Genomic DNA, 115,343 nt, shown 5'->3' with positions numbered 1-115,343 from the left:
CGTCCGGCACCGGAAAAAGCAGCGCGTCTTTCTCTGGCTTTCGCCGGTGTGATGGCGCTCGCCGCGCTGGGGCTGTTTCTGTTTTATCCCCCGTTTACCCTGCAATTGCCGGACAACGCGCCGCTGGTCAGCGACGCGCAGCAAACGCCTGCCGGTCAGGTGCAACTTCTGGTCACCGCCGGTAACGGCTATCAGCTCAGCCTGCAATCCGCCGCCGGGAAGATAACGCAGATAGCGCTGCCTGTGGAAAAAGCCACAACGGGTGAACGCGCAGGATTACCGACGCGTGAATGGAACACCAAAACGTCGCTGACGCCCGCCGGTGCGCCGGATGTCGTCTCGCTGGATCAGGTGGTGGCGCTTTACGGTAACCGTATTCCCATCGGGCTGAATCCGGCCATGCATCCGGGGCCTTATCAGGCGCAGTGGACGGTGCATTGCAACGTTCAGGCGTCTGCTGCCGGTGACAGGTTACTCGACGCCAGCGGGCAGGCGGAAGAAGTCATCACGCTTTCGGGCAGCGGCCTGCAATCGCCGCGCACGGTCACGGTGCGCACACCCACTGCCGATGTTTCTGCCTGCAACTGGCAGGTGAGCAACGCGTATCAGCAGCACGTTTCTGATGCTCTGCAACAAAGACAAACTTATCAGGACACTTATCGTTTCCGGGCTTACATGCTGCCTGCTTTGCTGGCGGTGCTGGCCCTGATTTTTGCTGTATCTGCACTGCGGGTTTTACTGCAATTCCGTCATGAACGGTTATCTGTCAGCCGGGAATATGACCTGTCATTCGGTTCCCAACCACACAAACATTTGCCAAAAAATAAAGGATAAGTAATTCATGCGTAAGAAGAATTTTAAGAAAAAAGAATCGCTGATGACCGCCGCGGGCCTGACCGCAATGTTGATGTTTTCGCTTGATGCGCCAGCCAGTGCCTCACAGGCACCGGTGACGAATGGCGTTTCGCAGGTGAATATCACCATGACCGGCGACAAGGGCGGCACCTGTGTGGTGGAACATACTTCGGCAAAAGCCGGTCCGGTGACATTTAACGTGGTCAATAAAACCGCGACGGCCATTACCGAACTGGAACTGCTGAGCAACAACCGGATTCTGGGCGAAAAAGAGAACCTGGCGCCGGGGCTTCCGGCGGTCAAATTCACCCTGACGCTGGATGGCGGCAAATATCAGATTTACTGTCCGGGCGCAGAACATGAGATGACGGATTTCACCGTGACCGGTAAAAGCGCCGCGCAACCGGCGGGCAGCACCGCAACCATTCTGGCGCAGGGCACCAAAGATTACGCCACCTACGTCAATGGCGTGGTGGATGCGATGGTGGTGGCGGTTAACCGCCTGAAAGCCGACATCGATGCTGGCGACCTGGCGACGGCCAAAGCGGATTACGCCAAAGCGCGTCCGTTCTATGAGCGTATCGAATCAGACGTGGACGGTTTTATTCTGCCGGGCTTTAAGGCGACGGATAACGCCGGCAACCTCGATTACCTGATCGACATGCGTGCTTCAAATCTCGATCCGAAGGCGGGCTGGCACGGTTTCCACGCCATCGAGCGTGACCTGTTCGGTCAGGGAAAAATTACCCCTGAAACCAAACAGCTGGCGGCTGAATTGCAGAAGAACGTCGCACAACTCGATACGCTGACCAAAGCCCTGACGTATAAACCGGAAGATCTGGCCAACGGCGCAGCAGACCTGCTGGAAGAAGTGCAGAACACAAAAATCAACGGTGAAGAAGAAGCGTTCAGCCACTTTGATCTGGTGGATTTCGCCGGTAACGTCGAAGGCGCACAACAGGCGTTTGCCTTCCTGCAACCGGGCCTGGAAAAAATCGATCCGGCGCTCACGAAGCAGGTCGCCGCGCAATTCGCAGCTGTTCATACGCTGCTGGAAACCTACCGTGATGCCAGCGTCCCTGGCGGATACAAATATTACACTGCTGAACTCAAAGCCTCTGATGCTGCGAAGCTGAGCCGTGCTATTCAGGCGTTGCAGGAACCCCTGTCTAAAATCGGTGAGAAAGTGGCGGCTAATAAGGGAGCCTGATGAATGAGTGAACAACGCGAACCGGCCAGGGAGGCCGGTAAGTTTTCCCGCCGTGATGTACTGAAAGGCGCGGTAGCCGGTGCCAGCGCCCTGGCGATCCCGACCGTTGCCCACGCGCACGGTCAGGCGGTGGCGGCACAGGATCCTGAAGACAGAATCGACCTGTCGCGTCAGTATCCGTTCTATGGTGACGGCGGGCAGGTCGGCATCACCACGCCGCCGCAGCGCCATATTATGTACATGACTTTCGATCTGACCACCACCAGCCGTCAGGATTTACAGGTCTTGCTGGCACGCTGGTCATCGGCGATTGCGCAGTTAATGAAAGGCGGCATTATCGGTCAGGTGGAACCGGCGCGTGACAGCGGCGTGGGAATGGACACCGGAGAGGCGATGGATCTCGGTCCGGCGTCACTGACCGTTACCGTCGGACTAGGCCCGCGCGTGTTCACCGACACCTTCGGGCTGGCGAAACAAAAACCACCCCTCATGCGCGAGCTGATGAAGCTGCCTAGTGATGATATGCAGCCGGAACTGACCGGTGGCGATCTCTCGTTGCAGGCTTGTGCCGACGATCCACAGGTGGCGTATCATGCCATCCGCGATTTAGTGCGTATCGCCAAAAGCACCGGCGCGGCGGCGACCCGCTGGACGGTGATGGGCTTTGGCCGAGCATCTGCCGGTAAAGGCCAGTCCACGCCGCGTAATCTGTTCGGTTTTAAAGACGGCACCCGTAACATCACCGAGAAAGCAGATTTTGATAAGTATGTCTGGATCAACGATGGCGGTCCGGCGTGGCAGCAGCAGGGCAGTTATCAGGTGGTGCGGAAAATCAAAATTCACATTGAAAGCTGGGATACAGACCGGGTCAGTGACCAGAATAACGTGTTCGGACGCCATAAAGTTTCGGGTGCGCCGCTGACCGGCACCAAAGAGTTTGATACCCCGCACTTCACCCAAAAAGATGCCGACGGCAACTTAGTTATTCCGGCAACCGCGCATATCAGTCTGGCGGCACATGAAAACAACGGCGGGATTAAAATCCTGCGCCGTTCTTATAATTACACCGACGGGCTGAATAATATGGCGCAACTTGATGCCGGATTGTTGTTCATCAGCTATCAGAAAGACCCGGCGCAGTTCGAAGCCTTGCAGACAAAACTCGGTGCATCGGACGCGCTGAATGAATACATCTCGCATATCGGTTCAGGGATCTTCTTCGTGCCACCGGCACCGAAAGAGGGCTCTTATATCGGGGCGGAGATGTTTGAGGTGTGACGGTGGAAAAGGTTTTACGCTGCATGGGTTGAGGGCAGCGTAAAACCGGTGTTGCACTCTGAGGGGCCGGTTTGTGCCAGAAGCGGGCATTGCTAACATTATCTAATACACAACAAAAAATGTCAGTCTATATGATATCATCTACTGTTTTTTAAATTCCCCACCTATCTCAGTTATTAGTATTAGATAAGGAATCAAAAAATCATGAGAGCATATAAATTTAGGTCGGCTTCTCAAATAGCATTTACCCTAGATATAATTTTTAATCGTAGGCTTTTTTGCTCTGACTGGAAAATGTTGAATGATCCAATGGAAGGGATGTTTGTTTTCTCTCATCAAACATCTGATGGTTACGACTATAAAAAGGAAATTCAGCAGATAATAGAAGAAAAGAAACGACTTAAGGTTTGTTCCCTTTCAGCTACATATGAGTCTCATTTACTTTGGGCTCACTATGCTGGGGGGTTTGATGGTTGCGCTATCGAAATTGAAATCCCAGACAATCATCACAGCATTAAACAAATTGAATATAGAGGTGTATTTGCAAATTTAGCAATGCCCAATGCTTATAGTCCTGATGAACTTGCTAACCAAGTTTTATCCTCTAAATATCGAGAATGGGATTACGAACAGGAAGTTAGAATTTTGCAAACGAATGAGTGGTTTTACTTAGATAATCCAGTTCGACGAGTAATAGCAGGGCATAGAATGCCTTTGGCATTATTTGAAGCCATGAATATAATATGCAACTCGATGGGGATTGAATTTTGCCGTACTGGAATTGGTGATGAGGGGATTGATGCCGATTATGTTGAGCCATCAAAAATTCTAACGCCGAATAATCATCTTGACTGGGGTGTACTAAAAAATGACCGATGAGTTAGGAATTTATCTGGTTAGCAGAGTGTAAGGCTCAAGATACCCGCGCTAAGCAACTAATTGATTATGAATGATTTTTATCCACAATTGCTCGAGATGAAACTATGAGCAATTGTGATATAAATGTATGTAACAGGTTTTTATATCTTCTTCCCCAGAATTAACTGTGTTGAGCGAGCCATAATTCTAAATATAAATGGCATACCCTCTGTTAGCTCATCGAGTGTTGGCGTTCGCCTGCTTGCTTCCAAAAGAATTGAACGCAGAAACTCAACTTCGGGATCACATGCGATTTCTTCATCCAATGCCTTAAGCTTGCCTTTTATTTCTTTTATCTCTGACAAACTATGGTTGAGGGTTTCACTTCCCTTTATTTCTGAAAGTATACGTCTTTCATGGTAGTTAAGTTGCTCACGGAAAAACAATGCCATACTGGCTTTCTTTACTAAAAGCTCCATTTCCTTTCTTTTTTTCTCAAGATCTAAGATTTCTTCTTGAGTTGAGTTTTTATTCGTTTTTAGGGATTTTAACTCACTAATAGTCTTAGTTATGGACTCTAATGAAGTGGCTTCAAGTTGTTCTAAATCTGACTGTGTAATAGCAGGCTTAGACAATGAATAGATGCAAACAATAGTCATTACAAAACCAACAGTAGCCATCCCATTTAAATAAATTGGTAGTTCCAATTTATTTAAATACGCAAACAAACCACCTATAATGAAATAAGCCATGCTTAATAAAACCAGTACAGTACAAAATCGCCTCATTCTAACCTCGTTAAATTTTTTAGTTTATATGGTTAACCTACTAAAACCTTGTTCCCAGCATTTCGAGCAGGAACTTTGCGTTCCTCACTTAAGCAAACTACTGCAGCGACACAATATCTTAACTTAATAAACTTAACTAGCAAGCTACTCATAACGTCCGCTGTTCGCTCTTAGCAGACCTTCAGCATCAGGTGTTTGTCTGCTGTGTGCCAGGAACGGACGTTATGCTAAACATTGATGAGATGATTCGGTTGGAGCGTACGCTTAGCCAGTTTCTTTTGCAGAATGATAACGACGATGGGGAACCCTGATGCGGATATTGCACAAACCCCCAGCAACGTGTTCATATTTTGTGGTGCTATGGCGTGCCCAGGTAATAGAAAAGCAGACAGAAAAAATGCGACCGTTGTGATCAGGTACATTATTGATGACTGCAATGAAGAGAATCCCGCTCGCTGCCTGTCATCAGGAAACTGAATGCTAACCGCCGAGGAGGAAACCAGACGACTGTAAGATGCACCGAGAAATAAAATAATAAATAGCGCCGGATGCGAATAGCCCATAACAGGTATTAGCAAAGCGAGTAAAAAAACGAAAGTTGACCCTGTAGCCAGACTCACAGCAGAAAAATGCGGAGTTAACGCGCCTGTCATTTTTGTTGACAGGTATCCTGCAACGCCCCCGGCGAAAAATAGCCATGGCAGCAGGTATTGAGAGGCCTCCAGTTGCTGGGTCATTAATGGTACCAGAACAGGAATGACCAGCATCGGGCTAAACTGTACCAGCGCATTACTGGAAGCGAACAGTAAAGTATTAACGTCGATAGGCATTGCGTGGGGTGTGTCGAAAGAGACTGGATCCTTAGGGATGATGGAAACAATCAGTGGCAATGCCAACAAACACAGCGTACTGATTAACCACAAAGCGACATGCCAGCCGTAATGAGCACACACAAATAGTATCGTGGGCGTTCCGACAATGCTTACCATCGAAAAAGATGCAATGACCGTCGCCAACATTTTTCCTCGCAAGTTAGCCGGGGCGAGATTTATCAATATACTGATACCCACCCCCATTGTTGTGCCTCCTACCAGTCCTGCGCAGAATCGTAATGCAAGAAGAAGGCTAAAGCTGGAGGTAAATGTCGTCAAAAGTGTCAGTAGGCAGAGTAGTGCCATATTGGCGATTAAAAAACGTTTCTTATTAAAACGACCAATCCAGTAAAAGGCGATAATTCCCGACAGGACCGCCCCGGAGGTATACATGCCGGATACGTAGCCTGAGAATGATACGGGAACGGCGAAGTCTGCTGCCATAAAAGCAAAAACAGGGTTGAACATCATATATTCCAGTGCATTTGTGAACTGGATAAAAGCCATTACAACGGCTATCCGCGTGAGTGTTTTATGATTAAACGTCTGTGTGACCAGTGGCATAGCAAGCAACCCTATGGATGAAAGATATCCGAGTTTAATTGCTATCAATAGCGTTGATTAGATGGTAAAAATGGCACTTATTTTTATCATATATGGGATAATTCATGCGCCCAGCTCTTGATTTTAATACCCTGAAAGTTTTCATTGCGGTGGTTGAAAGAGACAGTTTTGTTGGGGCATCTAAAGTCCTCGAAATGCCGACATCAAACGTGAGTCGTTGTATTTCTCAGTTAGAAGACAGACTGAATCTTCAGCTCATTGAGCGCAGCACCCGACATATGAAACTCACACAAGCGGGGCACCTGCTCTATACCCGGACGAAGCCATTACTGGAAGCGCTTGAACAAACTGAAACAGAATTAACGTTGCGGCAGATGCAGATCAAGGGGCCACTACGTATCTGTATTCCCAATGAAATAGGTCCTGCACTGCTGGGTTCTGTGATTGCCGATTTCGCCTGCCAGCACCCGGATCTGGAAATTAGCTGTGTCACAAATTTGTCTGGTCTTGAATCCCTGCGAGACGATCTGGATTTAGCCATTATTGTGAGCCGTGGCCAATTGGATGACAGTGATTACATAGCCCGTCATCTGGTAACTATTCCTTGCACCATCGTTGCAGCCCCCTCCGTTATTCAGCGTTATGGCATCCCTTCTCGTATACAGCAATTTGAAACATTACCCTGTATAACCACGGTAAATGCACTTAAAGGTGCTCCCTGGCAGTTTGTGAATAAAAAGGGGGGATTCGAGACGATTAAGGTTAAAGGCCATTACCGGGTAAACAGCGGAGAGATGGCAGGACGCGCAGCGGTAGCGGGTGTAGGTTTTGCTATTCTATCAAAACAGGCCTGCCAACCCTACATCGACGATGGACGGCTGATCGAGATTAAGTTTGAACAACCGCCAGCCCCACTTCAATTGTTCGCACTTTATTCAGACAGGCGTTATTTGCCCGCTAAAACACGAGCGCTTATTGAATACATACATCAGAATTTGAGCAATACATCCTTAGCGACCTGAGGATACATTAAACAGCCACAGAGAGTCCCGGAGTTACAATGGTCTCTAAATGCGGAATGTCTGCTGTTCGCTCATAGCTGCCCGTCAACTTTGTGCCAGAAGCGGACAATGTCGCTGGTTTCCTGACCCACAAAATCATTATTAATACCCAGCCCTTGTATAATATAAGTCACATAGCACCTAGAGTAAGGTAATGCGTGACGTTCGCCTGAATCGCTACCCGGGCGTAATAGGCGCTTATATGCGCTATGTGAGGCAAGATCCGACGTATAGGTTGGTTGTGTCTGTAGAGGGGCATTTTCACTCCTGACGGGCGCAGTCAGCTGCGCCCGTTATTTAGTCAATCATCAATGATGATTACTTCGCTGCATCACGTAGAGCCTTTTCAATAAAGGCGACTGAACTCTCAAGCGCCTGTACCGCTTCTGGCTGCAACGTGGAGAAGAAATGCCAGGCGTGGAACATGCCCGGCCAGACTTCCAGATTTACGCGTACGCGGTTATCCCCCAGATGAGTTGCCAGACGCATCGCGTCGGTCAGCATCAGTTCGTTTTCACCTATCTGAACGAGCACCGGCGGCAGGCCCGTTACATCAGCAAACACCGGTGATGCCATTGGATGGTTAGGCAATGCATCGCCGAGGAACGTACGTGCGAGAAAATCAAGACCCGCTTTGGTGTTCAGAGGATCAAGGCCTTCTCTGTTGGTCATAGAGACACCCGTGTGCTCAAGGTTAGCCCAGGGTGAAATAGCGACCCCGCCGGCTGGAAGTGGCAGGCCCTTGTTGCGTGCAGCAACCATAACGGTAACCACCATCGCGCCGCCCGCAGACTCGCCTGCCAGCACGATTTTACTGGCGTCAAATCCCTGTTCAATCAACCACTCATATGCACGAACGGTATCGGTAACGGGCGTAGGGAAAGGATACTCTGGTGCCAGTCGGTAATCTGGCATGTAAACCCGGGCGCCCAGCATGCTGGCATAGTTGCCACCAATACCGTGATAGCCAGCAGATTCACCGACAATGTATGCCCCACCGTGGATGTACATGACGATGGCATCGGTTTTAAGATTTTCAGGAGTCACCAGCGTTCCCGGCACGCCCCCCATATTGACCTCAGTAAAGCCAACACCTGCAGGTGCAGGATTTTTAGCCAGCATACGGGTATAGGCGTCACGCACTTCACTCATTGGCGTTACGGTATCTTCACCCGTAAGGATTGGTCCCAGACCGGCCAGGCTTTCTGACCATTCTTTTACGGCTTTCTTTGTTTGTTGATTCATCATCGGTATTCCTGTTTGTATTTGCGCTAAATTGGAACAGGAATATATAATATAACAACATTTAGGGAATGTGCTTCCCATATAAGGGTACAACAACGACCATATTGGATGAGAAAATATAGTATGGAGATCAACAGCATTGGTGATATCGCCGCGTTCGTCGCGGCTGTAAAAGCCGGGAGTTACACACACGCCGCAAGTTCCCTTGGGCTTACACGTTCTGCGATTGGTAAAAGTATCGTCCGGCTCGAAACGCGTATGGGGGTTCGTCTTCTTAACCGTACCACCCGAAGTCTGAGTCTTACCGATGAAGGGAGGGTCATGTTTGATCGTTGCCGCCAGATACTTGAGGACCTGGAAGAAGTCGATGCCGCCATGGCCATGCGCAGGGGTAAGCCAACGGGGACTCTCCGGCTGAGTGCGCCGCTTTCTTTTGGGCAGCGACATATCCTTCCCATTCTGGATATTTATCTGAAAAAGTGGCCGGAAATTCGTGCCGAAGTGTCCTTTAGCGACAGGTTTGTTGACCTGATAGAGGAAGGCTTTGATATTGCCATTCGTATAGGTGAACCTCGCGATGACTCACGTATTCTTACCCGCACGATTGCTTCGCAGCATATTGTCACTTGTGCATCCCCCGAGTACTTATCTTCACGGGGCGTTCCGGAAACACCCGCAGACTTAACCAGGCATGACACTATTTTTCTTCTGAGTGCAGAAAAGAGACGCAGTTGGCGGTTTGCGACACCGGAAGGCACTTTTGTGTATGAAGGACCCGGGCGGTTAAACCTCGACAGTTCGGAAGCCATGCGGGCATCGGCAATTTCCGGATTCGGTATCGTTCACTTACCCACCTATATGCTTGGAGAAGATTTGCGTAGCGGTAAATTGATACCGGTGCTTGAGAAGTATCCTTTCCCTCCGGAACCTATTCGACTCATTTATCCCAGTAAACGACATTTATCCCCGCGAATCCGGGCCTTTATTGACCTGCTTGTGGAAAGCTGGGAGCAAGGTTTACCTTGGGAATAAAGTATATCCAAACGCAGTTGTCCGGCAGCATTTTCAGGCACAATGTCCGCTCCTCGCTCATAGCTGCCCGTCAACTTTGTGCCAAAAGGGGACATTTTCAAATCTCGCTCTATTCATAAATGGCTACCCATTCTTTAACCTTCAAAGACTGTATTTTTTCATTTTTATACTTGTTTTTAAGAAAACTGTTGACCATGGAGAACGATCGTTCTACCTTCATCTCATGAACAAGAAGCCAACAGATACCCGCGAAAAAATCCTGACTACCGCTGAGCAATTGATTTATAGGAATGGAATTCATGCCACAGGCATGGACCTTCTGGTCAAGACCTCAGGCGTAGCAAGAAAAAGTATTTATCGCTATTTCGCGAACAAGGATGACGTGGCAGCAGCCGCGTTGAAAGAACGTGATGAACGCTGGATGCACTGGTTCAGAACTGAATCTGATAAAGGTGATACTCCTCAGAAGCGCATTTTGAATATGTTCAGTGTGCTCAGGGGCTGGTTTGATTCAGAAGGCTTTCGTGGTTGTGCTTTTATAAATACAGCCGGAGAAGTTGGTGATCATAACGACCCCATTCGTCAGATAGCAAAGCTGCATAAACAAAAATTGCTGGATTACACGCTCGATCTCACGGAGCAATTAAACATTGAGCAACCTGTCGTTCTGGCCAAACAGTTGCTGATTCTGATAGAGGGCGCAATCACCATATCCTATGTGATGGGCGATAGCAGCGCCGCCGACAGTGCAAGGGAAGTTGCGGAACGTTTGCTGGAACAGGTCTCTCCTTAGGCCTGAGTAACAAAACTGTTTCTATTTATAGTTCCAATTTTACGGGAGGTTTTACCATGTCCGATACACACATTCGCCAGCCACTTCCACCTTTCACTCACGAATCGGCGACTGAGAAAGTTCGGCTCGCTGAAGATGGCTGGAACAGCCGCGATGCCGAAAAAGTATCGCTGGCGTACTCACTGGAGACCAAATGGCGGAATCGAACAGAGTTTGCAAATAATCGTGAAGAAGCCAAAGAATTCCTCACACGTAAGTGGAACAAAGAACTTGAGTATCGTCTCATTAAAGAGTTGTGGACGTTCGGTAGTAACCGCATTGCTGTTCGATACGCTTATGAATGGCGTGACGACTCAGGTAATTGGTTTCGTTCTTACGGGAATGAAAATTGGGAATTTGAAGCAGATGGCCTGATGCACCGTCGCTTCGCCTGTATCAATGACATGCCTATCAAAGAAGGTGACCGCAAGTTTCACTGGCCCCTGGGCCGTCGACCGGATGACCATCCCGGTCTGTCGGAGTTGGGTCTGTAAATTTGACGGTTATCTCGCCAGAAGCGGACCTACAGGGGTTTTAGATGGCCACCTCAAGAAGTGGCCAACTTTTAGCGACCACTTCACTAATGATCCAGATAGAGGTAGTGCATCCAACTGGTCATACGCAGCAGTACTTTACGCATCACTGAAACATGGGCGAAATGGTCTGAGTACACGGCCACTTGTGCGTAAATACCATCAGGCAAAACGTCAATTTCATTGTTTGGCGCCAGTTCAATGATGGCAATCACGCTGTCGCTGCCCGCGACGTTACTCAGTGACTGAAGGGCGCCCTGAGCCTGATATGCCCCTCCTGGTACTACGGGAAGAATACTGGTTAATTTTCCAGAAAATACTTGCCCTGGGAGTGCATTGAATACAACTTCAGCCTCATCGCCAGCCTCCAGTCGTAGCAGCGAGTTTTGTCTGAACTGAGCTATGATTTGCCTTTTTTGCTGAGGAATAAATATCATTACCGGGCGCAGCGGAAGGGAAGCCGCATAAGTTCCAGGTCGAATCAATACCTGAGTTACATAACCGTTACTCGGGGCTCGAACGACGGTTTGCTCAAGATTATATTTAGCTTCTGCTAGCTGAGCTCTGATACTCACTATTTGCGATTGCTCCCCGTTCAGCACACTGTCTAACTGACTTCGAATCTGTGACTGCTCGGCAACCGATCCTTTCACAAGCGCATCCTGAGCCAGGTAGTTTTGCCGGGCATTATCAATATCGCTTTCAGAAAAAGGGTTTACACGCGCTTTGCTCCCGGTAAGGTAACGTTGATAGTCTTTATATAAACGATCGCGTTCGGCACTGACGCGAGATGTATTAGCGATAGCGCCCTCTAATTGTCCCTTGAGTACCTGATTATTGTGAATAGCCGTCACCAGATCAGCTTGTAATTTATCAACACGAGCCTGGAAGCGGGCTGGGTCGATCCTGAAAAGAAGGTCTCCTTTTTTCATTAACGTATTTTGTTTATTGGTTACCTCACTAACAATCCCCGTTACCTGAGGAGTAATAGGAATTGAAATAACCGCTTTCTGCGCCAAATCTGTATAGGGATGGTTGTAATTCATCAATAAAATGAGCGCGCCAATTAAAAAAACGCCACCTAAGGCCGCAGTGGGTATTGTCCATTTATTTACCGGTATTTTGAAAATCTTAAATATTGCCCACGCAAAGGCGACATAAGTCAGGATAATGAGTAAATCCATCGTGTTACTCCAATGGAGGAATGTTGGTGTTTACCAGTTTTTGTTCTAATTCCGTGACCCGTCGCTGCAACTGGGTCAAGGAAGCTTCCTGAGTTTGCATGCCCCATCCGCGTTCGGGACGATACAATGTGGCCCATATCCATAAAAACGGCCAAATAACATGTAGCGTAAATAAACTCACCCAGCCTGCCACGTGGATAGCATCAGCATGAGGATGATTTCTGGATTTGGCAATGAGATAAGGAATATCATGAAGAATAATAATCCCATAGAAGATAATGAGGAAGACTACAATAAGGACACCCAACGCAAAATAATTCAGGAACATAGCGGCCTGGAACCTTAATAAGTGGTGTTGAGTAAATAATAGACGTTAAATAACATTGCCGCCTTTTTTTTCTGTGCATTAATACACTATACTGAATGTTGACAGAGTACTTAAATTTAAATCCATGAAATTAATGCTGTTTTATTAAAGATGGACTGCTTTTCATAGTGCTTTCTCAGCACTTATTTGAAGAAAAAACATTTAATATAACTATATTCCACCAGCAAAGGGTTTTAAGGGAGCCAAGTATGGTGATGCGGTTCGCAATTTATCAGTTCAAAATGGTCATCTTATTAATACTATTACTGGTAAACGCGAAGACTTTTTCCGCCGGTGGGGACCTCATCAAGAAACGGGCCGATGCGGTTCTTTCACTGATGACCTATACGGTGGTGCCTGATATCACCGCCAGCGACCTCAATATCCGCAATACATCCAACGAGAGTACGGCGCTCTCTCTCACCCAGATCGGTGGCGGAGCTACGTTGAGTGAAACGGTCCCCATCTATCTGGAAGGTGTTCTGGGATATAGCCGATACGATCCGCAGTTTGTTGTCTCCAATGGCAGCGAGAGTCGTAATATCCCGGTCAAATGGAATAGCGTGACTGCCACCGGGGGCATCGGCTGGGACATCCGCCTGCTTAAAGATAAATTGGGGGGTAACCTGGTATTACGCCCCATCGCTAACTTTTCGTTAGGTACCGTGGCGAGCGATTTACGCATCGGCGCCCGGGCGCTTGAACGCCAAAGGGGCGGTGAGTACGACTTCCTCGACGGTGGACGCCTTAATGCCTACGGATTGGGCGGAGCACTGATGCTTGACTACGAACTGTTCTCTAAGACCCAGGATATTGACCTGGAATTACGCTATTCCTATCAGCATTTGCAAAGTTTCGCCAATAGCCCGGACGTTGTCAGCGGCAACGCCGACGCGGAAAATATCGGGTTATATCTGCGCCGTAGAGCACCAATAGCCGACTGGACGCTATTGGGTAAACCAGTACGGTATGTAATGGAAGGTGCACGTACAGAATACCTTGGAAATCAACGAGGTCAGTTGGGTTTTGATAGCTTAAATTCGTTAGGACTGGGGCTGGAACTCGACAGCAGCAAGTATGATATTGTGATCAGTCGTACACGCGTGGTCGCACGCTACATGTTCGGAAATAACACCTCGGGTTATGGTATCGGCATGGCATTCAGTTTTTGATTGCGCAACTTCGTTTTCCACTATTTTTCAATAAACCGCGCAGGACTACCGTAAGTCCATGCCGCAAACGCGGCTCACCGAAACTCCACTGATATTCAGTAATGAAAATGAGCAAATTACTGAGCGGAAAAATTGCACTGGTTACCGGCGGCACCAGCGGTATTGGTCTGGCAAGCGCAAAAGAACTGGCTGAGCAGGGCGCACAGGTGCCGCTGGGGCGTCTGGGTGAGCCGGAAGAAATTGGTAAAGTGGTGGCGTTTCTGGCTTCCGATTCTGCCAGCTTTATCAACGGGACTGAGCTGTTCGTAGACGGCGGTATGGCGCAGGTGTGATGCGCGATTAATACCAGGATAAAAAAAACCGGCCAGCGGTAATCCACAGGCCGGTTGTGCTTTTTCAGAAAGCATATCAGAACATCAATACCATCCACGGATAGGCAATCAGCATCATGCCGCCGAGGAAGATTGCACCAAAGATGGTGCCCAGACGCCAGTAGTCTTTGGTTGGCAGATAGCCGCTGCCGTAGTAAATCGGGCTCGGGCCGGTGCCGTACGGGGTGATGATCCCCATTACACCCAGCGATGTCACCATCATCAGGCAGTAAACCGGCATGTTGATGCCCGGAATGGCTGCGGCGATGGTCAGCATCGCCGGTAACAGCGCGGTGGTGTGCGCTGTGGTACTGGCGAATAAATAGTGCAGCAGGAAGAACGCAATCAGCAGCATGACGGCCGCCACCTGCGGGTCGAATCCGTTGAGCAGTTGTCCGCCTTCTTTACCCAGCCAGGCGATAAAGCCGACGCGGGCCAGACCATCCGCCAGTGCCACCAGCGTGGCAAACCATGCGAAAGTGTTCCAGGCCGGTTTATTACTGGTGATATCGTTCCAGTTCAGCACGCCGGTCCACAGCATCAGCACGACAACCAGCAGCGCAGCCATGGCAGGTTCAATCCACGATGCAGCAAAAATCCACATCAGCAGGGCAGAACAGACGAAGATCAGCAGCAGGATTTCGTTGCGTGACAGCTTACCCAGTTTGTCGAGTTCGCTTTTCGCCCAGCGCGGTACCTCATCATTGATCTTCACTTCCGGCGGGTAGAACCAGTAGGCCAGCAGCGGCATGGTCAGGATCAACAGCACGCCCAGCGGCAGGAATGCCAGGAACCACATGCCCCAGGAGATGGTAAAGCCGGTGATGCTTTTAACTAACGCCAGCGCCAGCAGGTTCGGCGCAAGTGCAGAAAGAAACATCGAGCTGGTGATACAGGCGGCGGTAATCGCTACCCACATCAGATAAGAACCGATTTTACGCGCACTCGGGTCATTGGGCTTGGAGCCGTATAACGGTGGCAGGTTGGCGATGATCGGGTAAATCGTCCCGCCGCTGCGCGCGGTGTTGGACGGCGTGAAGGGCGCCAGCAACAGGTCCGCAAAGGTAATGGCATAACCTAACGTCAGACTGCGGCGACCGAGATATTTCACCAGGATCAGCGCCAGACGGCGGCCAAACTGCGTTTTGTCATACCCTGCGGCAAACATAAACGCGCCAAAAATCAGCCAGACCGTTGAGTTACCGAAGCCGCTCACCGCCCATTTGAAGGCTTCGGTGGGCATCTTAAATTTAGGGTTGGCGATTTCTTCCGGACTGAATAACAGCCACTGGCTGAACAGGGCGATGACGACCACACCGGTCAGGCCAATTACCGCGCCCGGCAGGGGTTCGAAGATCAACCCGACAATCACGCCGACGAAGATGGCGAAGAAGTGCCATGCATAAGGTTCAAGCCCCGCAGGCACTGGCGTCAGCAGTAACAGCACCGCCACCAGCACCGGCAGGAATAGCATAATCAGATGTTTTTTTTGACTCGCGGCAGGCGGTGCGGCCTTGGCGGGATCATTCAGCGTGGATGTGGGTTTCATAAATTTTATCTGCCCGTAATTGAGAGTGAGCCTGATGCCCCGGTTATCGTGTCTTGGTTCAACGAACCCTTTATTATGCTTTATCAGAAATGTGTTGAGCGGTACGTAACGATGATGCAGCCTTTGTGAAGCAATTAAGACATTACTATTATTCTTAAGATAAATGACACGAGCCATTCACTTATATTTAAATGAATGTCATTACAAAAATTGTGGTTATTTATTTCCTGAAAGAGTCCGCTTATGTGAATGTAGAGTAAATTTGAGTAAACGCCAACATTCAATCCAACTTGCTGATTTTGCAGGTGAGATTTTTTATGTTAATCTAAAGTTGATTTTTGTCAACTCATCATTAACACTTGAAGGTGGTATTGGTTTTCATGTCGGGTAAATAAACAACTCCTGCTTCCAGCACGTTTATAACGCCAATTTCATCGCCTGATGCAAATAAATTAGCCAACAGATTTCTATATTCGCCTGCTTCGGATTGCTTAATTAATCGGTAGTTTTCTAACGATAAGTAATGCGGCTACGGAAAAATTCAAGACTTACATATTTCGGAGTTGATCATAATGAATAAGCTGACCCCGGTTCTAAATCCGCTCACGCTTCCTAACGGCGCGGTACTGAAAAACCGTCTGCTGATGGCACCCATGACCACCTGTACCGGCTTTTATGACGGTACCGTCACCAGTGAACTGGTGGAATATTACCGCGATCGTGCCGGCAGCATCGGTACCATCATCGTCGAATGTTGCTTCATAGATCGTATGGGCCCGGCGTTCCCCGGCGCTATCGCTATCGACAGCGACAACAAAATTTCCGGTCTGAAGAAAATTGCCGATGCCATTAAATCCAAAGGCTCGAAAGCGATTTTGCAGATTTACCACGGCGGCAGAATGGTGGAGCCGGAACTGATCGGCGGCCGTACGCCTGTCGCGCCAAGTGCTATCGCTGCTCCGCGTGAAGGCGCAACCCAGCCGAAAGAACTGACCGGTGAAGAAGTAGAAACCATGATCACCAAATTTGGTGATGCCGTTAACCGTGCGATTAAAGCAGGCTTCGACGGCGTGGAAATCCACGGCGCTAACACCTATCTGATCCAGCAATTCTATTCGCCGAACTCCAACCAGCGCACCGACCAATGGGGCGGTGACCGCGACAAACGCGCCCGTTTCCCGCTGGAAGTGCTGGAAATCACCCATAAGATGGCTGAACGTTTCGCCGACAACTCTTTCATTATCGGCTACCGTTTCTCGCCGGAAGAGCTGGAAGTGCCGGGCATCCGCTTCGACGACACCATGTATCTGCTGGAAAAACTCGCCGCGCGCGGGCTGGACTACGTGCATTTCTCTGTCGGTCAGTTGCTGCGTCCTTCCATCGTCGATACGCAGGATCCGACCCCGCTGATCACCAAATTCCGCGCCATGCGTTCTGAAACACTGGCCAAAGTGCCGGTAATTGGCGTCGGCGGCGTGATCAACAAAGCCGATGCCGAGAAAGGGCTGGAATACGGTTTTGACCTGATTGCCGTCGGTAAAGCCTGCATCGCCTATCCGGACTGGGCCGATCGCATCGTTAATAACGATCATCTCGAGCTGTTTATCGACAGCCACAAACGCGAAGAACTGAATATCCCTGAACCGTTGTGGCGCTTCTCACTGGTTGACGCCATGATCCGCGACACCAGCGTTACCGGCCGTAAATACAAAGCGGGCGTTTATCAGGAGAAAGTCGAAGCCGAAGCGCTGAAGCTGAAAATCAGCGTCACGCTCGACACCGACCGTATTACCGATATCGCACTGGTCAAAGACGATTCGCTGGACGTCGATTTCACCACCACGTTCGAGAGCCTGCGTACCCGTATGCTGGTCGCCAACAGTCCACACGTTGATGCGATCACCGGCGCGACCACCCAGAGTGAGGCGCTGAAAAAAGCCGTTTCCCGCGCACTGGCGACCTCCAGCAAAGAGCATGTGATTGAAGAAGGCGGCAATCCGCAGGCGCCGCAAAACTTTGACGTTGTGGTCATCGGCAGCGGCGGCGCAGGTCTGGCCGCGGCGATTCAGGCGCATGACGAAGGCGCGCATGTGGTGATTATCGAGAAGATGCCGACCATCGGCGGTAACACCATCAAAGCCTCAGTCGGGATGAATGCAGCAGAAACGCGTTTCCAGAAACTGAAAGGTATTGAAGACAGTAAAGAGCTGTTTTATGACGAAACGCTGAAAGGCGGCAAGTTCAAAAACAACCCGGTCTTGCTGCGTGAGTTTGTGGAACTGGCACCGGAAGCCGTCGAATGGCTGGCAGCGAAAGAAATTGAACTGAACGACATCACCATCACCGGCGGGATGAGCATCGACCGTACGCACCGTCCGGCGGATCGTTCCGCTGTCGGTGGCTTCCTGATCAGCGGTCTGGTGAAAAACATCAACAAGCGCGAAATCGAAGTGCTGCTTGAAACGTCAGTCGCGGAAATCCTGTCTGATAATGGCGTCGTGACAGGTGTGAAAGTGGTGGATGAATATAACGACAGCCGCATCCTGAATGCGAAAAGCGTGATAGTCGCCACCGGTGGTTTCAGTGCTAACCGTGAGATGGTGGTGAAATATCGCCCTGAACTCGATGGTTTTGTGACCACTAACCACGCGGGCGCGACCGGCAGCGGTATCGCCATGCTGCAAAAACTGGGCGCAGACACCGTGGATATGGGCGAGATTCAGATCCACCCGACGGTTGAGCAAACCACGTCCTATCTGATTTCCGAAGCTATCCGTGGCGGCGGGGCGATCCTGGTCAGTCAGGCCGGGAAGCGTTTCTACAACGAGATGGAAACCCGCGACAAAGTGTCTGCTGAAATCATCGCCTTACCGGAAAAAAGCGCGTGGGTTATTTTCGACGAACAGGTGCGGTCGAATAACAAAGCGGCCGATGAATATATCGCCAAAGGCTTTGTGATCAGCGCACCAACGCCGGAAGAACTGGCGGTGAAACTGAATATGGATCCTCAGACACTTTCTGAAACCCTGCTGCGCTACAACCTGTTTGTGGTGGAGAAAAAGGATGAAGACTTTGGCCGTACCACCGCGCTGCGTCATCCGCTCAATCAGGGACCGTTCTTTGCCATCCGCATCGCGCCGGGCGTGCATCACACCATGGGCGGTGTGACGATTAATCCGGATACCGCCGTGCTTGATGCGCAAAAACAGATGATCACCGGTGCCTGGGCCGCAGGTGAAGTGGTCGGCGGTATCCACGGCGCGAACCGCATCGGTGGTAACGCTGTCGCCGACATTATTATCTTCGGCATTCTCGCCGGTAAGAATGCGGCGGCGCTGGCGAGGCAATAATCGTCAGAATGTGAAAGGCTATAAATGCGAAAACCCACGCGTGAGCGTGGGTTTTTTTATGGAGAAGGGATGCTTCAGCCAAATGTCTCACGCACTGCCTGAATAAAACTGCGGATTTTCACAGTTTGCCTTAATCCTGCCGGTGTCAGCACATGCATAGGTCGTGAAGGCCCGTCGTAATCCGGTAACACCTGCACCAGTCGTCCCGCCCTGATTTCTTCACTCAGCACATCTTCCGGCCCCAGCGTGACGCCATATCCGCTCACGGCGGCGTGCAGCAATGCCCGCCAGTCATTGGAGCGCAGACGGCCTGCAGGCTGGATTTCCTGCATTTTCCCATCCTGGTAAAATTGCCAGCGGCAGGGTGCCTGAGGGGACCAGATACCGTAAACCAGACAGGAATGGGCGGCGAGATCCGCCGGTGTTTCAGGCACACCATTTTGCATGAGATAACCGGGGGAGGCGCAGGCAATCAGCCGGTAGGGTCGCAGCGGATAGGCAATCATCTGGCTGTCGCTGAGTTCACCAATTCGCAGGATCACTTCGTAACCTTCTTCAACCGGATCGACCATCCGGTCACTGAGCGTCAGCTCCACCTGCGTTTCGGGAAATTGCGCCAGATACTGCGTAATAAACGGTGCCAGCGAGGACGTGCCAAAAGTCACGGGCGCATTCACGCGCAAGGTGCCGGAGGGCGTGACTTTCATTTCCAGCGCGATGGCATCCGCCGCTTCGGCCTCAGAAAGCACGATCTTACAGCGTTCATAATAGCTGCGCCCGATGTCTGTCAGGTGCTGACGCCGCGTCGTGCGGTTAATCAGCGCTGTTCCCAGACGGGATTCGAGGCGCGCGATATGTTTCGCCACCATCTGCGGGGAAATGCGTAATGCTTCTGCCGCCGCCGCGAAAGAGCCCAGATCGGCAGTTCTGACGAACACATTCATGCTGGTTAAACGATCCACGATTCCCTCTTATTTGTTGTTTGTTTATGTCTGTGAAGGCGATTTATCAATAATGAGTGTGGAATTATTCTTACCCTATCGACAACAAAATGAAAGGTAAGAATCATGAAAATAGGCATTATTGGTGCAGGGTTTGTGGGCAGGGCGGTGGCTAAACTGGCGATCAAGGCCGGACATCAGGTTATGCTCAGTAATTCACGCGGCCCTCAGACGCTGTTCAGCCTGAAGCCGATGATCGGCTGTGAAATTGGTACCGCGGCAGACGCCGCTTCTTTTGGCTATGTTGTGCTGATTGCCGTGCCACTGACGGCTATCGGGCAACTGCCGGTGGCGGAAATCGGCGGAAAACCGGTAATCGATGCAGTGAATTATTACCCTGAACGCGACGGTCAGATTGCTGAACTTGATGATCAGACGACGACTACCAGCGAATATCTCGCCGATTTTCTGCCACACTCCAAAATCACCAAAGCGTTCAATGCGATTCAGATGACGGATCTCGAGAGCGACGGTTTGCCTGCTGGCGATCCGCAACGTCGCGCGCTGCCCGTCGCCAGTGATGATGCGGAAACGAAAAAGGCAGTGATTGCGCTGTATGACGCCTTTGGTTTTGACGCTGTTGACGTCGGCGCACTTACAGAAGGTTGGCGCTTCCAGCGAGGCATGCCGACCTATTGTGTGCGGATGACGGAAAATGAATTAAAGGCAGCGCTGGAAAGGGCGGTAAGACCGAAACCCGCCGGAAAATAAAAGAGGGGGCTTTACCTTGCTCGTCCCGCTTCGCAGGGGGACGAGCTGATCGCGCTGTCAGTCAGTTGTCGAAGAAATAATCCCGCTGCCGTATTGCAACGAACTCATCAGTGCAGAAGCTGAACCGGCAATATTGACCGCAAACATGATTATTCTTGTGAAGATGATGAAGAAGCGATGTTACCGGCAAATGGATGGGGGATAATCAGGTGAAATGGCATAAACGTTATGTATAGAATTCATGAATAAACTTCACTGTATTTATGCAAAGGGTTTGTTTTTCTTTTACAAACATGAAGATTATGTTGTCACATAAAACATATCCTCAATATTATTGTGATGCTGTCACCACGAAGGCGTTTACCTTTTTATTCTGCGTTCGTGAAAGGCAGTGATGGTATTCATCATCAAAATGTCAGCGGAGAAAATATTTAACTTTTGAATTAAATTAATTGATGACACTGTGTTTAAGCGAATAAAATAGAGTGCCGATCTACTCTCTTAAAGAGTATAATCACATTTTTATTTAGTGCGGGACTCTAAAAATAATGCATTTTGAAACAAAAAGAGATATCCTCAACGCGCATATTAAAATAATATTTGACTCTCTTATTCCATATTCGACCAAACTGGCAGTGACGGATAACAGTGAATTTTTGTATACTGATGATAAAAATATCTCATTTGTCTATTTAGTGAAGTCTGGACATTTCCTCGTCAAAGACCTCTCTGTAGGAATGAGCATTAAAACAGTATCAGCACCTTATATTTTTGGTATGGCACAAGGGTTATATCCGGAACAAATGGGTCTTTTGGCTATTGAGCATATTTCAGATGGTGTGATTTATCGGTTAGAAAGTGAGCTGGCCATTGAAATCATCTCAAAAAAACAATGCTGGAGTTCTCTGGCGCATTTTCTGGCATTTCAGGTCGGTTTCCTGTCCAGCCGGTACTATGATATTTCGCATAGAAGTAGCTATCTGGTGATTAAGTCATTATTGCTCGAAATGAACAATGAGCCTGATGAAATAATCCAAAATTACAGTATTGAAAAATATATCTCCGAAAGATGTTATCTTGGCAGAAGTGGAATAATGAAGATTCTTTCTGATCTGCGTAAGGGCGGATATGTTGAAATAAAAAGAGGCAAGCTGATAAAAATTAATAAACTCCCTGAGAAATACTGATGACTTATGAGGGAATCACCGATGACTCCCTCATAAAATATTAATCGTAGCGTATATTAAATGTCGCCTTACCATTGGCTTTACCCGCAACCACTTTCTCCATCATCTGGTAGTATTCAACACTGAATAATAACGAGGTTGTACCCATCACGTCCGATGTGAAGGGGATATCTTTCCTCAACTCAACTGGCTGACTGTTATGCTTGATTCTTAGACTGATCCCTTCGGCACTGCCTGAGGTTTTATCTAATGCAATCAGTCCATTGGAAGGTTTTGCTTCCGGCTCTGTGCCATCAAATACAATACTGTATTGCATTTGGGCATCACAATTGAGATCAATTCTGAAATTTCGCTCGCCTACGCTGCTACCCGGCCCTTTGAAATCTTTAACATCAAAGCGCCCTAAATCAACGTGAATATTTTCATCGGAAAGTGTACACGCAGAGGGTGCGATTATGGTACTGCCAATATTAATGTGAGTAATATCACTCCCGCCGTCAGTCATTAATTTAGCATAACGCCCTGCGGATAAAATGCCTGCCGTTGTCTTACGGTCATTAGTTTTGATTAACTCTAGTTTGTATTGTGTATTAACCGGGATATCTCGTTGGCAACTCGTACTGTCACATTTCAAATCAAGATCCCAGGGAAATGAATGTTCAGTTAATGATAAACGATATCCGACACCCGGAATGTTTGTACTGTAAATGTTGTTTTTTAATAAATTGCCTAAATTAATTCTGGCATTTATTTTACCGCCCCCCTGACAGTTGAGTATCTTACTGACTCCTCCACTGGAAGGATCGGTCAATACTTGTTCATAAAGTACGTAGCCCGCCGGACGATTGTGCGGGATCACGATGTGTCCGGGGGTAAATGTCAATTCACGCGCTTGCTCAGTCGATGTGCATTGAGCTTGGCTTTGTACAGGAAAAAAGAAGAGAAAAAACACCCCTGTAGTCGTGAGTAATAATGACATTTTTGTCACTGGCTTTCTTGGTGTTCCTGGGTGTAACATTATTTATCTCCTAAACACATAATCCATTTACTTCAACCATTGAGAATTTTTTTACTTTACTGTCTTTGGGAAGAGCGGGAAGTTCAAACGCTGCCTGACATTGCTCATCCTCTTCATCTCCCCACTTTACGGTCACTATTCCTTTTTTTGGCATACCAATTAAATACACTAAGCCATTATCCGCAACAATACTGTTGCCACTGTTTTCACCTGCTGTGGCTGTCGCGCCGAAAGGAATTTCATGATTGTCAGGGCGTGATAATGTCATTAATACACGTTCACCTGCTCGGACATTAAAGTCAGCTAATACTAATGCACCATCAGCAGGGATGACATTATTCATCGTTGTGGCAATCTCTAAATTACTGCCCAGAGTATCAGTGTCGAGCCCAATTGCGTTGACCTTGTAGGGCTGTATATTTGGCACGACGGCATATCCCCGGCTGTCGGTTTTGATGCCGACACCATTTGTAATCGAAATATTTTCCTGATCAGGTATTCTGACCAATGCAATAGGCGCATCGGAAGATAATGGCTGGGAGAGTGTTACCCCATAAGGATGTGCCAGTATGGCCCCCCGGATGCCATAACTTAAGCGTCTGTTTGATAACGACTCACTGTAATTACTGCTCAGTTCAGCAGATGATCCTTTATAGACCGCATTAATGCTGCCGCCATCACTATCGTTTCCCACAGTGGAATTGATACCATAATTCAGGTTGTTGTCTTCAAGAAGGGTGCCATTGATTCCTGCCGTCTGGGTAATGTGGTTGGAACTGTCTGATGTCATAGAATATGTCGCCCAGGTTTGCGGCAATAAACTTTCTAAAGGTATCTGAAGGTTTAAGGCGAGTTGTTTATCCGGTTTGCCGTTTTCGCTCTGTGTATAGTTATAGTTAATGCTTAGCGTCGTAGCACCATAACTACCACTATAGGAAACTGAAAAATAATTATCGGGTTCCTGATCCCAATAGTTTTGTCTGTAGGCATAGACTGAAATGGAACCATAATCTTTCAGTGGTTGGTTAAAGCTTACTTCATACCGGTTATTTTTTTTGCCAGTTGATGAATTTGAATCATTACTGATAATTTCCAGCGCATCTTCAAAAGAGTAATAATTTTTATCCGGAAACATAAAGGCGGATAAATTAATTTGTGTTCCCGTGCTGATAAGAGATTTTGCATACTTTAAGCGGTATGTCTCTCCTGAAAAAACTTTACCGTCAGTGCGCGTTTCCGAATGTGTCGCATCAAAAGACACAGAACCAAATGATCCTAATCCGAGGCCATAGCCAAGCTGTTGCGCTGTATATTTATCGCTGTTAGTTATGCCACCGTATACGGTCATATCATGTGGTAAACCATAAAGCCCGGTAATTAAAGCAACATTAGGATCTTGAGCGGATCCACTGTCATTGTTATATTTACCCGCCATCACTTCGTATTTCAAATGTCCTTCCCGCTGCATGACTGGGACTGAACCAAAACTTTGCGTAAATTTGCGTTCACGACCGTCAGCTTCCTTAACGGTAACGTCGAGGTCTCCACCACCCGTACTGGGGAATAAATCAGTTATCTCAAACGGGCCAGCCGGCACATAGGTTTGATAAACCACATAGCCACCCTGACTGACCGTAACCTGAGCATTTGCGGTATTCGCTATGCCGCGAATAACAGGAGCAAAGCCACTTTCCCGGCTTGACATCATTCTGTCTTCGGAGGCAAGTTCCACCCCGCGAAAGGCTAAACTATCAAAAACATCACTTTGGGTTGAATCGTCACCCAGAGTTAATTTACCTTTTAGTGTGGCAATATCCTTTTGCAGGTAAGTATTGATATTATTCCACTTATCACCACTGGAATTATGACTCCAGGTTGTATAATTCCTTAATCGCCATGCTCCGAGATTTACGCCATTGTGTAAATTAAGATACTGGTCGCCTTCTTCAGAACCCATATTTTTATCATGGGTCTGGGCACCGCTAAAGTCATAGCTGGTAAAAACAGTTGTCAGTCCCTGACTCCATTGTTCTGGATCAATGTAATCGGAAGGAATATTTTTCATTAAAATTTGTGGGATGTTAATCGTAACGCGTTGTTGTTTGAAATTAAATTTTGCGTATGCCCCTTCAATTTTCTTGTCAATATCTACAATGATGCTATCGTCTTTAATGTGCGAAAATGCAGGAATTTCATCAATTTTAACACCTGCTTTACGGTATTGGCTCAATGGGATCTCTGGTTCTAATTCTCCTTTTTCATTCTCTACAAAATTAATTTCATGTTGTCCGATGCTTTGTTCATTTATAAATATTTCGACGTGATATATACCAGGTAACTGTTTACCCGGCGTATTGAATCGAGAAAGGTCTACCTGCTGTTCACCCTCGGGACCATCTAATTCAAGTGCGCTTGCGTCATAATATTTTTCTGCGCTTAAGGCCAACGTCGGGTTCAGGATGATCAATAATTCAGCACACGTTATGCAGGCTATTTTACTCCAGGAATATTTTGGCCTTTTTGCGGCTTTTAGGTAGAACAATGTTGACATGATCAATCCTTTAATCTTACAGCTGCGCCTTCCTGAGATATGAATAAAAAGGGAGCAATTCTTACGTCTGGTCAGTGAGACTTCTTAAGCAAAAACACAAAAAACAAAATGCCGTCCTCATCAGTAAATGTGGACGGCATGGAAGAATTAACTTAAAAATCAGAGTTTCGATGATTCTGCAGGTGTTGTCTGGCCCTGATCGCCCAGCGTTGTCCATGAGACCGTTGCTGCGCTTGACGAATTTCCTAAGTCATAAGTCAATGACGAAGCTGGCGAAAGCATTGCTTTGTTTTTAATCACCAGTTCGTTGCCATCAACCTTGAGCGAGGAAAATGTCAGGTAATACGGGGTCGGATTCGTCGCAACGAGTTGGTTTCCCTGCTTTTTGAACGTGATTTTTTGATAGGCACGGGTTGCTTTATCCCCGGAGAGCGCCTCAGGACGATAGATAAGTTTCAACGTTGACTTGACTGAAAAAACCATCGTATTCGACTCTTTCTTTTCAGTCTCAGGTATGGACTTAATATTCAGCCAGAAGACGGACTCGTGATCTGCGGGCAGGGCGGCACCATTATGAATAATACGCAACACATTTTCTTCGCCGGCAGAAAGGCTGAAGAGTGGAGGAGTCACGATAAAAGGAGATTTAACTTTAGATTTTGATTTTTTCTTTATGGCATCTGTTGCGGAAGGGGTGTCTGATAATGATTCAACCCATGACTGGATCAGATAATTGTTGCTTTTGTCTGGGTTTGATATCTTTATGACTGAATCCTGCCTCTGCTCCTCATAAATAACACGTGTTGCGCCGATTTGAATACCCGCAAAAACGAATGATGATTGGGTTAATAGAATGAGAGGCAATAGGGCCTTTTTCACAAATGACATAAAGAGATCCACAAATTGAAAAAAATAGTGAGCCTTATTTAATGAGACATCCTTTTCAGGCTGTCTCATAAACGACCATTATTTACGGCTATCTGTTATTCGTACAGAACAGAAATATTGGTGGCCATAACAAACTGACCGACTGCGGCTTCACCTTTGGTAGAGCGAATATTTGCAGTGAAAGGCAGTTCTATTTTTGCATCGCTACTGGCCGGTGCTGCCACCTGAATCGGGGTATTAGGTGATATCTGGCTGCCATTACTGTCTTTCAGTTCAATAACGATGCCGTCATCCTCTCCATGCGATACAGCAAAGTCGCCCGTTGAAGCATATTCATCACCAGAAAACTGGAACTGAAAACTGGAATAACCTGATGGGCAACCTGTCATATTGACTTTGAAATTAACTGCCGGCGAAGTTGCACCTACAGTACTGAGAGTATTAGCTTCAATAGTCCCCAGATCGATATTGCTACTGTCCTGGCCAGTATTATTGACATCAATTGTGCAGACACTGCCTGCTAAATTTCCTTTAAAATTAACGGTGCCGGTTGCCGAGGCAGTTTCCATTAGGCCCAAAGTAAGTAAGATACTCAAGGGAATTGCGATGATTTTTTTGTTCATAATATATCCGTATATTGGTGATGTTTATTAATGTTAATTAATTATGCGTAGTGGAAAAATCTGCATCAAAAATCATTCATAATGAACATTTATACCATTAGGCATAACGAAACTACCCTGATTAACTATTTGGTTTACTGCCAATAAGTTTACAGTGAAATGCATATCAGCAGATTGTTCATCTTTAGAGATATTGGTTGCGATTAACTCTTTAGATTTGACGTTACGACCTTCACTGTCTTTGATTTCATAGAATACACCGGAGCCCATTGACTCCGGAGCAGTGTAGTAATTTTCATTGAAAGAGGAGCTGGCTCCAGCAAATTCAATTGAATAAGATGAACCACCAGTGCAATTTTTAAGGCTTATAGTGAACGGAACGGCAGCCGAAGTTGCGCCGCCATTAGCGGTCAGCGAACTAACCGAAATGCTGCCCATATCCACGTCGCCTACCGTAGAACCACTGTTATTCACATCCAGGATGCAACTACTTGCCCCTATTGAACCGGTGAAAAGTATAGTTGCAGCGGAGGCAGTATTAATACCGCCAATCATCATTAATGCTGCAATGGATACAGGAAGTAATTTTTTGTTCATATTTAATCCTTTAATTTACGAGTAATGCCCGACGTATCTATCCGTATAAGGAATGTTTACCTGTCTAAATATAATAAATACATATTATAAAGAGCTTGCTAACTATAGGGACAGTTTGATGTTATAGCCATAGCAATTTCATAATTGTCCAAATTCGGATTTTAAATAGGAATTAAATAATTGTACGGAAAGGATGCAATTAAAAATGGGGGAGGGCGTGTCAATTAAGTTTATTAATTAGATGAAGAGAGGTAAATCCCACCTTTCGCAATGCCATGTAATAATAAGGCGGTGCTACAAAAGATGGGACCGATGTGTGTATTATTTAATCTCAGTGACGAAGTTCTCCCGGCTGCGACGGACTTTTTTCAGGTTCACCAGCCAGTCGCCTTCGTGGGCGCGGTAGCCCAGTGGCAATATGATGACGCTGCGAAGGTTCTTCTCTTTCAGACCTAGAATTTCATCGACGGCGACAGGATCAAACCCTTCCATCGGTGTGGCATCGACTTCTTCAAAAGCGGCAGCAATCAGCGCGGCGCCCAGACCGATATAGGCCTGGCGTGCGGCGGCCTGGTAATTCGCTTCGGTACCGCGTTCAGCCACGATGCCCAGCAGCATCTGGCGGTAGTTCTCCCAGCCTTCATTTTTAAAACCACGCACGTCATTGGTCAGGTCAAACATCATGTTCACGCGTTCCGGCGTGATGTCGTCCCAGGCCGCGAATACCAGCAGGTGAGAACAGTCGGTGACCTGCGCCTGACCCCAGGCAACGGTACGGATTTTGGCGCGGACATCCGGATTAGTGACCACAAACAGTTCGAACGGTTGCAGCCCGCTGGATGTCGGTGCCAGACGAATGGCTTCGAGAATGCGTTCCAGTTTTTCAGTTTCTACCGTTTTGCTGGCATCAAATTTTTTGGTGGCATAGCGCCACTCAAGGCGTTCATTTAAGGTCGTCATATTTTATTTCCGTGAAAGTGTGCAGGCGTGAATATTCGCATGATCGCGCACCACAGTTTTATGGATTTGAGCCCTGAGCTCAATAAGATTTCGCCACGTTTTTCAGGGCTTAGCCAGCGCTTCCATAAAGTGTTCAGAGAAAGCGGAAACCAGAGGCGCCGGGCGGTTGGGCAATCGCAACAAATGCATCGCTCTGGATACCGGCGCGTAATCAGGCAACACGCGGCGCAGCCTTCCGGCATCGATATCTTCCTGCAACATCACGCAGGAATGCATGACGATCCCCAGCCCGGATAAAGCGGCCTGACGGATAGCTTCACCAGAATCGACGGTGAGTCTCGGGGAAACCTGTGCATCAACCAGCCCCTGCGGTCCGTTAAGCGACCAGAGATGATCAGCACGCCACTGGCTGAAACTGATGCAGTTATGAACGGATAAATCAGCCGGAGTCACGGGTGTGCCGTGTTTATCCAGATACGCAGGCGATGCCGCCAGCAGCATTTCATACGGAGGAAGCGGCACGGCGATATAGCCTTCATCCTGCAAACTGCCAATGCGGATGGCTATCTGGAAGCGTTCCTCAATCATATCCACCCGCCGGTCGCTCAGCACCAGACAGGCATTCACGGCAGGATAACGCTGCAAAAAGGTCGACAATATCGGCGTCAGGATCCGCTGTCCGAACGAGACCGGTGCGCTGATACGCAACAGACCGGTGACTTCCTGGTTGAGATGCCGCGCCAGTGAATCCGCATCTTCCACCGTCGCGAGGATCTGCACGCCGTACAGATAAAAGCGGTGCCCGGCTTCTGTCAGCCCCTGACGGCGTGTCGTGCGGTTGATCAGCACGCAGCCGGTGCGTTTTTCCAGCATCTGGATATGTTTGCCTACCATCGCTGGCGTAATGCCCAGTTTATCGGCGGCTGCGGTAAAACTGCCGGACTCTGTCGCGCTGATAAAGGATTCAATGCACTTTAAGTAATCCATTGTTTCGTCCGGTGAGAATAAAGAATCACATTATAAATTTTTATTATCGAATTAATAAAGCAGACATCACTTTATCTGCGCTGTCCACATGCCGATAATCGCCGCCATACCCGTAAAAATTAATGTTAAGGAACGGCAATGCAGGCACTGGTTTTTGAAAGTACAGGTACGGCAGAGGTGTTACACATGCATGAAGCTGCGGATCCAATTCCGGCCGCTGATGAACTGCTGGTGGCGGTGACCGCTGCCGGACTGAACTTCGCCGATATTTATCGTCGTCAGGGGCGCTACCCGCTGGCAGGCAATTCACCGTATATCGCCGGTTATGAAGGTGCCGGGCGGGTTATTGCCGTCGGAGAAAACGTAAAAGGATGGAGAGCCGGCGATCGCGTCGGTTTCGCTGATGTCCCTCTGGCACATGCCAGTCACATTCGTGTCCCCGCTGAACACGCTATCCGTCTGCCGGAATGGTTGTCAGAATCTGACGCTGCAGCGGTGTTATTGCAGGGGCTGACCGCCGATTATCTGCTGCACGATGTATTGCCCTTGCGTGCAGGAATGCACGTCGCGGTACTGGCGGCGGCGGGTGGCGTTGGCCGCTTGCTGTTGCAGATGCTGAAACATCAGGGCATACATGCGTTTGCTGTCGCGTCGAATCAGGACAAGCAGGCTGCCTGTCTGGAGCTCGGCGCAGAAGCCGCTGGCGGTTACGATACCTGGGCTAAAGAAGTCAGGGAATGGCAGGGCGGGGGGCTTGACGTCGTGTTTGATTCTGTCGGTACAACGCTCACCGAAAGTCTTGATTCGCTCAAAGACGGCGGGCGGGTGGTGTTGTTCGGTATGTCAGGCGGCGCGCTTTCTGCATGTGATCCCTCACGCCTTCAGCTAAATTCGCACGGCATACTGGGTGCCGATCTGTGGACGTATCTGACATCCGGTGAAGAGCGCCAGCGTCGCGCAGATCGTCTGTTTGCGCTGATCGAAGAAGGAAAGGTGACACTGCCGCCTGTCACCGAATTCGCATTATCGTCCGGTGCACAGGCTCACCGTTTGCTCGAAACCCGCAGTTTCAGTGGCAAAATCATTCTTAAACCCTAAAAGTCTGCTCCGGAGAATATTGTTAACACCGGTTGCCTGATGAGAAGAAAAATCCATGCCTTGCGTGGATTTTTTGTCTGTGTCTCCGCGCCTATTTTTTCTGAGAAAGTGTTCTAGAATTGAAGCACAACTTGTCTGGTAAATAGCTTCTTACTTTCTGATAAGACTTACTTAAAAGAACAATTATTCTCAAACATAAGTGGGTGCTGTTTATGGTTACGCGGCGTGACTTGATTACCTATACTTCATTTTCAATGGTGCTCTCCGCGCTGGGTTTCACGCCAGCCGTCTTTGCAGCACAAGGTTTAAAACTGGGAACTGATACACCTTTTAGCTTCGAAGGGCTCATCCAACAGGCAAAAGAAAGCGCCAAAAGTCCTTATGTTGCGCCCCAACAGGTGCCCGACAGTTCAGTGGCCAGCATCAATTACGACATCTACAGCAAGGTCATGTATAAGCCGGAATATGCGCTTTTCAATGAGGGCGTCAGTCGTTTTCCGGTGACCTTCTTTAGCGTCAGCAATTTGCATAAATTGCCGGTAAAAATGGCGGTGGTTGAAAACAAACGCGCCCGGGAAATCGTCCAGAATGCGGATTATTTTACCTTCCCGGATAATAGTCAAAGTGCACTGTCTGCCGTGAAAGGTAACGTTTTCAGCGGCTTTCGCGTGCTGGAGCATCGGCAACCCCTTAACAAGCCGCCAGTGAAAGACTGGGTATCATTTCTGGGGGCGTCTTATTTCCGTGCTGTGGGCGAACTCGGCCAGTTTGGGGTGTCTGCACGCGGCGTGGCAATTAACACCGTTTTTGGCGACACCAAAGAAGAGTTCCCCGACTTCACGCATTTCTGGTTCGAATCTCCGGAGAAAGACAGCGATCGTCTGGTGGTTTATGCACTGTTGGATGGGCCGAGTGTCTGTGGTGCCTACCGTTTTGACCTGCAGCGCACCAAAGGCGTGGTGATGGATGTCGACTGCGTCCTGTTTTTACGCCGTGACGTGGGTCGTTTGGGTATCGCCCCGCAAACCTCGATGTTTTGGTTTTCCGAAATGGCGAAAGGATCCGCTTCCGACTGGCGACCTGAAGTCCATGACTCCGACGGTTTAGCGATCCTGACCGGCAGTGCCGAACATATCTGGCGGCCACTGAACAATCCTTTGCAAATCAGAGTCTCAGCATTTAGTGACAATAATCCGCGGGGTTTTGGCCTCATGCAGAAACAACGTGATCCTGAGAGCTATCTTGGCTCAGCCGGATATGAGCGGCGCCCGGATTTGTGGGTTGAACCGAAAGGTGAGTGGGGCAAAGGCTCGGTACAGCTGATAGAAATCCCTACCGACGACGAGATTTTCGATAACATTGTTACGATGTGGGTACCTGAGCAGGAAGCCAAAGCCGGTAGTGAACATCAGTTTAGTTATCGTATGCACTGGCTGGCCGATGAGCCTTATCCTTCAAAACTGGCGCGCTGTGGGATAACCCGGCTGGGAAGAGGGGGCAATCCCGGCGCTTATACCGATCCTGCGGCACGCAAATTTATGGTTGAATTCCACGGCGACGTACTGGAGCAACTGCCCGCAGATGCACATATTGATGCGGTGGTCAGCGCATCACGCGGCACGCTGAAAGATATTAAGGTGAACAAACTCCCTTCAGATAAAGGCCACTGGCGGACATTTTTTGATTTGCACGTCGACGGCAAAGAACCGGTTGAACTCCGGCTCTACCTCAAATCCGGCGATAAAACACTGTCAGAAACCTGGATGTATCAGTATCTGCCGTTTACCTCATCACCAAAACCGATGCAGGGAGTTTGAGGGTTAAGACCACATAAAAAACGGGGATGCAGATTGCATCCCCGCTGTTCATTACGTTCAGGATCAGAAATCGTAAGTCATGGAGACTTTCAGAGAACGCGGCTCGCCCTGATAGATATAGGTGCCGGTACTGTCGATATTTGACCAGTATTTTTCGTTGGTCACGTTATCCACCCCAGCACGCCAGACCATATCGTTCTGGTTGATTTTAGTCCGGTAACGCACGCCGAGATCCAGCACGGTGTACGAGTCAATTTTCTTCGTGTTAGCAGAATCAGCCCATTGTGATCCGGAATGATTAATCAGCGCGGTTGCGGTCAGGCCTTCCACCGGTTTGATGTCATATTCTGCGCCCAGCACCAGATTGTATCGCGGCACACCAATCGCATCTTTACCGTTGTACGTATTGTCTTCAGTTTTAGTCATCTTCGGATCAATCCAGGTCGCGCTGCCGTTCAGGCGCAGGCCCAGCACCGGTTCGCCAAACACGTTCAGCTCTACGCCACGGTTACGTTGTTCACCGTCCATGCCGTAATAGCCATCACTGTTCAGGATGCCGGAAGGTTTTTTGATTTCAAATAACGCCAGTGAACCTCCGATGCGACCAAAATCTGATTTTACGCCCACTTCATTCTGTTTTGAATGCGCAATCCCGGTGGTTGTACCGTAGTTTTTCGCGGTATCCGGCGCAATATCGCCCGGCTGCAAAGACTCGGTGTGGTTGGCGTAGAGGGAAAGTACCTGCCACGGTTTATAGACCACGCCGTACGTCGGCATCCAGCGACTGTCGTCGTAACGCGTTGAAACGTCTTCTGCGCCGGTGGCATTGCTGTAGTTACGCACAACCACTTTCTGATGACGGGCACCGACGGTGAACAATACGGTGTCATCCAGCACACCCATCGTATCGCTGAGTAAATAGCCCTGAGTGCGGTTACGTCCGGTCGTCAGCGGATCGTTGTAATTGCCGCCTGACAGATTAGGTATCGGGTTCGGGACATTCGGGGTGTCATAAATATTGGTGTTTTCTGCGTTGGCACCGTAGGCCATACGCCAGGCGGTGTTATTGCGTGATGTCAGCGCAGAATAACCGAAGTTCACTTTGTGAGTGATAAATGCGGTATCGAAATTGCCGCGAATGCCTGCCATACCGCTGAAGTTGTTGATGATGCGGTTAGTGTCCAGACGGCCAATCGTCGCCGTTCCATCTTCATCTTTCAGCGCAGGGGACGCGTAGTCGCCGGTTTCCCGCGAATGCTGTGCGCCAACACCGCCATAGACGGTCCAGTTATCGGTGACATCGTATTCCGCTTTTGCCATCCCGAACTCAGATTCAATGTTGCTGTAAATCCAGTCCTGACTGTAGTTGTGACTGTTAGACGGCACTTTCGGAATGAAATCTACACCGCTGATATTTACGCCAAGGCGGGCGTCGTGGAAGGTCTTCTTCTGATAGCCCATATCCACGGAAGTGCGAAGACGATCGCCGCGATAATCAAGCCCGAGTGACGCTGCCGTGGTGCGTTTTTTCTCGCCATCAATATCGGTTTCACCCTCGCGGTTAACGGCATTGAGACGGACACCAAACTGGTTGTCATCGCCAAAACGACGCCCCAGATCCAATGTGCCGCCGACCTGAGAAGAGGAGGTGTAATCAACACCGACGCGGGTCAGTGGCGTGTCGTCCGCATGTTTAGGTTCGAGGTTGATCATGCCGCCGACGCCGGTCGCTGCCGCGCCGTTCATCAATCCGTTGGCACCTTTAAAAATTTCTACCCGGTCGATTAACGAGGCATCCATCACCTGACGGGGAACGACGCCCGGCAGTCCGCCATAGGTCATGTCATCGCCATCGAGTTCAAAACCACGGATGCGGTAGGTTTCAGCAAAGTTGCCGTATCCCTGCACGTTCTGGACGGTGGCATCATTACGCACTACATCAGCGATGGTTTTTGCCTGCTGATCCTGCACCAGTTTCGAGGTGAAGCTCATCACGTTGAACGGCACATCCATCGCATTTTGTTCGCCGAGCATACCGAGACGGCCGCCATGCGCCACCTGTCCGTCGAGATAAGCCGGAACCAGATCATTTCCGCCTGGTTTGAATTCATTATCTGGCGTACTGACGATGGTCATGGTATCGCCTGACGCTGCTGTCGAAGAGGTCGCCGGAGCAGGGGCGGTCGCCGCCATCGCCGGTATACAGGTGACGCTGACAAAGAGTGCCAGCAGGCTCGGTTTGAACCCTGTGAATGTAACTGAATCGCGCATAATGTAACCCTGATGTAAAAAGGACTGAGAATCATTATTATTTGGATTTGCGATTATGCTTACAACAATTTGGGATGCAAGGAAAATCTTAGGGGACTAACTTTTTTGGCTGGAATCGCCCCGTACATCATAAAAAAATCCACGGCATCGCGTGGATTTTGGTTAATGCCGAGGTTTTTAGTTTTGCTGAAGGAGCGTAATTGAATCTATTTCTTCTTATTAAGCATCGCCTGTAAATCGGCAAACGGGTTATAGGTGGCAGCGCCAACATCATCTTGTGCATCCTCACCGGCCACCACCGTTGAACCGTACTGGTCGGCTTCGGTGTACTTTGAATGCTCGTGGTCATGGCAATACAGACACAACAACTCCCAGTTACTGCCATCTGCCGGGTTATTGGTGTGGTCGTGATCAATATGGTGAACCGTCAGCTCACGCAGGTTTGAATACACAAACTCCCGCGAACAGCGGCCGCACACCCACGGATAGATTTTGAGCGCTTTTTCACGATAGCCGCTTTCCAGCCGCTGGTAGTTTTTTGGGATCAGTGCCATTGAGATGTTACCTGTTACAAAGAGAAAATTTTATGAGAATGCCTCTAATATATCGCGTAATGAGGGAGAGGCGAAATGAAAGAGGGAGTCGGGCGCCAGCAGCCTGATCATAAAAAGAAAAACCCACGACAATGCGTGGGTTTTAAGTTAATGCAGAAACTAAAGTGCGGTTTAGACGTTGAACAGGAAGTTCATCACGTCGCCATCTTTAACGATGTAGTCTTTACCTTCAGAACGCATTTTGCCGGCTTCTTTCGCGCCTTGCTCACCTTTGTAGGTGATGAAGTCTTCGAACGCGATGGTTTGTGCGCGGATGAAGCCTTTCTCGAAGTCGGTGTGGATCTTACCTGCAGCTTGTGGCGCAGTAGCACCGACAGGGATGGTCCATGCGCGGACTTCTTTCACGCCAGCGGTGAAGTAAGTTTGCAGGTTCAGCAGTTCGTAACCGGCGCGGATCACACGGTTCAGGCCGGGCTCTTCAATGCCCAGTTCAGCCATGAACTCTTCGCGGTCAGCATCTTCCAGCTCAGCAATATCAGACTCAACCGCTGCACAGACGGCCACAACCACGGAGCCTTCGGCATCTGCGATCTTACGCACCACGTCGAGGTAAGGGTTGTTTTCGAAACCGTCTTCGTTGACGTTCGCGATGTACATGGTCGGTTTCAGCGTCAGGAAGCTCAGGTAACGGATGGCCGCTTTGTCTTCTTCGGTCAGATCCAGCGCACGCAGCATACCCGCGTTTTCCAACTGTGGCAGACATTTTTCCAGCGCAGCCAGTTCCGCTTTGGCATCTTTATCGCCGCCTTTAGCGCGTTTCTGCACACGGTGAATGGCGCGCTCACAGGTATCGAGGTCAGATAACGCCAGTTCGGTGTTGATGACATCGATGTCGTCAGCCGGATCCACTTTGTTGTTAACGTGGATGATGTTGTCGTTTTCGAAACAACGTACAACGTGGCCGATCGCTTCGGTTTCACGGATGTTGGTCAGGAACTGGTTACCCAGGCCTTCACCTTTAGATGCGCCTTTTACCAGACCTGCGATATCCACGAATTCCATGGTGGTTGGCAGAATACGCTGCGGTTTTACAATCTCGGCCAGCTTGTCGAGACGCGGATCAGGCATTGGCACCACGCCGGTATTCGGTTCGATGGTGCAGAACGGGAAGTTTGCTGCTTCGATACCCGCTTTGGTCAGCGCATTGAACAGAGTAGATTTACCGACGTTGGGCAGGCCCACGATACCGCATTTGAATCCCATGTTTTTCTCACCTTAATAGCTTAGTTATCAAGCGATTAACTCTAACCGCACGATGTAATGACCATAATTCCCCGCATTATACACGTAAACGACATTTATCTCGATCCGCTTGTGATCCCAGGTGGTGCAGGCTGCGGATTAAACCTTGCCTCAGTTCCGTCATTTTTAGATACTTGTCACAATTTTTTAACTGAGTTGGAAATATACCGGATGTCTTATGTTTAGCCCGCGTGGTTTGAAGTTGTCAGAAGTGAAGAATGAAACGCTGGCCGGATTTGTGGTGGCGGTGTCGATGATCCCGGAAGCGGTCGGGTTCTCGCTGGTGGCCGGATTGTCGCCGATTGTCGGTCTGCACACGGCGTTTATTATCGGGTTAGTGACCGCGCTGTTCGGCGGCAAACCGGGCATGGTTTCCGGCGCGGCAGGTTCTATTGTGGTGGTGCTGATGAGTCTGGCTGCGCAGCACGGCATGGGATACGTCCTGTGGGCGACGATTTTTGCGGGGATCATTCAGATCCTGATTGGCGTTTTCCGCCTCGGTAAATTTATCCGTCTGGTGCCGTTGCCTGCGGTTCACGGTTTTGTGAACGGGCTGGCGATTGTCATTATGCTGGCGCAGTTACACATGATTGCCGGGCAGGGACCGCTGATGTACGGGCTGGTTCTGCTGGCGATTCTGGTGGTGGTGCTGTTCCCTAAACTGACCAAAATCATTCCGTCTTCGCTGGCTGCGCTGATTGTGGTCTCCGCCGTCGCGATTGGCTTTAATCTGCAGACTTTACGTGTGGGAGATCTCGCGGATATTTCCGGCGCGTTGCCGCATTTCAGCCTGCCGGTCGCGCCGTTCAATGCTGAAATGCTGAAAGTCGTGTTGCCGTATGCGGTCGTCATCGCGCTGGTCGGTCTGATTGAATCGCTGCTGACCATGACGGTGCTCGATGAAATGGGCAATCAGAAAGGTAACGGTAACCGTGAAAGTATTGCGCAGGGTGCAGGGAATACGATTTGCGGATTGTTTGGTTGTTTCGCCGGTTGTGCAATGATCGGGCAGTCGATCATTAACTTCACTTCCGGCGGTCGCGGACGCATTTCCGGTACGGTGGGCGCTATTTTGCTGATCTTGTTCGTGGTCAGTCTCTCCGGATATATCGGTCTGCTGCCGGTTGCAGCGCTGGCCGGGATTATGCTGGTAGTCTGCTACAACACCTTTGAGTGGAGTTCGTTGCGCCGCTTGCGCCGTATGCCTAAAGCCGATGTGCTGGTGATGCTGATTGTTACCGTCATTACCATTTTCACCGATCTGGCCGTGGCGGTGATCAGCGGTGTGATTATTTCGGCGCTGGTTTTCGCCTGGCAGCAGGCGCGTATCCGTATTCGTGAGCACAAAACCAAAGGCGACCTGGCGGTATATAAACTGGACGGGCCGCTGTTCTTTGGCTCTGCCGCAACCTTTGCCGAGCTGTTTAATCCTGAAAACGATCCGCAAAACGTGGTGCTGGATTTTGCCGGTACGCGGGTGATGGATTCGAGCGGGGTGGAGGCGATTGATAAGCTGACGACGCGTTATCTTGAAGCCGGTAAAAGTATCCGCCTGCGCCATCTGAGTCATGACTGCATAAGTCTGCTTAAGAAAGCCGGACCGTTCTGCTCGCATGAACTCGACGATCCGCAATATTATGTCGCGGAAGATACTCTCTGAAATCATCATGGTGTCGCCTGAAAATGGCGCACCTCTTATGTGACTTTCCTTTGACTTTCCTTATAAAAACGGCTGGCAGAAAACCAATCTGCCGGCCGTCCCGCCTTGCTGATAAATGCTTACAATTCGTGGCAAAAAAACGGCCAAATTCATATCGCTGAAAATTCTGTAATGTTATACGGTTACGCTCATCTGACTGCGTAATTGCTGGCTCCGTGCCCGCCTTGCGGGTTATTTTTTTTCTGCCGGAGCAGACATGAGCACAAACAAGGCATCCCGGACTGATGACGCCGGTAAACCTCTGCGTTTTCAGGTCGCCGCCTCCCACACACGCTGGCTGACCGGGCTTATCAACGCCATTATGGTGATCAGCAGCGTGCTGTATCTGATATTGCTGATGCTGTATATGGTTTCCCCTGACTCAGTCTGGCCGTGGGTGACCGGCAATATTATGGCTGCCCTGTGGGTTTGCGCCGCCTCCCTGCAATGTGCGCGACGCATTACCCGCTGGCGCGGGCATCAGTTTGCATCTCCGGCTGAACCCGTTTTGCCGGAAAAACCTTCCGTTTTTCTCCATCGTCTGACTGCTTCAGCCCGCGTGCGCCCGCTGTTGCGTTATGTCGATGCGCACGTGTTCTTTCAGGCACTTCCAGCATTAGCCGCATTACTGCTCATCTTTCTTTTGTGGCAACTGCCTTTACCTGCTAACGAAGCAGGGGATGCGGGGTATTTTGCCGGATCATTCTTCCTTCTTTGCGCCTTTGCGGTGCTGGTACTTGAACGTCACTGGACGTTAAAAAATCCGCAGGAATGGCCGGAAGCCGCAAGACTGGCACCGCTGCTGCGCATGCTGATTGGCGTTTTGCTACTGAGTGCCGCCGCCGTGATGTTTGCCCGTGGCACGGCGGTCTGGCCTGTGCATCTGCTGGTGCTCACCGGAATATTACCGGCGCTGGTGGCGCTGGAACTTTTCCTGCGCGCGCTGATGGCGCTGTTTTCGCCGCCGCGTGAGGACAAAGAGCCGGAGTTTATCGCGGGCAGTCTGCTGGCGGCACAAATTTGCTGGCCGCCTCGTCCGCTGCAGTTTGTGCAGAACGAGTTGCATCAGCATTTCGGCATCGATCTGCGCCAGATCTGGGCATTCCATTTTATCCGCCGCGCGCTGTTGCCGCTGGCCGCATTTTTACTGCTGACGGGCTGGCTGCTGACCGGCGTCAGTGAAGTCCCGCTGACGCAGCGGGGGGTTTATGAATCTTTCGGGAAACCGGTCGCGGTCAGGCAACCCGGTTTGCATCTCGGTCTGCCGTGGCCTTTCGGGCATACGCTAATGGTCGACAACGGCGAAGTGCATGAACTCACCACCGGCGCGGAAGAACCGGCGACGACTTCGCCGGTCGAGGTTGCCGATACCGCCGAAGGCCCCGCGCCGGAAAGCGCCAACCGGTTATGGGATTCCAGCCACAGCAGCGACAAATCACAAATTATCGCCAGCGCGGGCAATGACCGGCAGAGCTTTCAAATCATGGATATGGACGTGCGGTTTGTGTACCGCATCGGCATGAACGATGACGCAGCAATGGCGAGTTTGTATCACACCGAAAATATGCCGGTGCTGATCCGCAGTATCGCCAATCAGGTGCTGGTGCATGATTTCTCCTCCCGCACGCTCGACAATCTGCTGGGCAGCGAACAGACTCGCCTTGCCGCCGCTATCGGGCAAAAAGTGCAACGCCAGCTGGATAATCTCCACAGCGGTGTGGAGCTGCTGGCGACGGTGATTGAATCCATCCATCCGCCAGCGGGCGCAGCGGATGCTTATCATGGCGTACAGGCCGCGCAGATCCTGGCACAAAGTGCGATTGCCGGTGAGAAAGGACAGGCCGCGCAGCAGCTGAATGCCGCGCAGCAATTTTCCCGTCTGGCGCTGGATGCTGCCAAGGCACAAAGTCATGAAAATCTCGATCAGGCGCAGGTGATGGCCTTGCGGTTTAACGCGGAAAATCAGGCGTATCAGGCTGGCGGGCAGTCGTTCCTGAATGAGCGTTATTTCAGCCAGCTGACGCTGGCGATGCAACAACATCCTAAAGTTTTGATTGTCGACAGCCGTATTGGTGGCGAAACGCCGCCGGTTCTGGATCTGAGAAATTTCACCCTGCCATTTACGCCCGGAGCGGATAAAGCGGCGCATTCTGTTAAAGCGGAGACTACCCGGTGAGTGATCCCCAACATACTCAATCCCACGACCATGACCACGGTGCCCAACACGGGCATCATCACGGTGGCGGACATCACCATCATCACCACGCGCATTCAGGACCCGCTGCGCCGAAATTCTGGCGGCGCGCATCGGTTGCCATCGTGCTGGTGGCGCTGATTGCCGCGTCTGCCTGTCTGGTACAGGTGCGTTCCGGCGAAGCGATGGTGATCACCCGATTTGGTGATCCGGTGCGCGTGCTGCTGAATCCCGGGCTGGCATGGCATCTGCCGGTGCCGCTGGAAACCGCCATTCCGGTAGATTTACGCATTCGTACCACGTCGAGCGGTTTGCAGGATGTCGGCACGCGCGACGGCCTGCGGATCATCGTGCAGGCGTATACCGTCTGGCAGGTGAAAAACGATCCCCAGCATGTGCAGCGTTTTATCCGTGCGGTACAAAACCAGCCGGATATGGCTGCCGCGCAGATACGCACGTTTATCGGCTCGGCGCTGGAAACCACCACAAGCGGTTTTGCGCTGGCTGATCTGGTGAATACCGACGCCAGCAAAATTCGTCTTTCCGGTTTTGAACAGCATTTGCATGACCAGATTGCCCGCCAGTTACTCGACAGCTATGGCATCGAACTGGTGCAGGTTGGCGTTGAGCGCCTGACGCTGCCTTCCGTGACACTGGATGCAACCGTAGATCGTATGCGTGCTGAACGCGAAACTATCGCCACCCAGCGCTCTGCTGAAGGCAAACGTCAGGCGGCCGAAATCCGGTCTTCCGCCGAGCGCGATGCCCGCGTGATAAAGGCCGATGCGTCGGTTAACGCCGCCAATATTGAAGCGCAGGCGCAGGTACAAAGTGCGGCGATTTACGCCAAAGCGTGGGCCGGTAATCCCCCGTTGTACGATTTGCTGCGCTCGCTCGATACGCTCAACAGCGTGATCACGCCCGGCACGCAGCTTGTATTGCGTACCGATGCCGCACCGTTCAGACAGCTGGTCGAAGGCCCGCCGGTTTTACCCGCCGCCAATAACGAGCCACATCCATGAATCCGCTGGCCCGTTTTCAGGGCAATGCCTGGTTTCAGGCGGGAAGGATGGCGTATCTGGCCTTGTTTGCCATAACGCTGATTGCCGCCGCCAGCTGGCTGTTCTCCAATGTCCGCCAGATTGAGCCGGACAAACGCGCGGTGGTGATGCGCTTCGGGGCTGTATCACGCACGGCAGGTGCCGGCCTGCTGCTGGCGTGGCCCGAACCGCTGGAGCAGGTGGAAATATTACCCGCCGCCGACAGGGTGATCGAACACCATGTTACAGCCTTGCTGAGAAAAGACATTGTGCCTGCGTGGACCAACACCGGCGGCGAGAAAAGTGACGCGGTTGCCGGTGCAGGATATTTGCTGACCGGTGATTCCGGCGTGGTCCAGCTGGATGTGCAGGTGTATTACGTCATCACCGATCCGGTGGCGTTTGTGTTACAGGGCGGGCACGTATTACCGGCGCTGGATCGCTTAACCGAACACGCTGCGGTGGCGATTTGTGCTTCACGCGACCTTGATACGATTCTGGTCGCACGACCAGAAATGGTGGGTAACAGTAGCAATATCGCCGAACGACGCGAGCGGCTGCGCGGTGATTTGCGTCAGGGTATTAATCAGCAACTCGCCGCGCTGAATACGGCGGGCAGCAGCACCGGTATCGAAGTCATGCGCGTTGACGTGCAGTCTTCTTTGCCGCCCGCGGCGGTTGATGCATTTAATGCCGTTCTGACTGCCAGTCAGCAGGCGGAGCAAAATATCGCCAGCGCCACTAATGAGGCGGCCCGCGTGCATCAGGACGCTGTTCAGTCGGCAGATCGCGCCTTACAGGTTTCACAGGCCAAAGCCAGTGAACAGATTGCGCGGGCTTCCACCGATACCGCGACGATTGTGCAACTGGCAAACGATCATTCTCCTGAATTGTTGTGGCGTTTGTGGCGCGAGCGGATACCTGCGATCCTGGCTCATGCCGGCAGCGTGACGGCGGTTGACCCCCATGACGACGCGCATCTGATCCTGCCGGGGCCAGACCGTCCATCCTCTCAACCCTGAGGTATTTGCCCTGTGACTTCTTTTACTTCTGAAGAACCGGCAGCGAAAAGCGTGCTGCTGACGCGTCATGAACAGCGGAGCATGGCGGTGCAGCTGCTTCTGGCGATGACCGCGTTCGGTTTGCTCCTGTGCGGCTGGATCTGGCAGTGGCTGTTCCCGCAGCAAAGCGATGTCGGGCAGATTCTGTTCGGCGTGGCGTCTTTGCTGGTGGCGGTGCCGGTATTGCGTTCGGCGATTTACAGCTTGCGCAGCCCGAGTTTGCACGGCGTTACCGATCAGCTGATTGCGCTGGCGATGCTCGGCGCGTGGGCGACCGGCGACCTGATGACCGCCGCATTGCTGCCGGGCATTATGATTTTTGGTCATATTCTGGAAGAGCGCAGTGTGATCGGTTCGCAGGAAGCCATTGATGCGCTCAGCCGTCTGACCCGCAGCCGCGCACGGCGGATTTTGCCCGATGGTGAGATTGAAGAGATCGACAACCATCAGCTGCGAACCGGCGACCGGGTTGAAGTCCGAGCTGGCGACCGGCTGCCCGCCGACGGGCGTATCATCTCCGGCAGTGCCAGTCTGGATACCGCGCCTATCACTGGCGAATCCGTGCCACAGGAAGCCCGTGCAGGAGACGATGTTTTTGGTGGTGCCATTAATCTCGACGGATTACTGTCTGTTGAAGTCACGCGAACCGGCGCGGATGCCACGCTGGGTAAAGTGATTGCGCTGATGCAAAAAGCTGAACATGCCAAACCGCCGATCACCCGTCTGCTCGAGCGTTATGCCGGGCAATATCTGGTGCTGATTTTGCTGATCGCGGCGGCGACCTGGTTCATCACGCGCGATGCACACGCCATGCTGGCGGTGCTGGTGGCGGCCTGTCCATGTGCGCTGGTGCTTTCCGCACCCGCCACTGCAATTGCCGGTATTGCTGTCGCGGCGCGTCACGGGATCCTGATTCGCAGCTCTGCTTTTCTGGAAGAACTGGCCGATCTCAACGCCATTGTGGTGGATAAAACCGGCACGCTGACGCACGGCGAACTGCATCTGCAACAAACGGTGCTGGAAGAAAACGAATCCCCGGACGCGGCGCTTGTTCTGGCGGCCAGTCTCGGCGCGGCCAGCAGCCATCCGGTCAGCCGCGCGCTGGCGAAGATATTTCCTCGCGAACAATATTTACCACTGGAAGAGTTTTCAGAACAGCAGGGCATGGGCGTGCGGGCGCAAACTGCGCAGGGCGAGGCATTGCTGGGTCGTCCGGCGTTTTTCAGTCAGAACAACGTCGCAGTGAGTGATGTCCCTGAGCATGACGGGCCGCTGGTCGGTCTGGCGCTGGACGGGCGTTTTCTTGGCTGGTTGCTGCTGGCAGATTCTTTACGGCCTGAAGCGCAGACTGCGTTAGCCGAACTGCGTCAGCTGGGGCTGCGACGACAGCTTTTACTGACCGGTGATCGCGCCAGTGTGGCGCATCGTATTGCCGGTGAACTGGGCATTAGTGATGTGGTCGCTCAGGCTTTACCGGAAGATAAACTGCATCAGGTCTCCGCTGAAATTGCCCAGGGCTACCGTCCGATGGTGGTCGGTGACGGCATCAATGATTCTCTGGCGCTGAAGGCTGGCGTGGTGGGGATTGCGATGGGCGCAGGCGGCAGTGATATCGCGCTGGCCTCTGCCGATGTGGTGCTGATCGGCAGCGATTTACGTCGTCTCGGCACGTGTGTGCGCCTGAGCCGTGCGTGCCGCCGGACGCTGAAAATCAACGTATTCATCGGACTGGGCTGGACGCTGGTGGTGATGGCTGCTGCTGCAATGGGATTGCTCGGCGTGGCGGGCGTACTGATCGCCGCATTGCTGCATAACCTCAGCACGTTGCTGGTGCTGGGTAATGCAGGGCGGTTATTGCGTTTCGACGAGCCGCTCTGAACGTCTGGATTTTGTTCTTCTGTTCATATAAAGAAAACGGGCGCAAAAGGTTGCGCCCGCTGGTCGGTCATCTTGCTTGCCGGAAACGCGCGTTAAAGCTCTGCTTTGAAGGTGTGCAGACGACGCATGGTTTTTTCAAGACCTTCCTTCATCAGCAATTCAGTGCAGCGCAATGATTCATCAATCGCATCATCAATCAGCTTCTGTTCACTGGCTGGCGGCTTGCCCAGCACAAATCCCACCACTTTGCTTTTATCGCCCGGGTGGCCGATTCCGATACGCAAACGGTAGAAATTCGGGTTGTTACCGAATTTGCTCTGAATATCTTTCAGACCGTTGTGACCGCCATTACCACCGCCTAGTTTGATTTTCGCCATGCCCGGCGGGATATCCAGCTCGTCATGCGCGACCAGAATCTCATCCGGCTCGATGCGGTAGAACTGCGCCATCGCCAGAACCGCTTTGCCGCTGAGGTTCATAAAGGTGGTCGGCACCAGCAGACGGACGTCCTGACCTGCCAGCGACAGACGCGCGGTGTAACCAAAGAACTTACTTTCTTCTTTCAGTTGCTGGTTGTGCTGGCGGGCGAGAAGATCAACATACCAGGCGCCTGCGTTATGGCGGGTCTGGGCGTATTCTGCGCCGGGATTGGCCAGTCCAACGATCAATTTAATGCTGCTCACGATTTTCGCTTCTTTATCCGGTGAGGTTTAGCGGGCTAGTTTACCTGTCGCGTTTCACTGTGCCAAACATCACAAAGAATAATTCGTGCCAGTTACGCAAAATATTGAATAGTTCATTGTGATGACTATTAACCTTTCGAACCTATATGTCTGGAAAACGTAAAGTTTTGTCGGTCAATGTTCTCTCTCTGTGATCGCTGCCGCAAAGTGAACCGGATGGGACGTCTATAGTTAAAGGCAGGAAAAGACAAGACAGCAATGATGCTAAGACTATCGACAATTGGAGGTGACTTATGAAACGTAAAACCGCACGAATGATCGGCAATGGCCTGATGGGACTCGGTTTACTCACAATGGTCGGTGGTGTTGGTTATTCGATTTTGAACCAGATGCCTGAACTCGGGTTGCCGCAATTTCTGGCCCATGGCGCGATCGGCAGTATTTTCGTCGGTGCTATTTTATGGGTGGCAGGAGCGAGAGTCGGCGGGCATGAACGCGTCGCAGACCGTTACTGGTGGGTACGCCACTTTGATTCGCGCTGCGCGAACAGCAAATCGCATCGCCATTCCTGAGTCTCCTAAACAAAGTTAACAAAGTTTTATAAACAACGTTTTATAAACAATATTTTATAAAGAATAAAAAAACCGTTGTCGCTCACGCGATAACGGTTTTTTGCATTTCTGTTAATGGCAAAACGCATTCAGGCAAAACAAAACGCCCCTGAAACAGGGGCGTGATGATTAATGCTCGAACATCGCAGAAATGGATTCTTCGTTGCTGATGCGGCGGATAGCCTCAGCCAGCATGCCTGACAGGGTCAGGGTGCGCACTTTTTTCAGTGCGCGGATTTCTGCGGACAGCGGAATGGTGTCGCACACAATCACTTCGTCGATGACGGAGTTCTTGATGTTTTCCACTGCATTGCCGGAGAAAATCGGGTGGGTAGCGTAAGCGAATACGCGTTTAGCACCGCGTTCTTTCAGTGCTTCAGCGGCTTTACACAGCGTACCACCGGTATCGATCATATCATCGACCAGTACACAGTCACGGCCAGCTACGTCACCGATAATGTGCATCACCTGAGAAACGTTTGCGCGTGGACGACGTTTATCGATGATAGCCATGTCGGTATCGTTCAGCAGTTTTGCTACGGCACGGGCGCGAACAACACCGCCGATGTCCGGAGAAACCACAATCGGGTTTTCCAGGTTTTGTTGCAGCATGTCTTCGAGCAGAATAGGGCTGCCGAACACGTTGTCTACAGGTACATCGAAGAAGCCCTGAATTTGCTCTGCATGCAGGTCTACAGTCAGAACACGGTCAACGCCAACGCTCGACAGGAAGTCAGCAACAACTTTAGCGGTGATTGGCACTCGGGCAGAACGCACCCGGCGATCCTGACGTGCATAGCCGAAGTAAGGAATAACGGCTGTGATACGACCAGCGGAGGCGCGGCGTAAGGCATCAACCATGACGACCAGTTCCATCAGGTTATCGTTAGTAGGCGCGCAGGTGGACTGGATAATGAAAATATCTCCGCCACGTACATTTTCGTTAATTTGCACGCTTACTTCACCGTCGCTGAAACGACTGACGGCGGCGTCACCAAGGCTGGTGTATAAACGGTTGGCAATACGTTGTGCTAGTTCCGGGGTGGCGTTACCAGCAAAAAGCTTCATATCAGGCACGAGAAGAACCTCAGGCTTGCGTCCAGGGAAGACATTGGCTTTTGGTACCACCGGGCGGTGAGCGGTACCAAAGCATTATGCTCACGATACTTCTAAATCTTACTACTTAAATCTGTTGAATAATTGGCTGGCAAAGAACAGACACAAAACTGCTGTGACTCTCTACGCTTTGCCCGCAGTTCTCAACCAGACTTCGCGAAAACGGTGCAACGGCGAGATATTAACACCTTGCGCGACAAAACCCCGACTCCACGATGGCATTTTGTCCAAAACCTGACGGGCGGCAGACTCTGTGTCAAATTCTGCAAACACACAAGCACCTGTCCCGGTCAGTCGCGACGGCGCGTATTCTAACAGCCAAGAAAGTAGCTGTTCAACCTCGTAAAAACGTTTTCTCGCAATCGGTTCGCAATCATTTGCGTAAGGCGTGTCCAAAAGCACATTAACAGGGCGTTTTGGTGTATTTCTGGTCAGCTCGGGATCGCCGAAAATCACCGGCGTTGGAATACTGACGCCCGGATGTGCAATCAGATACCATCTTTCCGCCGGTTCGACCGGCTGTAAAATCTCGCCGATGCCTTCGGCGAAGGCGGCATGGCCCATCACAAACACCGGCACATCCGCGCCCAGCGTTACACCCAGTTGCGCCAGTTCAGTATCGGAAAACCCGCAATTCCAGATCGTATTCAGCGCCACCAGCACGGTCGCAGCGTTAGAAGAACCGCCGCCCAGACCGCCGCCCATCGGAATACGTTTTTGCAGCGCAATATCGGCTCCCTGAGGCGTGCCCGCATGCTGCTGCAATAAACGCGCGGCGCGCACCACCAGATTATCTTCGGCAGCCACACCCTCAACCGGGGTGGTCAGGACGATGTCGCCGTCGTCACGAACGTTAAAACTCAGGCTGTCACCGTAATCGACAAACTGAAACAGCGTCTGCAAATCATGGTAGCCATTCGGACGCTGTCCGGTGATATAAAGGAACAAATTGAGTTTAGCCGGAGAAGGCCACAATTGCTGCGTCATCTCAGTTTAGCGTCCAGTTATCCATTTTCAGTTTGATACGCTGTTCGCCCTGAGTCATTTCCAGACGCTGCGGCAGGGAAGGTTTAGCGTCATCGTCATAGCTCTGATAGACCACAGTGCCCGCTTTGCCGTTCTGCGTGAATTTAACCTGAGACAGACGGTACTGGCTGTCGAGCGTGAAATCGGTGCCATCACCTGGCAGGCCAAGCATCCAAAGACGCAGATTAGCCAGCGGGATCGACATGCCGGTCAGCTTCTGGATCATGTCATCTGGATTATCACTGGTGTAGCGTTTGCCTTCATTATTGGTCAGCTGCGCAATACCGCTTTGCACTTTAAGCTCCATTTCGGTGCTGCCCAGCGGATTGGTCAGCAATAAACGGTAGCTGTCCGGGGAATATTGTTGCCAGAAGAAGCGGGCATAGACTTTCTGTTTATCGGAAAGATAAGCGAAAGAACCGCGGGTCTGATAATGCTCAAGCTGTTTAACCTGAGCTTCATGTTCACGCCACTGCGGAGAAGTCGGGCTGGTCGCCGGGCCTTTCGGCGCGTTAATCGAACAGGCGGCAAGCACTAAGCTTGCAAGTGGAAGAAGGCGGACAAAGTGTGCTTTACGCATTGGCATAACAGATAAAATCCTTTGTGCTTTGGCGAAATGGGATGCCAGGGCAAATGTGGCGTGCGTCAGTTTAGCACAGCAGAAGCGTTGGATGATCTCAACCCAGCGCAGATGATCGGCGATTGTGTTTCAATGTCGTAATTGCCTGTGTCACTAAATAAGCTGACAGCGCGGAGATCATGATGGCTGAAGTATAAAAAATTCTCTCCCCGGAGGCGTACAAGGTCGGAGATAAACCGAGCATGACTGTTCCTGAAAAAGAGCATATATAGATTATCAACAACGTTTTTCTCTGATTTTGTTTTAGACCCAGGTAAAGGGTTGCGCAAGTCAGCAGAGAAATAACCGCGAGACCAAAGACCCGCAGGAAAGACGTAAATCCAAGTACTGTTACCGGAGTAAAAATTTTCACCGTTGTATGAGGCATAACGAAAGGAATAACTCGATTCAACATGAATAAAGATACTGTGACAAAAAACAAGATTAGCGCGAGGTATTTAGCGGTCTTATTTTCTGTGATTAAGAACAATGAGCCATACATTAAAATGAAAACGACGGGCTGTATAATAGTTAGCTGATCGAATGAGAGATTAATCCCAAGCAATAATTTTGAGATTAACCCTAAGCTCATAAAATCAGGGTACTGATTATGAACTTCAGAGATAAAACGCACCTCGTTGCCCGGGCAGGTCAGGATGTAGACCAGAACGAGAAGTGTCAAAATAAGCGATGGCAAGGTGATTTTCAGGGTACGTTCGAAACGAAGTGCCAGTACAGATACCAGTAAAATCACATTTGCGACAATGACCTGTTCGTTAAATGATGAAAGGAAAAAGGCCAGTGAAGCAACCCAAAGGACGGGGGTGCTTTGTTTTTGAGTAGTAAAGAATTTTATTAATGAAAAACCAAGCAATGACAATGCGACAGGCCAAAGATAGTTGATGGAACCTGTCATCCATAACGCCCCGTCTTTAAGAAAACCTTTCTTTAATGCACACATCAAGGTAAACAGGAATACTGCCGATGAGGCAAGTGCTTGTCTGGAATTAGCAGATGTCAGGTAAGCGACACAGCTGAAAGTTAATCCGATAAACAAAGAATTTAATACGGACCAGACTATTTTATGATTGATGACTGTGACTAAAGCATATTCAATCACGGTTCTGGATGACCAGTTATGGTAGCGGAAAATAAGCCAGTTAAGGGTATTTGATTCTTTTGCCACCTGCGAAAAGAAAAAATCATCGGACTGGTGATGAATGCCGCTGATGTTTAGATAGGCAACGGCGATAACAAATCCCGCAAAGAAAATTTTTATTACTGTCCGGTTCAGACCGCTTGTTTCCATGGTAGGTCTCAGTTCTGGTTTTGATGAGGTGATGTTAGGGGAACTGAAAAATAATTTGTATGAATATTTCGATTTTAGGCATTAGCGGAAATGCTTGACAGATAATTTTACGACTGCTGTCCGGCACTTGATTCTCCGGTTGGGCTTCCTAAGTGGCTGGCAGCACGTACGAGCTTTTTGGTCATCACAGCGGCTTAATCAGAAATAAACCCACATCATATTTAACCGAAGGTGCTGTTCGCCTTTTATTGATCTCGCGCATCTTGTAGAATGCGCAGCAGACGTAAACCCATACTATTATAAAGTATAAGCCGATAACCGCTCCCGATATGACCCTGCTTGCATTAGGTATCAACCACAAAACAGCCCCGGTGTCTCTGCGTGAACGGGTAACATTTTCACCCGAGACTCTCGATCAGGCGCTTTCCAGTCTGCTCCAGCAACCGCTGGTGCAGGGCGGAGTCGTGTTGTCTACCTGTAACCGCACTGAGTTGTATCTCAGCGTTGAGCAGCAGGAAAATCTGCAGGAACAGCTGGTTAAGTGGTTATGCGATTACCATCATCTGAGTGAAGATGAAGTCCGCAAAAGCCTTTACTGGCATCATGATAATGAAGCCGTCAGCCATCTGATGCGCGTCGCAAGCGGACTGGATTCGCTGGTTCTCGGTGAGCCGCAAATTCTCGGGCAGGTGAAGAAAGCCTTTGCGGAATCGCAAAACGGTCAGGCCGTTTCCGGTGAACTTGAACGTCTGTTCCAGAAATCCTTCTCGGTGGCCAAGCGTGTCCGTACTGAAACGGATATCGGTGCCAGCGCCGTTTCTGTGGCGTTTGCCGCCTGTACGCTGGCGCGTCAGATTTTTGAATCCCTTTCAGATGTGAATGTGTTGCTGGTCGGTGCGGGTGAAACCATCGAACTGGTTGCGCGTCATCTTCATCAGCATAATGTGCGTCACATGATGATTGCCAACCGTACGCGCGAACGTGCGCAGTCGCTGGCGACGGAAGTGAACGCGGAAGTGATCAGCCTGCAGGATATCGATTCCCGCCTCGCTGAAGCCGACATCATAATCAGTTCCACCGCCAGTCCGTTGCCGATTATCGGTAAAGGTATGGTCGAGCGTGCATTAAAAGCCCGCCGTAACCAGCCAATGCTGATGGTGGATATAGCCGTTCCGCGTGATATCGAACCGGAAGTCGGCAAACTGGCGAACGTCTATCTGTACAGCGTCGATGACCTGCACAGCATTATTCAAAACAATCTTGCACAACGCAAAGCGGCGGCCATTCAGGCTGAAACTATCGTGGAGCAGGAGAGTTCAAACTTCATGGCCTGGCTGCGTTCGCAGGGAGCCGTTGAAATTATTCGTGATTATCGCTCACGTGCTGATATTATTCGCGCCGACGCACAAGCAAAAGCTCTCGCCGCCATTGCGCAGGGCGCTGACGTCGAAGCGGTGATCCATGAATTAGCCCATAAATTGACAAACCGCCTTATTCACGCGCCAACCCGTTCTCTGCAACAGGCAGCCAGCGACGGTGATGTGGAGCGTTTGCAAATTTTACGCGACAGCCTCGGGCTGGGTCAGCAATAGTTCTCCTTTTCTCACAGGGTTAAACACCACGCATGAAGCCTTCTATTGTTGCCAAACTGGAAGCGTTACAAGAGCGCCACGAAGAAGTGCAGGCGATGCTTGGCGATGCCAGCGTCATTGCCGATCAGGATAAATTCCGCAGTCTTTCCCGCGAATATTCACAGTTAACGGCTGTTTCTGAATGTTTTCTGGCCTGGCGTAAGGCACAGGAAGATTTAGAAACCGCTGAGATGATGCTCAACGATCCTGCTCTTAATGATAAAGAAATGCGCGAAATGGCGCAGGATGAGATCAAAGAGTGCAAAGCCAATATCGAAGAACTCGAAGAAAAATTACAGCTTCTGTTACTGCCAAAAGATCCGGACGATGAACGCGGTTGTTTCCTGGAAATTCGTGCTGGAACCGGCGGTGATGAGGCGGCTATTTTCGCCGGTGACTTATTCCGTATGTACAGCCGCTACGCCGAAATGCGTCGCTGGCGTGTAGAGATCGTGAGCGCCAGTGAAGGTGAGCACGGCGGTTATAAAGAAGTGATCGCCAAAATCAGTGGCGAAGGTGCTTACGGCCAGTTCAAATTTGAGTCAGGTGGTCATCGCGTTCAGCGTGTACCGGAAACCGAATCTCAGGGGCGTATTCATACCTCCGCCTGTACCGTGGCGGTGTTGCCTGAAATACCTGAAGCCGAACTGCCAGAAATCAACGCCGGTGATTTGCGTATCGATACGTTCCGTTCATCGGGCGCGGGCGGTCAGCACGTTAATACCACCGATTCGGCTATCCGTATTACGCACATTCCCACCGGTATCGTGGTGGAATGTCAGGACGAACGTTCTCAGCACAAAAACAAAGCCAAAGCGATGTCAGTGCTGGGAGCGCGTATCCGTGCTGCTGAAATGGCGAAACGTCAGGCTGAAGAGTCTTCAACGCGCCGTAACCTGCTCGGCAGTGGCGATCGTTCAGACCGTAACCGCACCTACAATTTCCCGCAGGGTCGCGTTACCGATCACCGTATCAACCTGACTATTTATCGTCTGGATGAAGTGATGGAAGGTAAACTGGACAGTCTTATCCAGCCGATCGTGCAGGAGTATCAGGCCGATCAGCTCGCCGCACTTTCAGAGCAGGATTGATGGATTTTCAGTCCTGGCTGCGTGACGCCACCGGTCGTCTGGCTGCGGGTGAAAGCCCGAAGCGTGATGCTGAAATCCTGCTCGGCTTTGTGACTGGTCGGGCAAGAACTTTCATCATAGCTTTTGGTGAAACACAGCTTTCTGCTGAACAGCTTCAACAGCTCGAAACCCTGCTGGCGCGACGTGAGCAGGGTGAGCCGGTTGCGTATCTGACCGGAGAACGCGAATTCTGGTCGCTGCCTCTCTCTGTTTCTCCTGCCACATTAATTCCTCGTCCTGATACCGAATGTCTGGTCGAACAGGCGCTGGAACGTCTGCCGTCTGAACCTGTCAGTATTCTCGATTTAGGAACCGGCACCGGTGCCATCGCGCTGGCTTTAGCCAGTGAACGGCCTGACTGCCAGGTCACCGGGATTGATCTGCAACCCGATGCTGTCAGTCTGGCGCAACACAATGCACAGAAGTTAAGTATCCTGAATGCGCAGTTTTCGCAGGGCAGCTGGTTTACGCCGGTTGCCGGAGAACGCTTTGCGCTGATTGCCAGTAATCCCCCTTATATTGATGCCACGGACTCGCATCTGTTTCAGGGAGATGTGCGTTTTGAGCCCGCGAGCGCACTGGTGGCAGATAATGCCGGTCTGGCTGATCTCGCACATATTATTGCCGCTGCACCCGCGTATCTTCAGAAAGGCGGCTGGTTATTGCTTGAACATGGCTGGCAACAGGCGGCGGATGTACAAAGACTTTTCCTGGATGCCGGCTATCAGCAGGTGATGACCATCAAAGATTATGGCGGGAATGATCGTGTCAGCCTCGGACAATGGCAGCCATAACGACGCATCATCAATTTCTAAGAACATCACTCTTTAAGAACAACTGACAGAAAGGAAACAGACAATGGCGTCGTATGTCTGGATTAAAAATCTGCATTTGCTGACAATCACGCTGAGCATTACGCTGTTTGTCCTGCGATTTTTTTGGAAATGGGCGGGTTCTGCTATGATGCAGAAACGCTGGGTGAAGGTTGTTCCACATATTGTGGATACTTTACTGCTATTAAGTGGTATTTCGCTTATCTTCATCACACACTTTTATCCGTTCAGCCCACAGGGAACCTGGCTGACCGAAAAGATTTTTGGCGTTATTATCTATATTGCGTTGGGTTTTGTAGCCCTGAGCAAGCGACCAGTGAGTCAGAAAACCCGCTGGCTGGCCTTTATCCTGGCGCTTGCTTGCCTGTATGTGATTCTTAAACTGGCGCTGACGAAAATACCGCTGCTAATGGGATAACTATGAGTACCCTTGCTGATTTTGAATTTAACACCGCCCGGCTCAGTGCCGGGGTGATCAAAGTAACAGAATCCGTGCGTTTTGATTTTAATCCGGACGAAGTTCGCCATCAGTTGCAATTGCTGGTTGATGAAGCGCGCAGCGTCGTTCCTGCGGATCTTGATCAGGATCAGCAGCTCGAAGTGTTGATTGAACTGTTTTACCGTACCTGGGGTTTTGGTGGCGCGGGGGGCGTTTATCGCCTGTCTGACGCCATATGGATAGACAAAGTATTGTCATCACGCCAGGGAACCCCGGTTTCGCTGGGGGTGATTTTCCTGCATATCGCGCATGAGCTTGATCTGCCGCTAATGCCGGTTATTTTCCCGACACAACTTATCATGCGTGCCGACTGGCTCGATGAAGAAATGTGGCTGCTCAATCCTATCAACGGCGACACGCTCAATGAACACATGCTCAATGTGTGGCTGAAAGGCAATCTGGGCGTGACGGCGGAAATCGAAGATGATGATCTCGATGAAGCGGAAAACACGCTTATCGTGCGTAAAATGCTCGACACGCTTAAAGCCGCACTGATGGAAGAAAAACAGTTTGAACTGGCTCTTCGTGCCAGTGAAACCGTATTACAGTTCGACCCGGAAGACCCGTATGAAATCCGTGACCGTGGGCTGATTTACGCCCAGCTGGAATGTGATCATGTGGCGATCAACGATCTTAACTATTTCGTTGAACAGTGCCCGGAAGACCCGATTTCAGAAGTGATTAAAGTGCAGATCCACTCGATTGAGCACAAGCAAGTGACACTGCATTAATTTATAATTACCTCTCGTTCCATCTGATAAATGTTGATAAAACAGCCAGTTGTGGCAGATTCAGATGAAGGATTTTTTACTAAAAGGCCAAAGTATGAAACATAAAGTGGTTAGCATTCAGGACATCAAAGTCGCCAACGATCTGCCGTTTGTGTTGTTCGGCGGGATGAACGTACTGGAATCTCGCGATATGGCGATGCGCGTCTGTGAACATTACGTCACCGTGACCCAGAAACTCGGTATTCCTTACGTGTTCAAAGCGTCTTTCGATAAAGCCAACCGCTCATCTATTCATTCTTACCGCGGTCCGGGCCTGGATGAAGGCATGAAAATCTTCCAGGAACTGAAAAAAGCTTTCGGTGTAAAAATCATTACTGACGTTCATGAATCCTGGCAGGCACAGCCTGTTTCTGAAGTGGTTGACGTGATCCAGCTGCCAGCGTTCCTGGCGCGTCAGACTGATCTGGTTGAAGCCATGGCGAAAACCGGCGCAGTCATTAACGTGAAAAAACCACAATTCGTCAGCCCGGGTCAGATGGGTAACATCGTTGATAAATTCAAAGAGGGCGGCAACGATCAGGTTATCCTGTGCGATCGCGGCAGCAACTTTGGTTACGACAATCTGGTTGTCGACATGCTGGGCATGAACGTAATGATCAACGCCACTGGCGGTCATCCGGTCATCTTCGACGTGACTCACGCTCTGCAAACCCGTGACCCGTTTGGCGCAGCATCCGGCGGTCGTCGTGCTCAGGTAGCAGAACTGGCACGCGCAGGTATGGCGGTCGGTATTGCAGGCCTGTTCATCGAAGCGCACGAAGATCCGGAACACGCGAAATGCGACGGTCCTTCTGCATTGCCGCTGGACAAACTGGAGCCGTTCCTGGTGCAAATGAAAGCTATCGACGATCTGGTGAAAAGCTTCCCGGCACTCGATACCAGCAAATAATCTGTCTCAGCCAGATAAAACAAAGGCGACCTTCGGGTCGCCTTTTTCGTTTAGTGGTGATTGTGAAGGGCATCCTGCAGAGAACTATAGAAACTGAGTTTTCCTTCAACCGGATGCATTCTGGCACGGGCCATAGTTTTCAGGGGCTGGAAGGGGATTTCGGCAAGCCGCAGTTCGGTACCTTCCGGTAAGCCGTCGATATAGTGCTGCAACGCGTTAACACCACCGGCATCGAGAACAGCCACACGATCCCACAGCAAGACAATCACTTGCTTACCGGAACTGCGTGCCTGTAATTCACTGAACAGGCGCTCAGCCGCAGCGAAGAACAGCGGACCGTTAACACGCAGTACCAGCGTATTTTCCGCCGTTTCGCCAGGGACTTCCGTCAACCGCGTCAGTTTCGCTATCCGACGCATAAACAGTAAAGACGCCATCACGATACCGGCAGTAATGGCAATCACCATATCAAACAGCACCGTCAGGCTCATGCAGGTCAGCATCACCAGAATGTCGTCTTTCGGTGCGCGGCGCAGGATATCCACCACTTTATGCGCCTCGCTCATATTCCACGCCACCATCAGCAGCAGCGCGGCCATCGCTGCCAGCGGTAACCATGAAAGCAGCGGCGCGAGAATAAGCAGGGCGAGGATCACCAGCAACGAGTGGATCACCGCAGACACCGGCGATGTCGCACCGGCACGAACGTTAGCGGCGGATCGGGCAATGGCTGCCGTGGCGGTAATGCCGCCAAAGAACGGGCTGACCATATTGCCAATACCCTGACCGATCAGCTCATTGTCCGAATGGTGTTTCTTGCCGGTCATCCCATCGAGAACCACGGCGCACAGTAACGATTCAATTGCGCCGAGCATTGCCATGGAGAACGCAGCGGGCAGCAGCGCCTGCACCAGAGACCAGCTCAGTCCGCTGCCATCGGGTTGAGTCCACGGCAGGGCGAATTGCGGCAAGATAGGCGGGATGCCGTTACCTTGCGAGCCATCCGGTAACAGGAAATGAAAGCGGGAACCGATAGTCGCAACCGGATGTCCGGCCTGCATGAAAATCGCCATTACCGCGCAACCTGCCAGCAGCGCCGGAAGATGGCCGGGAACGCGCAATCCCAGTTTCGGCCAGAGGATTAAGACCCCGAGCGTCACAATGCCAATCGCCGCATCACCCATATCCAGCGTCGGCAATGCCATCACCAGCGCGGCCACTTTACTCAGATAATGTTCAGGTACCGTCGCCATCGTCAGACCAAAGAAATCCTTGAACTGCATCGTCCCGATGGTAATCGCAATGCCGGAGGTAAACCCGAGCGTGACGGGCAACGGGATATACTCAATCAGCCTGCCAAAACGCGCCAGCCCCATCAGCAGCAGCATAAAGCCGGACATCAGTGTCGCCAGCAACAGGCCGGATAAGCCGAATTGCTGCGAAACCGGATAGAGGATCACCACGAATGCCGCGGTCGGGCCTGATACGCTAAAACGAGAGCCGCCGAAGATAGCGATAATTATCCCGGCTACCGCTGAGGTATAAAGCCCGTATTGCGGCGGAACGCCACTGCCAATGGCCAGCGCCATCGCAAGAGGGATAGCGATAATCCCGACAGTTACGCCCGCAATGGCGTCTTTGAGTAAACGTTGAAAGGTATATTTTTCACGAAAACAGGCGTCGGTCAGAGCACTGAAAAGTCTGATGCGGCGACTTCCTGAGATATTCATAGGGCGTAAACCACCTGGGGAGAATAATTGATAATAACCCGGTATTCCGTCACCGGAAAAGTCATAGCCTACGCCGGTCTGACTCGGGTTACGTAGATATAAATCAAGACTCGATAACACTTTCCTGCGTAGTCTTCGTTTTATTGTAACGGGTGGCAATGTGATGTGCCGCCAGTTATTTCACATACGAATACGATGAAGGCATTCATCATCTATATTTATGTTAATACCCGTGAATCGACAGGTAATAGCGTGAGAGGTCGCATTTAATTATGCCGGATATATTTTCGCTGACCAGCCTGTATGCGGATATTTGTGTCACGTACGCCACGCTTTCGGTCAGCTTTTTTGTCCTCAGCCGCAGTGAGCCTTTTACCTTCAAAGGGTCGTACTGGAAACGGCTGGCCTTCGGCCTGGTGGCGGGCATCACGTCGCTCTATTTGCGGGGCAATCAGCTGGCGCTAACGGACAGCCTTTCGTTTAGTTTTGAAATGTTGCCGATGATTTTAGTGACTTTTTTCGGCGGCTGGCTCAGTGGGCTATCCAGTTATGTCGTGGCATTTTTCTTCAGCGGTATGTTCACGCTTAATAATCTCTTTATCGCAATAATCCTCTGCACCCTGTTTTTATTCCGTGTCTGGCAACGGCGGAAACACCGTGAACTTTACATTACTATTGTGCTGATCGGTATTTTCCGTCTGGCGCTGGTTTCAGGATTGCATGGCATTAAGGTGCCGTGGACGGCGCTGATTTGTTATCAGCTGGTGGCAGCTTTCTGCATGATCCTTTGTTATCACGCGCTGAATTATAAAGAAATCTACATGAGCAAAGTGTTCACCATCCGCGTGAAAGCGGCGACTGATGAACTGACGCAAATTAACAACCGGGCCAGTATTGATTACTGGCTGGCGCAGCGGCAAACGCAGCGGGAAGCCTGCGGCTTAATTCTGCTCGATATCGATAACTTCAAACGGGTGAATGATACCCTCGGGCATCTGGCGGGCGATCGGGTATTAATTGAAGTAGGACGTTTATTACGCCACCTGACACGCAATGAAGATTTCGCCGGGCGCTACGGCGGCGAGGAGTTTCTGGTCATGACGTCGGCTTATGACCCGCCGACGCTGCTGGCTATAGCGGAACGCATTCGCCAGGAAGTCGAAAACTGCGTGATCATTCTGGAAGATGGCAGGGAACTTAAAGTGACGGTGTCATTGGGCGTGTCATTGTATTTGCCGGGAATGATTATCCGCAAGTCGCTAAAACTGGCGGATTTATCATTATATGAGGCCAAACGGCAGGGCAAAAACCGCGTGGTCGCCAGCTCGATCCTGACCCTGTCTACGCTCGGGACGAAACGTCATTATCCCAGAATGTAAAAAAGGAGCCTTAAAAGGCTCCCTGGGTTTGTTATCAGAAAGCAGATTACTTCTGTGTGCCTTCTTCAATTTTCGGCGGATAGTTCAGATCAGCCGCTTTACGCATTTTTGCGACATCTTTGGCGGTGACAGTCGCCGCTGCCGGATTTCCGAATTGCGTGCTGACATAATTACTCAGTGTTGCAATCTGCTCGTCATTCAGCTGATTGGCAAACGACGGCATCATGATTTCGCCCTTATCCATATGACGCTGCACGCCATTAAGGATAACGGAAACCTGATTTCTGTTTTCGTAAGAACCGGTGCTGGTATGACTGAACAGCGACGGATACGCATGGAATCCCTCGCCGCTGCCTTCACCGCCTTTGCCGTGACAGGCTGCGCAACTGGCATTAAACAGGGCGGCGGCTGACTGGTCAATTGTCTGACCTTCAGCACGCAGCGGATATACGTCCTGACTTTTCTGGCCCCATGCATCGCGCGGTTTGGTTTGCTTGTCATCTCCAATCGCCGGAACCGAACGGATATAGGTCGCAATCGCGTTCAGGTCACTGTCTGTCAGATGTTGCAAACTGTGCTCGATGGCTTCAGACATTGCACCGGAAGCTGACGCTTTGCCCGCCACAAAACCGGTTTTCAGGTAAGTCACCAGTTCCTGCTGCGACCAGTTGCCGATCCCGGCGTTTTTGTCCGGCGTGATGTTAAACGCTACCCACGAGCCTAAATCACCGCCGGAAAACGCTTTATCGGTATCCATGCCCATGGTCAGCGTGCGCGGCGTATGGCAGGTGCCGCAGTGTTCCAGTGCTTCCACCAGATACGCGCCGCGATTCCAGTCCGCTGATTTGGACGGATCGTTTTTCAGCTCACCTTTGTCGAAGTTAAACATCTTCCACACGCGCATGCCCCAGCGCTGGTTAAACGGGAAAGACAAATCCGTTTGCGGCCCGGCGGAATGTACTGCTGGTTGCGACATCAGATAGGCTTTGATCGCCAGAACGTCTTCACGCTTCATTTTGGTGAATGAATCGTAAGGCATTGCCGGATACAACTGTTGTCCGTCTTTGCCGACGCCTTCACGCACCGCGCGGACGAACTCATCATCACTCCAGCTGCCGATACCAAATTCCTTATCAGAAGAAATATTGGTGCCGTAAATCACCCCGAAAGGGGATGCCAGCGGGTAACCGCCGCCGAATTTCGCGGTTTTATCTGCACCCGGCGCGGTGTGGCAGGCGGTACAGTCACCGGCTATTGCCAGATATTCACCGCGTTTAATTATCTCCGCATTGCCTGCAGCATCATCAGCCCAGGCGCCGGCTGCTGCCATTAACGGCAGCGCCGCCAGCACGAATTTCATTTTCATTGCTCAATCCTCAGAAAATCAATCAGGCCAGGCTTTTCAGCACCGCGTCAGCCATACGTAATGCCAGCGCGGTTCCGGACAGCGTGGAGTTCACTGTCGAAGCAGAAGGCATAATGCCGGTCCCGGCGATGAACAGGTTCGGGTGGTCATGCGTACGGCAATTTCCATCCACCACGGAATCTTTTGGATCGCTGCCCATGATCATGGTGCCGGTAATGTGCTGGTTGTTGTCGTAAACGCCACGCTTGCTGTACACCACTTCGGTGCCGCCCATTTCTTTGACGATTTTCTGGAAGTCGAGCATCGACTGGTCATAGCCGCGGTGAACGTAGTCCGGGAATTTGTAGTGAACTTCCAGACGCGGGATCCCCCATTCGTCTTTTTCGGTTTTACTCAGAACCACACGGTTTTCAGGTTCCGGCAGCATTTCCAGCAGGCATTTCAGCTGAATAAAACGCTCGGACTGGTAGGTCAGTTTGTCGTTCAGCGCTTTGCCGTAATATCCCTGACGTACCAGGCGCTCGGTCAGATAACGCACCGGCGAGGTGTTGGCGACGTCGATACGTAACGCAGAGCGATCACGGCGGAAATCACCATCACGCAGATTATTGATACTGCCCGGACGCATCGGGCCGCGACCGAAATAAACCGGTTCATCGGCATAGAATTCAACGGAAGTGCCCGGGTGATCCATCAGGTTGCGGCCGACCATACCGGAGCTGTTGGCGATGCCGTCCGGGTATTTGTCACTGGTGGACATCAGCAGCAGTTTCGGGCTTTCGATGCCGTTGGCGGTCAGCACGAAGCGTTTGCCGGTGACTTTGTGGGTCACTTTGTCAGCATCGAGATAATGCACGGCCACGATTTCACCGCTGTCATTGGCTTCGATTTTGTACACTACGGCGTTGGCAATCACGCGTACACCGGCTTCAATGGCTTTGCGCGCGGAAATACCGCCGTGATATTGCGCGTCAATCGGGCAGACCGGCATACAGTTGTTGTTGCCACAGCAGGCAGGACGGCCATCGTAAGGAATACTGTTGCGCGCCTGTGGGCCGATACCCAAAATGTAACCGAGTTTGGCAATGCGTTTACTGATACGGTCGAACCCGTAAGGCAGCGGAATACCCGGCAGCGGATAAGGCTGCGAGCGCGGAGAGTCCAGCGCATCATCACCCGAAACCCCCATCTGAATTTCCGCTTCGGTGTAATACGGCTCCAGCTCTTCATAGCTGATTGGCCAGTCGCGACCCACGCCATACAGCGTTTTGATCTTCATGTCGTTTGGCAGCAAACGGAACGCCTGTCCCGCCCAGTGCCAGGTCGTGCCGCCGACACCACGCAGATATTGCGCAGCATAGAGATCCGGGCCTTTCTGGATCAGATAGTTGTTATCTTTTGGCTGGAACTTCGGTTGCGGAGCCCAGGGTTTCGGCGGATACGGCTCGGTGAAATCGCCTTTCAGCGGTGACTGACGGAACAGTTCTACCGCTTCATCGCGTTTAATCACCGGCCCTGAATCGAGCATCAGCACGGAAACGCCGGCTTTCACCATTTTCAGCGCAGCCAGCGAACCGGCGATACCCGCACCAATAACAACGACATCTGCATTCAGTGCATCAGCCATGAGCAATCACCTCCGTGAAATTTTGTTGCAGTGCAGCAGGCTTGTTGACCCAGAAATTCGGTTCACCCGGCGCATAACTTGGCGGCAGCAGGTTATTTTTCAGCAACTGATAGCTGACGATATTTTCGAATCCGATACATTTCTGGCTGCCGGGCTGACCAACCACACCGAGATACCAGCCGCTGACCAGTTGCTGATACAGCTGCGCCAGCTCTGCCGGTTGCGCGGCCAGCAACTGATGCAAATCATCGCCGACCACATTTTTGTGCGTGGTGATCAGCGCCGAAAGGGCATCCAGCTGCGTGTCGAGCTGGGCATTATTTGATGACTGATTATTTTGTGACTGATGCAGCCAGCTGTAGAGCGCCTGAGCGAGGTGCGGTTCGAGCGAGTCCATGCCGGTAAGCTGTTTAGAAAGTGCCATAAAACTGTCAGGCATTGTCACAGCAGAAGCCAGCGGTGGCGCGGCATGGGCGAGGGTGGCAAATACGCCACCGCCCAGCATCTGGCTACCGATACCCGCAACCATGACGCCCGCAGTGCCGAGTATCCACCGGCGACGAGAGAGATTGATCATGCTGAAAGTCCGTAAATGTTCCGTATAAAACGGCCACGGGCGTGGCCGTCAACAAGAAGGAGTAATTAAAAGTGCCTGTTATTTCAGGACGCTGGCCGCTTTTTCTGATGACTGATTATCGATGTCCTGCTTCGGTGTGCTGACACCGACTGCACCGACCACTTCACCGTCAATGGTCAGTGGGAAGCCGCCACCCAGTGCCACGGCGTGCGGGATTGCCAGCACGGTAGTTTCACCGCCTTGCAGGCGCTGCATGAATTTCAGCGAAGGAGCGTGATACAGCGCTGAAGTGCGTGCTTTACCGATGGAGGCCTCAACGCATCCGGCAGGAGAACCGTCCAGACGCTGGAATGCCAGTAATGAACCAGACGCATCAACAACAGCAACGCAACCGGTGCTGTGTTGCTCAGCAATGGTCGCTTTTACGCTGTCGATGACTTTAGCAGTCTGCGCGTTATCGAGCTGAGGATGCCCGGCGGCGAAAGCAGAAGTGGCGGAGAATAATAAAGCGGAAGCACAAATTACAGCACGTGCTGTATGTTTTTTAACAGACATAGACTCATCCCTTGTAGCGGTAGCAAAACATTGCTTAAAAAAGATCTGGAAAAATAGTTGCATTAAATCAATATCTTTAAAATTCAACGGCGTCATAAGCTGAACACTTGATGTGTTTCTTAATGCCATACAGATGAAGCGGGTATTGAATTTTGTTTCCCAGATGTTAATTCAATTAACAAGCATGAAAAAGTGACGGTTGCGTATGGCAACTAATTTTCAGGAGGTGTTGTGAGGATATTTCAGGCAAAACGGGCTTGCAGGCCTTGTTAAATAAGGACTGAACATTTTGTGCGGTTATGTACCAGATGATCCGTTTGTATTAATGAAATGTGATGAAGTTAACAAAAAAAAGCCTCCGCGACGGGAGGCTTTGCAGTAAATCGTCCGGTGTTACTGCCCCGGTTGCCAGCTGCTGCGGCATTCATCGCGGCGGAAGCTCAGAACGCGGCTGCGGTTCGAGACGAGTTTGACGTTGTAGCCCTGGAAATAAAGACAGAAGGTTTTCTTCCAAGGCCCGTCGGGAAGTTCCACCAGCAAGCGGCCAGCCCCCAGCGAGGTTAGCTGGCCGCTGGCGCGCTGACTGCCAACGCCAGTTCGCAGTTTGTCGCCGTCGATATTAAAGGCGGCTTTTGACTCAGGATGATACCAGCGCCCCTGGACCATCTTCAGGCAGTCATTGGGCTCGATTGGCCGGAAGTAACGTGGCGCGTGGCCGATTTCCCCTTCAATGGCATGACCATTCCAGCGCAAGCGCATCGGCATATGCGCCGAAAGTGTAATGGCCTCACCGGCATCTTCGCCCTGATACAAGTTATCGGCGGAACCGAGATAACTGGCGGTGCCGTTACTGACTTTCAGCCAGTAAGGATCGGCGATGCTGGAATACAAACCGTCCGGCAGGGCGTCGCTGCGGGCGGGAAGTGGTGATGCGAGTAATGCGGACATCACTTCCAGTGCGTGCGTATAGGCAGTGGTATCTTCACGGTTAGACACCAGCGCGATGCCAGCATCCAGTTGCGGGTGAAGCAGGAAATAGGTTTTGTATCCTGCATGGGAACCGCCATGGCCGTAAACCGTATGTTCACCGATTTGCGACGAGGTGGTTCCCAGCCCGTAAGCGGAAGGGATATTGCCGTGCAGATGACGTTGTGCGGTCAGTGCTTTCAGCACGCCTGCACCGGGACCGCTGTCCGCCAGCAGGCTTTGCAGCCAGACGGAAAGCGACCGTACGCTGCCGGTCAGACTGCCGGAAGCCGAAAGATGTAATCCGGCGACCGCTGTTTTCCAGCCGCTCGTGTCCTGCCAGTAACCGGGCACCAGATTGGGCACAATATCAAACCAGGTTTCCGGCGCGCGGAAGGCTACATCAAGCGGACGCGCGATGTGTTCCGCCAGCAAATCGTCAAACAAAATGCCTTTTCGCCTGAGGATTTCTTCCACCAGCCGGTAACCGGTATTGCTGTAGGAAATCTCGGTGCCAGCGGGGAAATTCAGCGCGCCGTCCTGCGCGAGAAATTCCATAATCGCCTCCGCATCGCTGACGTTATAAACCGAAATCCCCAGCAGGGAGAGCGTTTCGCGTACATCTGGCAACCCGCCCGTCATGTCCAGTGCCTGACCGACAGTCACTTCAGACATCGGCGGTTTCAGGTCAGGCAGATACTGACCGAGGCGGTCTTGCGTTGAGAGTCCGGCATCACTTTTCAGTAAGGCCAGCGCCGCGAAAATATGCTTGGTGACTGAAGCATAGCGAACCACGGAATCAATGCTGAAGGGCTGCGAAGTGGTCAGATTGGCCAGGCCACCGGTGGCGAAACCGCGCAGTGTTTGACTGTCGAAAAGAGTGATTGCCCCGCCGGGCTCGCCGGGTTTATCCCAGTTTTGAGTAATGCGTTTTGCTGTCGCCTCAGCGGCTTGCCACTGTAAATCAGAGGTCATGAGAATCTCCACAGACTGTCTATCAGTGAATAAGAGGGCAGCCGGACTGCCCGTGAGACCGGAATAATGTCCGTTTATGCAACGGTTATTCGGGCTCCTCTAAACTGAGACTTAACGATCGTAATTCTGCTGTATGCGGGTGGGTGACGTTGCCCGTCCGTAAATCGTCTGCGCTCAGAAGCTCGACCATTTCACCACCAATCATTACGCCAATGCTGGTGCAAAGATGCGTTACCACGGCCAGATTGTGGCTGACGAGAATATAAGTCAGTTTCCGCCGTTCACGCAGGTCGCTTAGCAGGTTGAGGATCTCCGCCTGTACCGACACATCCAGCGCCGAAGTCGGTTCATCGAGCAGTAAAATTTCCGGTTCCGAAATCATTGCCCGCGCAATGGCGACACGCTGACGCTGTCCGCCGGAAAGCTGATGCGGGAAACGAAAACGTACCGCCTGCGGCAGACCCACTTCGCTCAGGGCATCGGTTATGCGCTTCTCAATGTTAAGAAAACCATGCACGATCAAAGGTTCGCTGAGAATGCGGTCGATGGTCTGGCGCGGATGCAGCGAACCGTACGGATCCTGAAACACCATCTGCACGCGGCGGAAGAAGCGTTTCTGGCGTACCGGCAGCTGATCTTCACCGCCGATCACCATTTCTCCTGACCACGACTGATTCAGTCCGGCCAGCGCGCGTAAAATGGTGGATTTTCCGGAGCCACTTTCGCCGACAATCCCGAAGCATTCGCCCGGCGCAACGCTGAAGCTGACGCCTTTGACCACTTCGGTCTCGCCAAAAGCAATCCGCAGATTGTTGAGAATAATTTTGCTGTTATCTGCATCCTGATAGAAAAGAGGGGATTGGTCAGTCATGAGGTTTTCCATGCTTCGTCACGCACCAGAACCGGCAGTCTGTCACGCGGATGTTTCAGCGACGGCAGACATTCCAGCAGCCCGCGGGTGTAAGGATGTTGCGCTTTCAGCAGGTCGCCCGCCTGTAATGTTTCGACGATACGGCCTGCGTACATCACGGCCACGCGGTCGCAGAATTTGGATACCAGCGGTAAATCGTGGCTGATCAGAATCAGTCCCATGCCGCGACTGGAAACCAGATCATCCAGCAGACGCAAAATCTCGGCCTGCACGGTGGCATCCAGCGCGCTGGTCGGTTCATCGGCAATCATCAGTTCGGGATCTGGCGCCAGCATCATGGCAATCATTACGCGCTGGCCCATACCGCCGGACACTTCATGCGCATAGCGTTCGGCGACTTTATGCGGGTCGCGGATACGCACCTGATCCAGCAATTCTATGGCGGCGTTCATTGCCTGTTTTTTCGAACCGCCTTTATGCGTCTGCCACGCTTCCGCCACCTGTTTGCCAATGGGCATGACCGGATTGAGCGAGTATTTCGGATCCTGCAAAATAAATCCGACGCGTTTGCCGCGTATCTGCCGCATCTGCTTTTCACTGGCGTTGCGCAAATCAATACCGTCGAAAGACAGCGTTTCAGCACGGCATTTTGCACTTGAAGGTAGCAAGTTCATCAGGCAACGTGCGGTCAGGGATTTCCCCGAGCCGCTCTCGCCGACAATTCCGAACTTTTCTTTACCCAGTGACAGTGATACGCCGCGAACTGCGTCGAAACTGCCGCTGTTGGTCTGAAAGGTAATATGCAGATCTTTGATATCAACCAGCATCATTTCTCCTTAGGATCGAGGACGTCGCGCAGGCCGTCGCCGAGGAAGTTAAACGCCAGTGAAGTGACAAAAATCGCAATGGCTGGGATCAGCGGCACCCACCATTCGCTGAACAGGAAACGGCGCGCAGTGGCAATCATTGCGCCCCATTCCGGCGACGGCGGCTGAGCGCCCATCCCCAGAAAACCCAGGCTGGCAGCGGTGATAATGATCGAACTCATATCCAGCGTGATGCGCACCACCAGACTGGGTACGCACAACGGCATGATATGGCGCAGCACAATACGCGCCGGTGTCGCGCCGGTCAGGCGGCAGGCGGCAATATAATCTGTGCCGCGCACCTGCATAGTTTCCGCGCGGGCGAGGCGTGCATAAGGCGGCCAGGCAGTAAGGGCGATCGCCAGAATGGCACTTTCGATACCAGGCCTGAGTGCAGCCACAAAGGCCAGAGCCAGGATCAGACGCGGGAATGCCAGGAAAATGTCGGTGATGCGCATCAGAATACGGTCAAGCAATCCGCCCGCGTAACCGGCCACGCAGCCAATCAGCAGGCCGAGCGGGGCGACAATCGCTACCACAATAATCACCATCCCGAGCGTGATACGTCCGCCATAAAGAATACGGCTCAGGGTATCGCGTCCCAGTTCGTCGGTACCCAGCCAGTGCAGGGAAGACGGTTTTGCCAGACGGTGTGCCAGATCCTGCGCACCCGGATCGTAACTGGTCAGCCACGGCGCACAGATGGAAATCAGCAGGACGATCAGCACGGTGAACAGACCGGTAACGGCCAGCGGATTTTTGCGAAGACCAAGCCAGATGCGGTAACGACGGCCCCAGACGGCTTGTGTCCGTGTATGTGGTGTATCCGCCAGCAGCCAGGCGTGGCTGCCCGCACGGGGTTGAGGTGTGACAGGAAGAGTGCTCATTTTACGCGGGGATCCAATAGTCGGTAGAGAAGGTCGGCCAGCAGGTTAAGCAGCACGTAAATCGCGCCAATCAGCAGCGTGGAGCCGATCACCGGGTTCATATCCGCATTCATCAGCGAGACGGTGAGGTATTGCCCGAGGCCGGGCCAGGAGAAGACGTTTTCAGTCACTACTGCGCCCTCCAGCAAACCGGCATACGTTAGTGCAAGCACCGTAATCAGCTGCACGCCGACTGTCGGGAAAGCATGTTTCCAGATGACGCGTTGCGCAGAAAGCCCTTTGGCGCGGGCCGTTATCACATATTCCCCGCCGAGTGCGTTGAGCATAAAAGTACGGGTCATGCGGGTGATGTAAGCCATGCTGAAATACGCGAGGATCAGCACCGGCTGAGCCATATGCGCAAGGGCATCCCAAAATGCGCCCATGTCACCGGCCAGCAGCGAATCCACGGTAAGCAAACCAGTGACCTGCGGGATCATGTCCTGATAGATGATGTCCTGACGTCCCGGCCCCGGCGCGATACCCAGCGCGGAATAGAAAATCAGCAGGCTGAGCAGCGCCAGCACAAACACCGGCAGGGAGTGACCGGCCAGACATACCACGCGGATCGTCTGATCAATCCAGCTGCCCTGACGCGTTGCCGCCCAGACGCCCAGCGGAATACCGACAATAGCGGCGATAATAATGGCCGCCGTCGCCAGTTCCAGCGTTGCCGGGAAAAAGCGCGCGATATCGGTCGTCACCAGATTGGAGGTCAGGGCAGAACGGCCTAAGTCACCGTGAAATACCTGACTGAGATAATGGAAGAACTGCATCCAGAGGGGCTGATCCAGCCCCATTTCATGACGAACCCGTTCGACGACTGCCTGCGGGGCATTATCGCCAACCGCAGCCAGAACCGGGTCTGTCGGCATCACGCGACCGATGAAAAAAGTCACCACCGACAGACCAAACAAAGTAAGACAAACGCTGATGCAGGTACTCAGAAATCCTTTGAGTCTCTTGCTCACGCTTTAACAACCTTCTCGTAAGGGCTGGTGCTCATTACTGTTAATACCACGCCGGAAATCACGTTGCGGCAGGCGGCGGTCATGGTGGGTTGCAACATGATGGCAAACGGGCTGTTTTCCATATGTCTGGTCTGCAACTCTTCGTAGAGTTTGATGCGGGTGGCCGGATCCGATTCTTTCAGCGCTTTGGTGCTGAGATCTGAAATGTCTTTATCCTGCCAGCTGCAACGCCATGCCAGCGTGCGGCTCTTGGCTTTGTCGGTATTATCCGGGTTGCTGCAGAAGGCTTCTGCGTTGGAGTTCGGGTCAAAGTAATCCGCCCCCCACTGGGTCATCGCCAGTTGCTGCTGACGCGCACGCATTTTAGTCAGCACCTGACGGCTTTCGGCAGCCAGCAGCGTGACTTTAATCCCGACTTCGGCGAGGTTCGATTGCAATGCCTGCACGATGTCAGAAGAAGGCGAGGCGGAGTAGTGATCGAGGGTGATTTCAAAACCGTTCGGGAAACCGGCTTCGGCCAGCAGCGCTTTGGCTTTTGCCACATCACGTTTGTACATAATGGTATTCACCGCCGCAGGGAAACCTTCCGGCAGGAAGCTCTGATGGATTTTGTGGGTCAGCGGCACGATATGCTGCTGGATGTTTTCGTAATCGATTGCCCATTTGATCGCCTGCCAGACTTGCGGTTTGGCAAGATTCGGATGCGCGGTATTGGCAGAAAGCATAAAGGTGCCGGCAATGCCTTTCTGTACCAGCGTGAAGTTTTTGTCCTTCAACAGAGGACGTAACTGTTCGGTAGTCAGGTTACGCGCAATATCGATATCGCCTTTCTGCAACATGAGCAACTGGGCAGAAGGGTCGATGATGTGACGCATGATGATGCGCTGGATTTTGCCTGCGTGCGGGTTGTTTTTGTTGCTTTCGAGAATCACGGATTCGCTGACTTTCCAGTCGCGCAGTTTGAAAGCACCGGAACCGGCGCTGTTTTTCTTCAGCCAGGCGTTACCCAAATCATCACCCGCCTGATTGGCCAGGCAGGCAGATTTTTGCACGATACTGCCCACGTTCGCGGTCAGGCAATACAGCAGGAAGGATTCAGAAGCAGGTTCAGTGGTCTGGATCACCAGCGTTTCGGCGTCCGGCGCGGTAATCAGGCTGTCGACGTTATCTTTGGTATAGCCAAACTGGTTGATGATGTAGGCCGGGCTCTTGTCGAGTTTCACCACACGCTGCAGGGAAAATGCGGCGTCTTCGGCAGTGACAGGTTTTCCGTCGGCCCATTTTGCTTTCGGATCGAGTTTGAACGTGAAGGTTTTTTTATCGTCGGAAGCGGTCCATGAAACAGCCAGATCGCCTTCGATTTCATCAGGGGAGGTCAGTTTTGGTTTCACCAGTTGCTGGTACATATTGCCGGTAATTTCACTGCCCACGGACTCGAAGCTTTCATGCGGATCAAGGCTGGTAATGATATCAAGCTGGATAGCCATCACCAGAATTGAGGCTGGTGTGGCAGCAAACACAGCATCGAATTTCAGGTAGGACAGAACAGGTATTGCGGAAAAACCGGTAACAAATTGACGCCTGGTAACCATAACTACTCCCATCGTGTTGATATATAAAAGTAAAATTAAAAATTACGTTGGCCAACCCTTGACTTAACTCCGGGCAACTGGCTTAAATGAAAAACCGTTGCTTTACACATCCCGACGTTTCATATCGAAAAAACTAATGTGAAGCGTACTGTGCTTGTTCTTTGCTGGTGCAATTTCACGCGGTGAGTGCACCCTGTCGGAACATATCTCCGTTGTCTTAGCCATGCTCAATCAAAGGTAGACCTTTTTTATGAATAACGTAGCGCACGGAACTGAAGAATTAATGCCGGTTTTTGATGGACATAACGATGTTTTGCTACAACTTTGGAACGAACATCGTCAGGATCCTGCACAGTCATTCCTTCAGGGACCCGCCAGCGGACAATTAGACCTGCCGCGCTGTCGTGACGCAGGCTTTGCCGGCGGGCTTTTCGCCGCCTGGGTGCCTACTCCTGAAGTAGATCTAGCAATTAGCGTGCCTGATCGTACTGTGGACACCCGTTTTCTGCCGGAAGGTACTCAAAAGCATCCTGATTTTTCCCCGACACCTTCTTTCGATTTTGCACGTGACGTCACATTTGGCATGATGGCGTTCCTGCTCAGAATCGAAGAACAGTCGCAAGGAAAGGTGAAAATTTGTCGTACCGCGCAGGAAATCAGACAGTCGATAGATAACCATGCATTAGCTGTGGTTATGCATATCGAAGGGGCGGAAGCGATAGATGAGGATTTATATAATCTGGATGTGCTTTACAGCATGGGGCTGCGTTCTCTCGGGCCAGTCTGGAGTCGCCCGAACATTTTCGGCGAGGGTGTGCCATTCAAATACCAGACGTCGCCGGACACCGGGCCGGGGCTGACCGATGCGGGTATCCGGCTGATCAAAGCCTGTAACCAAAAACGCATCATGATTGATTTGTCACATCTGAACGAAAAAGGGTTCTGGCAGGTGGCTGAACTGAGCGACTCGCCGCTGGTGGCCAGCCATTCCAATGCGTTCAGCATATGCCCGATGTCGCGTAATCTCACTGATAAACAGCTTGGCGCAATCAATGAAAGCAGCGGTTTTGTCGGGCTCAATTTTGCTGTGCCATTCCTGCGTGAAGACGGCAAACGCAGCGACGATACCGGCACAGACATTATGGTGCGTCATGTGGATTATCTGGTTGAACATCTGGGTGAGGATGGCGTGGGCTTCGGTTCGGATTTTGACGGAGCATCGATGGCACCCTTTATGAAGGACGTGCGCGGTTTGCCGGTGTTAGTTGAGGCACTGCGTAAAGCGGGGTATGGCCAGGCGCTGCTGGAGAAAATCTGTTACAAGAACTGGATTAATGTGCTGGAACGCACCTGGGGGCAGTAAGGTTGCGGGAAAAATGTTCGCGGCAAAAGAAAAGGCAGCCATTTCTGGCTGCCTTTTTGCTGTTTCGGGCTCAAACTTATTTGAAGAAGTCTGCGCTGACGGTGAGGTTGCCACCGCTTTTGTTCTGCCACTGACGAGTGATGTGGTAGAACTTGGCACCTTTGGCAGCTGCACGGTTTGCCACTTCCTGTGAAACATCCGTGGTGCTGTTGAAGTGACCGGTGAAGGTCGTGGAGTCAAACGGCACCATCTGAGCGGCGGTCACGTCATTCACTTCCTGAATTTTCGCGCCGTTGGTTGCTGTGACGGTGTAACGTTTACCAGTAGACGACTGCGTTTCGAAGAAACGGCCTACTTCACGGCTTGGACTGCCGGAAGATGCCACGCCTGGGATCTCAACTTTCTTCGCTTCTGCGCCACCGGCTGCCAGTGCTGCACGGCCTGCATCAGAATCGGCAGGAATAGCATCAGGTGACTGAACCACGCGTTTTGGCGCATCTTTCTTATAAATAAACGCAGTGATGTACTGGTTGCCGCCGCTGTTGGCATCAATCTGGCGGACGATGAAGAAGGAATAAGCCCCTTTATCTTTGGCCGCTTTTGTAATGGCATCGTTAACGTCTGGCTGGCTGCGATAGAAACCGCTGACAGTCACAGTATCAAAAGGCTCAAGTCCATAAGCGACGTCTTTCGGCAGCTCTACCACGCCATTAATGACGCGATAATGGGGATCTTTGCTCACTTCCGGCGCATCTTTTTTATAGATATCTGCCACTACACGCCAGTTACCGCTATTGTTAGTGCTGTTGGTATCTTGAATATAAAAATAATCTGCACCCAGCGTATCGGCACGGCGGGACACGGCATCAGCCGCATCGCCCAGCGTGTTGAAACGCCCGGTAATAACAATGCGATCAAAAGGCTTAATGGCTGCAGCTTTCTGTGGGCTAATTTCCTGCGCGGCATGTGCAGCCGACAGCGCAGAAACAGAAAACAGGGCCGATGCGATGATCGTTTTTGTCAGCTTCATAAAAAATCCTTTCACCTTGCGCAGTAATGTTGAAACGTGCTGAATTCTTGATGTGTAACAGGTTAGCGGCCGATTATTGCATGTAACAATGCCGAGTGTCTCAGCAATTTATGGCAATAATGCGTGCGCCACCGACGATAACAGCGACTTTTTTTACCAGGTATAACTTATATAAGTTTGTTGAATAATCCAAGTAGTGAAATAAATGTTAATTATTCACTATTTTCTAACTTTTATGCCCGTTCTGAGCGGGTTAAGGTAGAGAAACTCTCAGTGATAGATCGGGTTTAAAGCAGGTTATCAGGTGGATTAAAGGCCTGTTTACTCAGGTTTGCAGCAGGTTTGCGGCCCATATCAATTTTTTTATTATTAATTGTCTGACTATCGCTGTGATACGTAGATTATTGATTAGATATTCAGTAGGTTATAAGCGGCCTGAAAAAATACAAACCGGGGCTTACTATCAACCGGCAGGCGTGAAGTTGAATTGTTATGACGATGACATAAATCATCAATGAAAAGGGTGAAGGGAATACTATGCGTATTGGTGTACCAAGAGAGCGGTTGACCAATGAAGCCCGGGTTGCAGCCACGCCGAAGACGGTGGAACAGTTGCTTAAACTCGGCTTTACGGTCGCTATCGAACAGGGAGCCGGTAAATTAGCCAGCTTTGACGATGCAGCTTATGAACTGGCGGGTGCATCTGTCGTCAGCGGCGATGATGTATGGCAATCAGATATCGTGCTGAAGGTGAATGCGCCTGAAAACGATGAAATCGATAAATTACAAGCAGGCACCACGCTGGTCAGTTTCATCTGGCCTGCGCAAAACCCTGAGTTGATTCAAAAACTGGCTGACCGTCAGGTGACGGCAATGGCAATGGATTCTGTGCCTCGTATTTCCCGCGCACAATCTCTTGATGCTCTGAGCTCAATGGCTAACATCGCGGGTTATCGCGCGATTGTGGAAGCCGCCCATGAATTTGGTCGTTTCTTTACCGGGCAAATCACTGCTGCGGGTAAAGTGCCGCCGGCGAAAGTCATGATCATCGGTGCCGGTGTGGCTGGCCTGGCTGCCATTGGCGCAGCAGGAAGCCTCGGCGCTATCGTCCGTGCTTTTGATACCCGTCCTGAAGTGAAGGAACAGGTAAAAAGTATGGGTGCGGAGTTCCTGGAACTGGACTTCGAAGAAGAGGCGGGCAGCGGTGACGGCTACGCAAAAGTGATGTCAGAAGCCTTTATTAAAGCGGAAATGGCGCTGTTCGCAGCCCAGGCCGAAGAAGTAGACATCATTGTGACCACCGCGCTTATCCCGGGACGTCCTGCACCGAAGCTCATCACCAAAGAGATGGTCGCTTCGATGAAACCGGGCAGTGTGATTGTCGATCTGGCAGCCCAGACGGGCGGTAACTGTGAACTGACGGTTGCAGACCAGATTACCACTACAGAAAACGGCGTGAAGATTATCGGTTATACCGATTTGCCAAGCCGCCTGCCGACGCAGTCCTCCCAGCTTTACGGCACCAATCTGGTTAACCTGCTGAAATTACTGTGCAAAGAGAAAAACGGTGAAATCGAAATCGATTTTGAAGATACCGTTGTGCGCGGTGTGACCGTGGTGAAAGCCGGTGAAGTAACCTGGCCGGCACCGCTGATTCAGGTTTCTGCTCAGCCGCAGGCTGCGAAAACCGCTGAGCCGGTAGCAAAAGCTGAAGTTAAGCCCGCGTCTCCGTGGACCAAATTCATCATCATGGCCGTTGCCATTGTGCTGTTTGGCTGGCTGGCGAATGTGGCGCCGAAAGAGTTCCTCTCTCACTTTACGGTGTTTGCGCTGTCCTGTGTGGTCGGTTACTACGTGGTGTGGAATGTCAGCCATGCGCTGCATACCCCGCTGATGTCGGTCACTAACGCCATTTCGGGGATTATTGTGGTCGGTGCCGTACTGCAAATCGGTCATGGCGGATGGGTCAGTTTCCTGTCTTTTATTGCCGTGCTGATTGCCAGTATCAATATTTTCGGCGGATTCACCGTCACTCAGCGCATGCTGAAGATGTTTCGTAAGAACTAAGGGGAATATATGTCTGGGGGTTTAGTTACAGCAGCATATATTGTTGCCGCTATTCTGTTTATTTGCAGCCTTGCCGGGCTGTCAAAACATGAAACATCAAAACAGGGTAACATTTTCGGCGTCACCGGGATGGCCATCGCGTTAATCGCGACCATTCTTGGACCTGACTCCGGTAACGTTGGCTGGATCATCGTCGCCATGGTGATCGGTGGTGCGATTGGTGTTTATCTGGCACGTAAAGTCGAAATGACAGAAATGCCTGAGCTGGTTGCCATTCTGCACAGCTTCGTGGGTCTGGCTGCGGTTCTGGTGGGCTTTAACAGCTATCTGGATCACGGTGCGGTGCCGATGGAAGGCGTGATGGAAAACATCCATCTGACCGAAGTATTCCTCGGTATCTTCATCGGTGCGGTGACCTTTACCGGTTCGATTGTGGCGTTTGGTAAACTTCGCGGGATTATCTCTTCCAAACCGCTGGCTTTGCCGCATCGTCATAAACTGAATCTGGCTGCGCTGGTTGTTTCTTTCCTGCTGATGGTGATGTTTGTTCGCACCGAAAGCGTCGGTCTGCAGGTTGTTGCATTGCTGATCATGACCATCATCGCTCTGGCGTTCGGCTGGCACCTGGTGTCATCCATCGGTGGTGCGGATATGCCGGTTGTAGTGTCCATGCTGAACTCCTATTCCGGTTGGGCAGCGGCGGCAGCGGGCTTTATGCTCAGCAATGACCTGCTGATCGTCACCGGTGCGCTGGTGGGTTCTTCAGGTGCAATTCTGTCTTACATCATGTGTAAAGCGATGAACCGTTCGTTTATCAGCGTGATCGCCGGTGGTTTCGGTACTGATGGCTCTTCTACGGGCGACGCTGAAGAAATGGGTGAGTATCACGAGGCAAGCGCGGAAGATGTGGCTGAGCTGCTGAAAAACGCCAGCTCAGTGATCATCACCCCGGGCTACGGTATGGCGGTGGCTCAGGCACAGTATCCAGTGCATGACATTACCGCCAAACTGCGCGCTAAAGGCATCAAGGTTCGTTTCGGTATTCATCCTGTTGCAGGGCGTTTGCCGGGCCATATGAACGTTCTGCTGGCTGAGGCGAAAGTGCCTTATGACATCGTGCTGGAAATGGACGAAATCAACGACGATTTCAGCGATACCGATGTTGTGCTGGTTATCGGTGCAAATGACACCGTGAACCCGGCGGCACAGGAAGATCCACGCAGTCCAATTGCCGGTATGCCGGTGCTGGAAGTGTGGAAAGCGCAGAACGTGATTGTCTTCAAACGTTCAATGAATACTGGTTATGCCGGTGTGCAGAACCCGCTGTTCTTCAAAGAAAACACTCAGATGCTGTTTGGCGATGCCAAAGAAAGCGTTGAGAAAATCCTGCGTGCTCTCTAATTCCTGAGCCGCAATGAAAAAGGCCAGTCAGTTGACTGGCCTTTCTTTTGTGCGCGATTGAGCGATTATTCTCAGACAGTATTCTCACAGATTACTCGTCGTCATCCTCTTCTTCGTCATCGAATGTCAGCGGACATTCAAAATCATCCGGTTTGATGGCCAGCAAATCGCATTTCAGATGGTCGATCACCTGTTCCGTGGTGTTGCCTAAAAACGCCGCAGAAAGACCGGTACGGCCAATCGCACCGAGAACAACCACACCTGCCTGCAAATGCTCTGCAAGGTCAGGAATGACTTCTTCCGGTAAGCCTTTTTCCACGTGTGTGAATTTTTCGTCAAGCTGGAATTTCTGTCGCAATGCTTTCATCGCAATCAGATGCTGACCGCGGATAGCATCGTTATAGACGCTTGGGTCAAAGTCAGGAAGTTCGATGGCAATATTAATCGGCGTGACCGGATACGCGCCGACCAGATGGACTTCCGTCTGATTAACGTGTGAGGCCAGCTCGATGGTTTCTTTCACCAGTTTGATATTGAGCGGGTCATGATAGGGTTCTTCACTGGAAAGGTTAACGGCGACAACGGCTTTACCGCTTTCAGGCCACGGCTGGTCTTTGACCATCCAGACCGGGCAAGGGCACTTGCGCAGTAAATTCCAGTCCGTAGGCGTGAAAATGACAGATTCAAGACGGTCATGCTGGTGGGCCATTTTCAACAGCAAATCATGATTACCGGCAATCACTTCCTGAATGATGGCTTCGAAAGGTTTGTTGTGCCAGACCACTTTAACGTCGATCGGAATACCCGCTTCGACATAGTAGCGACACTGTTCTTTAATCCATTCTTCCCGTTCACTGATTACGCTTTGCCGCATACCGATTCGCTCATCTGGCGAAAGCATGGTGGTCATTTCATAGGAGAAATCATAAATCGACAAAAAGGCTTTGATGCTGCCGCCGTTACGTTGCACCAGATAAACGGCACGACGAAGCGCGGGTTGGTCATCCTGATTGGGGTCGATAGCAACGAGTAAATTCTGATACTTAGCCATGGGGACTCCTTAACACCTGTAAGAGAACGGCGGTCAGTGTATTAAGTACAGAGTAAACCAAGATTAAGCAATCGGATAGCGGAGAAATTGAGTCGGATCAACAAATTATTCCTTGATGATCCGACGCAATAATTGTCAGGCGGGAGCCTGACAGATCAGGCAGAGACCGGAGCAGACTGACCGGCTAACTGAGAAAGCATTTCATGATTCTCAATCGTGATGTATTTACCTTTAACACTCAGCATTTCTGATTTCTGGAAACGGCCGAGCAGGCGGCTGATGGTTTCTACAGTCAGCCCGAGGTAGTTACCGATATCGCCACGGGTCATCGTCAGGCGGAATTCGCGCTGAGAGAAACCACGCTGAGCGAAGCGGCGGGAGAGGTTATAGATAAATGCCGCCAGACGTTCTTCGGCATTTTTCTTCGAAAGCAACAGGATCATATCCTGATCACCTTTAATCTCACCGCTCATCAGACGCATCATTTGCTGACGCAGATTCGGCATTTTACCGGACAAATCGTCCAGGGTTTCGAAAGGAATTTCGCAAACCATTGAGGTCTCCAGCGCCTGAGCAAAGCTCGGATGCTGCAAGCCACCGATAGCATCGAAGCCGACTAGATCGCCTGCCAGATGGAAACCGGTAATTTGCTCGTCACCTTGTTCGGTAATGGTGTAGCTTTTGATAGTCCCGGAACGAATGGCATACAGGGATTTCAATTCATCACCGGCTTTAAACAATGCCTGACCTTTTTGGATCGGCTTTTTCCTTTCGATAATGTTATCGAGCTGATCAAGTTCATGCTCATTAAGCGTGAAAGGAATACAAAGCTGGCTAATGCTACAGTCCTGACAATGGATCGCACAGCCACCAGATTGGATACGTCGAATAATACGCTTTTCCGGGATCATAAGAGTCACTCTGGCAATATTGATATGGGTCAATTTTAACATCTTTTACGCCGAGTGATAAGTAGCTTAAAGGAGCGAAAAGAGCGAAATGTTAAAAAACCCCGATTTTAAAAGGTTTTTTTTAAATAAAAAATTGATCTTTACATGCAATTAAGCCGAATTGAGAATCAATGAGCTTTAAATCAGGATCAATTTATTGATGGGGGGAATATTTAGTGCGGAGAAAATAAAGGCTTTAAATCAATTTATAGCAGGCTAAGAATGAATTTTTTCGCCCGTTTTGCTTTATTTTAGCCCTGATGAACCCTGAAATATGCGGCAGAGGATTATGGCATAAACACTGAACCGGATCGACTTTGATACCCATTCTCCTCACAACCGCTTACAATGCTCCCTTCGTTTAGCATTCGTTTACTTTTAGGAAAGGTGTCATGCAGTCCGATTCCCTGGGTTTTCCGCTGGAAACAACCATTGTTTTTGTCGTCGTGGCGGTCGCCGCGTTGTTAACTGACATCTTTGCGCACCGCAGCCACAAGCCGATTGGCCTGAAAAGTGCCTCTTTATGGACACTGTTCTGGATTGCCGTTTCCCTGAGTTTTGCCGCGTTTTTATATGTCCATCATGGCAAAGAAGTCGCGAGTCTTTTCCTCACCGGGTATGCGCTGGAGCAGGTGCTTTCCATCGATAACCTGTTTGTGATTATGGCGATTTTCGCCTGGTTCAAAGTGCCTGACGGTTATCGTCACCGGATTTTGTACTGGGGCGTGATTGGCGCAATCGTGTTCCGTGGGATTTTCGTGGTGATCGGCACCAGTTTGCTGGCGCTCGGACCCTGGGTCGAAATGGTGTTTGCCGTGGTGATCCTCTGGACAGCGATCCTGATGATGCGTGCAGGAAATGATGACGAAGAAAATGATGATTACTCAGATCATATCGCCAACCGGCTGGTTCGCCGTTTCTTCCCGGTGTTTCCAAAACTGGTCGGCCCGCATTTTCTGGTCAGCAGTGAACAGGTCGAAGCTGAGCTGGCAAAGCCTGAAAATCAGGGCTTCAGTTTTACCGTGAAAAAGGGCGTGCGTTACGCGACGCCGTTGCTGTTGTGTATTGCCGTGGTTGAGATTTCTGACCTGATGTTTGCGTTCGACAGCGTGCCTGCGGTTATCGCCGTCAGCCGCGAACCGCTGATTGTTTATTCCGCCATGATGTTTGCCGTACTCGGTTTACGTACGATGTATTTCGTGCTCGAGGCATTGCGCAAATATCTGGTGCATCTTGAGAAATCAGTGATTTTCCTGCTGTTCTTTGTGGCGGCGAAACTGGCACTGAATTCCAGTAATCATCTGTGGCATCACGGGGTTGAAATCAGCGCCTTAGCCAGCCTCTACGTGGTGCTGGGTGTTCTTGCGCTGGGCATTATTGCCAGCTTGTTGTTTCCCGGAAAAAAAGAAGCCGCATAGCGTGAGCTGACGTATCGATATAAAAAAACGCTGCGAATGCAGCGTTTTTGCTTTGTGCGGAGAGAGAAATTGCCGGCGCTACACATCACCCTCGTTATCTTTTTCCACCGCTTCGTGAATGCGATCCAGCATATCCGGGAAGGCAGACTGTACGCGGCTCCAGCTCGGGATAAAGGGTTTTTCGCTCGGCGTATCCACAAATGCCTGACCGGCTTCCATAATCGCGCCTGAAAACAGTTCCACGGCAGATTCCTCGCTGTGACGGTCAAACGATAATCCGTTCATTTTTGCGTCATTCTCAAACCCGTCAATCATATCCAGCGCATTGCGATAGTAGGTGGCTTTGAGGATACGGAAAGATTCGCTGGTGATATTCACACCAAGGATCGCCATCTTGCGGTAAAGCGCCTTGGTGATATCGATACTCATGCGTTGCAGCCCGTTTGTCGCATCATCTTCGGACATCGGCTGGTGCTTATGATCGTAGGTATCGGCGATATCGACCTGACAAATACGCTTGGTCGCCGTATTTCGATGAAGTTCTGAAAGTACGCCAATTTCCAGGCCCCAGTCGCTCGGGATACGCAGGTCATTCAGAATGTCCGTGCGCATCGCAAATTCGCCGGAAAGCGGATAGCGGAAGGTACGCAGGTATTCCAGAAAGTCAGAGTGACCGTAAACAATTTGCAGCGATTTCAGCAGCGGGAAGACCAGAAGACGTCCCACGCGGCCATTGAATTTTCCGTCGGCGACGCGGGCGTAATACCCTTTACAGAAATCGTAATGGAAGTTGGGATTCGCCACCGGATACATCAGGCGGGCCAGCATATCGCGGCTATACGTGACAATGTCACAATCATGCAGCCCGACTACCGACGTGCGCCGCGATGCCAGTGTATAACCGGCACAGAACCACACGTTGCGGCCTTTGCCCGGCTCATTCGGTGAAAGATTTTCTTTTTTCAGCTCTTCATCCAGCGCTTTGAGGCGCGGGCCATCATTCCATAAAATTCGGTGGCGCTGCGGAAGGCGGGAGAAAAATTCACGCGCAAATAAAAACTGATCGCGATCAGCGCGATCTAACCCAATAACGATCTCCTCCAGATAAGGGACTTTGGTCAGCTCATCCACAATACGGGTCAGTGCAGGACCTTCAAGTTCTGAAAAAAGTGACGGTAATATTAATCCCATTGAACGGCGGCCTGAAAAAACCTGCAAATCGTATTCCAGTTCTTCGACTTTGCGGTTAGTCAGATTATGAAAATTGGTAATGACTCCATCCTGATAAAAATCGCTCATACGGTATTCTCCAATTTTAGAATTGATAAAATTATTGGAAGTCTTCTCTGTAAATACAGAACGATAAACAATGTGAAAACAATTTATTAATAAAGGCCATTACCTCTTCAAATTTGCCCTTTAAAGAAGGGGGATAAAATGACTCAGCCCCTGACTCCAGCCATGGGGGCCAAATTCACTGGTACGAAAAACTCCTGAGATATCGTCACGATGCAGCGGCATTTCATGGTCATGATGGCCTTTAACCACCACCGCGTAATTCACCACCTCCAGCATGGATAAATCATTCGGGCCATCGCCAAGACCGATGCTGATAACCGGTTGCCCGCGTTTTTGCTGATAGCGCTCAGACAACCATTGCACAGCCTGACCTTTACCTGCACCGGCTGCCATGACATGCCAGAACCGTCCGCCACGGGTGAGTGCCAGACCTTCGCGGGCCAGGCATTTTTTCAGATGCGCAAAATCCAGATCATTACCAAACCAGACCAGCGGTTCGGACGCCACGCGCTGCATGGCGAGATCTGCTTCCTGCTCCGATAAACCCGTCCAGACGGCGACTTGTTTTGGTGTGACATCACCAAACCCGCGAAACTCAAAATCGTAACGCTGACGCAATTCGACCAGCGTCTGGCGGATTTCGCTGTAACCCGCGCCGTTGATATAAAACGGGACTTCATCAGCGGTTCGCCAGTCCGGCGGCAGATGGATCATCGCGCCATTTTCAGCGATAAAAGGCTGGTGCGTCAGGTGCAAAGCCGACTGCAGTGTCGCGACTTCAGCAGGCGTTTTGCTGGTCGTCAGAATAAGCGGAATTTTTGCCGCCGAAAGTTTATCCAGCCAGGGTTGGGCCGGTTGCCAGCTGTAATCATGATGATCGAGCAGGGAGCCATCAAGGTCAGTAAAAATAATCAAGGGATCGTCAAGGTAAGGCATCTTTTCTCCTCAATTCAGCCGGTAACAGACGCAAATCTTTAACGATTTAGTTCTGTCCCAGCAGCTAAGTATAGATAGAAAAATGAGTTTTATTGACCGCGCCGCCATTTCAGGATTTTTTACCGCCGCAGACTCGTTTGCTGGCAGCTTTACCCGCAGGAGGTTTACAGGGATAATTTGCAGCAGTCCCACCGCTGAGAAAGAGGTAAGCAGATGAGCGAAGATGATGATTTATTCAGTCAGGAAATGGCCGGAGTTCAGCCACTGGCGTCGGATAAACGGGTGGTCTACCTCAAAAACTCAACCACCGGACAGAAGGTCAGCAGCGAAGAGGTAACGGAAAAACGTGAAAATCCGCTGACCACCGGCTTTCTGAATATCCAGCCGTGCGACGAACCGCTCGGGTATAAGCATGACGGTGTTCAGCAGGGCGTTCTCGACAAACTTCGTCAGGGAAAATACCCGCTGGAAGCCAGCCTGAATCTGCTGCGCAAACCCGTTGAACAGTGTCGTCAGGAGCTATTTACGTTCTTCTGCCAGGCACAGGCCGAAAATCTGCGTACTTTGCTGATCATCCACGGTCGTGGCCGTGATGATGAAAGTCATGCCAACATTGTGCGCAGTTATCTCGCCAAATGGCTGAAACAGCTTGATGATGTTCAGGCGTTCTGTGTGGCCATTCAAAAAGATGGCGGTGCCGGTGCCTGTTATGTCGCGCTGAAAAAATCTGCGCAGGCGAAACAGGAAAACTGGGAACGCCACGCCAAACGCAGCCGCTGATACTCGCGGATCCGGCCAAGTCAACGTTTGTTGCCGCGTGGTTTAAGCGCTATCCCTTACTGTCCTGACACTTTTCCATGCCCGGTAACGGGCACTTAATTGAGTTATTTGCATGTTCCTGAAACCGATTTATTTGCGCTGCGCGCTGTTGCTTTGCGGCGTCACTCTTTTATCTGCCTGTGACCGTAAAGCGGCTGAACAGAGCGAGACGATGGTGATTGAAGGTAAAACCATGGGGACGTTTTACCGCGTCAGTCTGGCAGGCGTGGATAAAAGTCGTGAAGCCGCGCTGCGCGAACAAATCGAGGCGCAGCTTAAAGAAGATGATCACCAGCTTTCGACTTACAAAGAAGACTCGGTGCTTTCGCGCTTTAATCAGTATCAGGGCAGCGTGCCGCAACCCATCAGCGCAGGCATGGCCGATGCGATTGTCACGTCTATGCGCATCGGAATGCTGACCGGCGGCGCGATGGATATCACCGTTGGCCCGCTGGTCAATCTTTGGGGCTTCGGGCCTGACAAACAACCGGTTAAAACGCCGACGCCTGATCAGATTGCCGCAGCACGTAAACTGACCGGATTACAGCATCTGAAAGTGATCCAGCAAAGCGACGGACAGTATCTGCAAAAAGATTTGCCGGGAATGTACGTGGATCTTTCAACGGTCGGCGAGGGTTACGCCACGGACCATCTGGCGCGGCTGATTGAAGGCAATGGCATCAGTAATTATCTGGTGTCTGTGGGCGGTGCGGTGGTGTCCCGCGGACATAATGCGAAGGGCAATCCGTGGCAGGTAGCGATTCAAAAGCCAACGGATAAAGAAACGGCCGTGCAGGCGATTGTCGATTTGCAGGGCATGGGTATCAGCACGTCCGGCAGCTATCGCAATTATTACGAACTGGATGGCAAACGCCTTTCGCACATTATTGATCCCGCCACGGGTTCGCCGATCACGCACAAGCTTGTATCCGCGACGGTGATTGCGCCCACCGCGCTGGAAGCCGATGGATGGGATACCGGACTGATGGTGCTGGGCACGCATAAAGCGCTGGCGCTGGCGGAAAAACAGCATCTGGCCGTGTATCTGATCACCAAAGAAGGTGACACGTTCAAAAGTTATATGTCGCCGCAGTTCAAAGCCTATCTGAAAGACCCGGAATAATTCCGCGTACTGAATCTGCGGACTACAGCGCCCCGTGCAGTTTTTCTGAGAGAAAATCCAGAAACACCCTCAGCGCGGGTGACTGGCCTTTATGACTGGCATACAACGCAGAAATGGAGGACGGCTGCGTTTGCCAGTCAGGTAGCAGGGACATTAATTTGCCGTCGTGCAGACTTTTTTTGCATGCCATTTCCGGCAACAGCGCGATGCCCATGCCGTCCACCGCCGCCTGACGTAAAACCAGTAAATTATTGCTGATCATGCGGGGGGTTAATGACACCTTTCGCGTTCCTTCCTGCGGATGAGCCAGTTCCCACTGTGAACCGGCCCACGGTGTTTTGCGCACCAGCGTTGGCAGATAACTCAGTTGATCCACAGAAGGCGGCGCAGGTAATGCCGCAACAAACGCCGGACTGGCAACCAGCACATATTTCAGCGTCCCGAGCGGTTTGCGGTACAAACCGGAATCTTCCAGAGGTTCGCTGTGCGAATGTATCGTCACATCAAAATTTTCCCCGAGTAGATCCACACTGCGGTTAATAGCCAGAAGTTCCAGCGTGATAGCCGGATAACGTGTCAGAAACTCGGTCATCAGCGGAGCCACGACCATTTCCGCCATCATTACCGGCGTGCAAACCCGCAACAATCCGCTGGGATTTTGCTGTAAATCGTCAATCACCTGTTGTGCCGTTTGCGCCTGTTGCAGCAGTTTCTGGCATTCGATGGCGTAGCACTCGCCGACACTGGTCACGGAAAAATGGCGGGAAGTGCGTTGCAGCAGCCGGACCCCGAGACGGTTTTCCAGTGCGTCAATACGGCGGCTGAGCAGGGATTTTGAAACGCCCAGCGCCCGCGCCGCGGCGGTGAATCCCTGATGCTGGACGACGGCGGCAAACAGCGCCATATCATTGAGATTATCGTTCATCTGCCTTCTCATATTCATCGTTGCAAAATGGCAACGATATGTTGCCATATTAGATATTTCACGCCATATCAACAACGATTATCCTGTGTTCATTCCGCAGAACATCTGCCAACAGGATTTAAAAATGAAAATATTACATATCGATTCAAGCCCGTTTATTAACGAGTCCGTTTCCCGTGAACTCTCGGCGATGATTGTCACGGAACTTTGTTCACGCCATCCGGACGCCAGCGTAACCTATCGCGATCTCGGTACTGCGCCACCGCCGCACCTTTCAGCCGGGGCCATGAGCCTGCTACACAACGCGCAGGATGTGACGATCACGCCAGAGTTGCAGGCCGAACTCGACGGGATTTATCAGTCAATCGAAGAACTTATCGCTTGCGACGTACTGGTGATTGGCGCTCCGATGTATAACCACTCCATTCCGAGCAACCTGAAAGCGTGGCTGGATCAGGTCTGTCAGAAAGGCAAAACGTTCCGTTATACCCCGCAGGGTGTAGTCGGGCTGATCCCAGGCAAAACGGCTTTTGTTGCCTCAAGTCGCGGTGGCGTTTACAGCACACCGGAAACACTTCCGCATGATTTTCAGGAGCCGTATCTGGCGTCGATTCTGGAACTGATGGGCGTAGCGGATTGCTATATTATTCGTGCTGAAGGTGTGAGCCGTCAGGCAATTGGACGTGAGAAAGGGCTGGCAGAGGGAAGGGAAACGCTGCTTCAGATCCTCGGTCACTGAAACAGCGCTGCCCGATTTTAGTGTTTCGAGGTACTTATCAGCTCGAAAAGCACCACGGTGCGGGATGTGCAGATATACTCGCGGCCGAATTCGAAATTATGTTCGTTAACGTCATCCGGCTGGAAGGTGTCGAAAATATGCCGCCAGCTTTCGCCGTGTGCAACGGAAGGCAGCGTGAACACCACGTCTTTGTGTGAGGCGTTAAACAACAGCAGGACCGTACTTAATGAACCCTGACGCAGTAAACCAGTCGGCTGTGCGCGACCGTCAAGCAGCATTGCAATGCATTTGGCGTGCGGATCTTTCCAGGCTGCATCGGTCATTTCCGGCCCCTGTGGCTGGAACCAGCTGACATCTTTCACGCCCAGCTTCTCGTGAACCGCACCGGTGAGAAAGCGCCCGCGATGTAAAATAGGGAAGCGTTTACGCAGCGCAATCAGCCGGTAAGTGAACAGCAGTAACGCCTGACCTTTTTCTTCGATATTCCAGTTAATCCACGCAATCTCAGTGTCCTGACAATAGGCATTGTTGTTGCCATTCTGCGACCGCGCAAACTCATCACCGGCCAGCAGCATCGGCGTACCTTGTGAAAGCAGCAGTGTCGCCAGCATATTGCGCATCTGCCGTAACCGGAGTTCATTGATGGCCGGATCATCACTCGGGCCTTCCACACCGTAGTTGGCCGAGATGTTGTTATCGCTGCCGTCCTTACCATTCTCGCCGTTGGCTTCGTTGTGTTTGCTGGCATACGAAACCCAGTCATTGAGCGTAAAACCGTCGTGCGCGGTAATAAAATTCACTGAAGCGTAGGGCTTGCGGCCACGGTGATTGAACAAATCCGCTGAACCGGAAAGCCGTGTGGCGAACTGCGCCAGCTGGCCTTCATCACCTCGCCAGAATTTGCGCACCGTATCGCGGAAACGGTCGTTCCACTCCATCCACCCCGGCGGGAAGCCGCCAACCTGATAGCCGCCGGGACCGCAATCCCACGGCTCAGCAATCAGTTTGCACTGGCTGAGGATCGGATCCTGACGGCAGGTGTCGAGAAAACCACAACCTTCGTCGAAACCGTAACTTTCACGTCCGAGAATGGTAGCCAGATCAAAGCGGAAACCATCGACCTGCATTTCTGTCGCCCAGTAACGCAGTGAATCGGTAACCATTTGCAGCACACGTGGATGGCTGAGATTGAGGGTGTTTCCGGTGCCGGTATCGTTAATGTAATAACGTTTATTGTCCGGCATCAGCCGGTAATAACTGGCGTTATCGATGCCTTTAAAAGAGAGCGTCGGCCCGAGTTCGTTTCCTTCCGCCGTGTGGTTGTACACCACATCCAGTATCACCTCTATATTGGCGGCGTGCAGGGTGGCAATCATTTGCTTGAACTCATTTACGGTCTGCGTCGCCATATACTGCGGATGCGGTGCAAAGAAACTGAGTGTGTTATACCCCCAGAAATTATGCAGCCCTTTGTCCTGCAAATGCCGGTCATCAGTAAATGCATGAATGGGCATCAGCTCGACTGACGTCACGCCCAGCGAGCGGATGTATTCCACAATGTGCGGGGTACTCATGCCGGAAAACGTTCCGCGCAGATGTTCGGGAACCGCCGGATGGCGCATGGTATAACCGCGAACATGCGTTTCGTAGATCAGCGTTTTTTCCCACGGAATGTGTCTTTTACGAGAGCGAGCCCATGAGAATGCCGGGTCGATTACACGACACTTGGGCAGAAACTCTGCGCTGTCGCGGTTATCAATGTGCAGGTCTTTTTTCGGGCTCTGCATATCATAGGCGAACAGCGCATCGTCCCATTTCAGCTCACCGACAATCTGTTTAGCATACGGGTCGAGCAGCAGTTTGGCGGGATTAAACCGGTGTCCGTCGTGCGGTGCATACGGGCCATGCACACGATAGGCATAAAGCAGGCCAGGACGGGCATCGGGCAGATAACCATGCCAGACCTCATCGGTATATTCCGGTAGCTCAATCACGTCGTACTGTTCGCCGTCTTCATTGAAAAGACACAGCTCGACTTTAGTGGCATTCGCCGAGAAAAGGGCGAAGTTCACACCCAGTCCGTCCCACGTTGCACCCAGCGGCACGGGCAATCCTTCACGGACGCGGGTGGTGTGTCCGGAATCGAAACTGCGAACAATTTCGCCGTCACTGTAGGGATGGATAATCCGCACGCCGAGTTCATCCACGGCGATATCAACCTGAGCATGTGAAGGAACTGTGCGAACTTCTTCCGTTGTGGCGGTAGGTTTACTTGTCTTGCTTGACCGGGCCTTTGTCATACTTGACGTCACTCCGTTTCAGGGAAATCTGACAAAAAAATGCCGAAAGAGGGCCATCTGCGCATGCACAGACGATAACAACGAGTGTAGACCGGAGTTTGGAACTTCTCCCGTTAACCGTCGAAAAGCTGTACAAGGCGCCGGGCTTCAATGATAGTGAGAACGAAAAGGCTAGCCTGCTAGTTATTGTCTGACTTTCTCCCGAGGAATTCCCATGACCATCGCGTTACTCAGCCATGTCGATCTTGATGCTGGCTATCCTGACCGGTTCGAAGCGGCCGGTTTTACTCTTTATTTTGCGACGACACATGAACAACGTACCTCGCTGGATCCGCAGACAGCGCAGCAGATCCGCGCGGTGCAGACTATCGGCAGTATCGGTTTAAGCGCGGCAGAAATGGATAACCTGCCCAATCTGGAAATCATATGCGCGCAAGGTGTCGGGTATGAACATATTGATGTGGTTGCTGCGAAACAGCGCGGTATTCATGTCACACATGGTCCGGGAACCAATAATTCTTCCGTGAGCGATCACACGCTGGCGCTGATGCTGGCGATCACCCGTAAAATCCCGCAATTTGATACGGCGGTGCGTGGCGGAGAATGGAAAAAAGCGCGCTGGAATACGCCGGGAATGGCGGGTAAGCGTTTAGGGATTATCGGCATGGGCAACATCGGCAGTCTTATTGCACACCGCGCTGCGGGCGGGTTTGATATGGAAATTGCATATCATAACCGTCGTCCTCTGCAGGACACGCCATACCGTTATTTCCCGGACATCACCGGACTGGCGCAATGGGCCGATTATCTGGTGGTCGCCACGCCGGGTGGCAAAGACACTGTCAGGCTGGTGGATGCGGACGTGCTGCGCGCGCTGGGGCCGGATGGATTTGTGATTAACATTGCCCGCGGCAGCGTGGTGGATAGCGGGGCGCTGATCGCCAGTCTCCAGAATCATGAAATTGCCGGCGCGGCGCTGGACGTGGTTGATGGCGAGCCAAAGGTACCTGCACAAATGCTGACACTGGATAACCTGGTCATCACGCCGCACGTGGCAGGCCGTTCGCCAGAATCCGTGGAAAACATGATGACGCTGGTGTTATCTAATCTCACGGCGCATTTTAGCGACAAACCGGTCATGACCCCGGTGCCGCAATAGAACGTTTTCACCGCTCGCCTGCACCCTGACATAAACGCCGCCTGACGGCGTTTTTTTACGAGTGTCATCCCGCCGTTAGTCAGAAAAAGCATAAGACACAGCTTTTTCTTATTTGTCTGGCATAGCAACAGATCGTAACAATAGGGTTTTGGCAAGCAAGAGGCAGACAGCGGTGAACTTTCAACAACTCAAAATTATACGGGAATCAGCGCGATGCAATTACAACCTGACTGAAGTCTCAAACATGTTATTCACTTCACAGTCAGGGGTCAGCCGCCATATCCGCGAGCTGGAGGATGAGCTGGGCGTTGAGATATTTATCCGTCGTGGTAAGCGTTTGCTGGGGCTGACGGAGCCCGGTAAAGAGTTGCTGGCTGTCGCCGAAAGGATCCTCAACGAAGCCCAGAATATCCGCCGTCTGGCCGATGTTTTCTCGAAAGAGGACGCCGGCGTTCTGACTATTGCCACGACACATACACAGGCGCGTTACAGCCTGCCGAAGGTCATCAAAGCATTCCGCGCTATTTATCCCGGTGTACGTCTGGAATTACATCAGGGCTCGCCGCAGGAAGTTCTCGCGATGCTGCTGAGCGGGCAGGCGGATGTGGCCATCGCCAGTGAAAAACTGATGAACGACCCGGCTGTGGCGGCGTTTCCCTATTACCGCTGGCATCATGCGATAGTCGTTCCGCAAGGTCATCCGCTGACGTTGCAGCACCCGGTGACATTGCAGCATCTCAGTGAACAGCCGTTAATCACTTATCGTCAGGGGATCACCGGCCGCTCGCGTCTCGATGAAGCGTTCAGCCGCGCCGCGCTCACCGCCGACATCGTGCTCAGCGCTCAGGATTCCGATGTGATTAAAACCTACGTGGAATTAGGGCTGGGTGTCGGCATCCTGGCGGATAAAGCGTTCGAAGCCGCCCGTGATACGGGCCTTCAGCTGATTAACGCCGAGCATTTGTTCGAAGCCAACACCGTCTGGCTGGGGCTGAAAAAATCGCAATTGCAACGTAACTACGTCTGGCGGTTTATTGAATTGTGTAATCCGGGACTGTCGGTGAATGAGATTAAAGAGAAGGTGTTTACGACGGGGGGAGAACCGGTGATTGACTATCAGATCTGAGGGGCAAGCCCCTGGGTTAAGGTCAACACCTTGGGTTGCCACCCAAACTGGCCTTAAGGTTAAGGTTAAGGTCGTGGGCGTCGGCCCACACCGACCAGAGACCCGGTAACGCGCGGGCCTCTGGACTCCGCGCTTTTCTAACTGCGCGCTGTCGCGGGTATGACGGACATGTTCCGGCGCATTAGCGAGTGGCGCAAATCCAGGTGCTTCGCACTGCCTTCTCTCGGTCTTCGAGCCGCAGGTCTCGAAGCCGCTCCGTTCAGCTGAATTTTTAGCACGCCAATCAACCTTTTTAAAAGATGAAAAACAGTCTGCCGTTGATTTTAAGATGGTGCGGGCGATTCAGAAATCTTGCTGAATGAGAGGTTGCAGACCTTAGGCTGCAATCCCGAAATGAAGGAACCGCGCAGCGGCAAGATTTCCAGCCTGTCGCTGCGGCAACTGAAACATAGCCAGCGAGCGGAGCGCGCAGTGAAAAAGCGAAGGGAGATCCAAGAGGGAAAAAGCATTTTTCCCTCTTGGTCGGTTTCGGCGCAGCGCGCTAAGTGATCGCAGCAATTGAGAAACCGAAATTGGCTTTGGCAAGACTTAACCCGCCTGGCAAGGCAAATTTCACATATAAAAAAACCGGTCCTGAGACCGGTTTTTTACCTTCGCTAAAAAGCGAAACCTAGGCTGCCGGTTTAGCGATCACATTGCGATTTTCCATGCGAACTTCCGCAATGTTCACATCAATGATGTCGCTCTGACGGTAGGCCACTTCGCCTTTGATCAGCACGGTGCCGGTATCAGCGCTGCATACCAGTTCGTCGCGCACACTGTGCAGGAACGGAGCAGGGATGAACGCCACGGCGCCGATATCTTGCAGACGTACTCGCAGACCGCCGCGGGTGACATCGATGATTTCAGCGCTGAATTTAACATCAGTGCCGACTTTATCTTCCAGATAACGCGCATACAACCAGTCACCAACATCGCGCTCGGCCATGCGGTTGGCACGGCGGCGTTCTGCCAGCTGAACAGTCATCTCGTCCTGAGGTTTCTCAGCAGACTGTTGCAGGATCATCGCTTTCAGAAGACGGTGGTTCACCATGTCGCCGTATTTACGGATTGGCGATGTCCAGGTGGCGTAAGCTTCCAGACCCAGGCCGTAATGCGGCCCAGGGGTGGTGCTGATTTCTGCAAAAGTCTGGAAACGACGAATACGGCTGTCGAGGAACTGCGTTGGCAGCGCATCAAGTTTACGGCGCAATGCGCAGAAACCTGGCAGCGTCAGCAGTTCTTCAGCATTAGCTTCCACGTCGTTGGCCTGCAACACGGTCACTGCGTTTTCTACCAGCAGCGGATCAAAACCGGTATGCACGTTGTAAACGCCGAAACCGAGGCTGTCACGCAGGGCGATAGCCGCACAGACGTTGGCGGCGATCATCGATTCTTCCACGATGCGGTTAGCGATACGACGATGCTCAGCGACGATTTCCAGCACGTTGCCTTTCTCGCCTAATACGAAACGGTAATCAGGACGATCTTTGAATACCAGTGCATGTTCGGTGCGCCATGCGCTGCGTACGTCACAGACGCGTTTCAGCAGACGAATCTGCGAGGCAATGACATCGCTGGCCGGTTGCCACTCGCTTTTCTCATCCGCTTCCAGCCAGTCAGACACATCGTCGTAAGCCAGTTTGGCTTTGGATTCGATGGTCGCGGCGAAGAAGCGAATATCACTGCCCAGTGCGCCATCGGTGCCCAGCGTCACAGAGCACGCCAGAACCGGACGGCTGACGTCCGGCCACAGGGAACAGATATCATCAGACAATTCACGCGGCAGCATCGGGATGTTGAAGCCCGGCAGATAGTTAGTGAATGCGCGTTTTTTGGCAATATTGTCGAGATCGCTGCCTTCACTGACATAAGCCGTCGGGTCAGCAATCGCGATAGTCATTTGCAGGGTGCCGTCGCCGTTGTCTTTCACATACAGCGCGTCATCCATGTCCTGCGTGCTGCCGCTGTCGATGGTGACAAATGGCAGGGCAGTCAGATCTTCGCGGGTCAGGCCTTCATCGCGCAGTTCAGCGATGTCAGATTTTGGCGCTTCACGTTCGAGATTATGACGTGCCAGCGTTACCCACCACGGGGCGAGATCGTCGGTGCCGGTGGTGATCCATTCGGTGATTTCAGCCTGGAAGCTGTGATCGCCTTCTTTCAGCGGATGGCGGCGCATTTCAGCCACACACCAGTCGCCGTCGCTCACTTCATGATTGATGTTGCGGGCAACGCGGCACTGAATGGAATCACGTAATAAAGGATGGTCCGGGATAATGGAAAGACGGTCGTCTTTCTTGGTCACGCGGCCTACAAAACGGCTGAGGAACGGCTCAACCAGCGTTTCCGGCTGGACGATTTCACGCTCTTTCTCAGTTTGCAGGGAGGCAATGACGCGATCCCCGTGCATGACTTTTTTCATGTACGGAGGCGGAATGAAATAGCTTTTTTGACCGTCTACTTCAAGAAAGCCAAAGCCTTTCTCAGTGCCTTTCACGATGCCTTCGACACGTGGAGTCTGAGAGTGAAGTTGCTGTTTTAGCTGCGCGAGCAGCGGGTTATCTTGAAACATATCGTCCAGAGAATTGGGGGTTAATGTGGCTCGATTAGCGGCAGACAGTTTTACGCGATCTGGCCCCTTCGGGCAAGCGGCATCTACCCCTTTCGCCTCATAACCCTGAAGCGAAAGGGGAGATTTGCGCGATGGTGCGCAAGTCTGACTTATGCGATACGTTGCAGGTCGACTTTTTGCTCGCAGCGACGGATAGTCACCGGAACAGCTTTGGAGGTCGGGGTGTGGGTCTGGTCGCCAAAACTGGACATCGGCACCAGCGGATTGGTTTCAGGATAATAAGCCGCCAGATTACCGCGCGGAATGTCGTAACTGACCAGTTTGAAGCCGGTAACTTTACGCTCGATGCCGTCGTTCCACAGCGTTTCTATTTCCACCAGTTCACCGTCTTTCAGGCCTAAATCAGCCAGATCCTGCGGATGGATGAACAGCACTTCGCGCTGGCCGTAAACGCCACGGTAACGGTCATCAAGGCCGTAAATGGTGGTGTTGTACTGGTCGTGCGAACGCAACGTTTGCAGGGTGAACGGCGCATTTTGATCGCCCATCGGGATCAGCACGTCCGGCAACGGGGCCGCGCTGAAATTCGCCTTGCCGCTGAGCGTGTTGAAATTCAGTTCCGCTGCCGCATTGCCCAGATAGAAGCCGCCTTTAATATCACAGCGTGCATTGAAATCTTTAAAGCCAGGAATGGTCGCTTCGATGTGGTCGCGGATCAGATTGTAATCGTCAGCCAGCGCCATCCAGTCGAGGTATTTATCACCAAGAACGGCGTTGGCGAAACCGCAGACAATCGCGGTTTCGGAACGTTGTTCTTTCGATAACGGAATGCCGACGCCTTCGGACGCATGCACCATGCTGAAGGAGTCTTCAACGGTGATGAACTGCGAACCGGTGGCTTGCATATCCAGCTCAGTACGCCCCAGTGTTGGCAGGATCAGCGCTTCTTTGCCCGGTGTCAGATGCGAGCGGTTGAGTTTGGTGCTGATTTGCACAGACAACTCAAGATTACTCAGCGCCCGTTCGGTGCGCGGTGTGTCCGGTGCCGCCGCTGCCAGATTACCGCCGAGGCAGATCAGAACTTTGGCTTCTTTACGCAGCATCGCTTCCAGCGCTTCAACGGTGTTATGGCCCGGCACGCGCGGTGGCGTGAATTTAAAGTGGCTTTCCATGGCATCAAGCAACGCTTTTGGTGCTTTTTCATCGATGCCCATGGTGCGGTTGCCCTGCACGTTACTGTGGCCGCGAACCGGACACAGACCGGCACCCGGTTTACCGAGCTGACCAAACAGCAGTTGCAGGTTAGTGATTTCACGCACGGTCGGAACGGAGTGTTTATGCTGTGTTATGCCCATCGCCCAGGTACAAATAACGCGTTCGGCGTTCATATAAATAGACGCCGCTTCACGCAGATCCTGTTCGCTCAGACCGGACTGTTCGGTGATTTTTTCCCAGCTGGTGGCATCCACGACGGCCAGATACTCATCCACGCCAACGCTGTTAGCCGCGATAAAATCTTCATCGAAAAGGGAAGGCTGGCCGGAAGCGATACGCTCACGGTGAGTCTGCAACAGCGCTTTGACGATACCGCGCACGGCGGCCATATCGCCACCTAGATTCGGCTGATAATACGCCGCACTGATGCGACCGGCTTTCGGTGTGACCACTTCCAGCGGTTTTTGCGGATCGGCGAAACGTTCCAGACCACGCTCACGCAGGTTGTTAAAACTCACCACTTTTGCGCCACGGTCAGAAGCATGACGCAGGCTGTGCAGCATACGCGGATGGTTGGTGCCCGGGTTCTGGCCAAAGACGAAAATGGCATCGGCTTTTTCAAAGTCATCCAGACGGATAGTGCCTTTACCGACGCCGATACTTTGTTTGAGGCCGACACCGCTGGCTTCGTGACACATGTTTGAGCAGTCAGGGAAGTTGTTGGTGCCGAACATGCGGCCGAAGACCTGATACAGATACGAGGCTTCGTTACTGGCGCGGCCGGAGGTGTAAAAATCTGCCTGATCCGGGTTTTCCAGACCTTTCAGATGACTGGCGATCAGCGCAAACGCGGCGTCCCAGCTGACGGGTTCATAATGATCAGTTTCGCGGTTATAACGCATCGGGTGAGTCAGGCGTCCCTGGTATTCAAGGAAATAATCGCTTTGTTCGCGCAGCTTGCTCACGCTGTGTTGGGCGAAGAATTCAGGCTCAACGGCTTTACGGGTGGCTTCCCAGCTGACGGCTTTCGCGCCGTTTTCACAGAAGCTGAAGGTGCTGTGGTTATCATCGCCCCAGGCACAGCCCGGACAGTCAAATCCACGACCTTTGTTAACACGCATCAGGTTACGCAGGTTAGACAGAACTTTTTTACTGTCGAAGACGAAACGGGTGGTTGATTCCAGTGCACCCCAGCCGCCGGCCGCGCCGTGGTAGGGTTTGATCTCAGTTTTGAATTTCATAATTATGCTTCGCAGGTGATTTTTGTCTGATTTTAAACAACCGCAACGATGAATTGTTAACCGGATTGTTAATTTTATGTCACAAGTTTAGGAGGGGTATGCGCTGCCGTCTAATCGAATGCCATGATGGTGTGATAGAAGCGCTCTATCGCAGGAAAATATCGGGGAATAACGCAAATAGCGTCTAAAAATCAGGGGCGGGAGCGCACTGCCAATCAGTTTGAAAACAGCGGGTTGTGATAATGAAAACTAATGACCTCGCGCGATGTGGTTTTCGGCTGAAATTAACACAAGTTGTAACAGTATCGTTTCATTATGAAATGCTTAGCAAAAGACTAAGGGTTTTTCTGCGAGTAGTTTTAGGGCAACCTATGCCGCAGATTTTGAATCCATAGTTTTTTTGTATAGAGTGCGGCTCAGTTTATGCCCCGACTCTGTAGCGCGTTTAAGGAAGATTCAGTGAAACGTAGTGTAATTAGTGTCTTATCTTGTGTATTGATGTTCTCCGCAGGCAGTGCGAAAGCTATCGCACCACTGGATTTCCCTGTTGTCCCGCCGAGCATTGATGCAGCTTCTTTTGTGCTGATGGATTATGCCAGTGGTGATGTGCTGGCCGCCGGCAATCCGGACGACCGCCGCAATCCGGCAAGCCTGACCAAACTGATGACAGGTTATGTCATTGACCGCGCACTGGATCATAAAAAAATCACCATGGACGATGTGGTCACCGTGCCTCAGGAAGCCTGGGTTGCCGGTAACAAGAGCCTGGAAGGTTCTTCGCTGATGTTCCTCAAACCGGGTGACCGTGTGAGCGTGCGTGATCTGATCCGTGGCATCATCATCACTTCCGGCAACGATGCCTGTGTGGCGATGGCCGATTATGTCGCGGGCAGCCAGGACTCATTCGTTGGCATGATGAACCAATACGTCACCAGCCTCGGCCTGACCAATACGCATTTCGAAACCGTCCACGGTCTGGATGCACCGGGTCAGTACACCACGTCTTATGACCTCGCGAAGCTGTCCCGCGCCATTATCGGCGGTGAGCCTGAGGAATATCGTATGTATGCCGAGAAATCGCTGACGTACGACAACATCACCCAGCAAAACCGTAATGGCCTGCTGTGGGATAAAAACCTGCAGGTGGATGGCCTGAAAACCGGTCACACTGAAAGCGCCGGTTTCAACATCATCGCCTCTGCGACGCAGGGTGATCGCCGTCTGATTGCCGTTGTCATGGGCGGTAAAAGCTCAAAAGGGCGCGAAGAACAGGCGCGTAAACTGCTGACCTGGGGTTTCCGCGAATACACCAGCAAACAGATTTTCAAAGCGGGTCAGACCGTTTCGGATGAGCACGTCTGGTTTGGTGCTGCTCCTCAGGTGAAAGTCGGTTCCCTCAGCGATGTGTTTATCAGCGTGCCGCAGGCTGACGCCGATAAACTCAAAGCGCAATATGTGCTGACCAATCCGCAGATTGACGCGCCGCTGAAAAAAGGTCAGGAGCTCGGCAACATTAATATCGTGGATAACGGCAAAGTCATCAAAACCGTGCCGCTGGTGGCACTGGAAGATGTCGCAGAAGGCGGGATCATCAGCCGTGCGATTGATTACGTGAAATTGAAAATCTGATTCGATTTTCTGAACGTAAAAGGCGCCGCTTCGGCGCCTTTTTTGTCCCTGAGATTCACATCAAATTTCCCGGCCTGAAAATCGAGAATTGTCACAATTGATTGTTAACTAAGTGTAATTGATTTTGAAATCACCGGACGAATGACTCACATCCGCCCGGTGAGTGTGCAAAATTTCAGAATACTTTGGAGGAGAAGTCGGTTTTCACTTCGCTTTCGATGTAGGTATTTAAGCCCCATCCGGCACGGGCCAGTTCTTTCATCTTCTCAAGATGCTCAGGGCCAGGGTGGCGGATGTCGTAGAGATAAACGTGGTTATTCTTGAAACGGACTTTGATCGAATTGGCATCAATCTGGAAGCTGACGACCTGTGAATCACCGCTTTTATTGGCGTAATTTTCCATGCTGCATCCTGTTAGCTAAGCCTGATTTCTGGCGACGTCTTCTATTAACCACGTCCGGCTTTCAGTTACAGGGTGATAGTTCACATTATCAGCACGTTAAGTCAGGATGATTGGCGTAACTAATGGCGGGCGGCGGAAATAGCGAGGTGAACCGGCACCTGCTGAGCGCCGGTGCCGTCATTGTGATGCGGTTATTTCAGCAGGAACGAGTGATCAAACGTGCCGGTGACATTCAGGGCGACGGGCAACAATCCCTGCTCATGATAGAAATCCGCCGTTTGCTGTTGCTGCGTTTCCGTCGCGGCATCAATCGGTTGCCAGTAGGATTTACGTCGCTCAAACCCGAGTTTCGCCGCATCCAGCGGGAAGCCGATGATTTTCGCCAGCTTCTCGCTATACGCATCCAGATTCTTATAGGCCCAGATTTGCGCATCGCTCAGACGTTGCAGGTAGTCGGCAATCGCCTCACGTTTGGCTTTATCTTTAAGCGCGGTATCTGTTGCCGCCAGGAAACTGTTGCCCGACCACAAACCGCGGCCATTCACCAGAACCCGCAGATGATCCTGTGTTTCGGCGAAAGCGGTGTAAGGTTCCCACGTAGCCCAGACATCCACGGAACCCTGGGTCAGCGCCAGTTTGGCGTCGCTCGGCGGCAGGAAACGGAAGGTCACGTCTTTGGCCGTCAGTCCGGCAGATGCCAGCGCTTTTAGCGCCACGAAATGCCCGATGGAACCGCGGTTCGTGGCAATACTTTTACCTTTTAAATCCGCCGCGCTTTTAATCGGGCTGTCCGGTTTTACCAGCAGCGCGGTGCCATAGGCATCCGATTTATCCACGGCAATGGCTTTCACTTGCGCGCCTGCGGCTTCGGCAAATAACAGGGGGGCATCACCGATAATACCGACATCCACCGCCTGCGCATTCAGCGCTTCAGCCAGTGGCGCGGCGGCAGGGAATTCTGACCACTCAATTTTGTACGGCAGATTGTCCAGTTTATTGGCCGCCTCAAGTTGCGCCCGCATATTGCCTTTCTGGTCGGCCACCCGCAGGGTGATTTGTTCGGCATTGACCGCAAAGGCGCTGCCAATCAGCGAAACCAGCAGCAGAAGATTTTTCACATTCACTCGCATCAGGGTTCCTTATACCAGCGTGGTGGCGGCGGTTTTATTTTGTGCCTGACGCGCAGCGATTTTCTGCCTGGTCAGCGGGATCAGACTTTTACCGTATTCGGTGGCGTCATTGAGAGGATCAAAACCGCGGATCAGGAAAGTGGTGATCCCCAGATCGTAATATTTCAGCAGGGCATCGGAGACTTGTTCCGGCGTGCCGACCAGCGCGGTGGAGTTTGAACCGCCGCCAATCAGTCCGGCAATGCCGGTCCACAGGCAGGAATCCAGACGGTCGCCTTGTGCTACTGCCTTCAGTAAACGCTGTGCGCCGACACTTTGCGGTTTAGCCGCCAGCGCCTGACCTTTTTCAGCCTGCTGTGCGGTGGCTTTCGCGAGAATTTCGTCGGCTTTGGCCCAGGCTTCTTCCTCGGTTTTACCGAGGATCGGGCGGAATGAAATACTGAAATCGATCTCCCGCTGATGTTGTGCCGCAGACGCTTTCACCGCTCCGACCGTTTCCGCAGCACTTTCCAGCGGCTCACCCCAAAGCGCGAATACATCTGCCTGTTTTCCGGCAACGCGAATGGCGTCATCAGAAGATCCGCCGAAAAATACCGGCAGCTTTTTCTGATATGGCTTAATGGCGGAGAAGGCGTTTTCCGCCTGATAAAACTCACCCTGATGATCAAAGCCCGTTTCCGAATACCAGCTCTGTTTCAGCACATCGATATATTCGTCCGTGCGCTGATAGCGGCCAGATTTCGGCTCGAAATCGCCGTCACGACGCTGTTCGGCGTCACTGCCGCCGCTGATGATATGCACGGCGACGCGTCCTTCCAGCAGGTGATCCAGCGTGGCAAGTTTGCGCGCTGCCAGTGTCGGGGCGACAAAGCCCGGACGATGTGCCAGCAGAAAATGGATACGGGAAGTGCTGGCACCGGCGTGCGCCGCGACCAGAAATGCGTCAGGCTGATCGGAGGCGTAAGCCACCAGAATGCGGTCAAAACCGGCATCTTCATGGGCTCTGGCGAAATCGGCGATGTATTTTTTATCGAAAATCGGGCCTGTAGGCGGGATGATTTCAGAAGCCAGACGATGGCTGATCATACCAATAAATTGCACGCTCATAAGCTGTCACTCCTCAGATGAGGCCAGCGAATGAAGGTCTGCGCTGGCAGGAGATATCACCTTAAACGGCAACCTACTATGTGAGAAATTCATTATCTTCATAAGCTAATATGAAAAATGTGCATTACAAGATGCGAGAGAAATAAACGGAGTTAACCAGCGGGATCGCACGGGTGAATTATTTTCGGGAGAAGGGTGTAAAAGGGTGGGATAAGAGATGCACCCTCCCTCAGACAGAGGAAGGGGCGGAGCAAAACGATTACGTGATTGCTACGTTACTGGGAATCCTGGCTGGTGCCGGTTTTCGGGCTGGCAGCAGAGCTGTCTCCCGCATCCGCAGTTTTGGTGTAAACAATTTTCTGGCTGTCATTACCGCAATGGCCGACGACCTGACCGCCGCTCTGGTCAGCCTGATCGTTAGGAACGATGTCCAGTTTGAACCCGGATTCAGGCAAACCGTTTGCCACAATTTTTTGTGTAATGTCTGCTTTGACGCTTTCACAGGATGCCTGTGCCATCAGAGGTGCAAACATCACGACAGCGAGACCAGCTAAGAGTGTCTTTTTCATCATTCATTCCTTTTATGAGAACCGGCGTATTACTTATTATGAGAAGAAAATAATTATCTAAAGAATAAGTTTAGCAGATATGCCGTGGCGGTAAGATTTACCGCCACGGGTGAGAGACAATCTGGAAGGAAATTATTACGGCGCCATCAGCTGACGGCCTGTACGGCGGTCGAGGCAGCGTTCAGTGTTCGGTTCCCAGTACGCATTGATGTTCTGGCTGGCTTCACATTTATCGCGCAGATCTATGGCGTTGTCATATTTGGAGAAATCCTTCTCGTTGCGCTGATTTTTCATCGCGCGCAGACGCTGGGTTTCATTCCACTGTTCTTTGCTCTGACGTGCTTCTTCGTTGGTCATGGCATCATTGCCGGTACCGCCAAAGACACAGGTTCCGCCCGCACAGTTGGTGGCAGCTTGCACAGGAACCTGCCAGCCGGCGGTCATGGCCAGCAAAGCAACAGGAAGCATGGCGCGCGTCAGTCGGGTTATAAACGTTGTATTCATTAGCTAATCCTTTTAATTTACACATCGCTCAGGCGAATCATTGAATTATAACACCCACCTGAATGGCGTCACCCTTTGCCTGTAAACTGGTTGATATCTTATTGAAGTCCGCACTGTAAACCTGGCTCAACTATGCTCAAAACATCTTTACTGTTCTTTGCCACAGCGCTGGCGGAAATCATAGGCTGCTTTTTATCTTATCTCTGGCTGCGCAAAGGGGGCAGTATATTGCTGCTGCTTCCTGCGGCTCTCAGTCTGGCGGCGTTTGTCTGGCTGCTGACCCTGCATCCGGCGGCGAGTGGCAGGGTATACGCGGCTTACGGCGGTGTGTATGTCATGACCGCGATGTTGTGGCTGCGGTTTATCGATGGCGTGAAACTCAGCACCACCGACTGGCTGGGCGCGTGCGTCGCGCTGGCGGGGATGCTGATCATCATTTCAGGCTGGAAAGCGTCATAAGCGATTACTGCGACAACCTTTCCATCAGCACAATGACTTTCTGAATCACGATTTGCGCAGCGCGGGACAGCTGACGGCGGGGCGCAACGCACAGAGCCAGCGTCAGCGGTTTGGCCGTCCGTCCCTGCAGCGGTACAAACGTCAGCCGCTTTTCCTGTAAATCAGGCAAAACATCCAGCAGGCTGAGCACGCCAACCCCGGCACCTTTACGAATGAGTTCGCGCATCATGCGCACGTCATTACAGACGATCGACGGTGTTTCCAGCAGCTGATAGCGGTTGTACAGCAATCTGGCGCGTGCATTCACCATCAGCGGTTCCGAGGGAATGATCTGCCGGTAGGAGGCGATATCGCTGAAAGACAGCGATTCCTGCTGTGAAAGTTCGTGTCCGACCGGCATGGCAATGCCGATGGGTAATTCCGCGAAAGCCCGCACTTCAAGCCCGGTATGCTCCACCGGATCCAGCAACAATCCGAAATCGACCTCTGCCGAACTTACCTGTTCGCTTATATTCCGGCTGTCTTCTATACGGATATCAAATGTCAGATAAGGATGTTCTGCGCCCACTTCCGCAATCAGCTCCGCCACCATGCCTTCGCTGAGTGCTGCGATCATCGAAATAGTGACGTGTCCGCGCCGCAATCCCTGGATCTCATCGAACCGTTCCTTTGTGCGGGAAAATTCTTTTCGCCAGCGTCGGATGTCATCAAACAAAATTTCGCCCGCAGAGGTCAGTTTCAGGCCGGTAGGCAGGCGTTCGAATAATGGGGTTTCCAGCGTCTGTTCGGCCTGCAATATCTGCCGGTTTATGGCCGAGGCGGAGACATGCAGCACTTCTGCCGCTTTGCGCAAACTTCCTGTTCGGGCGACTTCAGTAAAATATTGCGAAAAACGGGAGAATGGGGACATGGGTGTACTAATTTATGCAGTGAATAAGTGAGATATCTATTATGGACTGCATCACTCAATTTTCCTAGATTGTGCGATGCCCCTTTGTAAAACAATCACCTCAGGTCGTTTTACAGTCAAAATGGGCAAATGACAGGGTTCGTCAAAACACGTTTTAGCTCGTGTGCCGCTATCAGTGATGGAAAGCGGGGCGAACGGTGGCATTTGCACCGCTGGCACATGATCGTGTTTTGAAAAACAACACTAATAACAAGCGTGCATGTTTGAAAACCAGACTCAACGTGATCATGCGACCAAGAGATACCTTCTCATGTTAGAAAAACTATTTAAGTTAAAAGCTCACCGTACTAACGTGCGGACTGAGATTGTGGCAGGACTGACTACATTTTTAGCAATGGCCTATATTCTGTTTGTTAACCCGTCTATTTTGGGCGCGACGGGGATGGATAAAGGCTCAGTATTTGTGGCAACTTGTCTTGCTGCCGCAATCGGTTCCGCACTGATGGGCTTTATCGCCAACTATCCGATCGCACTGGCGCCGGGCATGGGTCTGAACGCCTTCTTCACCTATACCGTCGTGCTGCACATGGGTTACACCTGGCAGATCGCATTGGGTGCAGTTTTCCTCTCGGCCTGTATTTTCTTCGCGTTATCTATTTTTAAAATCCGCGAATGGATTATCCGCAGTATTCCGTTGCCATTGCGTTCGGCGATTGCGGCGGGTATTGGTTTATTCCTGGCGCTGATTGCGCTGGAAAACGCCGGTATCGTCATTGCTAACCCGGCAACACTGGTCGGTCTGGGCGACCTGACCAAGCCTGGCCCGCTGTTCGCGATGCTCGGTTTCATTCTGATTGTTGTGCTGGAAGCGCGTAAAATCACCGGTGCGGTGCTGATCGGCGTGCTGGCCGTGACTGTTCTGGCGATTGCCCTGGGGTATTCTCCGTTCGGTGGCGTGATGTCTATGCCTCCGTCGATTGCGCCAACCTTCATGCAACTGGACATTAAGGGCGCATTCAACGTTTCGCTGATAAGCGTGGTGTTCGCGTTCCTCTTCGTGGATGTGTTCGATAACTCCGGAACCCTGATTGGCGTGACCAAACGTGCAGGGCTGGCGGATGAAGACGGCAATATCCCGAAAATGGGCCGTGCATTGGTTGCTGACAGCGCCGCTGCGTTGTTTGGTTCTCTGCTGGGGACGTCGACAACCACCAGTTATATCGAATCCGCCGCGGGCGTGAGTGCCGGTGGACGTACCGGTCTGACAGCGATTGTTGTCGCAATTCTGTTCCTGCTGAGCCTGTTCTTCGCTCCGCTGGCGGGCAGTGTTCCGGCATTCGCAACTGCACCGGCGCTGCTGTTCATCGCGGTTCTGATGACCTCTGGTCTGGCAGAAATCGACTGGAAAGATATTACCGTTGCTGCACCGGTCACCGTGACTGCGCTGACCATGCCATTTACGTACTCTATTGCTAACGGCATCGCGTTTGGTTTCATCACCTGGACGCTGGCAAAACTGCTGACCGGTCGTGCGCGTGAACTGAATGCAGCGCTGATTGTGCTGTCTATTCTGTTCGTGATTAAACTGGGCTGGCTGAGCGCGTAATACGCATTCAATTATCAGAAAGGCGCGGGCACGTTTGCCGCGCCTTTTTTGTTGGCCTGAGAAAATGCAGGAAATAAAACAGGTAATAAAAAAGCAGCCGAAGCTGCTTTTGTTGTAAATCAGGAAGCAGTATCACGCTTCGCGATGTACCTGCAAGCCTGCCAGAGACTGGCTGACTGGCATCATTTCAATGCTGTTGATGTTGACGTGCGCAGGCAGGGTTGAAACCCAGAATACCGATTCCGCGATATCTACAGCGGTGAGCGGGTTGGTGTTGTCATAGGTCTTGCTGACTTTCTCATCGTCGCCTTTGAAACGCACGTTAGAGAATTCAGTTCCGCCGCACAGGCCCGGTTCGATGTTGGTGACGCGCACATGGGTGCCATGCAAATCGGAGCGCAGATTCAGGCTGAACTGACGGACAAACGCTTTGGTTGCGCCGTAGACGTTACCGCCAGCATAGGGCCAGTTACCTGCGGTAGAACCGATGTTGATCACATGACCGATATCACGCTCTACCATGCCCGGCAGAACTGCGCGGGTCATGTACACCAGACCTTTGGTATTGGTGTCGATCATCTTGTCCCAGTCTTCCAGCGACGCTTTATCGGCTTTTTCAAGACCCAGCGCCAGACCGGCGTTGTTCACCAGCACGTCGATGTTACGCCAGTCAGCAGGCAGGCTGTCGATAGCGTCCTGAATGGACGCGCGGTTAGTCACGTCCAGTTCTACTGCGTAAAGTGCGTCTCCCAGCTCGGCTTTCAGATCATCCAGGCGCTCTTTACGGCGACCGGTTGCAATCACTTTGTGGCCTTCTTTAACAAATCGACGTGCGATTTCTGCACCAAATCCGGCGGTAGCGCCGGTAACAAAAATAATCATCCCGGTATTCCTCTGTTTTAAGCAAGGTGCGCTTGAGGCGCACAAAAGAAACTCTGTAAGTATTAACACAAAAATAACGAGACCGGCATCATCAACCGGTCTCAGTGCGTATCATTTTGTTGCGGTTACTTCTTCAGATACGGCGCGATCAGCGATAAGTCCGCCGCAGAAAGGCGGTCTGGTGCGGTCTGCGCCTGATGCCAGTAAGGATACAACAAAGGCAACTGACTGACTTTATTAAGTCTTTCAATTTCTTCGTTATTGAGGGTTAAGTCAGCGGCGAGCAGGTTGTCCTGTAACTGTGCGTCAGTACGTGCGCCGACAATGACAGAGGTGACTTGCGGACGGGCAATCAGCCACGCCAGCGCAATCTGCGCCGCAGACACACCGCGGGCTTCAGCGATTTCCACCAGCACATCGACCACATCGTACAGTGCGCTTTCATCGCGCACCGGCGGTTCGCCCCAGTCAGCCAGATGGCGCGTGCCTTCAGGTGCCGCCTGATTACGGCGATATTTACCGGAAAGCAGACCGCCCGCCAGCGGACTCCATACCAGTACGCCAAGTCCCTGATCTTGCGCCACCGGCAGCAGTTCATATTCAGCTTCACGCGCCTGCAGGGTGTAATGGATCTGCTGGCTGACGGGGCGGATATAATGATTCGCCTGTGCCACGCCCAGAGTTTTCATAATGTGCCAGGCGGAAAAGTTCGATACACCGCCATAACGCACTTTGCCGCTGGAAACCAGATCGTCCAGCGCGCGCAGCGTCTCTTCCAGCGGCGTCAGACCGTCCCATTCATGCAACTGATACAAATCCAGATAATCGGTGTTAAGACGTTTCAGGCTGGCTTCACAGGCGCGCAGAATATGGTGGCGGGATGAGCCGCGATCGTTCGGGCCTTCGCCCATCGGGAAGCGGGCTTTACTGGCGACCAGCACGTCGTGGCGTTTGCTGCCCAGCGCCTTACCTAAAATCACCTCTGATTCACCGCCTGAATAGACATCCGCGGTATCGAACAGATTAACGCCGGCATCGAGGCACAATCCAATCTGGCGCTGGGCGGCACCGACGTCAGTTTGTCCGGTTTTGGCAAATTTGCCCTGACCACCAAACGTCATGGTGCCCAGGCTTAGAACTGAAACTTTCAGACCAGAATGGCCTAACAAACGGTATTCCATGGTATTTCTCCATTTTTCGGAAACGTGATTTCAGTCTGACTGCGCCTTTATTTTTCCGGCACAGCCGGTCGGGGTACAGATTCTTTTTTACGCCTTATTTCATCGCCTGCGGTTTTATCGAGAGTCAGGCTGTCGAGCGTGCCCGCCAGCGAAAACAGACCAATGATGATAAAGGCAATGTGAAACGTGTCGGTTTGCAATGTCTCTCTGGCCGGTAAGAAGTGTCCGGCAATACGCAGGGAAAGTGCGCCGATGGCAATTCCGAGGCCGGTTGAAAGCTGCTGAGCCGTATTAAACAGCGTATTCGCGCCGCTCATTTGCCCGGCCGGAACCTGCGAAAAAGCCAGTGTATTGAGCGCCGTGAATTGCATGGAGCGGGTCATGCCACTGGCGAATAACAGTAATAATGTCAGTGCGGTCGGGACCTGAGGCGTGAGCAACGCACAGGCAAAAATAGTCACTGAATTCAGCAGGCCGTTAACCAGCATAATCGACTTAAAGCGGAAGCGATGCAAAATCGCCGAGGTAAAAGGCTTCATCGCCAGATTTCCGGCGAAGACCGACAGTACCAGCAAACCGGCATCAAAGGCGCTCATGCCGTAGGCCAGCTGGAACATCAGCGGCAGCAGGAAAGGCAGGGCGCCGATGGCCACGCGAAACAGCGATCCACCATAAATTGTGACGGCGTAACTTTTAATGTTCAGCGCCACCAGAGGTAACAAAGGATATGCAGCGCGCTTCGAATGCCATATTGCCAGTGCGCCGGCCACCAGCGCGGCGCCGATCATGGCGAACGGTTTCCAGTCGAAATTTCCTTCGTTGAATTTATCCAGCCCGAAGATCAGCCCGAGGCAGGCAATGCCGGTCAGTACGAAACCAGTAACATCAAAGGGCACGCCTTTTTCGCCCTGGAGCTGCGGGATAAGCCTGCGCGCAAACAGCAATGCGACCACGCCCAGCGGAACATTGAGGATAAAAATCCAGTGCCAGGAAGCGTAAGTGGTAATGAAACCACCGAGCGGTGGCCCGAGGATTGGCGCCACCAGCCCAGGCCAGGTGATGGTGGCGATAGCGCGGATCAAATCCGATTTTTGCGTATTTTTCAGTACCACTAAACGCCCGACCGGCACCATCAGCGCACCTGCGAATCCCTGCAACATGCGCGCCGCCGTAAACGTGCCGAGACTCACGCTGGCGGAACACAGTACCGAGGCGAGAGTAAACAGAACAAGCGCCATCGAGAACACATTGCGCGTGCCGAAGCGGTTAGCAATCCAGCCGCTGGCAGGAATAAAAACGGTCAGCGTCAGAATATAGGCTGAAACGCCGATGTTCATATCCACCGGATGCACGCCGAAATCTTTCGCCATTTGCGGCAGCGCGGTGACGATCACCGTGGCATCGAGGTTTTCCATAAAGAAAGCCCCTGCGACCAGCAGTGGCAACGCAGAACCTGGCGGAAGTGAGAATTTTTTGTTTGAGAAGAAGCTCATAGAAGGTAAGCGCGCTAATGAATCAGGCAAGGTCTGAGCATAGCGCATCGCAGGATAGCGTCAATGATTTAGCGTCTCCCCCGGATAAGGGGGAGAACAAAGGAGTAAGACTCAGACTTCCGCCAGCCTTTCACCCGTTGCCGCATCAAACAGATGGATCGCTTCGCTGTTGGCTTCCAGATACAACGGCTGGTCGGCGCTGACGCGGGCGCGTCCGGCGAACTGTACATGCAGCGGAAAACCGCTCCAGTCGATATGCAGCAAACTGCTTTCCCCTGTGACTTCAAGCAAACGCAGTGTGGCTGCCGGTTGTACGCTGTGCTGCACCGGTCTGATATCGTGCGGCCGCAGGCCGAGGGTGACCGGCTGTCCTTCGGAATGCCGTGCCTGCAACGCCCATTTTTCCGGCAGTGCGAACCACAACTGATTGCAGGTCACGCCCGGCTGCCCGTCGATATTCTGGAATACGCCATTGAGCAGGTTCATTGGCGGCGAACCGATAAAACGCGCCACAAAAGTATTGACCGGTTTGTCATAAATCGACAGCGGGTCGCCTTGCTGTACGATAAAACCGTCTTTCATCACCACGATATTATCGGCCAGCGTCATCGCCTCTATCTGATCGTGCGTCACGTACACCGTAGTGGTGCGAAACTGCTGATGCAGGGATTTGATTTCTGCCCGCAATTCCATGCGTAACTGGGCATCGAGGTTGGAAAGAGGCTCATCGAACAGAAACACTTTCGGATTACGCACCAGCGCACGGCCCATCGCCACGCGCTGACGCTGACCGCCGGACAAATCTTTTGGCAGACGTTTCAGCAAATGATCAATGCCCAGCACTTTCGCGGCCTGTTGCACTTTGGCTTGCTGTTCAGCCTTAGGCACTTTTTTCACCTGCATGTGAAACGCCATGTTTTCAGCCACGGTCAGATGCGGGTACAGCGCGTAACTCTGGAACACCATTGCAATATCACGATCCGCAGGGTCAAAATTATTGATCTGCTGTTTATCGAGCAGAATATCGCCGTCAGACAGTGATTCCAGTCCCGCCAGCAGGCGCAGCAACGTGGATTTTCCGCAGCCAGACGGGCCGACCAGTACGGTGAAACTGCCGTCAGGAATGGTCAGATCCAGCGGTTTGAGGACCTGCACTTTGCCATAATGTTTGGCGACTTTTACCAGTTCAACCAGAGCCATTTAGATTTTCTCCACAAGGCCAAAAAGCGATTGCCAGTCAGGATAACGGCGCGGGGAACTGCTGATCGCGCAACCGGCGACGCGCACACCCCATTGCAGCGCCGTGGCAGGCGGCAGGCCATAAATCAGCGCGGATAAAAATCCGGCGTTAAAACTGTCTCCGGCACCGATGGTATCGACCACATCGACCGGTTCAGCGTGCTGATGCAACGTCAAGTTTTTCGCCCATAAACGCGCACCCTCCGGCCCGCATTTCGCGACGCAAAAAGCATTCTCAGCCATCTGCGACAGTAACCTCAGCGCCGCAGGATCCAGCGTTTCAGCGTCCGCCAGCCCGAGCGTTTCGACTTCATTGAGCAGCAGCGCATCGCAGAATGGCAGCCAGTTTGCCGCCTGTTCACGTAACGCGTCGCTCCAGTCTTCCGGCGGCCAGCCACTGTCGACAGCCACCTGATAACCCCGTTGTTTAAGCGCTGCCAGCAGTTGCGGATAGTCAGCATAAAGTGCGGTACACAGCCAGGTGCCGCACAGCAATACCCAGTCACCAGACCGGGCGGTTTGCGGGATTTGTGCCAGTACGTCCTGCATGGATAAACGGACGATATGCCCCTGATTGCTGAAAAACGTCCGCTCGTGATCCGGATGCGTCACGCCAAAGGTCAGCGAGGTTTCGCAATCGTACGTCGGCCAGAGCGGTGCGCTTTCCGGGAACATTGCCGCCAGCCAGCCGCTGAACTGGTCATTGCCCTGATTCGCCACCAGACGAAAGGGCGCTCCCAGCGCCGAGACCGCCAGCGCGCAATTTCCCGCAGAACCGCCGGGGCGCAGTGTGCTGCTTTCGAGCATCGCTTCGGTGCCTTTTTTCGGCCATTCATGCAGCGTGCTCATGATCAAATCCACATTGATATTGCCCGCCACGTACAGCGTGGCGCGGGTGTCCGGTCGGGTAGTCATTGATGAGGTTTCCCTGATGTTCATAATCAGCCCTTGCTGCCGCCGGCGGTTAACCCGCTGACCAGCGTTTTTTGCAGCCAGAGTGCAATAAAGAGCGGCGGAATGGCCGCCAGAATGCCGACGGCGGCAATCAGCCCGTCATCGGTGGCGCGCCCGGCAGTGAAACCAGCGATGGTTACCGGTAGCGTCTGGGCGTTGATATTGTTGGTAAACAGCAATGCGTAGAAAAATTCATCCCACGCCAGCAGCCAGCCGAACATTGCCGAAGCACCCAGCGCCGGTTTTGCCAGCGGTAATGTGATGCGCAACAACACCTGCCAGTAACGAAGCCCGTCGAGGCGTGATGCCTGTTCGATATCCACCGGCAACGCATCAAACTGGTTTTTCAGCATCCAGGTCAGGAACGGTAAAATCATTGAGCAATACACCAGGATCAGCCCGATATGCGTGTTCAGCAGAGTCAGCTTTTCCAGGATGAAATACAGCGGCAGCACGAAGGCCACCGGCGGCACCATGTAAATCGCCAGACTGCCAAACAGCCAGCCGTCGCGACCGGGATAACGGGAAAAACTGTAGGCGGCGGGAATGGCCAGCAGCAGGGAAATCACCGTTGCGCCACAGGCGACCAGCAAACTGTTACCGAGCGCGTGCAAGAACAATGCACCGGGCTGACCGGCCTGCAAGGTCAGCAGGCTGGCGTAACGACTGAAATCCCAGTGACGCGGCAGCCATTCGAGCGGAATACGGGTCAGATCTTCCGCCGAGCTGACGCTCATCAGGAACATCCAAAACAGCGGCGCAATAATCGACACCGCCAGCAACAGTGCGGCGAAATAGCGTAAAACTAGCCGGATTTTTTGTTTCATTCGGCGCTCCCTGAACGACGCTGGCGCAATAACATCACCATATAAATCAGAATAAGCAGGGCGCAGATCAGCGTCATGAGAATGGCGTAAGCCGCGCCGCTGCCTGCACGCAGATAGCTGAAAGATTCCTGATAAACAAAGAAACTGACGGTTTTTGTGCTGTCGAGCGGGCCGCCTCGTGTCATGACATAAATGATGTCGAAGATTTTAAACGCATCGATGGTGCGCAGGATAAGCGCCACGGCCAGCGGGGCGGCAATCGCCGGTAAGGTGATTTTACGGAAACGACGGAAAGCTGATGCGCCGTCCAGTCGCGCGGCCTCGAACAAATCTTCCGGAATAGTTTGCAGCGCCGCCAGCACCAGCAGGGTAATCAGCGGATAGTTCTTCCAGATATCAGCGAACATCACGGCATTAATGGCGGAAGACGGGTCACCCAGCCAGCTGCGGTAAGTATCAATCAGCCCGAGCTGGGAAAGCAGGGCGTTGATGCTGCCGTAATCCGGATTGAAATTCAGCCGCCACATCGTCGCGTTGACGATAGTTGGCAGAGCCCATGGCAAAATTACCAGCACGCGCAGGGCGCTGCGTCCCCAAAACTGCTGGTTCAGCAACAGTGCCACCAGAACGCCGATAATGCCTTCGATAATCACAGAAACCACGGTGAAATAGAGTGTGCGCCAGAGTGCAGCGCGAAAATCAGGATCCGTCAGGGCATAGATAAAATTATCGCTGCCCACCCAGTTGGGCGCAGAACCGTCACCAATCAGGCCGGCATCGGTAAAACTGAGCCACAGCGTGCGCGCGAGTGGCCAGGCAGTCAGCAGAAACATCATCAACAACATGGGTGCCAGAAGCAGCCAGGCCTGACGGCGCTCGCGTTGCGGTAAAGTCAACATAATGAATTTCCGTGGTGTTGGTGCGCCCGTCAGGCCGGAACCTTCAGGGCGTTGTGTTGGCTTTTAAAAACTCAACGTAAACGGTCAGCGGCGGTTGTTGCGGCTTCCATACCGTCTTTTGCCGGGGTTTTACCCTGCAATACCGCCTGAATGTTTTGCTGCAAAATGTTCGACAGGCGTGAGTAATCCGCCGTCACAGGGCGCGACAACATCACGTTCAGTGAGGTTTTCGCCGCAGCGATCAACTGCTCCTGATCTTTCTGTACTGCCGGATCTTCATAAGAAGATTTCCAGATTGGCAGGCTCAGTTTGGCGTATTTGTTTTGTACCGGTTGCGAGGTCATGTAGCTGATGTATTCCCACGCCTGATCCGGATGCGCGCTGGCTTTGGCGATGCCCAGACCCATCGAACCGTTAACGCCTGAAGCGCCACCTGCGGCTTCACCCGGCGCCGGGATCACGCCGACGTCACCCGCGACTTTGCTCTGTTTCGGGTCGTTGGCCATGTTGTACATGTACGTCCAGTTCAGTGCGAAAGCGGCGTCGCCGTTGGAGAATGACTTACGCACATCTTCTTCCAGATACTCGCGGGAGTTCGGGTTGGTCAGCCCTTTATCCAGCGTCTCTTTCATATAATTGATGGCTTTCATCGCGCCGGAATTGGTGAAATTCAGTTTGCCGTCTTTATAGAAATCGCCCTTAAACGCGGAAACCAGTGTGGTGTAGTCGCACAGCAGCGCTTCGGACTGTGACCAGCTCCAGACCAGCGGATATTTCACGATGCCTTTTTCTTTGAGGATCTCAGATTGCTTCTCAACGTCAGCCCAGGTGGCAGGCGGAGTGGTGATCCCGGCTTTAGCCAGCATGGCTTTGTTGTAATACAGATATTTGGTGTCGAGGATCCACGGCATTCCCCAGCGTTTATCTTTGTAGGTCACGGTAGAAATCGCGCCGTCAAAAATCTTGTTGCTTTCGTCCGCAGGAATACGCGCCGTCACGTCCTGCAACAGGCCGTATTTGTTGAATTCAGCAGGCCAGATGGCATCGAATAACACCACGTCGTAGCCTTTGTCTCCGGCACCGCGTGCGGCAACGATTTTGTCATGCAGCGCTTCGTAAGGCACAAATTCCAGATTCACTTTGATATCCGGATGCTGCTTAGTGAAATCTGCGGTCATGGCACGGATATCCGCTTCGCTGTACGCCGCCTGCGTCATAAACAGGGCACTGAGCGTGGTTTCCGCCAGCGCATTGACGGAATATCCCAGGGTGAGAGCAGAGAGGGCGCACAGGGTGGCCGCAGGGGAAAGTCGTAGGCTCATCGTCATTCTCCGAAACAGGGTTAAGTTTATTAAATCAATTTGATTGCTTTAATCGGCTAAAAAAAATGGGAAGGCATAGTTCTGCCAGTCCCTGCGTCCCTGCCGGATTGTGCTACTGGATCTGAAGGTGAATCTTAAAAACATTGGAAAGCAAATAGTGACTGGCGATTATTATTAACATGGCAATAACATTCAAAGCTGTGATGGCACCGTCATATTCATATTCTGTTATTTATAAAATCAATTTGATTGCTGTAATCAGTCGCCACATACTGCCCTCAAGGTCTTCACCGTGGAGAGGCATGTGATAACAACTTCTGGCACCAATCTTGAGCACGCCCGTGCTCACAATCGCCGGGTGGTCATTGAAGCCATTCGCCTTAACGGTGAACTCACCCGTGCCGAAATTGCCCGGCTGACGTCACTGACTCCGCAAACCGTTTCTAACATCGCTACCGAACTCGAGCAGGCGGGTATTTTGTCTTCCCATCTGCCACGCCGTGCGGGAGGGCGTGGTCAACCAGCAACGCCACTGACACTCAATCCTGACAGCGCCTATTCTATCGGCATCCATCTTGATCATCAGTCGCTGCTGATTGTGCTGGTGGATCTGACGGGAACCGTCCGCTTTCGCAAACTGATCCATGTACAGAAACCTCAGCCAGAGCCCACGCTGGCTCTTATCGATCAGGTTCTGCAAGAAATGCGCCAACAGGTGAAAATTGACTGGCGAAAAATCCTGGGTATGGGTGTGGTGATGCCGGGCCCGTTTGGCGTGGAAGGGATTTCGTCACAGGGGCCGACCACGCTGCACGGCTGGGATCACATTGATATTGAAGCCCGTTTAAGCGCCGCGACCGGCTGGCCGGTGACGCTGGAAAACGATGCCACCGTCGCCGCCATTGGTGAGCGTTTTCACGGTGTGGCTAAGCAGTTATCGTCGTTTGTGTATCTGTATATCGGCACCGGACTCGGCGCAGGTATCTTCACCGACGGGCAGATTTACACCGGTCATGCACACAATGCGGGCGAGGTCGGCCACATTGTGGTGCAACCGGGCGGTCGGGAATGCTATTGCGGCAACAAAGGTTGCCTGGAACGCTATGTTTCTTTGCAGGCCGCGTATGAAGCCTGCGGTCTGGAACCGTTGTCTGCGATGCCGGAAGACCTGCTTACCGTGGACGAAAAGCTGTTTGATCAATGGCTGGATACCGCTGTCGAACCGGCGTTGCAGGCCATCAATATTATGGAATGCGTGTTCGATGCGCAGAGCGTGGTTATCGGCGGAACGATGCCTAAGCCTCTGGTGGAGAAGCTGATCCAGCGTCTGACGCCACTCTACAGTTCGGTCCGCAGCCGCTACGCACAAAGTGCCCGCATCCGTCTCGGCATGTCCGGCAGTGACACTGCGGCCTTGGGTGCGGCGGCACTGCCGATCTTCGACGAATTCAATCCGCAATATGAGGTGTTACTGAAGTAGAGTTTCCTCCGGCTCTAAAAAACATCCACACGGTCTGACCAAACGGTCAGATTTGGCATACGCTTTGCACATGTTCTGTTATCCATCATGAATGTGAATGTTGCAGAGAAGGTAAATGCCATGAGTCAGATCATCACCCGCGCTGTACGCGGCAATTTCTTCGATATCCGCGAGCCGGTGTTGCGGCCGGAAGATTTTGAAGCGCAGGTGCGCTATATCGAAGACGGCCTGATGTTGCTCAGCGGCGGTCACATCGTCTGGCTGGGCAACTGGCAGGAGGGTGAAGGCAGGCTGGCGCTGGCACAAAAAACCGCAGGCCTGGAAATCGATGATTATCGCGACAAACTGATCGTGCCCGGTTTTGTCGATACGCATATCCACTATCCGCAAACTGAAATGATCGGCGCTTACGGCGAGCAACTGCTCGAGTGGCTGACCCGATATACCTTCCCGACCGAACAGCAATATCACTGCGCGGATTATTCAAAGCGCATGTCGAAATTCTTCCTCGATCAGCTGTTACTCAACGGCACCACCACGGCGCTGGTGTTTGGCACCGTGCATCCGCAGTCGGTCGACGCACTGTTTAAAGAGGCATCCGACATCAATATGCGCCTGGTGGCGGGCAAGGTGATGATGGACAAAAACGCCCCCGATGCCTTGCTGGAAACCCCTGAAGAAAGCGAGCGTGATACGCGCGAATTGATTGCGCGCTGGCACAACCGTCAGCGCCTGAGCTACGCGCTGACGCCGCGTTTTGCGCCGACATCTTCGCCGGAGCTGTTGCAAAAAGTTCGACTGCTGAAACAAGAATTCCCCGATGTCTACATGCATACCCATCTGAGCGAAAACGTTGCCGAGCTGTCGTGGGTTAAAGAGATGCACCCGGAACATCAGCATTATCTCGACGTTTATCATCAGTACGGTCTGACCGGCGAACGCTGTGTGTTTGCACACTGCCTGCATCTGGATGACAGCGAATGGGATTGCCTGCACGACACCGATTCGACCATTGCTTTTTGTCCAACGTCCAACCTGTTTCTGGGCAGCGGCCTGTTTAATTTGCAGAAATCCTGGCAGAAGCAGGTGCGCGTCGGGATGGGCACGGACGTCGGTGCGGGTACCACTTTCAATATGCTGGAAACACTGTCGGAAGCTTATAAAGTCGGACAACTTCAGCGCTATCGTTTATCCGCCTTTGAAGCGTTCTATCACGCCACACTCGGCGGCGCACGGGCGCTGCATCTTGACGACAAGATTGGCAATTTCAACGCTGGTAAAGAGGCCGATTTCGTGGTGCTCGAACCGGGTGTCAGTGCATTACAAAAATTGCGCGCCTCCAACAGCAAAACGCTGGCCGAAAAGCTGTTTGTGCTGATGACGCTGGGTGACGACCGCAATGTTTACTGCACGTATGTCGATGGCGAACAGGTCTATGCGCGGGATGCTGGGCAGGGGGAATGTTGCGCATGATGAACAATGAAACTGGTGGCAAAGTTCGCGTTGCACGCGAGCGCACGCTGGAAAATATCCACGCTGCCGCGATTGCAGAATTCAGTGAAAAGGGCTTTCAGGGCGCGACGACTCAGGCCATTGCCCGGCGTGCGGGGATCAAAAAAGCCCAGCTGCACTATTACATCGCCGGGAAAGAAGAGTTGTACGAAGAACTCTTGCAGAAAGTACTGAAAGTCTGGGGCAACATCATCCAGTTTGACCCGTCGCTCAGCGAACCGGAAGCGGTGCTGAGTCGCTATATCCGTAACAAACTCAATTTCAGTTTTGACCAGCCCGAACTGTCGCGCATTTTCACCAGCGAAGTGCTCGGAGGCGGTCATTACCTTCACAAATACTGGCCGCAGGCCACGCAGAATATCACC

The 115,343-nt window shown here is 51.8% G+C and carries 99 protein-coding genes (2 of these 99 only partly in view); 43 read left to right on the top strand and 56 right to left on the bottom strand.

Annotated features, from left to right (window positions below):
• The 4 genes from efeU to ACM615_RS18765 form a co-directional block, all read left to right on the top strand.
• Window positions 1-834, top strand: the 3' portion of a protein-coding gene (gene efeU, locus ACM615_RS18780) for an iron uptake transporter permease EfeU (RefSeq protein WP_431012327.1). The gene continues 795 nt to the left of window position 1, outside the view; 834 of the gene's 1,629 nt are visible here — the last part of the coding sequence; its start codon lies off the left edge, out of view; its stop codon occupies window positions 832-834.
• A 7-nt stretch (window positions 835-841) separates the two neighbouring features.
• Window positions 842-2,065, top strand: coding sequence for an iron uptake system protein EfeO (efeO, locus tag ACM615_RS18775; protein ID WP_431012326.1), 1,224 nt, complete (start codon window positions 842-844; stop codon window positions 2,063-2,065).
• A gap of 3 nt (window positions 2,066-2,068) precedes the next feature.
• A complete protein-coding gene (gene efeB, locus ACM615_RS18770; protein WP_431012325.1) occupies window positions 2,069-3,343 on the top strand; it encodes an iron uptake transporter deferrochelatase/peroxidase subunit in 1,275 nt (424 codons plus the stop codon).
• A 204-nt stretch (window positions 3,344-3,547) separates the two neighbouring features.
• The gene (locus ACM615_RS18765) at window positions 3,548-4,222 is read left to right on the top strand and encodes a hypothetical protein (RefSeq protein WP_197754177.1); all 675 of its coding nucleotides are present in this window, start codon (window positions 3,548-3,550) and stop codon (window positions 4,220-4,222) included.
• Window positions 4,223-4,362: 140 nt separating this feature from the next.
• Here the strand turns inward: ACM615_RS18765 and ACM615_RS18760 are convergent, their stop codons facing one another.
• A complete protein-coding gene (locus ACM615_RS18760; protein ID WP_431012324.1) occupies window positions 4,363-4,953 on the bottom strand; it encodes a hypothetical protein in 591 nt (196 codons plus the stop codon).
• A 263-nt stretch (window positions 4,954-5,216) separates the two neighbouring features.
• On the bottom strand, window positions 5,217-6,425 hold the full coding sequence (locus ACM615_RS18755) for an MFS transporter (protein ID WP_431012323.1): 1,209 nt from the start codon (window positions 6,423-6,425) through the stop codon (window positions 5,217-5,219).
• 104 nt (window positions 6,426-6,529) lie between these two features.
• On the opposite strand from ACM615_RS18755, the gene ACM615_RS18750 reads away from it, so the two are divergent.
• On the top strand, window positions 6,530-7,447 hold the full coding sequence (locus ACM615_RS18750; RefSeq protein WP_431012322.1) for a LysR family transcriptional regulator: 918 nt from the start codon (window positions 6,530-6,532) through the stop codon (window positions 7,445-7,447).
• Window positions 7,448-7,804: 357 nt separating this feature from the next.
• Here ACM615_RS18750 and ACM615_RS18745 read toward each other — a convergent pair whose 3' ends face one another.
• Window positions 7,805-8,734 carry an alpha/beta hydrolase gene (locus ACM615_RS18745; protein WP_132966174.1) on the bottom strand — a complete coding sequence of 310 codons (930 nt, stop codon included), beginning with the start codon at window positions 8,732-8,734 and terminating at the stop codon, window positions 7,805-7,807.
• Between the two features lie 120 nt (window positions 8,735-8,854).
• Between ACM615_RS18745 and ACM615_RS18740 the strand changes: the two genes are divergently transcribed.
• The 3 genes from ACM615_RS18740 to ACM615_RS18730 all read left to right on the top strand — a co-directional run bounded on the left by ACM615_RS18740 (window position 8,855) and on the right by ACM615_RS18730 (window position 11,089).
• The gene (locus tag ACM615_RS18740) at window positions 8,855-9,763 is read left to right on the top strand and encodes a LysR family transcriptional regulator (protein ID WP_112288738.1); all 909 of its coding nucleotides are present in this window, start codon (window positions 8,855-8,857) and stop codon (window positions 9,761-9,763) included.
• A gap of 223 nt (window positions 9,764-9,986) precedes the next feature.
• The gene (locus tag ACM615_RS18735) at window positions 9,987-10,556 is read left to right on the top strand and encodes a TetR/AcrR family transcriptional regulator (protein ID WP_132966176.1); all 570 of its coding nucleotides are present in this window, start codon (window positions 9,987-9,989) and stop codon (window positions 10,554-10,556) included.
• Window positions 10,557-10,612: 56 nt separating this feature from the next.
• Window positions 10,613-11,089: a DUF1348 family protein gene (locus ACM615_RS18730; protein WP_120162495.1), complete on the top strand. Its 477-nt coding sequence runs from the start codon at window positions 10,613-10,615 to the stop codon at window positions 11,087-11,089.
• 86 nt (window positions 11,090-11,175) lie between these two features.
• Here the strand turns inward: ACM615_RS18730 and ACM615_RS18725 are convergent, their stop codons facing one another.
• Window positions 11,176-12,312, bottom strand: coding sequence for an HlyD family secretion protein (locus ACM615_RS18725; protein WP_132966178.1), 1,137 nt, complete (start codon window positions 12,310-12,312; stop codon window positions 11,176-11,178).
• Between the two features lie 4 nt (window positions 12,313-12,316).
• On the bottom strand, window positions 12,317-12,640 hold the full coding sequence (locus ACM615_RS18720; protein ID WP_112288734.1) for a DUF3302 domain-containing protein: 324 nt from the start codon (window positions 12,638-12,640) through the stop codon (window positions 12,317-12,319).
• A gap of 248 nt (window positions 12,641-12,888) precedes the next feature.
• Here ACM615_RS18720 and ACM615_RS18715 point away from each other — a divergent pair, with 248 nt between their 5' ends.
• Window positions 12,889-13,851, top strand: a complete 963-nt coding sequence (locus ACM615_RS18715; protein WP_240783376.1) for a hypothetical protein — start codon at window positions 12,889-12,891, stop codon at window positions 13,849-13,851.
• A 101-nt stretch (window positions 13,852-13,952) separates the two neighbouring features.
• Window positions 13,953-14,183 carry an SDR family oxidoreductase gene (locus ACM615_RS18710; protein WP_120162498.1) on the top strand — a complete coding sequence of 77 codons (231 nt, stop codon included), beginning with the start codon at window positions 13,953-13,955 and terminating at the stop codon, window positions 14,181-14,183.
• Window positions 14,184-14,259: 76 nt separating this feature from the next.
• Here the strand turns inward: ACM615_RS18710 and ACM615_RS18705 are convergent, their stop codons facing one another.
• On the bottom strand, window positions 14,260-15,771 hold the full coding sequence (locus ACM615_RS18705) for an anion permease (RefSeq protein ID WP_129639975.1): 1,512 nt from the start codon (window positions 15,769-15,771) through the stop codon (window positions 14,260-14,262).
• A gap of 572 nt (window positions 15,772-16,343) precedes the next feature.
• On the opposite strand from ACM615_RS18705, the gene ACM615_RS18700 reads away from it, so the two are divergent.
• A complete protein-coding gene (locus ACM615_RS18700) occupies window positions 16,344-19,121 on the top strand; it encodes a flavocytochrome c (RefSeq protein WP_431012321.1) in 2,778 nt (925 codons plus the stop codon).
• A 74-nt stretch (window positions 19,122-19,195) separates the two neighbouring features.
• Here the strand turns inward: ACM615_RS18700 and ACM615_RS18695 are convergent, their stop codons facing one another.
• Window positions 19,196-20,083, bottom strand: coding sequence for a LysR family transcriptional regulator (locus tag ACM615_RS18695; RefSeq protein ID WP_129639977.1), 888 nt, complete (start codon window positions 20,081-20,083; stop codon window positions 19,196-19,198).
• A 105-nt stretch (window positions 20,084-20,188) separates the two neighbouring features.
• On the opposite strand from ACM615_RS18695, the gene ACM615_RS18690 reads away from it, so the two are divergent.
• Together ACM615_RS18690 and ACM615_RS18685 are read left to right on the top strand one after the other, a co-directional pair.
• The gene (locus ACM615_RS18690) at window positions 20,189-20,833 is read left to right on the top strand and encodes an NADPH-dependent F420 reductase (protein ID WP_129639978.1); all 645 of its coding nucleotides are present in this window, start codon (window positions 20,189-20,191) and stop codon (window positions 20,831-20,833) included.
• Between the two features lie 548 nt (window positions 20,834-21,381).
• Window positions 21,382-22,020: a helix-turn-helix domain-containing protein gene (locus tag ACM615_RS18685; protein WP_431012320.1), complete on the top strand. Its 639-nt coding sequence runs from the start codon at window positions 21,382-21,384 to the stop codon at window positions 22,018-22,020.
• A 40-nt stretch (window positions 22,021-22,060) separates the two neighbouring features.
• On the opposite strand, the gene ACM615_RS18680 is transcribed toward ACM615_RS18685, so the two are convergent.
• The 7 genes from ACM615_RS18680 to ACM615_RS18650 form a co-directional block, all read right to left on the bottom strand.
• A complete protein-coding gene (locus ACM615_RS18680; RefSeq protein ID WP_431012319.1) occupies window positions 22,061-23,038 on the bottom strand; it encodes a fimbrial protein in 978 nt (325 codons plus the stop codon).
• Between the two features lie 10 nt (window positions 23,039-23,048).
• A complete protein-coding gene (locus ACM615_RS18675) occupies window positions 23,049-25,589 on the bottom strand; it encodes a fimbria/pilus outer membrane usher protein (RefSeq protein ID WP_132966188.1) in 2,541 nt (846 codons plus the stop codon).
• A gap of 159 nt (window positions 25,590-25,748) precedes the next feature.
• On the bottom strand, window positions 25,749-26,546 hold the full coding sequence (locus tag ACM615_RS18670; protein ID WP_431012318.1) for a fimbrial biogenesis chaperone: 798 nt from the start codon (window positions 26,544-26,546) through the stop codon (window positions 25,749-25,751).
• 26 nt (window positions 26,547-26,572) lie between these two features.
• Complete coding sequence (locus tag ACM615_RS18665; RefSeq protein ID WP_129639983.1) at window positions 26,573-27,100, bottom strand: fimbrial protein; 528 nt, start codon at window positions 27,098-27,100, stop codon at window positions 26,573-26,575.
• A gap of 72 nt (window positions 27,101-27,172) precedes the next feature.
• The gene (locus ACM615_RS18660) at window positions 27,173-27,697 is read right to left on the bottom strand and encodes a fimbrial protein (RefSeq protein ID WP_129639984.1); all 525 of its coding nucleotides are present in this window, start codon (window positions 27,695-27,697) and stop codon (window positions 27,173-27,175) included.
• Between the two features lie 321 nt (window positions 27,698-28,018).
• Window positions 28,019-28,657, bottom strand: a complete 639-nt coding sequence (locus ACM615_RS18655) for an NAD(P)H-dependent oxidoreductase (RefSeq protein WP_159281184.1) — start codon at window positions 28,655-28,657, stop codon at window positions 28,019-28,021.
• 102 nt (window positions 28,658-28,759) lie between these two features.
• A complete protein-coding gene (locus ACM615_RS18650) occupies window positions 28,760-29,644 on the bottom strand; it encodes a LysR family transcriptional regulator (protein ID WP_431012317.1) in 885 nt (294 codons plus the stop codon).
• Between the two features lie 138 nt (window positions 29,645-29,782).
• Here ACM615_RS18650 and ACM615_RS18645 point away from each other — a divergent pair, with 138 nt between their 5' ends.
• Window positions 29,783-30,742, top strand: coding sequence for a quinone oxidoreductase family protein (locus ACM615_RS18645; RefSeq protein WP_431012316.1), 960 nt, complete (start codon window positions 29,783-29,785; stop codon window positions 30,740-30,742).
• 230 nt (window positions 30,743-30,972) lie between these two features.
• On the top strand, window positions 30,973-32,559 hold the full coding sequence (locus ACM615_RS18640; RefSeq protein WP_431012315.1) for a glucan biosynthesis protein: 1,587 nt from the start codon (window positions 30,973-30,975) through the stop codon (window positions 32,557-32,559).
• A gap of 63 nt (window positions 32,560-32,622) precedes the next feature.
• Here the strand turns inward: ACM615_RS18640 and ACM615_RS18635 are convergent, their stop codons facing one another.
• The 3 genes from ACM615_RS18635 to ychF form a co-directional block, all read right to left on the bottom strand.
• A complete protein-coding gene (locus ACM615_RS18635; RefSeq protein ID WP_431012314.1) occupies window positions 32,623-34,830 on the bottom strand; it encodes a TonB-dependent receptor in 2,208 nt (735 codons plus the stop codon).
• Window positions 34,831-35,036: 206 nt separating this feature from the next.
• Window positions 35,037-35,384 (bottom strand): HNH nuclease YajD, encoded by a 348-nt coding sequence (yajD, locus tag ACM615_RS18630; protein ID WP_112288719.1) that lies wholly within the window; start codon window positions 35,382-35,384, stop codon window positions 35,037-35,039.
• 171 nt (window positions 35,385-35,555) lie between these two features.
• Window positions 35,556-36,647 (bottom strand): redox-regulated ATPase YchF, encoded by a 1,092-nt coding sequence (ychF, locus tag ACM615_RS18625; RefSeq protein ID WP_112288718.1) that lies wholly within the window; start codon window positions 36,645-36,647, stop codon window positions 35,556-35,558.
• Window positions 36,648-36,864: 217 nt separating this feature from the next.
• On the opposite strand from ychF, the gene ACM615_RS18620 reads away from it, so the two are divergent.
• The 5 genes from ACM615_RS18620 to ACM615_RS18600 all read left to right on the top strand — a co-directional run bounded on the left by ACM615_RS18620 (window position 36,865) and on the right by ACM615_RS18600 (window position 44,558).
• Entirely contained in the window at window positions 36,865-38,346 is a 1,482-nt protein-coding gene (locus ACM615_RS18620) for a SulP family inorganic anion transporter (protein WP_132964087.1), read from the top strand.
• A 256-nt stretch (window positions 38,347-38,602) separates the two neighbouring features.
• A complete protein-coding gene (hflK, locus tag ACM615_RS18615) occupies window positions 38,603-40,561 on the top strand; it encodes a protease modulator HflK (RefSeq protein ID WP_431012313.1) in 1,959 nt (652 codons plus the stop codon).
• Entirely contained in the window at window positions 40,558-41,601 is a 1,044-nt protein-coding gene (gene hflC / locus ACM615_RS18610; RefSeq protein ID WP_279919041.1) for a protease modulator HflC, read from the top strand. The genes hflK (ACM615_RS18615) and hflC overlap by 4 nt, the downstream gene beginning before the upstream one ends.
• On the top strand, window positions 41,598-42,641 hold the full coding sequence (gene hflK, locus ACM615_RS18605) for a protease modulator HflK (RefSeq protein WP_431012312.1): 1,044 nt from the start codon (window positions 41,598-41,600) through the stop codon (window positions 42,639-42,641). The genes hflC and hflK (ACM615_RS18605) overlap by 4 nt, the downstream gene beginning before the upstream one ends.
• Window positions 42,642-42,653: 12 nt before the next feature.
• A complete protein-coding gene (locus ACM615_RS18600) occupies window positions 42,654-44,558 on the top strand; it encodes a cation-translocating P-type ATPase (RefSeq protein ID WP_431012311.1) in 1,905 nt (634 codons plus the stop codon).
• A 92-nt stretch (window positions 44,559-44,650) separates the two neighbouring features.
• Here ACM615_RS18600 and pth read toward each other — a convergent pair whose 3' ends face one another.
• Window positions 44,651-45,241, bottom strand: a complete 591-nt coding sequence (pth, locus tag ACM615_RS18595) for an aminoacyl-tRNA hydrolase (protein ID WP_037034067.1) — start codon at window positions 45,239-45,241, stop codon at window positions 44,651-44,653.
• Window positions 45,242-45,534: 293 nt separating this feature from the next.
• On the opposite strand from pth, the gene ychH reads away from it, so the two are divergent.
• Window positions 45,535-45,813, top strand: a complete 279-nt coding sequence (gene ychH, locus ACM615_RS18590) for a stress-induced protein YchH (protein ID WP_112288712.1) — start codon at window positions 45,535-45,537, stop codon at window positions 45,811-45,813.
• Between the two features lie 168 nt (window positions 45,814-45,981).
• Here the strand turns inward: ychH and prs are convergent, their stop codons facing one another.
• The 4 genes from prs to ACM615_RS18570 form a co-directional block, all read right to left on the bottom strand.
• On the bottom strand, window positions 45,982-46,929 hold the full coding sequence (prs, locus tag ACM615_RS18585) for a ribose-phosphate diphosphokinase (RefSeq protein ID WP_013575591.1): 948 nt from the start codon (window positions 46,927-46,929) through the stop codon (window positions 45,982-45,984).
• A gap of 162 nt (window positions 46,930-47,091) precedes the next feature.
• Window positions 47,092-47,955: a 4-(cytidine 5'-diphospho)-2-C-methyl-D-erythritol kinase gene (ispE, locus tag ACM615_RS18580; RefSeq protein ID WP_431012310.1), complete on the bottom strand. Its 864-nt coding sequence runs from the start codon at window positions 47,953-47,955 to the stop codon at window positions 47,092-47,094.
• 1 nt (window position 47,956) lies between these two features.
• Window positions 47,957-48,580, bottom strand: a complete 624-nt coding sequence (gene lolB, locus ACM615_RS18575; RefSeq protein ID WP_120162521.1) for a lipoprotein insertase outer membrane protein LolB — start codon at window positions 48,578-48,580, stop codon at window positions 47,957-47,959.
• Window positions 48,581-48,671: 91 nt separating this feature from the next.
• A complete protein-coding gene (locus ACM615_RS18570) occupies window positions 48,672-49,922 on the bottom strand; it encodes a DUF6056 family protein (RefSeq protein WP_431012309.1) in 1,251 nt (416 codons plus the stop codon).
• 329 nt (window positions 49,923-50,251) lie between these two features.
• On the opposite strand from ACM615_RS18570, the gene hemA reads away from it, so the two are divergent.
• From hemA to kdsA, 6 genes are all read left to right on the top strand, one after another.
• Window positions 50,252-51,514 (top strand): glutamyl-tRNA reductase, encoded by a 1,263-nt coding sequence (gene hemA / locus ACM615_RS18565; RefSeq protein WP_120162522.1) that lies wholly within the window; start codon window positions 50,252-50,254, stop codon window positions 51,512-51,514.
• A gap of 32 nt (window positions 51,515-51,546) precedes the next feature.
• Window positions 51,547-52,644: a peptide chain release factor 1 gene (gene prfA, locus ACM615_RS18560; protein ID WP_129638275.1), complete on the top strand. Its 1,098-nt coding sequence runs from the start codon at window positions 51,547-51,549 to the stop codon at window positions 52,642-52,644.
• A complete protein-coding gene (prmC, locus tag ACM615_RS18555) occupies window positions 52,644-53,477 on the top strand; it encodes a peptide chain release factor N(5)-glutamine methyltransferase (protein ID WP_431012308.1) in 834 nt (277 codons plus the stop codon). Before prfA ends, prmC begins: the two co-directional genes overlap by 1 nt.
• Before the next feature lie 64 nt (window positions 53,478-53,541).
• Complete coding sequence (locus tag ACM615_RS18550; RefSeq protein ID WP_112288706.1) at window positions 53,542-53,934, top strand: SirB2 family protein; 393 nt, start codon at window positions 53,542-53,544, stop codon at window positions 53,932-53,934.
• Window positions 53,935-53,936: 2 nt separating this feature from the next.
• Complete coding sequence (gene sirB1 / locus ACM615_RS18545; RefSeq protein ID WP_112288705.1) at window positions 53,937-54,746, top strand: invasion regulator SirB1; 810 nt, start codon at window positions 53,937-53,939, stop codon at window positions 54,744-54,746.
• A gap of 94 nt (window positions 54,747-54,840) precedes the next feature.
• A complete protein-coding gene (kdsA, locus tag ACM615_RS18540; RefSeq protein ID WP_120162524.1) occupies window positions 54,841-55,695 on the top strand; it encodes a 3-deoxy-8-phosphooctulonate synthase in 855 nt (284 codons plus the stop codon).
• Window positions 55,696-55,745: 50 nt separating this feature from the next.
• Here the strand turns inward: kdsA and dauA are convergent, their stop codons facing one another.
• Entirely contained in the window at window positions 55,746-57,425 is a 1,680-nt protein-coding gene (dauA, locus tag ACM615_RS18535) for a C4-dicarboxylic acid transporter DauA (RefSeq protein WP_129638273.1), read from the bottom strand.
• A 272-nt stretch (window positions 57,426-57,697) separates the two neighbouring features.
• On the opposite strand from dauA, the gene ACM615_RS18530 reads away from it, so the two are divergent.
• Complete coding sequence (locus ACM615_RS18530) at window positions 57,698-58,804, top strand: GGDEF domain-containing protein (RefSeq protein ID WP_129638272.1); 1,107 nt, start codon at window positions 57,698-57,700, stop codon at window positions 58,802-58,804.
• A gap of 46 nt (window positions 58,805-58,850) precedes the next feature.
• On the opposite strand, the gene ACM615_RS18525 is transcribed toward ACM615_RS18530, so the two are convergent.
• From ACM615_RS18525 to ACM615_RS18480, 10 genes are all read right to left on the bottom strand, one after another.
• Window positions 58,851-60,170, bottom strand: coding sequence for a c-type cytochrome (locus ACM615_RS18525; protein ID WP_431012307.1), 1,320 nt, complete (start codon window positions 60,168-60,170; stop codon window positions 58,851-58,853).
• Between the two features lie 22 nt (window positions 60,171-60,192).
• The gene (locus tag ACM615_RS18520; RefSeq protein ID WP_132964077.1) at window positions 60,193-61,797 is read right to left on the bottom strand and encodes a GMC family oxidoreductase; all 1,605 of its coding nucleotides are present in this window, start codon (window positions 61,795-61,797) and stop codon (window positions 60,193-60,195) included.
• Window positions 61,790-62,374 (bottom strand): sugar dehydrogenase complex small subunit, encoded by a 585-nt coding sequence (locus tag ACM615_RS18515; protein ID WP_159281150.1) that lies wholly within the window; start codon window positions 62,372-62,374, stop codon window positions 61,790-61,792. Before ACM615_RS18515 ends, ACM615_RS18520 begins: the two co-directional genes overlap by 8 nt.
• Before the next feature lie 78 nt (window positions 62,375-62,452).
• Window positions 62,453-62,929 carry a GlcG/HbpS family heme-binding protein gene (locus ACM615_RS18510; RefSeq protein WP_112288698.1) on the bottom strand — a complete coding sequence of 159 codons (477 nt, stop codon included), beginning with the start codon at window positions 62,927-62,929 and terminating at the stop codon, window positions 62,453-62,455.
• Between the two features lie 393 nt (window positions 62,930-63,322).
• Window positions 63,323-64,870, bottom strand: coding sequence for a serine hydrolase domain-containing protein (locus ACM615_RS18505; RefSeq protein WP_431012306.1), 1,548 nt, complete (start codon window positions 64,868-64,870; stop codon window positions 63,323-63,325).
• Between the two features lie 85 nt (window positions 64,871-64,955).
• Complete coding sequence (locus tag ACM615_RS18500) at window positions 64,956-65,741, bottom strand: ABC transporter ATP-binding protein (RefSeq protein WP_112288696.1); 786 nt, start codon at window positions 65,739-65,741, stop codon at window positions 64,956-64,958.
• Window positions 65,738-66,568, bottom strand: coding sequence for an ABC transporter ATP-binding protein (locus tag ACM615_RS18495; RefSeq protein WP_095922004.1), 831 nt, complete (start codon window positions 66,566-66,568; stop codon window positions 65,738-65,740). Before ACM615_RS18495 ends, ACM615_RS18500 begins: the two co-directional genes overlap by 4 nt.
• On the bottom strand, window positions 66,568-67,494 hold the full coding sequence (locus ACM615_RS18490) for an ABC transporter permease (RefSeq protein WP_431012305.1): 927 nt from the start codon (window positions 67,492-67,494) through the stop codon (window positions 66,568-66,570). The genes ACM615_RS18495 and ACM615_RS18490 overlap by 1 nt, the downstream gene beginning before the upstream one ends.
• A complete protein-coding gene (locus ACM615_RS18485) occupies window positions 67,491-68,504 on the bottom strand; it encodes an ABC transporter permease (protein WP_112288693.1) in 1,014 nt (337 codons plus the stop codon). The genes ACM615_RS18490 and ACM615_RS18485 overlap by 4 nt, the downstream gene beginning before the upstream one ends.
• On the bottom strand, window positions 68,501-70,096 hold the full coding sequence (locus ACM615_RS18480; protein ID WP_129638267.1) for an ABC transporter substrate-binding protein: 1,596 nt from the start codon (window positions 70,094-70,096) through the stop codon (window positions 68,501-68,503). The genes ACM615_RS18485 and ACM615_RS18480 overlap by 4 nt, the downstream gene beginning before the upstream one ends.
• A 250-nt stretch (window positions 70,097-70,346) precedes the next feature.
• Here ACM615_RS18480 and ACM615_RS18475 point away from each other — a divergent pair, with 250 nt between their 5' ends.
• Window positions 70,347-71,459, top strand: a complete 1,113-nt coding sequence (locus ACM615_RS18475; protein WP_431012304.1) for a dipeptidase — start codon at window positions 70,347-70,349, stop codon at window positions 71,457-71,459.
• A 76-nt stretch (window positions 71,460-71,535) separates the two neighbouring features.
• On the opposite strand, the gene ydgH is transcribed toward ACM615_RS18475, so the two are convergent.
• Window positions 71,536-72,489: a DUF1471 family protein YdgH gene (gene ydgH / locus ACM615_RS18470; RefSeq protein ID WP_431012303.1), complete on the bottom strand. Its 954-nt coding sequence runs from the start codon at window positions 72,487-72,489 to the stop codon at window positions 71,536-71,538.
• A 537-nt stretch (window positions 72,490-73,026) separates the two neighbouring features.
• Between ydgH and pntA the strand changes: the two genes are divergently transcribed.
• Window positions 73,027-74,556, top strand: a complete 1,530-nt coding sequence (pntA, locus tag ACM615_RS18465; RefSeq protein ID WP_431012302.1) for a Re/Si-specific NAD(P)(+) transhydrogenase subunit alpha — start codon at window positions 73,027-73,029, stop codon at window positions 74,554-74,556.
• A 9-nt stretch (window positions 74,557-74,565) separates the two neighbouring features.
• Window positions 74,566-75,957 (top strand): Re/Si-specific NAD(P)(+) transhydrogenase subunit beta, encoded by a 1,392-nt coding sequence (gene pntB, locus ACM615_RS18460; protein WP_129638265.1) that lies wholly within the window; start codon window positions 74,566-74,568, stop codon window positions 75,955-75,957.
• Window positions 75,958-76,048: 91 nt separating this feature from the next.
• Here pntB and uspE read toward each other — a convergent pair whose 3' ends face one another.
• Together uspE and ACM615_RS18450 are read right to left on the bottom strand one after the other, a co-directional pair.
• Window positions 76,049-77,008 carry a universal stress protein UspE gene (uspE, locus tag ACM615_RS18455; RefSeq protein WP_112288687.1) on the bottom strand — a complete coding sequence of 320 codons (960 nt, stop codon included), beginning with the start codon at window positions 77,006-77,008 and terminating at the stop codon, window positions 76,049-76,051.
• 155 nt (window positions 77,009-77,163) lie between these two features.
• Window positions 77,164-77,919, bottom strand: coding sequence for an FNR family transcription factor (locus tag ACM615_RS18450; protein WP_013575564.1), 756 nt, complete (start codon window positions 77,917-77,919; stop codon window positions 77,164-77,166).
• Between the two features lie 431 nt (window positions 77,920-78,350).
• Between ACM615_RS18450 and ACM615_RS18445 the strand changes: the two genes are divergently transcribed.
• Window positions 78,351-79,376, top strand: coding sequence for a TerC/Alx family metal homeostasis membrane protein (locus tag ACM615_RS18445; RefSeq protein ID WP_129638264.1), 1,026 nt, complete (start codon window positions 78,351-78,353; stop codon window positions 79,374-79,376).
• Between the two features lie 78 nt (window positions 79,377-79,454).
• On the opposite strand, the gene ACM615_RS18440 is transcribed toward ACM615_RS18445, so the two are convergent.
• Together ACM615_RS18440 and ACM615_RS18435 are read right to left on the bottom strand one after the other, a co-directional pair.
• Entirely contained in the window at window positions 79,455-80,675 is a 1,221-nt protein-coding gene (locus ACM615_RS18440; RefSeq protein ID WP_112288685.1) for a glycosyl transferase, read from the bottom strand.
• A gap of 120 nt (window positions 80,676-80,795) precedes the next feature.
• Complete coding sequence (locus tag ACM615_RS18435; RefSeq protein WP_159281155.1) at window positions 80,796-81,611, bottom strand: mannosyl-3-phosphoglycerate phosphatase-related protein; 816 nt, start codon at window positions 81,609-81,611, stop codon at window positions 80,796-80,798.
• Between the two features lie 213 nt (window positions 81,612-81,824).
• Between ACM615_RS18435 and smrA the strand changes: the two genes are divergently transcribed.
• A complete protein-coding gene (smrA, locus tag ACM615_RS18430) occupies window positions 81,825-82,391 on the top strand; it encodes a DNA endonuclease SmrA (RefSeq protein ID WP_112288683.1) in 567 nt (188 codons plus the stop codon).
• Between the two features lie 112 nt (window positions 82,392-82,503).
• A complete protein-coding gene (gene apbE / locus ACM615_RS18425; RefSeq protein ID WP_431012301.1) occupies window positions 82,504-83,553 on the top strand; it encodes an FAD:protein FMN transferase ApbE in 1,050 nt (349 codons plus the stop codon).
• A gap of 22 nt (window positions 83,554-83,575) precedes the next feature.
• On the opposite strand, the gene ACM615_RS18420 is transcribed toward apbE, so the two are convergent.
• Window positions 83,576-84,478, bottom strand: coding sequence for a LysR substrate-binding domain-containing protein (locus tag ACM615_RS18420; RefSeq protein WP_431012300.1), 903 nt, complete (start codon window positions 84,476-84,478; stop codon window positions 83,576-83,578).
• Between the two features lie 124 nt (window positions 84,479-84,602).
• On the opposite strand from ACM615_RS18420, the gene ACM615_RS18415 reads away from it, so the two are divergent.
• A complete protein-coding gene (locus ACM615_RS18415; RefSeq protein ID WP_431012299.1) occupies window positions 84,603-85,217 on the top strand; it encodes an FMN-dependent NADH-azoreductase in 615 nt (204 codons plus the stop codon).
• Window positions 85,218-85,234: 17 nt separating this feature from the next.
• Here ACM615_RS18415 and glgX read toward each other — a convergent pair whose 3' ends face one another.
• Window positions 85,235-87,517 (bottom strand): glycogen debranching protein GlgX, encoded by a 2,283-nt coding sequence (glgX, locus tag ACM615_RS18410; protein WP_112288679.1) that lies wholly within the window; start codon window positions 87,515-87,517, stop codon window positions 85,235-85,237.
• 214 nt (window positions 87,518-87,731) lie between these two features.
• Here glgX and ACM615_RS18405 point away from each other — a divergent pair, with 214 nt between their 5' ends.
• Complete coding sequence (locus ACM615_RS18405; protein WP_431012298.1) at window positions 87,732-88,676, top strand: 2-hydroxyacid dehydrogenase; 945 nt, start codon at window positions 87,732-87,734, stop codon at window positions 88,674-88,676.
• A gap of 172 nt (window positions 88,677-88,848) precedes the next feature.
• The gene (gene cbl, locus ACM615_RS18400) at window positions 88,849-89,802 is read left to right on the top strand and encodes an HTH-type transcriptional regulator Cbl (protein WP_120162544.1); all 954 of its coding nucleotides are present in this window, start codon (window positions 88,849-88,851) and stop codon (window positions 89,800-89,802) included.
• Window positions 89,803-90,472: 670 nt separating this feature from the next.
• On the opposite strand, the gene ACM615_RS18395 is transcribed toward cbl, so the two are convergent.
• The gene (locus ACM615_RS18395; protein WP_159281160.1) at window positions 90,473-92,416 is read right to left on the bottom strand and encodes an exoribonuclease II; all 1,944 of its coding nucleotides are present in this window, start codon (window positions 92,414-92,416) and stop codon (window positions 90,473-90,475) included.
• Between the two features lie 149 nt (window positions 92,417-92,565).
• A complete protein-coding gene (locus ACM615_RS18390; protein ID WP_431012297.1) occupies window positions 92,566-94,872 on the bottom strand; it encodes an FdhF/YdeP family oxidoreductase in 2,307 nt (768 codons plus the stop codon).
• A gap of 459 nt (window positions 94,873-95,331) precedes the next feature.
• Between ACM615_RS18390 and ACM615_RS18385 the strand changes: the two genes are divergently transcribed.
• On the top strand, window positions 95,332-96,501 hold the full coding sequence (locus ACM615_RS18385) for a serine hydrolase (RefSeq protein ID WP_112288586.1): 1,170 nt from the start codon (window positions 95,332-95,334) through the stop codon (window positions 96,499-96,501).
• Window positions 96,502-96,676: 175 nt separating this feature from the next.
• On the opposite strand, the gene ACM615_RS18380 is transcribed toward ACM615_RS18385, so the two are convergent.
• The 5 genes from ACM615_RS18380 to ACM615_RS18360 all read right to left on the bottom strand — a co-directional run bounded on the left by ACM615_RS18380 (window position 96,677) and on the right by ACM615_RS18360 (window position 100,214).
• The gene (locus ACM615_RS18380) at window positions 96,677-96,904 is read right to left on the bottom strand and encodes a hypothetical protein (protein WP_015697366.1); all 228 of its coding nucleotides are present in this window, start codon (window positions 96,902-96,904) and stop codon (window positions 96,677-96,679) included.
• A gap of 191 nt (window positions 96,905-97,095) precedes the next feature.
• Window positions 97,096-98,034, bottom strand: coding sequence for an ABC transporter substrate-binding protein (locus tag ACM615_RS18375; RefSeq protein WP_120162548.1), 939 nt, complete (start codon window positions 98,032-98,034; stop codon window positions 97,096-97,098).
• A gap of 9 nt (window positions 98,035-98,043) precedes the next feature.
• A complete protein-coding gene (locus tag ACM615_RS18370; RefSeq protein ID WP_431012296.1) occupies window positions 98,044-99,141 on the bottom strand; it encodes an LLM class flavin-dependent oxidoreductase in 1,098 nt (365 codons plus the stop codon).
• Between the two features lie 275 nt (window positions 99,142-99,416).
• The gene (locus tag ACM615_RS18365) at window positions 99,417-99,710 is read right to left on the bottom strand and encodes a DUF1161 domain-containing protein (RefSeq protein WP_112288583.1); all 294 of its coding nucleotides are present in this window, start codon (window positions 99,708-99,710) and stop codon (window positions 99,417-99,419) included.
• Window positions 99,711-99,845: 135 nt separating this feature from the next.
• A complete protein-coding gene (locus ACM615_RS18360; protein ID WP_112288582.1) occupies window positions 99,846-100,214 on the bottom strand; it encodes a DUF1283 family protein in 369 nt (122 codons plus the stop codon).
• Window positions 100,215-100,346: 132 nt separating this feature from the next.
• On the opposite strand from ACM615_RS18360, the gene ACM615_RS18355 reads away from it, so the two are divergent.
• Window positions 100,347-100,673: a YnfA family protein gene (locus tag ACM615_RS18355; RefSeq protein WP_431012295.1), complete on the top strand. Its 327-nt coding sequence runs from the start codon at window positions 100,347-100,349 to the stop codon at window positions 100,671-100,673.
• Window positions 100,674-100,677: 4 nt separating this feature from the next.
• Here ACM615_RS18355 and ACM615_RS18350 read toward each other — a convergent pair whose 3' ends face one another.
• On the bottom strand, window positions 100,678-101,583 hold the full coding sequence (locus ACM615_RS18350) for a LysR family transcriptional regulator (RefSeq protein ID WP_112288580.1): 906 nt from the start codon (window positions 101,581-101,583) through the stop codon (window positions 100,678-100,680).
• 310 nt (window positions 101,584-101,893) lie between these two features.
• On the opposite strand from ACM615_RS18350, the gene ACM615_RS18345 reads away from it, so the two are divergent.
• Window positions 101,894-103,189, top strand: coding sequence for an NCS2 family permease (locus tag ACM615_RS18345; protein WP_112288579.1), 1,296 nt, complete (start codon window positions 101,894-101,896; stop codon window positions 103,187-103,189).
• Window positions 103,190-103,321: 132 nt separating this feature from the next.
• Here ACM615_RS18345 and ydfG read toward each other — a convergent pair whose 3' ends face one another.
• From ydfG to ACM615_RS18305, 8 genes are all read right to left on the bottom strand, one after another.
• Window positions 103,322-104,071 (bottom strand): bifunctional NADP-dependent 3-hydroxy acid dehydrogenase/3-hydroxypropionate dehydrogenase YdfG, encoded by a 750-nt coding sequence (ydfG, locus tag ACM615_RS18340; protein ID WP_112288578.1) that lies wholly within the window; start codon window positions 104,069-104,071, stop codon window positions 103,322-103,324.
• A 125-nt stretch (window positions 104,072-104,196) separates the two neighbouring features.
• The gene (locus ACM615_RS18335) at window positions 104,197-105,252 is read right to left on the bottom strand and encodes an aldo/keto reductase (protein ID WP_431012294.1); all 1,056 of its coding nucleotides are present in this window, start codon (window positions 105,250-105,252) and stop codon (window positions 104,197-104,199) included.
• Window positions 105,253-105,299: 47 nt separating this feature from the next.
• Window positions 105,300-106,745: an MFS transporter gene (locus tag ACM615_RS18330; RefSeq protein WP_132964064.1), complete on the bottom strand. Its 1,446-nt coding sequence runs from the start codon at window positions 106,743-106,745 to the stop codon at window positions 105,300-105,302.
• A gap of 111 nt (window positions 106,746-106,856) precedes the next feature.
• Entirely contained in the window at window positions 106,857-107,945 is a 1,089-nt protein-coding gene (locus ACM615_RS18325; RefSeq protein ID WP_112288576.1) for an ABC transporter ATP-binding protein, read from the bottom strand.
• A complete protein-coding gene (locus tag ACM615_RS18320; protein ID WP_431012293.1) occupies window positions 107,946-108,899 on the bottom strand; it encodes a carbohydrate kinase family protein in 954 nt (317 codons plus the stop codon).
• A gap of 26 nt (window positions 108,900-108,925) precedes the next feature.
• Window positions 108,926-109,765, bottom strand: a complete 840-nt coding sequence (locus ACM615_RS18315) for a carbohydrate ABC transporter permease (protein WP_129638248.1) — start codon at window positions 109,763-109,765, stop codon at window positions 108,926-108,928.
• Window positions 109,762-110,664, bottom strand: a complete 903-nt coding sequence (locus tag ACM615_RS18310) for a carbohydrate ABC transporter permease (RefSeq protein WP_112288573.1) — start codon at window positions 110,662-110,664, stop codon at window positions 109,762-109,764. Before ACM615_RS18310 ends, ACM615_RS18315 begins: the two co-directional genes overlap by 4 nt.
• Window positions 110,665-110,735: 71 nt before the next feature.
• Complete coding sequence (locus ACM615_RS18305) at window positions 110,736-111,986, bottom strand: extracellular solute-binding protein (RefSeq protein WP_431012292.1); 1,251 nt, start codon at window positions 111,984-111,986, stop codon at window positions 110,736-110,738.
• A gap of 307 nt (window positions 111,987-112,293) precedes the next feature.
• Here ACM615_RS18305 and ACM615_RS18300 point away from each other — a divergent pair, with 307 nt between their 5' ends.
• The 3 genes from ACM615_RS18300 to ACM615_RS18290 all read left to right on the top strand — a co-directional run.
• Window positions 112,294-113,466: an ROK family transcriptional regulator gene (locus ACM615_RS18300; protein ID WP_207914739.1), complete on the top strand. Its 1,173-nt coding sequence runs from the start codon at window positions 112,294-112,296 to the stop codon at window positions 113,464-113,466.
• 120 nt (window positions 113,467-113,586) lie between these two features.
• The gene (gene guaD, locus ACM615_RS18295; RefSeq protein ID WP_431012291.1) at window positions 113,587-114,939 is read left to right on the top strand and encodes a guanine deaminase; all 1,353 of its coding nucleotides are present in this window, start codon (window positions 113,587-113,589) and stop codon (window positions 114,937-114,939) included.
• A protein-coding gene (locus ACM615_RS18290) for a TetR family transcriptional regulator C-terminal domain-containing protein (protein ID WP_431012290.1) crosses the window boundary here: on the top strand, window positions 114,936-115,343 show its 5' portion. 231 nt of this gene lie beyond the right edge of the window; only the first 408 of its 639 coding nucleotides appear in the window; the start codon lies at window positions 114,936-114,938; its stop codon lies off the right edge, out of view. The genes guaD and ACM615_RS18290 overlap by 4 nt, the downstream gene beginning before the upstream one ends.

This window comes from Rahnella sp. PAMC25617 (assembly GCF_050606005.1).
GTDB classification, from domain to species: domain Bacteria; phylum Pseudomonadota; class Gammaproteobacteria; order Enterobacterales; family Enterobacteriaceae; genus Rahnella; species Rahnella variigena.
Note: the sequence above shows the minus strand (reverse complement) of the source record. Positions and strands in the feature narration are given on the sequence as shown.

What these genes read in the sequence shown, in the direction of transcription:
- efeO (WP_431012326.1), top strand. Translation starts at nt 842, where the DNA reads ATGCGTAAGAAGAATTTTAAGAAAAAAGAATCGCTGATGACCGCCGCG.
- efeB (WP_431012325.1), top strand. Translation starts at nt 2,069, where the DNA reads ATGAGTGAACAACGCGAACCGGCCAGGGAGGCCGGTAAGTTTTCCCGC.
- ACM615_RS18765 (WP_197754177.1), top strand. Translation starts at nt 3,548, where the DNA reads ATGAGAGCATATAAATTTAGGTCGGCTTCTCAAATAGCATTTACCCTA.
- ACM615_RS18760 (WP_431012324.1), bottom strand. Translation starts at nt 4,953, where the DNA reads ATGGCTTATTTCATTATAGGTGGTTTGTTTGCGTATTTAAATAAATTG.
- ACM615_RS18755 (WP_431012323.1), bottom strand. Translation starts at nt 6,425, where the DNA reads ATGCCACTGGTCACACAGACGTTTAATCATAAAACACTCACGCGGATA.
- ACM615_RS18750 (WP_431012322.1), top strand. Translation starts at nt 6,530, where the DNA reads ATGCGCCCAGCTCTTGATTTTAATACCCTGAAAGTTTTCATTGCGGTG.
- ACM615_RS18745 (WP_132966174.1), bottom strand. Translation starts at nt 8,734, where the DNA reads ATGATGAATCAACAAACAAAGAAAGCCGTAAAAGAATGGTCAGAAAGC.
- ACM615_RS18740 (WP_112288738.1), top strand. Translation starts at nt 8,855, where the DNA reads ATGGAGATCAACAGCATTGGTGATATCGCCGCGTTCGTCGCGGCTGTA.
- ACM615_RS18735 (WP_132966176.1), top strand. Translation starts at nt 9,987, where the DNA reads ATGAACAAGAAGCCAACAGATACCCGCGAAAAAATCCTGACTACCGCT.
- ACM615_RS18730 (WP_120162495.1), top strand. Translation starts at nt 10,613, where the DNA reads ATGTCCGATACACACATTCGCCAGCCACTTCCACCTTTCACTCACGAA.
- ACM615_RS18725 (WP_132966178.1), bottom strand. Translation starts at nt 12,312, where the DNA reads ATGGATTTACTCATTATCCTGACTTATGTCGCCTTTGCGTGGGCAATA.
- ACM615_RS18720 (WP_112288734.1), bottom strand. Translation starts at nt 12,640, where the DNA reads ATGTTCCTGAATTATTTTGCGTTGGGTGTCCTTATTGTAGTCTTCCTC.
- ACM615_RS18715 (WP_240783376.1), top strand. Translation starts at nt 12,889, where the DNA reads ATGGTGATGCGGTTCGCAATTTATCAGTTCAAAATGGTCATCTTATTA.
- ACM615_RS18710 (WP_120162498.1), top strand. Translation starts at nt 13,953, where the DNA reads ATGAAAATGAGCAAATTACTGAGCGGAAAAATTGCACTGGTTACCGGC.
- ACM615_RS18705 (WP_129639975.1), bottom strand. Translation starts at nt 15,771, where the DNA reads ATGAAACCCACATCCACGCTGAATGATCCCGCCAAGGCCGCACCGCCT.
- ACM615_RS18700 (WP_431012321.1), top strand. Translation starts at nt 16,344, where the DNA reads ATGAATAAGCTGACCCCGGTTCTAAATCCGCTCACGCTTCCTAACGGC.
- ACM615_RS18690 (WP_129639978.1), top strand. Translation starts at nt 20,189, where the DNA reads ATGAAAATAGGCATTATTGGTGCAGGGTTTGTGGGCAGGGCGGTGGCT.
- ACM615_RS18685 (WP_431012320.1), top strand. Translation starts at nt 21,382, where the DNA reads ATGCATTTTGAAACAAAAAGAGATATCCTCAACGCGCATATTAAAATA.
- ACM615_RS18680 (WP_431012319.1), bottom strand. Translation starts at nt 23,038, where the DNA reads ATGTTACACCCAGGAACACCAAGAAAGCCAGTGACAAAAATGTCATTA.
- ACM615_RS18675 (WP_132966188.1), bottom strand. Translation starts at nt 25,589, where the DNA reads ATGTCAACATTGTTCTACCTAAAAGCCGCAAAAAGGCCAAAATATTCC.
- ACM615_RS18670 (WP_431012318.1), bottom strand. Translation starts at nt 26,546, where the DNA reads ATGAGACAGCCTGAAAAGGATGTCTCATTAAATAAGGCTCACTATTTT.
- ACM615_RS18665 (WP_129639983.1), bottom strand. Translation starts at nt 27,100, where the DNA reads ATGAACAAAAAAATCATCGCAATTCCCTTGAGTATCTTACTTACTTTG.
- ACM615_RS18660 (WP_129639984.1), bottom strand. Translation starts at nt 27,697, where the DNA reads ATGAACAAAAAATTACTTCCTGTATCCATTGCAGCATTAATGATGATT.
- ACM615_RS18655 (WP_159281184.1), bottom strand. Translation starts at nt 28,657, where the DNA reads ATGACGACCTTAAATGAACGCCTTGAGTGGCGCTATGCCACCAAAAAA.
- ACM615_RS18650 (WP_431012317.1), bottom strand. Translation starts at nt 29,644, where the DNA reads ATGGATTACTTAAAGTGCATTGAATCCTTTATCAGCGCGACAGAGTCC.
- ACM615_RS18645 (WP_431012316.1), top strand. Translation starts at nt 29,783, where the DNA reads ATGCAGGCACTGGTTTTTGAAAGTACAGGTACGGCAGAGGTGTTACAC.
- ACM615_RS18635 (WP_431012314.1), bottom strand. Translation starts at nt 34,830, where the DNA reads ATGCGCGATTCAGTTACATTCACAGGGTTCAAACCGAGCCTGCTGGCA.
- yajD (WP_112288719.1), bottom strand. Translation starts at nt 35,384, where the DNA reads ATGGCACTGATCCCAAAAAACTACCAGCGGCTGGAAAGCGGCTATCGT.
- ychF (WP_112288718.1), bottom strand. Translation starts at nt 36,647, where the DNA reads ATGGGATTCAAATGCGGTATCGTGGGCCTGCCCAACGTCGGTAAATCT.
- ACM615_RS18620 (WP_132964087.1), top strand. Translation starts at nt 36,865, where the DNA reads ATGTTTAGCCCGCGTGGTTTGAAGTTGTCAGAAGTGAAGAATGAAACG.
- hflK (WP_431012313.1), top strand. Translation starts at nt 38,603, where the DNA reads ATGAGCACAAACAAGGCATCCCGGACTGATGACGCCGGTAAACCTCTG.
- hflK (WP_431012312.1), top strand. Translation starts at nt 41,598, where the DNA reads ATGAATCCGCTGGCCCGTTTTCAGGGCAATGCCTGGTTTCAGGCGGGA.
- ychH (WP_112288712.1), top strand. Translation starts at nt 45,535, where the DNA reads ATGAAACGTAAAACCGCACGAATGATCGGCAATGGCCTGATGGGACTC.
- ispE (WP_431012310.1), bottom strand. Translation starts at nt 47,955, where the DNA reads ATGACGCAGCAATTGTGGCCTTCTCCGGCTAAACTCAATTTGTTCCTT.
- lolB (WP_120162521.1), bottom strand. Translation starts at nt 48,580, where the DNA reads ATGCCAATGCGTAAAGCACACTTTGTCCGCCTTCTTCCACTTGCAAGC.
- ACM615_RS18570 (WP_431012309.1), bottom strand. Translation starts at nt 49,922, where the DNA reads ATGGAAACAAGCGGTCTGAACCGGACAGTAATAAAAATTTTCTTTGCG.
- hemA (WP_120162522.1), top strand. Translation starts at nt 50,252, where the DNA reads ATGACCCTGCTTGCATTAGGTATCAACCACAAAACAGCCCCGGTGTCT.
- prfA (WP_129638275.1), top strand. Translation starts at nt 51,547, where the DNA reads ATGAAGCCTTCTATTGTTGCCAAACTGGAAGCGTTACAAGAGCGCCAC.
- prmC (WP_431012308.1), top strand. Translation starts at nt 52,644, where the DNA reads ATGGATTTTCAGTCCTGGCTGCGTGACGCCACCGGTCGTCTGGCTGCG.
- ACM615_RS18550 (WP_112288706.1), top strand. Translation starts at nt 53,542, where the DNA reads ATGGCGTCGTATGTCTGGATTAAAAATCTGCATTTGCTGACAATCACG.
- sirB1 (WP_112288705.1), top strand. Translation starts at nt 53,937, where the DNA reads ATGAGTACCCTTGCTGATTTTGAATTTAACACCGCCCGGCTCAGTGCC.
- kdsA (WP_120162524.1), top strand. Translation starts at nt 54,841, where the DNA reads ATGAAACATAAAGTGGTTAGCATTCAGGACATCAAAGTCGCCAACGAT.
- dauA (WP_129638273.1), bottom strand. Translation starts at nt 57,425, where the DNA reads ATGAATATCTCAGGAAGTCGCCGCATCAGACTTTTCAGTGCTCTGACC.
- ACM615_RS18530 (WP_129638272.1), top strand. Translation starts at nt 57,698, where the DNA reads ATGCCGGATATATTTTCGCTGACCAGCCTGTATGCGGATATTTGTGTC.
- ACM615_RS18525 (WP_431012307.1), bottom strand. Translation starts at nt 60,170, where the DNA reads ATGAAAATGAAATTCGTGCTGGCGGCGCTGCCGTTAATGGCAGCAGCC.
- ACM615_RS18520 (WP_132964077.1), bottom strand. Translation starts at nt 61,797, where the DNA reads ATGGCTGATGCACTGAATGCAGATGTCGTTGTTATTGGTGCGGGTATC.
- ACM615_RS18515 (WP_159281150.1), bottom strand. Translation starts at nt 62,374, where the DNA reads ATGATCAATCTCTCTCGTCGCCGGTGGATACTCGGCACTGCGGGCGTC.
- ACM615_RS18510 (WP_112288698.1), bottom strand. Translation starts at nt 62,929, where the DNA reads ATGTCTGTTAAAAAACATACAGCACGTGCTGTAATTTGTGCTTCCGCT.
- ACM615_RS18505 (WP_431012306.1), bottom strand. Translation starts at nt 64,870, where the DNA reads ATGACCTCTGATTTACAGTGGCAAGCCGCTGAGGCGACAGCAAAACGC.
- ACM615_RS18500 (WP_112288696.1), bottom strand. Translation starts at nt 65,741, where the DNA reads ATGACTGACCAATCCCCTCTTTTCTATCAGGATGCAGATAACAGCAAA.
- ACM615_RS18495 (WP_095922004.1), bottom strand. Translation starts at nt 66,568, where the DNA reads ATGCTGGTTGATATCAAAGATCTGCATATTACCTTTCAGACCAACAGC.
- ACM615_RS18490 (WP_431012305.1), bottom strand. Translation starts at nt 67,494, where the DNA reads ATGAGCACTCTTCCTGTCACACCTCAACCCCGTGCGGGCAGCCACGCC.
- ACM615_RS18480 (WP_129638267.1), bottom strand. Translation starts at nt 70,096, where the DNA reads ATGGTTACCAGGCGTCAATTTGTTACCGGTTTTTCCGCAATACCTGTT.
- ACM615_RS18475 (WP_431012304.1), top strand. Translation starts at nt 70,347, where the DNA reads ATGAATAACGTAGCGCACGGAACTGAAGAATTAATGCCGGTTTTTGAT.
- ydgH (WP_431012303.1), bottom strand. Translation starts at nt 72,489, where the DNA reads ATGAAGCTGACAAAAACGATCATCGCATCGGCCCTGTTTTCTGTTTCT.
- pntA (WP_431012302.1), top strand. Translation starts at nt 73,027, where the DNA reads ATGCGTATTGGTGTACCAAGAGAGCGGTTGACCAATGAAGCCCGGGTT.
- pntB (WP_129638265.1), top strand. Translation starts at nt 74,566, where the DNA reads ATGTCTGGGGGTTTAGTTACAGCAGCATATATTGTTGCCGCTATTCTG.
- uspE (WP_112288687.1), bottom strand. Translation starts at nt 77,008, where the DNA reads ATGGCTAAGTATCAGAATTTACTCGTTGCTATCGACCCCAATCAGGAT.
- ACM615_RS18450 (WP_013575564.1), bottom strand. Translation starts at nt 77,919, where the DNA reads ATGATCCCGGAAAAGCGTATTATTCGACGTATCCAATCTGGTGGCTGT.
- ACM615_RS18445 (WP_129638264.1), top strand. Translation starts at nt 78,351, where the DNA reads ATGCAGTCCGATTCCCTGGGTTTTCCGCTGGAAACAACCATTGTTTTT.
- ACM615_RS18440 (WP_112288685.1), bottom strand. Translation starts at nt 80,675, where the DNA reads ATGAGCGATTTTTATCAGGATGGAGTCATTACCAATTTTCATAATCTG.
- ACM615_RS18435 (WP_159281155.1), bottom strand. Translation starts at nt 81,611, where the DNA reads ATGCCTTACCTTGACGATCCCTTGATTATTTTTACTGACCTTGATGGC.
- smrA (WP_112288683.1), top strand. Translation starts at nt 81,825, where the DNA reads ATGAGCGAAGATGATGATTTATTCAGTCAGGAAATGGCCGGAGTTCAG.
- apbE (WP_431012301.1), top strand. Translation starts at nt 82,504, where the DNA reads ATGTTCCTGAAACCGATTTATTTGCGCTGCGCGCTGTTGCTTTGCGGC.
- ACM615_RS18420 (WP_431012300.1), bottom strand. Translation starts at nt 84,478, where the DNA reads ATGAACGATAATCTCAATGATATGGCGCTGTTTGCCGCCGTCGTCCAG.
- ACM615_RS18415 (WP_431012299.1), top strand. Translation starts at nt 84,603, where the DNA reads ATGAAAATATTACATATCGATTCAAGCCCGTTTATTAACGAGTCCGTT.
- glgX (WP_112288679.1), bottom strand. Translation starts at nt 87,517, where the DNA reads ATGACAAAGGCCCGGTCAAGCAAGACAAGTAAACCTACCGCCACAACG.
- ACM615_RS18405 (WP_431012298.1), top strand. Translation starts at nt 87,732, where the DNA reads ATGACCATCGCGTTACTCAGCCATGTCGATCTTGATGCTGGCTATCCT.
- ACM615_RS18395 (WP_159281160.1), bottom strand. Translation starts at nt 92,416, where the DNA reads ATGTTTCAAGATAACCCGCTGCTCGCGCAGCTAAAACAGCAACTTCAC.
- ACM615_RS18390 (WP_431012297.1), bottom strand. Translation starts at nt 94,872, where the DNA reads ATGAAATTCAAAACTGAGATCAAACCCTACCACGGCGCGGCCGGCGGC.
- ACM615_RS18380 (WP_015697366.1), bottom strand. Translation starts at nt 96,904, where the DNA reads ATGGAAAATTACGCCAATAAAAGCGGTGATTCACAGGTCGTCAGCTTC.
- ACM615_RS18375 (WP_120162548.1), bottom strand. Translation starts at nt 98,034, where the DNA reads ATGCGAGTGAATGTGAAAAATCTTCTGCTGCTGGTTTCGCTGATTGGC.
- ACM615_RS18370 (WP_431012296.1), bottom strand. Translation starts at nt 99,141, where the DNA reads ATGAGCGTGCAATTTATTGGTATGATCAGCCATCGTCTGGCTTCTGAA.
- ACM615_RS18365 (WP_112288583.1), bottom strand. Translation starts at nt 99,710, where the DNA reads ATGAAAAAGACACTCTTAGCTGGTCTCGCTGTCGTGATGTTTGCACCT.
- ACM615_RS18360 (WP_112288582.1), bottom strand. Translation starts at nt 100,214, where the DNA reads ATGAATACAACGTTTATAACCCGACTGACGCGCGCCATGCTTCCTGTT.
- ACM615_RS18355 (WP_431012295.1), top strand. Translation starts at nt 100,347, where the DNA reads ATGCTCAAAACATCTTTACTGTTCTTTGCCACAGCGCTGGCGGAAATC.
- ACM615_RS18350 (WP_112288580.1), bottom strand. Translation starts at nt 101,583, where the DNA reads ATGTCCCCATTCTCCCGTTTTTCGCAATATTTTACTGAAGTCGCCCGA.
- ACM615_RS18345 (WP_112288579.1), top strand. Translation starts at nt 101,894, where the DNA reads ATGTTAGAAAAACTATTTAAGTTAAAAGCTCACCGTACTAACGTGCGG.
- ydfG (WP_112288578.1), bottom strand. Translation starts at nt 104,071, where the DNA reads ATGATTATTTTTGTTACCGGCGCTACCGCCGGATTTGGTGCAGAAATC.
- ACM615_RS18335 (WP_431012294.1), bottom strand. Translation starts at nt 105,252, where the DNA reads ATGGAATACCGTTTGTTAGGCCATTCTGGTCTGAAAGTTTCAGTTCTA.
- ACM615_RS18330 (WP_132964064.1), bottom strand. Translation starts at nt 106,745, where the DNA reads ATGAGCTTCTTCTCAAACAAAAAATTCTCACTTCCGCCAGGTTCTGCG.
- ACM615_RS18325 (WP_112288576.1), bottom strand. Translation starts at nt 107,945, where the DNA reads ATGGCTCTGGTTGAACTGGTAAAAGTCGCCAAACATTATGGCAAAGTG.
- ACM615_RS18320 (WP_431012293.1), bottom strand. Translation starts at nt 108,899, where the DNA reads ATGACTACCCGACCGGACACCCGCGCCACGCTGTACGTGGCGGGCAAT.
- ACM615_RS18315 (WP_129638248.1), bottom strand. Translation starts at nt 109,765, where the DNA reads ATGAAACAAAAAATCCGGCTAGTTTTACGCTATTTCGCCGCACTGTTG.
- ACM615_RS18310 (WP_112288573.1), bottom strand. Translation starts at nt 110,664, where the DNA reads ATGTTGACTTTACCGCAACGCGAGCGCCGTCAGGCCTGGCTGCTTCTG.
- ACM615_RS18305 (WP_431012292.1), bottom strand. Translation starts at nt 111,986, where the DNA reads ATGAGCCTACGACTTTCCCCTGCGGCCACCCTGTGCGCCCTCTCTGCT.
- guaD (WP_431012291.1), top strand. Translation starts at nt 113,587, where the DNA reads ATGAGTCAGATCATCACCCGCGCTGTACGCGGCAATTTCTTCGATATC.